The 114490-nt window shown below is 60.8% G+C and carries 97 protein-coding genes and 1 pseudogene; 61 read left to right on the top strand and 37 right to left on the bottom strand.

Annotation, left to right across the window (positions count from 1 at the left end; genetic code table 11):
* From JKL48_RS11885 to JKL48_RS11845, 9 genes and pseudogenes are all read left to right on the top strand, one after another.
* On the top strand, positions 1-447 hold a 447-nt coding region (locus tag JKL48_RS11885), incomplete at its 5' end, for a response regulator transcription factor (protein ID WP_201982640.1).
* Positions 444-1706: a sensor histidine kinase gene (locus JKL48_RS11880; protein WP_201982638.1), complete on the top strand. Its 1263-nt coding sequence runs from the start codon at positions 444-446 to the stop codon at positions 1704-1706. The genes JKL48_RS11885 and JKL48_RS11880, both read left to right, overlap by 4 nt.
* A 141-nt stretch (positions 1707-1847) precedes the next feature.
* Entirely contained in the window at positions 1848-6293 is a 4446-nt protein-coding gene (locus JKL48_RS11875) for a CusA/CzcA family heavy metal efflux RND transporter (protein ID WP_201982636.1), read from the top strand.
* Between the two features lie 29 nt (positions 6294-6322).
* The gene (locus JKL48_RS11870; RefSeq protein ID WP_201982633.1) at positions 6323-7558 is read left to right on the top strand and encodes an efflux RND transporter periplasmic adaptor subunit; all 1236 of its coding nucleotides are present in this window, start codon (positions 6323-6325) and stop codon (positions 7556-7558) included.
* A gap of 89 nt (positions 7559-7647) precedes the next feature.
* Positions 7648-8235, top strand: a complete 588-nt coding sequence (locus tag JKL48_RS11865) for a cation transporter (RefSeq protein ID WP_201982631.1) — start codon at positions 7648-7650, stop codon at positions 8233-8235.
* A gap of 67 nt (positions 8236-8302) precedes the next feature.
* Positions 8303-9580 carry a sodium/calcium exchanger protein gene (locus JKL48_RS11860; protein WP_201982629.1) on the top strand — a complete coding sequence of 426 codons (1278 nt, stop codon included), beginning with the start codon at positions 8303-8305 and terminating at the stop codon, positions 9578-9580.
* A gap of 167 nt (positions 9581-9747) precedes the next feature.
* Positions 9748-9972, top strand: a pseudogene (locus JKL48_RS11855) (DUF4158 domain-containing protein); the annotation flags it as partial.
* A gap of 286 nt (positions 9973-10258) precedes the next feature.
* Positions 10259-10831, top strand: coding sequence for a hypothetical protein (locus tag JKL48_RS11850; RefSeq protein ID WP_201982625.1), 573 nt, complete (start codon positions 10259-10261; stop codon positions 10829-10831).
* A gap of 342 nt (positions 10832-11173) precedes the next feature.
* Entirely contained in the window at positions 11174-11383 is a 210-nt protein-coding gene (locus tag JKL48_RS11845; RefSeq protein ID WP_201982623.1) for a response regulator, read from the top strand.
* Here JKL48_RS11845 and JKL48_RS11840 read toward each other — a convergent pair.
* The 7 genes from JKL48_RS11840 to JKL48_RS11810 form a co-directional block, all read right to left on the bottom strand.
* Complete coding sequence (locus JKL48_RS11840) at positions 11380-12243, bottom strand: sigma-70 family RNA polymerase sigma factor (RefSeq protein WP_201982621.1); 864 nt, start codon at positions 12241-12243, stop codon at positions 11380-11382. The genes JKL48_RS11845 and JKL48_RS11840 overlap by 4 nt on opposite strands.
* A gap of 109 nt (positions 12244-12352) precedes the next feature.
* Complete coding sequence (locus JKL48_RS11835) at positions 12353-12526, bottom strand: hypothetical protein (protein ID WP_201982618.1); 174 nt, start codon at positions 12524-12526, stop codon at positions 12353-12355.
* Positions 12527-12772: 246 nt separating this feature from the next.
* Complete coding sequence (locus tag JKL48_RS11830) at positions 12773-13477, bottom strand: hypothetical protein (RefSeq protein ID WP_201982616.1); 705 nt, start codon at positions 13475-13477, stop codon at positions 12773-12775.
* 77 nt (positions 13478-13554) lie between these two features.
* The gene (locus JKL48_RS11825; RefSeq protein ID WP_201982614.1) at positions 13555-14784 is read right to left on the bottom strand and encodes a hypothetical protein; all 1230 of its coding nucleotides are present in this window, start codon (positions 14782-14784) and stop codon (positions 13555-13557) included.
* Positions 14785-14824: 40 nt separating this feature from the next.
* A complete protein-coding gene (locus tag JKL48_RS11820) occupies positions 14825-15244 on the bottom strand; it encodes a hypothetical protein (RefSeq protein WP_044518276.1) in 420 nt (139 codons plus the stop codon).
* 36 nt (positions 15245-15280) lie between these two features.
* Positions 15281-15418, bottom strand: a complete 138-nt coding sequence (locus tag JKL48_RS11815; protein WP_156126578.1) for a hypothetical protein — start codon at positions 15416-15418, stop codon at positions 15281-15283.
* A gap of 248 nt (positions 15419-15666) precedes the next feature.
* Positions 15667-16578: an ArdC family protein gene (locus JKL48_RS11810; RefSeq protein WP_044518278.1), complete on the bottom strand. Its 912-nt coding sequence runs from the start codon at positions 16576-16578 to the stop codon at positions 15667-15669.
* Positions 16579-17003: 425 nt separating this feature from the next.
* Here JKL48_RS11810 and JKL48_RS11805 point away from each other — a divergent pair, with 425 nt between their 5' ends.
* The 11 genes from JKL48_RS11805 to JKL48_RS11755 all read left to right on the top strand — a co-directional run bounded on the left by JKL48_RS11805 (position 17004) and on the right by JKL48_RS11755 (position 29446).
* Positions 17004-17306: a hypothetical protein gene (locus tag JKL48_RS11805; RefSeq protein ID WP_044518280.1), complete on the top strand. Its 303-nt coding sequence runs from the start codon at positions 17004-17006 to the stop codon at positions 17304-17306.
* Entirely contained in the window at positions 17303-18082 is a 780-nt protein-coding gene (locus tag JKL48_RS11800; RefSeq protein WP_201982612.1) for a Fic family protein, read from the top strand. The genes JKL48_RS11805 and JKL48_RS11800 overlap by 4 nt, the downstream gene beginning before the upstream one ends.
* A gap of 90 nt (positions 18083-18172) precedes the next feature.
* Entirely contained in the window at positions 18173-18499 is a 327-nt protein-coding gene (locus JKL48_RS11795; protein WP_044518284.1) for a DUF6660 family protein, read from the top strand.
* Positions 18500-18674: 175 nt separating this feature from the next.
* Positions 18675-23135, top strand: a complete 4461-nt coding sequence (locus JKL48_RS11790) for a CusA/CzcA family heavy metal efflux RND transporter (RefSeq protein WP_201982610.1) — start codon at positions 18675-18677, stop codon at positions 23133-23135.
* Positions 23136-23183: 48 nt separating this feature from the next.
* Positions 23184-24362 (top strand): efflux RND transporter periplasmic adaptor subunit, encoded by a 1179-nt coding sequence (locus JKL48_RS11785; RefSeq protein ID WP_201982609.1) that lies wholly within the window; start codon positions 23184-23186, stop codon positions 24360-24362.
* 21 nt (positions 24363-24383) lie between these two features.
* Complete coding sequence (locus JKL48_RS11780) at positions 24384-24716, top strand: YnfA family protein (protein WP_201982608.1); 333 nt, start codon at positions 24384-24386, stop codon at positions 24714-24716.
* Between the two features lie 37 nt (positions 24717-24753).
* The gene (locus tag JKL48_RS11775) at positions 24754-26871 is read left to right on the top strand and encodes a heavy metal translocating P-type ATPase (RefSeq protein WP_201982607.1); all 2118 of its coding nucleotides are present in this window, start codon (positions 24754-24756) and stop codon (positions 26869-26871) included.
* A gap of 29 nt (positions 26872-26900) precedes the next feature.
* The gene (locus JKL48_RS11770) at positions 26901-27584 is read left to right on the top strand and encodes a DUF305 domain-containing protein (protein ID WP_201982605.1); all 684 of its coding nucleotides are present in this window, start codon (positions 26901-26903) and stop codon (positions 27582-27584) included.
* A gap of 20 nt (positions 27585-27604) precedes the next feature.
* Positions 27605-28408, top strand: coding sequence for a ZIP family metal transporter (locus JKL48_RS11765; protein WP_233454870.1), 804 nt, complete (start codon positions 27605-27607; stop codon positions 28406-28408).
* Between the two features lie 25 nt (positions 28409-28433).
* Positions 28434-28700: a hypothetical protein gene (locus JKL48_RS11760; RefSeq protein WP_044518293.1), complete on the top strand. Its 267-nt coding sequence runs from the start codon at positions 28434-28436 to the stop codon at positions 28698-28700.
* A 164-nt stretch (positions 28701-28864) separates the two neighbouring features.
* On the top strand, positions 28865-29446 hold the full coding sequence (locus tag JKL48_RS11755; protein WP_201982604.1) for a DUF305 domain-containing protein: 582 nt from the start codon (positions 28865-28867) through the stop codon (positions 29444-29446).
* Positions 29447-29507: 61 nt separating this feature from the next.
* Here the strand turns inward: JKL48_RS11755 and JKL48_RS11750 are convergent, their stop codons facing one another.
* Entirely contained in the window at positions 29508-29678 is a 171-nt protein-coding gene (locus JKL48_RS11750; RefSeq protein WP_198070568.1) for a hypothetical protein, read from the bottom strand.
* Between the two features lie 640 nt (positions 29679-30318).
* Here JKL48_RS11750 and JKL48_RS11745 point away from each other — a divergent pair.
* The 8 genes from JKL48_RS11745 (at position 30319) to JKL48_RS11710 (ending at position 38851) form a co-directional block, all read left to right on the top strand.
* On the top strand, positions 30319-30714 hold the full coding sequence (locus JKL48_RS11745; protein WP_201982602.1) for an HYC_CC_PP family protein: 396 nt from the start codon (positions 30319-30321) through the stop codon (positions 30712-30714).
* 157 nt (positions 30715-30871) lie between these two features.
* Positions 30872-32224 carry an efflux RND transporter permease subunit gene (locus JKL48_RS11740; protein WP_201982600.1) on the top strand — a complete coding sequence of 451 codons (1353 nt, stop codon included), beginning with the start codon at positions 30872-30874 and terminating at the stop codon, positions 32222-32224.
* Positions 32217-34109 (top strand): efflux RND transporter permease subunit, encoded by a 1893-nt coding sequence (locus JKL48_RS11735; protein WP_201982599.1) that lies wholly within the window; start codon positions 32217-32219, stop codon positions 34107-34109. The genes JKL48_RS11740 and JKL48_RS11735 overlap by 8 nt, the downstream gene beginning before the upstream one ends.
* A gap of 12 nt (positions 34110-34121) precedes the next feature.
* Positions 34122-35378 (top strand): TolC family protein, encoded by a 1257-nt coding sequence (locus JKL48_RS11730; protein ID WP_201982597.1) that lies wholly within the window; start codon positions 34122-34124, stop codon positions 35376-35378.
* A complete protein-coding gene (locus JKL48_RS11725; RefSeq protein WP_201982595.1) occupies positions 35356-36759 on the top strand; it encodes an efflux RND transporter periplasmic adaptor subunit in 1404 nt (467 codons plus the stop codon). Before JKL48_RS11730 ends, JKL48_RS11725 begins: the two co-directional genes overlap by 23 nt.
* Complete coding sequence (locus tag JKL48_RS11720; RefSeq protein ID WP_201982593.1) at positions 36752-38140, top strand: efflux RND transporter periplasmic adaptor subunit; 1389 nt, start codon at positions 36752-36754, stop codon at positions 38138-38140. The genes JKL48_RS11725 and JKL48_RS11720 overlap by 8 nt, the downstream gene beginning before the upstream one ends.
* 73 nt (positions 38141-38213) lie before the next feature.
* Positions 38214-38468, top strand: coding sequence for a heavy metal-binding domain-containing protein (locus JKL48_RS11715; protein WP_198070561.1), 255 nt, complete (start codon positions 38214-38216; stop codon positions 38466-38468).
* A 56-nt stretch (positions 38469-38524) separates the two neighbouring features.
* Positions 38525-38851, top strand: coding sequence for a four-helix bundle copper-binding protein (locus JKL48_RS11710; protein WP_201982591.1), 327 nt, complete (start codon positions 38525-38527; stop codon positions 38849-38851).
* Between the two features lie 298 nt (positions 38852-39149).
* Here the strand turns inward: JKL48_RS11710 and JKL48_RS11705 are convergent, their stop codons facing one another.
* The 5 genes from JKL48_RS11705 to JKL48_RS11685 all read right to left on the bottom strand — a co-directional run bounded on the left by JKL48_RS11705 (position 39150) and on the right by JKL48_RS11685 (position 47099).
* Positions 39150-41225 carry a toprim domain-containing protein gene (locus tag JKL48_RS11705; RefSeq protein WP_201982590.1) on the bottom strand — a complete coding sequence of 692 codons (2076 nt, stop codon included), beginning with the start codon at positions 41223-41225 and terminating at the stop codon, positions 39150-39152.
* A gap of 103 nt (positions 41226-41328) precedes the next feature.
* Positions 41329-43539: a DUF3945 domain-containing protein gene (locus tag JKL48_RS11700; protein ID WP_201982589.1), complete on the bottom strand. Its 2211-nt coding sequence runs from the start codon at positions 43537-43539 to the stop codon at positions 41329-41331.
* Between the two features lie 222 nt (positions 43540-43761).
* Positions 43762-45771 (bottom strand): conjugal transfer protein MobC, encoded by a 2010-nt coding sequence (gene mobC / locus JKL48_RS11695; RefSeq protein WP_201982588.1) that lies wholly within the window; start codon positions 45769-45771, stop codon positions 43762-43764.
* A gap of 135 nt (positions 45772-45906) precedes the next feature.
* Positions 45907-46671: a relaxase/mobilization nuclease domain-containing protein gene (locus JKL48_RS11690; RefSeq protein ID WP_201982586.1), complete on the bottom strand. Its 765-nt coding sequence runs from the start codon at positions 46669-46671 to the stop codon at positions 45907-45909.
* A gap of 104 nt (positions 46672-46775) precedes the next feature.
* The gene (locus JKL48_RS11685) at positions 46776-47099 is read right to left on the bottom strand and encodes a plasmid mobilization protein (protein WP_201982584.1); all 324 of its coding nucleotides are present in this window, start codon (positions 47097-47099) and stop codon (positions 46776-46778) included.
* Between the two features lie 690 nt (positions 47100-47789).
* Here JKL48_RS11685 and JKL48_RS11680 point away from each other — a divergent pair.
* From JKL48_RS11680 to JKL48_RS11660, 5 genes are all read left to right on the top strand, one after another.
* A complete protein-coding gene (locus JKL48_RS11680; protein WP_201982582.1) occupies positions 47790-48575 on the top strand; it encodes a ParA family protein in 786 nt (261 codons plus the stop codon).
* A 61-nt stretch (positions 48576-48636) separates the two neighbouring features.
* Complete coding sequence (locus tag JKL48_RS11675) at positions 48637-49338, top strand: hypothetical protein (protein ID WP_201982581.1); 702 nt, start codon at positions 48637-48639, stop codon at positions 49336-49338.
* Positions 49339-49512: 174 nt separating this feature from the next.
* Complete coding sequence (locus JKL48_RS23560; protein ID WP_201982580.1) at positions 49513-51381, top strand: sensor histidine kinase; 1869 nt, start codon at positions 49513-49515, stop codon at positions 51379-51381.
* Between the two features lie 32 nt (positions 51382-51413).
* Entirely contained in the window at positions 51414-52178 is a 765-nt protein-coding gene (locus JKL48_RS11665) for a LytTR family transcriptional regulator DNA-binding domain-containing protein (RefSeq protein ID WP_198070549.1), read from the top strand.
* A gap of 288 nt (positions 52179-52466) precedes the next feature.
* Positions 52467-53399 carry an alpha/beta fold hydrolase gene (locus JKL48_RS11660; RefSeq protein WP_201982579.1) on the top strand — a complete coding sequence of 311 codons (933 nt, stop codon included), beginning with the start codon at positions 52467-52469 and terminating at the stop codon, positions 53397-53399.
* 231 nt (positions 53400-53630) lie between these two features.
* On the opposite strand, the gene JKL48_RS11655 is transcribed toward JKL48_RS11660, so the two are convergent.
* The 4 genes from JKL48_RS11655 to JKL48_RS11640 all read right to left on the bottom strand — a co-directional run bounded on the left by JKL48_RS11655 (position 53631) and on the right by JKL48_RS11640 (position 57868).
* A complete protein-coding gene (locus JKL48_RS11655) occupies positions 53631-55232 on the bottom strand; it encodes a c-type cytochrome (protein ID WP_236668746.1) in 1602 nt (533 codons plus the stop codon).
* A gap of 76 nt (positions 55233-55308) precedes the next feature.
* Positions 55309-55851 (bottom strand): RNA polymerase sigma factor, encoded by a 543-nt coding sequence (locus tag JKL48_RS11650; protein WP_317191927.1) that lies wholly within the window; start codon positions 55849-55851, stop codon positions 55309-55311.
* Positions 55852-56038: 187 nt separating this feature from the next.
* Positions 56039-56806, bottom strand: coding sequence for a LytR/AlgR family response regulator transcription factor (locus JKL48_RS11645; protein WP_201982576.1), 768 nt, complete (start codon positions 56804-56806; stop codon positions 56039-56041).
* A 9-nt stretch (positions 56807-56815) separates the two neighbouring features.
* Positions 56816-57868 carry a sensor histidine kinase gene (locus JKL48_RS11640; RefSeq protein WP_201982574.1) on the bottom strand — a complete coding sequence of 351 codons (1053 nt, stop codon included), beginning with the start codon at positions 57866-57868 and terminating at the stop codon, positions 56816-56818.
* 508 nt (positions 57869-58376) lie between these two features.
* On the opposite strand from JKL48_RS11640, the gene JKL48_RS11635 reads away from it, so the two are divergent.
* From JKL48_RS11635 to JKL48_RS11580, 12 genes are all read left to right on the top strand, one after another.
* Complete coding sequence (locus JKL48_RS11635; protein ID WP_201982573.1) at positions 58377-59156, top strand: hypothetical protein; 780 nt, start codon at positions 58377-58379, stop codon at positions 59154-59156.
* A 51-nt stretch (positions 59157-59207) separates the two neighbouring features.
* Positions 59208-59525, top strand: a complete 318-nt coding sequence (locus tag JKL48_RS11630) for a DUF4134 domain-containing protein (RefSeq protein WP_201982572.1) — start codon at positions 59208-59210, stop codon at positions 59523-59525.
* A gap of 10 nt (positions 59526-59535) precedes the next feature.
* Positions 59536-59868, top strand: coding sequence for a DUF4133 domain-containing protein (locus JKL48_RS11625; protein ID WP_201982571.1), 333 nt, complete (start codon positions 59536-59538; stop codon positions 59866-59868).
* 28 nt (positions 59869-59896) lie between these two features.
* The gene (locus JKL48_RS11620) at positions 59897-62383 is read left to right on the top strand and encodes a TraG family conjugative transposon ATPase (RefSeq protein WP_201982570.1); all 2487 of its coding nucleotides are present in this window, start codon (positions 59897-59899) and stop codon (positions 62381-62383) included.
* A 30-nt stretch (positions 62384-62413) separates the two neighbouring features.
* Complete coding sequence (locus tag JKL48_RS11615; protein WP_201982569.1) at positions 62414-62977, top strand: hypothetical protein; 564 nt, start codon at positions 62414-62416, stop codon at positions 62975-62977.
* Between the two features lie 30 nt (positions 62978-63007).
* Positions 63008-63655, top strand: coding sequence for a hypothetical protein (locus JKL48_RS11610; RefSeq protein WP_198070539.1), 648 nt, complete (start codon positions 63008-63010; stop codon positions 63653-63655).
* Between the two features lie 14 nt (positions 63656-63669).
* Entirely contained in the window at positions 63670-64320 is a 651-nt protein-coding gene (locus JKL48_RS11605) for a hypothetical protein (RefSeq protein WP_201982567.1), read from the top strand.
* Between the two features lie 45 nt (positions 64321-64365).
* Positions 64366-65502: a hypothetical protein gene (locus tag JKL48_RS11600; protein WP_201982565.1), complete on the top strand. Its 1137-nt coding sequence runs from the start codon at positions 64366-64368 to the stop codon at positions 65500-65502.
* 39 nt (positions 65503-65541) lie between these two features.
* Positions 65542-66156, top strand: coding sequence for a conjugative transposon protein TraK (gene traK, locus JKL48_RS11595; protein WP_198070536.1), 615 nt, complete (start codon positions 65542-65544; stop codon positions 66154-66156).
* Between the two features lie 12 nt (positions 66157-66168).
* A complete protein-coding gene (traM, locus tag JKL48_RS11590; RefSeq protein WP_201982564.1) occupies positions 66169-67377 on the top strand; it encodes a conjugative transposon protein TraM in 1209 nt (402 codons plus the stop codon).
* Positions 67378-67389: 12 nt separating this feature from the next.
* Positions 67390-68253, top strand: coding sequence for a conjugative transposon protein TraN (traN, locus tag JKL48_RS11585; RefSeq protein WP_201982562.1), 864 nt, complete (start codon positions 67390-67392; stop codon positions 68251-68253).
* A 93-nt stretch (positions 68254-68346) separates the two neighbouring features.
* Complete coding sequence (locus JKL48_RS11580) at positions 68347-68538, top strand: hypothetical protein (protein WP_198076838.1); 192 nt, start codon at positions 68347-68349, stop codon at positions 68536-68538.
* Between the two features lie 14 nt (positions 68539-68552).
* Here JKL48_RS11580 and JKL48_RS11575 read toward each other — a convergent pair whose 3' ends face one another.
* From JKL48_RS11575 to JKL48_RS11535, 9 genes are all read right to left on the bottom strand, one after another.
* Complete coding sequence (locus tag JKL48_RS11575; RefSeq protein WP_201982560.1) at positions 68553-69281, bottom strand: nucleotidyl transferase AbiEii/AbiGii toxin family protein; 729 nt, start codon at positions 69279-69281, stop codon at positions 68553-68555.
* A gap of 8 nt (positions 69282-69289) precedes the next feature.
* Positions 69290-69640 carry a DUF6922 domain-containing protein gene (locus tag JKL48_RS11570; RefSeq protein ID WP_201982559.1) on the bottom strand — a complete coding sequence of 117 codons (351 nt, stop codon included), beginning with the start codon at positions 69638-69640 and terminating at the stop codon, positions 69290-69292.
* 168 nt (positions 69641-69808) lie between these two features.
* A complete protein-coding gene (locus JKL48_RS11565; RefSeq protein ID WP_201982558.1) occupies positions 69809-70129 on the bottom strand; it encodes an antitoxin VbhA family protein in 321 nt (106 codons plus the stop codon).
* Between the two features lie 68 nt (positions 70130-70197).
* Positions 70198-71289 (bottom strand): Fic/DOC family protein, encoded by a 1092-nt coding sequence (locus JKL48_RS11560; protein ID WP_201982556.1) that lies wholly within the window; start codon positions 71287-71289, stop codon positions 70198-70200.
* Positions 71290-71376: 87 nt separating this feature from the next.
* A complete protein-coding gene (locus JKL48_RS11555; RefSeq protein ID WP_201982554.1) occupies positions 71377-71676 on the bottom strand; it encodes an antitoxin VbhA family protein in 300 nt (99 codons plus the stop codon).
* A 63-nt stretch (positions 71677-71739) separates the two neighbouring features.
* Positions 71740-72018, bottom strand: coding sequence for a hypothetical protein (locus JKL48_RS11550; protein WP_201982553.1), 279 nt, complete (start codon positions 72016-72018; stop codon positions 71740-71742).
* Between the two features lie 106 nt (positions 72019-72124).
* Positions 72125-73759: a class I SAM-dependent methyltransferase gene (locus JKL48_RS11545; RefSeq protein ID WP_201982552.1), complete on the bottom strand. Its 1635-nt coding sequence runs from the start codon at positions 73757-73759 to the stop codon at positions 72125-72127.
* Positions 73760-74226: 467 nt separating this feature from the next.
* Positions 74227-78168: an ATP-dependent helicase gene (locus tag JKL48_RS11540; protein WP_201982550.1), complete on the bottom strand. Its 3942-nt coding sequence runs from the start codon at positions 78166-78168 to the stop codon at positions 74227-74229.
* Complete coding sequence (locus JKL48_RS11535) at positions 78152-82744, bottom strand: DEAD/DEAH box helicase (protein ID WP_201982548.1); 4593 nt, start codon at positions 82742-82744, stop codon at positions 78152-78154. The genes JKL48_RS11540 and JKL48_RS11535 overlap by 17 nt, the downstream gene beginning before the upstream one ends.
* Before the next feature lie 327 nt (positions 82745-83071).
* Between JKL48_RS11535 and JKL48_RS11530 the strand changes: the two genes are divergently transcribed.
* Genes JKL48_RS11530 through JKL48_RS11520 form a run of 3 tightly spaced genes read left to right on the top strand, consistent with a single transcriptional unit; the run spans position 83072 to position 85078 of the window.
* Complete coding sequence (locus JKL48_RS11530) at positions 83072-83638, top strand: GNAT family N-acetyltransferase (protein ID WP_201982546.1); 567 nt, start codon at positions 83072-83074, stop codon at positions 83636-83638.
* A complete protein-coding gene (locus tag JKL48_RS11525) occupies positions 83635-84657 on the top strand; it encodes a site-specific integrase (protein WP_236668745.1) in 1023 nt (340 codons plus the stop codon). The genes JKL48_RS11530 and JKL48_RS11525 overlap by 4 nt, the downstream gene beginning before the upstream one ends.
* Positions 84658-84712: 55 nt before the next feature.
* Entirely contained in the window at positions 84713-85078 is a 366-nt protein-coding gene (locus JKL48_RS11520; RefSeq protein WP_201982543.1) for a hypothetical protein, read from the top strand.
* A 7-nt stretch (positions 85079-85085) separates the two neighbouring features.
* Here the strand turns inward: JKL48_RS11520 and JKL48_RS11515 are convergent, their stop codons facing one another.
* Together JKL48_RS11515 and JKL48_RS11510 are read right to left on the bottom strand one after the other, a co-directional pair.
* The gene (locus JKL48_RS11515; RefSeq protein WP_201982541.1) at positions 85086-86663 is read right to left on the bottom strand and encodes an argonaute/piwi family protein; all 1578 of its coding nucleotides are present in this window, start codon (positions 86661-86663) and stop codon (positions 85086-85088) included.
* A 2-nt stretch (positions 86664-86665) separates the two neighbouring features.
* Positions 86666-88003 (bottom strand): DUF4365 domain-containing protein, encoded by a 1338-nt coding sequence (locus JKL48_RS11510; RefSeq protein WP_201982540.1) that lies wholly within the window; start codon positions 88001-88003, stop codon positions 86666-86668.
* Between the two features lie 255 nt (positions 88004-88258).
* Here JKL48_RS11510 and JKL48_RS11505 point away from each other — a divergent pair, with 255 nt between their 5' ends.
* The 9 genes from JKL48_RS11505 to JKL48_RS11465 all read left to right on the top strand — a co-directional run bounded on the left by JKL48_RS11505 (position 88259) and on the right by JKL48_RS11465 (position 103548).
* Positions 88259-88681, top strand: a complete 423-nt coding sequence (locus JKL48_RS11505) for a hypothetical protein (RefSeq protein WP_201982539.1) — start codon at positions 88259-88261, stop codon at positions 88679-88681.
* A gap of 174 nt (positions 88682-88855) precedes the next feature.
* A complete protein-coding gene (locus tag JKL48_RS11500; protein WP_201982538.1) occupies positions 88856-89611 on the top strand; it encodes a hypothetical protein in 756 nt (251 codons plus the stop codon).
* Positions 89595-90140: a BREX protein BrxB domain-containing protein gene (locus JKL48_RS11495; RefSeq protein ID WP_201982537.1), complete on the top strand. Its 546-nt coding sequence runs from the start codon at positions 89595-89597 to the stop codon at positions 90138-90140. The genes JKL48_RS11500 and JKL48_RS11495 overlap by 17 nt, the downstream gene beginning before the upstream one ends.
* Positions 90141-90161: 21 nt before the next feature.
* Positions 90162-93593, top strand: a complete 3432-nt coding sequence (gene brxC / locus JKL48_RS11490) for a BREX system P-loop protein BrxC (RefSeq protein ID WP_201982535.1) — start codon at positions 90162-90164, stop codon at positions 93591-93593.
* Positions 93594-93729: 136 nt separating this feature from the next.
* On the top strand, positions 93730-96996 hold the full coding sequence (locus JKL48_RS11485) for an Eco57I restriction-modification methylase domain-containing protein (RefSeq protein WP_201982534.1): 3267 nt from the start codon (positions 93730-93732) through the stop codon (positions 96994-96996).
* A 44-nt stretch (positions 96997-97040) separates the two neighbouring features.
* Positions 97041-99371, top strand: a complete 2331-nt coding sequence (gene pglZ / locus JKL48_RS11480; RefSeq protein ID WP_201982533.1) for a BREX-1 system phosphatase PglZ type B — start codon at positions 97041-97043, stop codon at positions 99369-99371.
* A 13-nt stretch (positions 99372-99384) separates the two neighbouring features.
* On the top strand, positions 99385-101430 hold the full coding sequence (gene brxL / locus JKL48_RS11475) for a protease Lon-related BREX system protein BrxL (RefSeq protein WP_201982531.1): 2046 nt from the start codon (positions 99385-99387) through the stop codon (positions 101428-101430).
* A gap of 39 nt (positions 101431-101469) precedes the next feature.
* Entirely contained in the window at positions 101470-103305 is a 1836-nt protein-coding gene (locus JKL48_RS11470; RefSeq protein WP_201982529.1) for an ATP-dependent nuclease, read from the top strand.
* A 99-nt stretch (positions 103306-103404) separates the two neighbouring features.
* The gene (locus JKL48_RS11465) at positions 103405-103548 is read left to right on the top strand and encodes a hypothetical protein (RefSeq protein WP_201982527.1); all 144 of its coding nucleotides are present in this window, start codon (positions 103405-103407) and stop codon (positions 103546-103548) included.
* Here the strand turns inward: JKL48_RS11465 and JKL48_RS11460 are convergent.
* From JKL48_RS11460 to JKL48_RS11425, 8 genes are all read right to left on the bottom strand, one after another.
* The gene (locus JKL48_RS11460) at positions 103537-103899 is read right to left on the bottom strand and encodes a hypothetical protein (RefSeq protein ID WP_201982525.1); all 363 of its coding nucleotides are present in this window, start codon (positions 103897-103899) and stop codon (positions 103537-103539) included. The two genes, JKL48_RS11465 and JKL48_RS11460, sit on opposite strands and share 12 nt — an antisense overlap.
* On the bottom strand, positions 103869-106193 hold the full coding sequence (gene topA / locus JKL48_RS11455) for a type I DNA topoisomerase (RefSeq protein ID WP_201982523.1): 2325 nt from the start codon (positions 106191-106193) through the stop codon (positions 103869-103871). Before topA ends, JKL48_RS11460 begins: the two co-directional genes overlap by 31 nt.
* Positions 106194-106344: 151 nt before the next feature.
* Complete coding sequence (locus tag JKL48_RS11450; protein WP_201982521.1) at positions 106345-106659, bottom strand: hypothetical protein; 315 nt, start codon at positions 106657-106659, stop codon at positions 106345-106347.
* 56 nt (positions 106660-106715) lie between these two features.
* Positions 106716-107210: a protein-tyrosine phosphatase family protein gene (locus JKL48_RS11445; RefSeq protein ID WP_201982518.1), complete on the bottom strand. Its 495-nt coding sequence runs from the start codon at positions 107208-107210 to the stop codon at positions 106716-106718.
* Positions 107211-107283: 73 nt separating this feature from the next.
* A complete protein-coding gene (locus tag JKL48_RS11440) occupies positions 107284-107619 on the bottom strand; it encodes a hypothetical protein (protein WP_201982516.1) in 336 nt (111 codons plus the stop codon).
* Positions 107620-107647: 28 nt separating this feature from the next.
* On the bottom strand, positions 107648-107983 hold the full coding sequence (locus JKL48_RS11435) for a hypothetical protein (protein WP_201982514.1): 336 nt from the start codon (positions 107981-107983) through the stop codon (positions 107648-107650).
* 10 nt (positions 107984-107993) lie between these two features.
* Complete coding sequence (locus JKL48_RS11430) at positions 107994-108284, bottom strand: hypothetical protein (protein WP_201982513.1); 291 nt, start codon at positions 108282-108284, stop codon at positions 107994-107996.
* 10 nt (positions 108285-108294) lie between these two features.
* Positions 108295-108639, bottom strand: coding sequence for a hypothetical protein (locus tag JKL48_RS11425; protein WP_201982512.1), 345 nt, complete (start codon positions 108637-108639; stop codon positions 108295-108297).
* A 1161-nt stretch (positions 108640-109800) separates the two neighbouring features.
* Here JKL48_RS11425 and JKL48_RS11420 point away from each other — a divergent pair.
* Both JKL48_RS11420 and JKL48_RS11415 read left to right on the top strand, forming a co-directional pair.
* Complete coding sequence (locus JKL48_RS11420) at positions 109801-110775, top strand: replication initiation protein (RefSeq protein ID WP_201982511.1); 975 nt, start codon at positions 109801-109803, stop codon at positions 110773-110775.
* A gap of 290 nt (positions 110776-111065) precedes the next feature.
* Positions 111066-112610, top strand: a complete 1545-nt coding sequence (locus JKL48_RS11415; protein ID WP_201982510.1) for a PAS domain-containing protein — start codon at positions 111066-111068, stop codon at positions 112608-112610.
* A gap of 154 nt (positions 112611-112764) precedes the next feature.
* Here the strand turns inward: JKL48_RS11415 and JKL48_RS11410 are convergent, their stop codons facing one another.
* Positions 112765-112944, bottom strand: a complete 180-nt coding sequence (locus JKL48_RS11410) for a hypothetical protein (RefSeq protein WP_201982508.1) — start codon at positions 112942-112944, stop codon at positions 112765-112767.
* A 544-nt stretch (positions 112945-113488) separates the two neighbouring features.
* Between JKL48_RS11410 and JKL48_RS11405 the strand changes: the two genes are divergently transcribed.
* Together JKL48_RS11405 and JKL48_RS11400 are read left to right on the top strand one after the other, a co-directional pair.
* Positions 113489-114292: a phosphatase PAP2 family protein gene (locus JKL48_RS11405; protein ID WP_201982507.1), complete on the top strand. Its 804-nt coding sequence runs from the start codon at positions 113489-113491 to the stop codon at positions 114290-114292.
* A gap of 31 nt (positions 114293-114323) precedes the next feature.
* Positions 114324-114490, top strand: a 167-nt coding sequence (locus JKL48_RS11400) for a response regulator transcription factor (RefSeq protein ID WP_201982505.1), incomplete at its 3' end; no start/stop codon positions are given.

Here is a 114490-nt window from a genome sequence, read left to right as displayed (position 1 = left end):
GTCTCGGCCCGCGGGGCCCTCGACGACAAAGTCACCGGCCTGGCGCTCGGCGCCGACGACTACCTGACCAAGCCCTTCCACCTGGCCGAGCTCACGGCCCGCATCCAGGCCATTCTGCGCCGCCGCCAGTTTCAGGGCCAGAACGAGCTGCGCTTCCGGGCCCTGACCGTGCGGCCCGACCGGGCCCAGGTGCTGGTCGGCGACGAGCCCGTGCCCCTCACCCGCAAGGAGTACGAGCTGCTGCTCTACTTCCTGGCCAACCCTAACCGCCTGCTCACCAAGGAAAGCATCGCCGAGCACCTCTGGGGCGACGCGGCCGACACCGCCGACTCGTTCGACTTCATCTACAACCACCTCAAGAACCTGCGCCGCAAGCTGCAGGAGAAGGGTGCCCCCGACTACATCCGCACGGTGTACGGCCTGGGCTACGAGCTGAGCAGCGAATGAAGCTGCTGGCCACCACCACCCGCTACTACCTGCTGCTGGCGGCCCTGCTCTTTGCCACTGGCACGGCCGCGCTCTACGCGGGGCTGGTGTGGGCGCTGCGCTCCGAGATGGAAGAAAAGCTCGTCACGGAGCAGGGCTACCTCACGCCCATCCTGCAGCGCACCGGTCGGCTGCCGCTGCCCTTGGGCGACCAGCGCGAACTGAGCCGCCGCCCGCGGCTGGCAGGCTTCAGCGACACGCTCGAATACGACCCGGTGAGCCGGCGCACGGTGCCCTTCCGGCAACTGCATTTCCCGGTGCAGGTCAAGGGCGTGACCTACTGGGTAACGCTGCGCAAGTCCCTGCTCGAAAACGACAGCCCCCTGGGCGTGGTACTCTCCGTGATGGCCGCCGTGCTCGTCGGCCTGCTGCTGAGTCTGGCCGCGCTGAACCGCTGGCTGTCGGGCCGGCTCTGGCAGCCGTTCCACCAAACCCTGGCCGCCCTGCGCGGCTACGAGCTGCAGCGCCAGCCCGCCACCCTGGTGCTGCCGCCCACGGCCATCGACGAGTTCACCGAGCTCAACCAGGCCCTTACCCAGATGAGTGAGCGGCTGGCCGCCGAGTACCGGTCCCTCAAGGAGTTCACCGAAAACGCCGCCCACGAAACCCAGACGCCCCTGGCCATCCTGCAAGCCAAGCTGGAACGGCTGCTGCAGCTCGGCGCCCGCGACGCGGAAATGGCCCCGCTACTGCGCGACGCCTACGGGGCCACGCTGCGCCTCTCGCGCCTGCACCAGGGCCTGACGCTGCTCAGCAAGATTGAAAACGGCCAGTTTCCTGACGCTATGCCGCTCAACTTGGCGGACATCGTCACCGAAAAGCTCGCCCTGCTGGAAGAGCTGGTCAGCGGCAAAGAGCTAACCCTGACCTGCGAAGCTTCCGACCTGCTGCCGGTGCGCATGCACCCGGCCCTGGCCGATTCGCTGGTCGTGAACCTGCTGCAAAACGCCCTCAAGCACAACCACGTGGGCGGCACGCTGTCGGTGTACCTACGGGATGGTACCCTCGAAATCCGCAACTCCGGCCCGGCGCCCACCGGCGACCCCGCCCGCTACTTCGAGCGGTTCCAGAAGCAGCAGCCCGGCTCGGCCTCGCCCGGCCTCGGCCTGTCCATCGTGCAGCAGGTGTGCCGCCACTACGGCTTCGGGCTGCGCTACACCTACGAGGCCGCCACGGGGCAACACGTGCTGCACGTCAGCACCCGCCCGGCCGCGGCATAGGCTCCGCATAGAATTGGCCCGTAGCCTTGCACCGGCAACGCCGGGGCGGGGCAGGAACACGCCGATGTAGCGGCCATCCCGCCAACCCTTCACGGCCTTTTTTCAGCGGGTACGGCCCCGCTTCCACGAGTCAATGCGCGCATGTTTGACAAGATAATCCACTTCTCCATCCACAACAAGCTGATTATTAGCTTTCTGGTGCTGCTGCTCGTGGTGTGGGGCGGCTACTCGGTCACCCAGCTGCCCATCGACGCGCTGCCCGACATCACCAACAACCAGGTCCAGGTCAACACCATCTCGCCCGCGCTGGCCACCCAGGAAATCGAGCAGACCGTCACCGCCCCCATAGAGCTGGCCCTGGCCAACGTGCCGGGCGTCCTGGAGGTGCGCTCCATCTCCCGCTTCGGCCTCTCCAACGTCACCATCGTCTTCCGCGAGGACATGGACCCCTACCGGGCCCGGCAACTCGTGAGCGAGAAGCTGCTCGACGCCATCCAGCAGATTCCGCCCGGCTCCGGCACCCCCGAGCTGGCCCCCATCAGCACCGGCCTCGGCGAAATCTACCAGTACGTCCTGCGTCCCGCCAAGGGCTACGAGCGGCAGTTCAGCGCCATGGACCTGCGCACGCTGCAGGACTGGACCGTGCGCCGGCAGCTGGCCGGCATCGCCGGGGTGGCCGAAATCAACGGCTTCGGCGGCTACCGCAAGCAGTACGAAGTGGCCGTCAATCCCCAGCGCCTGCGCCAGGTGGGGGTCACCATGAATGAGCTGTTCACCGCTCTGGAAGGCAACAACCGCAACACCGGCGGTGCCTACATCGAGAAGGGCCCCCGGGCCTACTTCATCCGCGGCCTCGGCCTCGTGAAAAGCCTCGACGACGTGGGCCGCACCGTCGTGGCCGTGCGCGGCCGCACCCCCGTGCTGGTGCGCGACGTGGCCAAAGTGCGCTTCGGGGCGGCCGTGCGCTACGGCGCCATGACCCGTAATACCGAGGGCGAAGTCGTGGGCGGCGTCATCCTCATGCTCAAGGGCGAAAACTCCAACCAGGTGGTCGGCCGCGTCAAAGAGCGCATGGCCCAGGTGCAGAAGTCGCTGCCCAAAGGCGTCATCATCGAGCCCTTCCTCGACCGCTCCGACCTCATCAGCCGCGCCATTCACACCGTCACCCGCAACCTGGAAGAAGGCGCGCTGATTGTGATTTTCGTGCTCATTCTGTTCCTCGGCAACTGGCGCGCCGGCCTCGTCGTGGCCTCGGTCATTCCGCTGGCCATGCTGTTTGCCATCATCATGATGAACCTGTTCGGGGTGTCGGGCAACCTGCTCTCGCTCGGGGCCATCGACTTCGGCCTGATTGTCGACGGGGCCGTCATCATTGTCGAAGCCATCGTCTCGCGGGTGGCCCACGGCCGTCCCGCCGGCTCGCCCGAGCTAACGCCCGGCGAGATGAACACGGCCGTGTACGAGTCGGCCAGCCGCATCCGGCAGTCGGCCTCGTTTGGCGAAATCATCATCCTGATGGTCTACCTGCCCATCCTGGCGCTGGCCGGCATCGAGGGCAAGATGTTCCGGCCCATGGCCGAAACCGTGGCCTTCGCCATCATTGGCGCCCTGATTCTCTCGCTCACCTACGTGCCCATGATGGCCGCCCTGGCGCTTAGTCGTAAAGCGGATACGAAGGAGACGTTTTCCGACAAGCTCATGGCCCGGGTGCAGCGCGGCTACGCGCCGCTGCTGGCCCTCTCGCTGCGCCACCGCACCGTGGTGCTCGGCTTGTCGGTGGCCCTGCTGGCGGGCGCTTATTTGCTGTTTCGCACACTCGGCGGCGAGTTCATCCCCACCCTCGACGAGGGCGACATGGCCATTGAGATGCGCATGCCCACCGGCACGGCCCTCGGCCAGACGGTGGCCACCACCGGCCAGGTCGGGGCCATTCTGCGGCAGCAGTTCCCCGAAGTCCTCGGCGTGGTGAGCCGCATCGGCGTAGCCGACATCCCCACCGACCCCGACCCCATCGAAGTGGCCATGGTCACCATCCTGCTCAAGCCCCGCGCCGAGTGGACTTCCGCCGACACCCGCGAGGCCCTGGCCGAGCGGATGAAAAAGGCCCTGGAAGTGCTGCCCGGCGTGAGCTACGAGTTTTCGCAGCCCATCCAGCTGCGCTTCAACGAGCTGATTTCCGGGGCCCGCCAGGACGTGGCCGTCAAGATTTACGGCGAGGACCTGGCCCGGCTGGCCACGCTCGGCGCCCAGGCCGCCGCGCTCATCGCCCCCATTAACGGGGCGCAGGACGTGGCCGCCGAGCGCACCGCCGGCCTGCCCCAAATCACGGTGGCCTTCAACCGCGACCGGCTGGCCCAGTACGGGCTGACCGTGGGCGACGCCTCCACGGTGCTGGCCACGGGCTTTTCCGGGGCCACCGCCGGCACGGTCTACGAAGGAGCCAAGCGCTTCGACCTGGTGCTGCGCCTCGACTCGGCCCACCGCACCGGCATCGACGACGTGCGCGCCCTGCCCATCGCCCTGGCCGACAGCAACCAGGTGCCGCTCGGCGAAGTAGCGCAAATTGAGCTCAAGGACGGCCCGGCCCAGATTTCCCACGAGGACGGCAAGCGCCGCATCACCGTGGGCCTGAACGTGCGCGGCCGCGACGTGCAAAGCTTGGTGCAGGACATCCAGGGCGTGCTGGCCCAAAAGCTGCCGCTGCCCCCCGGCTATTACATCAGCTACGGCGGCCAGTTCCAGAACCTGGTCGAAGCCCAGCAGCGCCTGAGCATCGCCGTGCCCGTGGCGCTGACCCTGATTTTCATCCTGCTGTTTTTCACCTTTGGTTCGCTGAAGGAGTCGCTGCTGATTTTCACGGCCATTCCGCTTTCGGCCATCGGCGGGGTGGTGGCGCTGTGGGCGCGGGGCCTGCCGTTCAGCGTGTCGGCCGGCGTGGGCTTCATTGCCCTGTTCGGCGTGGCCGTGCTCAACGGCATCGTGCTCATCGGCGAGTTCAACCGCCTTGAAGCCGACGGCATACACGATGTGCTGGAGCGGGTGCGGCTTGGCACCGCCGCCCGCCTGCGGCCGGTGGTGATGACGGCCGCCGTGGCCTCGCTCGGCTTCCTGCCCATGGCCCTGTCCGACACAGCGGGCGCCGAAGTGCAGCGCCCTTTGGCCACGGTGGTCATCGGCGGCCTGGTCACAGCTACGCTGCTCACGCTCGTGGTGCTCCCCATTCTCTACAGCCTCTTTCTTAAAGGCGGGCGCGGCACCGATGCAACCAAGCCAGCCGATGCCGAGCCGGGAGCTACTGAGGCCGCCGCAGTACCCACCGCACCCGCGGGCAGCCACCCGGTTTCGGCCGTCCTCGTCCTGCTTTTCGCGCTGGTAGGCCTGCTCGCTCCGGCCCGGAGCTACGGCCAGGCGCGGCCCGGTGCCCCGGTGTCCAGCGTACCGCTCACCCTCGACGCGGCCCTGAACCAGGCCCTGAAAAGCAACCCCGGCGTTCAGAGCGCCAATCTATCGGTGCAGCAGCAGCAGGCGCTGCTCGGCACGGCCACCGAGCCCGGCCGCACGGGCTTCAGCTACGGCTACGAGGACAACGCCGCCCTGCCCGGCAACAAGACCTACGGCGTGGCCCAGAGCTTCGAACTGCCCACCGTCTACACCCGCCAGGCCCGGGCCCTGCGCCAGCAGGTGACCCTGAGCGAGCGCACCCGCGCCGTGACCCAGGCCGGGCTGCGCCGCGACGTGCAGGCCGCCTACTTCCAGCTCGCCTACGGCCAGGCCCGCCTGCGCCTGCTCACCAACCAGGACAGCCTCTACCAGGACTTCGCCCGCGCCGCCGCCGTGCGGTATAAGTTGGGCGAAGCCGCCTACCTGGAGCAGGTATCCGCCGCCGCCCGCGCCCGCGAAGTGGAGGTGGCCCACCGCCAGGCCGAGGCCGACCGCCGCATCTTCGACCGCGAGCTGCAGCGCGTGCTTGGCGCCCCCCAGGCCGTCGAGCTGCCGGCGGGCGCGCTGGTGCGCCTGCCGCTGCCCCCGGCCCTGACCGATACCACCCTGGCCCGCGACAACCCCACCCTGGCCCTGTTTCAGCAACAGGTGGTGGTGGCCCGGGCCCAGCAGCAGGTGCTCAAGGCCCGCAACCTGCCCGACTTTTCGGCCTACTACAACCGGCAGACCCAGGCCGGCGAAACCGGGGGCGGGAAGAGTGGATTCTACGGCTACGGCGTGGGGGTGAACGTGCCCATTTTTTTTCGGGCCCAGCGCAGCCGCGCCCAGGCCGGCCAGCTCGCTATTCAGGTGGCCGAAGCCGACCTGGCCAACACCCGCAACAACGTGCAAACGGCGTTCCTCCAGCAGCTGCAGGAAGTCAGCAAGGCCGACGAGGCCCTGCGCTACTACGAAAGCGCCGGCCTGCAGCAGGCCAAGGAAATCGTGCGGGTGGCCGAAAAGAGCTATCGCGCCGGCGAAATCGGCTACATCGAGTACGTGGCCGCCCTCACGCAGGCGTATGGCATTCGGGGCCAGTACCTCGACGCGCTGAACCTCTACAACCAAAGCATCATCACCCTGACCTACCTGCTCGGCCGCAACTAGCGCCGGCCGTTCCAGTAGCTTTCCTCGCCATGACGTTTCTTAATTCCACTCGTTGCCGACTGCTCATTTTCGCCCTGCTGCTAGCCAGCTGCGGTAAAAAAGGCGCTGCCGACGACAGCGGCGACAAAGCCCCCGCGGCCGCCAAAGCCGCCGACCCGCCGCTGGACTCCAACCAGGTGCAGCTGTCCGAAAACCAGGTGAAGGCCATCAACCTCCAGCTCGGCCGCTTCACCACCCAGGACGTGAGCAACGTGGTCAAGGCCACCGGTACCCTCAGCCTGCCGCCCCAGCGCCGGGCCAGCGTGAGCGCCTACCAGGGCGGCATCATCCGCACGCTGCCCGTCACTGAGGGCCAGCCCGTGCGCCAGGGCCAGGTGCTGGCCGAGCTCGAAAACCCGGACTTTGTGCAGCTCCAGCAGGACTACCTCACCCAGCGCGACCAGTTCGTGTTCCTCGAAACCGACTACAAGCGCCAGAAAGCCCTGCTGGCCGAGCAGGTGGGCGTGGCCAAAAACGTGCAGCAAACCGCCGCTAACTACAACGCCGCCCGCGCCACGCTCCGCAGCCTGGAAAGCCGGCTCACCACCCTCGGCATTGCCCTGGGGCCGCTGCGCGCCGGCCGCATTGTGAGCCGTATCCCCGTTAAGTCGCCGCTGGCCGGGCGGCTGCGCTACCAGCCGGGGCTGGCCCTCGGGGCCTCCGTCACCCCGTCCGGCCCGCTGTTCGAGGTGCTGGACACCCGCCGGCTGTTCGTCGAGTTGCAGGTGTTCGAGCAGGACTTCGGCAAGGTGCGCGTGGGCCAGGCCGTGCACGTCACCTTCCCCAGCCTGCCGGGCCTGCCCGCCACCGAGGCCACCGTGTCCTACATCGACCCCGCCTTCAACCCCACCACCAAAACCGTAAAGGTGCGCGCCGTTATCGACGACAACCGCAACGAGCAGCTGCTGCCCGGCCTGTTCGTCAACGCCGTCATCGACGTGGACCCGGCCGCCGCGCCCGCCGCCGTGGCCACCGTGCCCGACGCGGCCATCGTGCCCGAAGGCGAGGCCTCGTACATCTACACCCTCGTGAAAACCCGCCGCGAGGACACCGGCACCGAGTACATCTACGAAAAGCACGAGGTGCGCACCGGCGCCGCCGCCAAGGGCTTCACCGCCGTCACCCCCGTCGACAAGCTGCCGGCCAACGCCCAAGTGGTGGTCAGCGGCGCCTACTACCTGCAGGCCCAGCAAGGCAAGGGCAGTGGGGAGCAAAGCGACGATTAGCACGCCTCACTGGCCTTCCTTCACGGGTGGGCCGCTATTCCCGGCTGGCGCCCTTACCAACGGGTTCTATCCTGACTGTTCTGTTTGCTATGAATGAATCTACGCTGCTGCAACGTGGCATTGCCCTCGAATATGCTACGCTGGGCTGGAACGTACTAGGGGTGGCCGTGCTCGCCTGGGCTGCCCCGGCGGCCCACTCCGTGGCTCTGGTGGGCTTCGGCTTCGACACGCTGCTGGAAATCGGGGCCTCCACCGTGGTGCTTTGGGAGCTGCGCGGCACGGGTGGGGCCCGGCAGGCGCGGGGCCTGCGCCTGCTGAGCGGAGCCTTCCTGGTGCTGGGCCTGTACCTGCTGGGGCAAAGCGGTTGGAGCCTGGCCCATGCCGTGCAGCCGCAGCCATCGGCCCTGGGCCTGGGCTGGCTGGCGCTGACGTGCGCCGTCATGCTGGCCCTGGCCTGGGGCAAGCGCCGCGTGGGCCAGCAGCTGGGCAACCCGGTGCTGCTGACCGAAGGGCGCGTGACGCTAGTGGACGCGGCTTTGGCCGGGGCGGTGCTGCTGGGCCTGGGCCTGAACGCCTGGCGGGGCTGGTGGTGGGCCGACGGGGCCGTGGGCCTGCTGCTGACCGGCTACTGCTTCTGGGAAGCCCGCCACGCCTGGCACGAAGCCCGCACTCTTTGAAAGTACTGATTTCTTCCCCCGGTGCCTGGGCTAGGCATTCCGCTTCACCCCTTACCCATCAATCAGCATGAGAAAATTCTTCCTCTATGTGGCCTTGGCCGTGGCCGCGACGCTGCCCGGCTTTTACCTGCGCCTGACGGGCATCCACGTAGCCCCGGTGCTGGAAGCGGCCATTTTCTTCGTGGCCATCCTCGGCGCGGGGTTCCTGCTGTCGTGGGGCGCTGAAGCGGCCGAAGAGCATGTGTCGCAGGGTCTGGTCATTGGGGTGCTGGCGCTGGTCACGGTGCTGCCCGAGTACGCCGTCGACCTCTACTACACCTACCAGGCCGGCCTGCACCCCGGCTCGGCCTACGCCGGCTTTGCCGCCGCCAACATGACCGGGGCCAACCGCCTGCTCATCGGTGCGGGCTGGCCCCTGATTGTGTTTCTCTACTGGTGGCACAGTGGCAAGCGAGCCGTGGCCCTGAGCTGGGACAACGCCGCCGAAATTGCCTATTTGGCCCTGGCCAGCCTGTATTCCTTCGTCATCGTCTGGAAAGGCAGCATCGGCGTCATCGACTTCGTGGTCTTGGTCGGCATCTTTGCCGCCTACCTCTGGCGCCTGAGCAAGCTGCCCAAAGCCGACCACGACGAGGCCGAAGAAGCCGAGGATGACGACGACGAAGTTGGCCCCGCCGCGGTGCTGGCCACCCTGCCCGTGCGCCAGCAGTGGCTCATCATGGGCGTGCTGACCGTGGTGGCCGTGGCCGTCATCGTCATGGCCGCCGAGCCCTTTGCCGAATCGTTGCTGGCCGCCGGCCGCGAGTTGGGCGTCAACCAATTTCTGCTGGTGCAGTGGGTGGCCCCCTTCGCCAGCGAGGTGCCCGAAGTGGTGCTCGTGGTGCTCTTCGTGCTCAACAACCGCCCCACGGCCGCCCTCGGGGCCCTGGTCAGCGACAAAATCAACCAGTGGACCCTGCTCGTGGGCATGATTCCCATGGTCTACGCCCTCGGCGCCGGCCACCTGACCGGCTTCCCGCTCGATGCCCGCCAGCACGAGGAGTTTTTCCTCACCGCCGCCCAGTCTCTATTCGCTGTGGCCCTGCTACTGCGTCTGCGCCTGAGTTTGGGCAGCGCCGCCATCCTGTTGGGGATGTTCGGCGTGCAGTTTGCCCTGGCGTGGGTATTCGAGCACGACGAGGCCGGCAGCGTGCGGCTGCTCACCGACATGGCGTGGGGCTACATCGTGCTGGCCCTCGGCCTGTTCTGGTGGAACCGCGCCGGCCTGGTGCAGTACGTGCGCGTGGGCCTGCTGGCCCGCGACGCACGGCAACCACTTCCTCGAACCGACCCCGCGAAGCACTAGTGGCGGCCCAAATGTGCCGCCTGGTTGCTTGTAGAATGACCTCTGTGGCCGGGCGTGGGCGTGCTTTGCGTTGTTTGCCATGCCCGTAGAATTCCTCAGCGACGAACAGGTCGCCCGCTGGGGCCGCTACCGCACCGGCCCCAGCCCCGAGTAGCTCGCGCTTCTTTTACCTGAATCCCCTGGATGCCGCGTTTTTGGCTACCTATCGCCTGCCGCATACCCGGCTCGGCGGCGCCGTGCAGCTCTGCGCACCGCGGTTTTTGGGCACCTTTCTGCCCACGCAAGTGCCGGCCGTGGCGGTGCGCACCCTGCCCGAACGCGTGGCGCCCGGTGAGCTACAACCGCTCCGCGACCTGACCAACTGGCAGCACCAGTTGGTCGAATTCCCCTAACGTTGTTTTCCGTTCCCACTCTTATGCCCCCCCGTGGACGGGGCTGGCTGCGCAGCCGCGCCTGCTGCGCGGCCAGCTTCGTCGCACCGCAAACCTTAACATGGGAAATAGGACTATCCGCGTAGTGATTCCGTAATATTGCGCCATCGCCTCGGACCTGCCGCGAAGACTCGTCTTGTTTTCAAGCGCTTTGTACCCGCTCCGGCCGGGCTTATGCCGCCCACGGCTGCCGGGCTGCTATTGCTAACCGAGTCCGCTTAACGCCGGGCCTTTTCCCATTTACCTTATGAGTTCCCACCAAAAAGACTTAGCTGGCCAACTGGCCGCCGCCGTTGCGCCCCACCTCGGCCACAACGCAAGTGCCGACCGCCAGCCGCCCAAAGCCGTCGCCAAAACTCTGCGGCAACTGGCCAAACAGCTCACCAAGCAACAGAGCAAACAGGCCAAAGCCGTGGCCAATCCCACGCCGCTGACCGCTAAGCGGGCCCGCAAGGCCCTGGCCGGCGAGTTGGCCACCGTGCTGCAACCCTACCTGGGTGGCACGAAGGGCGACGATGCCAAAACGTCCAAAAAAGTGGTCAAAGCTGTAAAACGGCTGGCCGCGCAGGTGGTCAAGCAGCGCCGGAAGGACGCCAAGCAAAGCGCCAAGCAGGCCAAACAGGCGGCCAAGCAGCCGGGCCGCGCCGCCGCAGACGAACAGGTTACGGGAACCAGCGCAACCGCCCCGGCGGCCAAAGCCCCCCGGTCGTCGGTGGCCCGGGCCGCCGCGCCCACGGCCCGGCGCACGGGAACCCCGACGAAACGGCAAGGGCCGAAAGCGGTTCCGGCCACTCCGCCTCCGGTGGAAGCCGCCGAATAGCCGCCGAATAGCCCCGCCCGTGCTGCGGCCCGTTTTAGGCCAATAAAAGAGCCCCAACTTGCAGATTGGGGCTCTTTTTATAATAATACGACACGCTAATCACCCAATAACGCCGGGAGTAGTGCCCGCGTGACCCACCCGGACCACGCGGGACTTATTCCCTCTCTTCTTGCGCAAAGGTATCGGCAATCATTCCTCTTTCGCTAGGGTTTCTCCAAGCGTAACCAAAGCATCACGCGACCATAATGAGTCGACAAAAGCGTGCCGTTCGCCGATTCCCGGAGCGGGGATTGACCGGTAAGATGCTGTGCGTTGGGAGGATAAGCCGCGCTTAGACCATCCTTGTCCCCGGCCGGCCGGGGCAAGGATGGTCCGGCCATGGAGGTATTTCTGGTTGAAGTCGAACAGGCCCTGGCCCGGCTCATCCGCAAAGGCTTTCGGCCCGAAGGCTACGACCTGAGCCTGGCCTACGACGGGTTGATGGGGCAGTCCATGCCGCGCCAGTACCGCCACGCCCTCGTGATGCTGGCCGTGATGGACCGCCGCTGCTAGCCCAGGTACGGCTTCAATGCCCGCGAGCGCGTGGTGTGTTTGAGCCGGCGGATGGCCTTCTCCTTTATCTGCCGTACCCGTTCGCGGGTCAGGCCGAACTTTTCACCAACCTCTTCCAACGTCAGCGCGGCGTGACCATTGAGCCCGAAGTGAAGCGTCACGACGTCCGCTTCGCGCAGGGTCAGGGTCGAGAGCGCCCGCTGCACCTCCTTGCGCAAGGAATCGTGCAGCAAGCCGGCATCCGGCGTTTCGCCCCCTTCATCTTGCATCACGTCGAGCAGGCGGTTTTCCTCGCCCTGCACGAAGGGGGCATCCATCGAGACGTGGCGGCCCGCGATTTTGAGCGTGTCCACCACTTCGGAGGCGCTCAGCTCCAGCAGCTCGGCAATTTCGTCGGGCGAAGGCTCGCGTTCAAACTTTTGCTCCAGCTCGGAGAACGAGCGGCTGATTTTATTGAGCGAGCCCACCCGGTTCAGGGGCAGGCGCACGATGCGGCTCTGCTCGGCCAGGGCCTGCAGGATGCTCTGGCGAATCCACCACACGGCGTAGGAAATGAACTTGAACCCCTTGGTTTCATCGAAGCGCTTGGCCGCTTTAATCAACCCCAGGTTGCCCTCGTTGATGAGGTCGCCCAGCGTCAGGCCCTGGTTCTGGTACTGCTTGGACACCGAGACGACGAAGCGCAGGTTGGCTTTGGTCAGCTTTTCGAGGGCCATCTGGTCGCCCTCGCGAATGCGCTGGGCCAACGTCACTTCCTCGTCTATCGACACCAGGCTCACTTTGCCTATCTCCTGGAGGTACTTGTCCAGCGACTGGCTTTCGCGGTTGGTAATCTGTTTGCTGATTTTGAGCTGTCTCATTCGGGAACGATACTATTGTTCGGTTTTATGAGGAGGATAAGACCAATTCACCCCTCTTTGCTATTCGGTCGGGTCCAAGGATTATCAAGACGCGGCTCCGCAGAAAGGTTCACGGCGCGGGCAAAGTCGTGGCCCCGGCCGGCAGTTGCCAGTGCCGGTAGGCCACGGAATCGGCGGGGGCGTCCTGGGGTGGATATTCCGGTATCCAGTCATCCGCCAGGTTAAGGCCAGGGTCGTTGCCATTGGCTTCCTCGGCCTGCTCCAGCCCGTCCAGGGTTTGCAATAGCTGTGCGGTTCCCCGTAGTTGGCGGGCTTCCTAGGTGCGTTTGATGGCTCGCTCTACGGCGTGCCCAGCTTCGTGCTATTTTGTCCGGTAGTATCGCTGGTACTCTTCCTCCGGCTGAGTCGGCGGTTTTCTATTGATTTAACAATACACTATTTTTAAATCAAGCGCTCGGTTCAGTACATTAACAGGCTATATTTTCCGCTTCCTGAGGGACCCCTACGTTTCTGTGGGCGACCACCAGGTCTACTGGGGAACTAGCTGTTGGGGGTATGCGGCAACCAGCGCAGGTAAAGCATGGGCCTCGCTCATGGGGTGGTGGGTGCCCTGAGCTCCATCGTAGAAGTAGTGCCATAGCGTCTGGCCGAAGTTCAGGCGGTCCTTGTACAAAGCCAGCCCGCTAATCATGTAGGTCATGTGGGGGCTGTAGAAATGCACCTGGTGGCCCACCAGAAACTTGGGCTCCGGGTGCTGCTTGCCGGTGCCGGTACTGACATAAGCGAGTTGGCCAACGATGCTGCCCACGGCCTGCCCGCGCCACCGCAGCTCGTCCAGCGGGCCGGCCGCGGCCCGCTGCTTCAGATACTCGACTTCCTGCGCCTGGTCGCGCAGGCCGATGGTAGCCGCCAACAAAGCAATAGCCTGCTCGGCGGTGTTGGCAAAATATATCCGGTCGCCCTCCCCCGGCAGCAGGACCTCGAACTGGCCGCTTAGTACCTGCTGGGTATGCGGATTGACGTAATTAAAGCCTTGGTGCGTGTTTTCAGAAAGTAGCTCGTACTGACCCGCGTCGTCGCTATGGCGGTCGTTTACCTGAATGGCGTAGTGGTAACCGTTCCAGTAAATGGCAGTCACGAGGCCCCGCACGTCGCGGTAACGAGTGCTGCGGACGGTGGCCCCAATAACGATGCGGCCGGCGTGGGTTTCGATGGCGGGGAGGTTCGGTAGCATAAGATTTTGCAATTGTAAAAAGTGGGGATTAGGCTGCTGGCGCGGTGGACGTGGACACTGAAAACCGGGAGCATTAGCTAATCATGCTGCTCGTCACTGGGGTATTCCGGGTACTCGGTGCTGTCTTGGTTGTCGGCCAGCTCGTCGCCCTCCTGGGGCGGGTACTCGGGAATCCAGTCGCCGGGCTCGGCCGGCGCGGGCTCTTGGCCGTTGGGGGTGAAGTCGAAGGCATACCGCGCCTGCACCTGGGCCAGCGTTAGCGGGGTCAGGGTGGGGTAATTCGGGCCGTAGTGAAAGCGGGGTTCGGTTTCCACATAATACTGCCCGCTGGGCTGCTGCCAAAGCGTAACGCGCCCGTTGCCCTCCCCTTCTTCGGCCGTGGCCCGCCGGCCCGAAATGTAAGCGTAGCTGTCCAGCGGCAGCGGGCCCAAATCAAGCTCTACCCGCTCCCACGGGCATTCCCCGCTGCCCCCCATTTCTTCCTCAAACGCTACCCACGTCCGCCACTCGTTTTTCTCCACGATGCGGCCCCGGTACTGCTGGCCCTGCTCCTTCATGGCCTGGGCCAGGGCGCTCAGCGTGTCGTACTGGTCGAAGGTGTAGGGCACGGGGGCGGGGATGCGGAACGGGCCGGAGAACTGCTCGGTCAGGTAGTCCACCTGGTCCGCCGTGCCGGCGCGAAGGGCAAAAAGCTGTGGCCCCTTGCGCTCGTGGCTGGCCTCGTGCACTTCCAGATAATGGTGCTCGGGAATCTCCTGCCAGTTGACCGGGGTGGCAAGCTGGGCCTCGTCCTGGCGGTCCGTGCCGACGAAGTGTTCCACGTCATAAAAGCCGTAGTAGTCAGCCAGCCCGCCGTACACCACCGTAATGCGGCCGGTGTGCAGGTTGCGGTAATAAAGCGGGGCCGGAATAACCCGGTACTCCTGCGAGCTGATTTCTACCACTTCGGGCACCTGGACTGGCGCGGCGGGGCCGGGCGTGTAGGGTTCCAACTCCCGGCCGAAAAAATGGCCTAGCGTCACGCCGTGCTTCGCTAGATGCTCGGGCATCTTGTCTGGCTGGCAAAGCACCCCTACATAGCCCTCTGCGTGAAAGTACGCTCTCACCTCGGCCGGGCCGATGCTGTTCATGTAGATGTGAACGCGGGAACCAATGGCGGGCACCTCACCGCTGCCCGACCATTGGAGGCCGGCCGGTAAGCCGGCGCGGGTGCAAAATCCTACCCATTGCGGACACTGCTGCGGGTCGCCGGCCCAATCGAGGGGGCTGATTTGGGGCTGCTTGGGGGCGGGGACAGGGGTTATCATATCGAAGGAAAAAGGAAATAGTGAGAAAATGAGCCGGGGGCTAGGCCGCAAGGGCCAGCTGGCTGCCGAATACCACGCCGGCCCGGGGGCTGATGCGCTTGCGACGGCTGGCGGTCTTGGCGTGGTGGGTGGTTTCGGTCACCAGTCCCAAAAAGCCGGCGGCGTGGGTGTAGCCCTTCACCTCGGCCCGCTCCTGTTGGCCGTCGCGGTTCACCGTTACCGTGGTCCCTACCGCTGGCACGGGCTGCTGAGCCGACCAATGCAGCCCACCGGGAAGCATCGTTAAGCGGGGCGCGGCCGCGAACTCGGGCACCGGATTGGTCAGCTGCTCAGCGGCATCTTGGTTGGCTTGCCAGGCATCCTCGCGGGCCTGACGCTGGGCGGCATTGGCAGCGCGGAGCCGGGCTAAGCGAGCGGCAGGAATGCGACGGGCGGGGCGAGTGGTGGGGATGGTTTTCATACTGCGACAAGTGGAATGAATTGAGAAATGAATCAGCTAAAACCAGGGGGCGGCTTCCCAAGCGGCCAGCTCGGCGGCGGACACTGCCGGCAGGGTGGCAAGCGCTTCGTCGGCGGGGTCAAACCGGTCGGCCCACACCTCGCCGGGCGCTAAATCAAAAGCTTCGTCAACCATGAATAAAGGGTTGTTTTATCGTTCGTTGCTTATACTTATTAAACGCCAAAACAAGTATTAATGTTTCAATTTTGTTTAAATTAAAGTTGTAATTATTGACTATTTAAGCAGCCGCTAAGGGTATTGCCACGGACGGATTTTTCCCTTTTGTACAACTTTAGCAGCTGTCTTTTTGCAATTGCAATTTCCTTTTGTGGCCCGCCCCGGTGGCCGTCCGACGGAATGGCTCCATCGGGCGGCCGCTGACCTTACTGCGGAGTGGCTTCGGTGCCGGGGACTTCCTCCGCTTCGTAGCTAGGTACGATGCCCAGAATGTGGTTGGCGGCTTTCTGGCCTTGGCTGGCGGCGGAAATTATCAGCTGTTTGTCGTTGCGCAGGGCTTGCAGCCAGTTGGCGATATAGCTGGCACTGCTGGGCTCGGTGCGGGTCAGGTCCAGCCCGGCCGCGTGGCTCAGGAACGAGGCCCCCAACTCGGCCACCAGCTCCTCCTTGGCGTAGGTTTCACTGCCAAAGGCGGCTAATTCGGTGAGCGTGGCCCGGTCCAGCCGCTTGGCGTGGCCGGTGGAGTGGGTCAGCTCGTGAAACAGGGTGTGGTAATAGTCTTCGGCCGTGTGGAAGTTGCTGGCCTCGGGCATGGTCACCGTGTCGACGCTGGTGCGGTACATGGCTTCGCTGCCCTTGTGCAGCACCCGGGGGCCACCCGCGTAGCCGGCCAGCACCTGCTCGGCGGCCTGCTCGGGCGTGTGCTCGCGGCTGGGCAGTTCGGGGAACGTCCACGCCACGCCGTCAATCTGGGCCACGTTGAACACCGTGGAGTATTTCAAAAACGCCTTTTTCTTCTCTTCGCCCTTGCCGTCGTCCTTCTTGGTCACGGTGAAGAACACCACCGGCATGCCCTTCTCGCCCCGGCGCACCTGCCCGCCCAGCTCCTTGGCTTGGTTGTAGGTCAGGAAATACGGGTGCTCATACTCCAGCATCCCCAGCAGCAGGGCATTCACGCCCTGATACACGTGCTTGCTGCGGTAGTTGCGGGGCGCGCCGTGGGCGGCATTCCACGGCTGCTTCCACGGGGTCACGCCGTTCTCCAACGCCAGAATAATGCGGTTGGTGATGATTTCGTACACGTCAGGACGGGGAGCGAAAGGAGCGGGCTTTTTCATGACTTAACAGGTTGGTTTTATGCTTGCTGCTTATACTATTTAAACGTAAAAACCCGTAATAATATTTCAATAATATTTAAATTAAAGCGTCAATTATTGCGCATTACATCGCCGTATTTGGCACGGATTCTGATTTTTCCCTTTTGTACTTTATTCGCCCCGCTCAGGTATTATCCGCCCGATGCCCACTGAGTTCGCCATGAATTGGCCTCCCGGCTTTTTCCTGTGGTTCGCGAAAGGGATGGGAGGGGTTTAGTCCGCAGGACCGCAGGCAACGCCGGAGCCCCGCACAGCCCGGCCCGGAGGGGTTCGCCCCCGTGTCCTCCTCCGCCCTAGCGGCGACCGCATCGCCCGGCATAGGCATTAGCCGTGGATTTGCTACTTTTGGTAACGCTTTAAGCCGTGTGCTCATTTTCCTTCAATCCATGACTTCTGCCAGCCAAGCTGCTTATCAGGCCCTGCGGGACTACCTGAACTCGCTGCTCAGCCCCACCCACCCCGACCAGGCGCTGGTGGAGGTGCCGGCGGCGCTACGGCCGAGCCTGGAAGCCTTCATGCGCGGCAAAACCGAGTACCAGGACGAGGCCGGGCGGCGCATGATTTACGCCCACGACCTGGCGGCCTGGGCCGGCGATTTAATTCACGGCGCGGGCCTGGCCACGCCCCTGCCCCTGGCCACGGTGGACGTCGCGGCGCTGCGGGCGGCCACCCTGCGCCAGGCCGCATGACCTGGACCGAGATTGAGCGCCTGACCGAGCTGGTGCAGGAGTTGCCTCCGGTGCGCCAGCAATCCAGCCAGCAGCTCAGCCAGGTAATGGTTTCGGCCCACTCCACCATGATTGAGGGCTCCCGCGTGACGGTGCTCGAAGCCATGGATTTTCTGCTAGGTGAAGCACCCATACTGGGACCGGGCAAGCCGCTGGAGGGTTACGACATGCTGGGCGACCACGCCCGCGCCCTCGACCTGGCCCTGGAGCGAGCCGACGCGCGGCAGCTGCCCGGCCCGGCCTTCCTGCGGGAGTTGGCGGCGGCTGTCATGCGCAGCACCGGCCGGCTCACTAACACGGCCCTGGGCACCGTGGACCCCACGCAGGGCGACCTGCGCCGCAACAACGTGTTCATCGTCGGGGCCAGCTCGTTTCCCAACGCGCAAAAGGTGCCGGCCCTGGTCGCGGCCCTGGTCGGAGAGTTGCGCGAGCGGATGCCCGCGGCGGCCACCCTGCGCGAGCAGCTGGAGCTGGCCTTTGAAGCCCACCAGCGGCTGGTGAGCATTCACCCCTTCAACGACGGCAACGGGCGCACCTCCCGGCTGCTCATGAACTACGTGCAGCGCTACTACGGCCAGCCGCTGACTATCGTGTTCCGCGAGGACCGCCAGGCGTATTTCGAGGCCTTGGAGCAGAGCCGGGTGGCGGAGGACCTGGCGGTGTTTATGGACTTCATGCGGGGTCAGCACGGAAAATCTCTGACGTATCAGCTGTCCGCATCGGTTCCCCGTATCTAGCGGTGAGCCCCCCTTTGGAGACGTTGCGCGGTAAGTGAGCGGCCCAAAAATTCCGGCTCGTTTACCCGGATTCGCTACCTTTGCCAGCACATGCGCCTGCTAGCCCTGTTTTTTGCTTTCTACTTTGCCTGCCTCTCGTGCCTTTCCTGCACGGACGAGGCGACCGTGTGCAAAGACCAGCAGCAGACAACCGTGGCCGCTTCGCACTCCGATTGCGGGGCCGGCGCGCTGGGCGACTGGTGCTCGCCGCTGTGCCAGTGCCACTGCTGCGGCGGGGCCGTAATGCCCCTGCCCCTGGCAAACCAGGTGGCGTATTCGCCGCCCACTGAGTGGGCTACCAGCCCCCGGCACGGCCGGCTGGTCGTGGCCGCCCCGACGCGGGCGCTCGGGTCCGTGTGGCAGCCGCCCCAGGCCTAACCCTTCCCCCTTTTTTCCTGCTGACCACCCCCTCCGGGTGGCCCGTCGCGGTGCGTGACGGGCGATTTGGCGCTTGGCGCTGAATCGGTTATGCCCCTTGCGCTCCCGCCACCCGTGCCGGAGCCAACGGGCCGCAGGGTTTCACGGAAGCGTTAGACCTAACCCCAACCAGCGGATGTTCGACCGGCTGATTCATTTTTCCATTCACAACAAGCTCATCATCGGGCTGCTGACCCTGGCCCTGGTGGCCTGGGGCGGCTACTCGCTCAGTCGGCTGCCGATTGACGCGCTGCCCGATATTACCAGCAACCAGGTCGTGGTCTACACGGTGGCCCCCTCCCTGGCCGCCCAGGAGATTGAGCGGCTGGTGTCCTTTCCGGTGGAGCAGGCGATGGCCACCATTCCCGGGCAGGTCGAGGTACGTTCCTTCTCGCGGTTTGGCCTTTCGGTGGTCACCGTCGTGTTCGAGGACCAGACCGACATTTACTGGGCCCGCACGCAAGTCTCGCAGCGGCTGCAGGAGGCCGAAAGCCAGATTCCAGCCGGCACGGGCCGCCCCGAGCTGGCCCCGCTCAGCACCGGCCTGGGCGAGGTGTACCAGTATCTGGTGCGCGCCAAGCCGGGCTACGAAAAGAAGTACAACGCCACCGAGCTGCGCACCATTCAGGACTGGATAGTGCGTCGGCAGCTGCTGGGTACGCCCGGTGTGGCCGACGTGAGCAGCTTCGGCGGGCTGCTCAAGCAGTACGAAGTGGCTCTGGACCCCGAGCGGCTGCGCTCGCTGGGTGTGACCGTCAACGAGGTGTACCAGGCCGTAGCCAGTAACAACCAGAACGCCGGCGGAGCCTACCTCGACCAGAACCCCACGGCCGCCTTTATCCGCACCGAGGGCCTGGCCACCTCGCCGGCCGACATCGGCAACATCGTCATCCGCAGCACGAGCACCGGCCTGCCCGTGCTGGTGCGCGACGTGGCCGAGGTGCGCTACGGCGCGGCCGTGCGCTACGGGGCCATGACCCTCAACGACCAGGGCGAAGTGACCGGCGGGCTCGTACTCATGCTCAAAGGGGCCAACGCGGCCGAAGTCATTCAGGACGTGCAGAAGCGGATGGCCACCATCCGCAAAACCCTGCCCGAAGGCGTCACCGTCGAGCCTTTTCTCGACCGCTCCAACCTGGTGGACCGCGCCATCCACACCGTAAGCAAGAACCTGCTGGAAGGGGCCCTGATTGTGGTGTTCGTGCTGGTGCTGTTTCTGGGCAACTGGCGCGCCGGGCTGGTCGTGGCCTCGGTTATTCCGCTGGCCATGCTCTTTGCCGTAAGCATGATGCGCCTGTTCGGCGTGTCGGGCAATCTGATGAGCCTCGGGGCCATCGACTTCGGGCTGATTGTGGACGGGGCCGTCATCATCGTCGAGGCCATCATTCACCGCCTGCACGGCGGGCAGCTGCAGGTGCCGGGCAACCGCCTCAGCACCGAGCAGATGAACAAGGAAACCTACCACGCGGCCAGCAAAATCCGCTCCTCGGCCGCCTTCGGAGAAATCATCATTCTCATCGTGTACCTGCCGCTGCTGGCGCTGGCCGGCATCGAGGGCAAGATGTTCCGGCCCATGGCCGAAACCGTGGCCTTCGCCATTCTCGGGGCTTTTATCCTCTCTCTGACTTACGTGCCGATGATGTCGGCGCTGGCTCTGAGCCGGTCCACTACAACCAAAAAGACCATTTCCGACCGGATGATGGCCTTCTACACCCGCCTCTACCACCCGCTGCTCAAAGGGGCGCTGCGCCACCAGGCCGCGGTGCTGCTCACGGCGGCGGGCCTGCTGGTGGGGGGCTTTTTCCTGTTTCGCACCCTGGGGGGCGAGTTCATCCCGACCCTGACCGAAGGGGACTTTGCGGTGGAGATGCGAGTGCTGACCGGTTCCTCGCTGAGCTACACCATCGAGCAGGCCCAAAAGGCCGGTGGTATTCTCAAAAAGCAGTTTCCCGAGGTCAAGGAAGTAGTTGCCAAAATCGGGGCCGGCGAGATTCCCACCGACCCCATGCCGGTGGAAGCGGCCGATGTGATGGTCATTCTCAAGGACCAGAAGGAATGGACCTCCGCCCCGAACCGCGAGGAGCTGGCCGATAAGATGGCGAAGGCGTTGAGCGTGATGCCGGGCGTCACGTTCGGCTTCCAGCAGCCCATCCAGATGCGCTTTAACGAGTTGATTTCGGGGGCCAAGCAGGACGTGGTGCTCAAGATTTATGGCGAGGACCTCCAGCAGCTGGCCGACTACGCCCAGCAGGCCGGGCGGCTCGTGCACCAGGTGCCGGGGGCCGAAGACGTGTACGTGGAGCAGGTAACGGGCCTGCCCCAGATTGTGGTGGCGCTCGACCGCAACCGCCTCGCCCAGTTCGGGCTGAACGTCTCGGACGTGAACCGCACGGTGCAAACGGCCTTCGCCGGCGAAACCGCCGGCCAGGTCTTCGAGCAGGAGCGCCGCTTCGATTTGGTCTTGCGCCTGCGCCAGGATTTGCGCAAGGACATCAACAGCGTGCGCCGCCTGTTCATCGCCGCCCCCAACGGCCGGCAGGTGCCCCTGGAGCAGGTGGCCACTGTCGAGCTGCGCGAAGGACCCAACCAGATTCAGCGCGACGACGCCAAGCGGCGAATCAGCGTGGCCTTCAACGTGCGGGGCCGCGACGTGGAAACCGTGGTCGAGGAGCTGCAGGGAAAAATTGACCGCCAGCTCAAGTTCGCCCCGGGCTACTATACCACTTACGGCGGCCAGTTCGAGAACCTGCGCCAGGCCACTGACCGCCTGAGCGTGGCCGTGCCGGTGGCGCTGGTGCTCATCTTCGTGCTGCTGTTTTTCACCTTCCGCTCCTTCAAGCAGTCGGTGATGATTTTTACGGCCATTCCGCTCTCGGCCATCGGGGGCATCGCGGCCCTGTGGCTGCGCGGGATGCCGTTCAGCATCTCGGCCGGGGTAGGCTTCATTGCCCTGTTCGGGGTGGCCGTGCTCAACGGTATCGTGCTCATCGGCTACTTCAACCAGCTCAAGGCCGAAGGCGTGACCGACCTAATGGAGCGCATTCTGCTCGGCACCGAAGTGCGCCTGCGCCCGGTGCTGATGACCGCCACCGTGGCCTCGCTCGGCTTCCTGCCCATGGCCCTCGCCACCTCGGCCGGAGCCGAAGTGCAGCGCCCGCTGGCCACCGTGGTTATTGGCGGGCTGGTATCAGCCACGCTGCTCACGCTGCTGGTGCTGCCGGTGCTCTACGCCCTGTCCGAGCGCGTGAAAACCGGCGCCCCCCCTGAGGAGTCGCAGCCCGCCCCCACCCCGGCGGCCCCCGCGCAAAGTTTGCCCGTGACCCCGGTGCTGCTCTTGCTGCTGCTCGGCTTGCCCCAGTTGAGCCGGGCGCAGGGTCCGCTCACCGCCACGCAGGCCGTGAGCCAGGCCCTGCAAACCAACGGCACCGTACTGGCCGGCACGCGCGCCCTCGAAGCCCAGCAGGCCATTCGCCGCACGGCCTACGACTTCGGCCGCACCACGCTCACGGGTAGCTACGGGCAGTACAACTCCCTGAACCGCGACAACCAGTTCACCCTCACCCAGTCGCTGGCCCTGCCCGGCGTGTACCGCAGTGCCGCCGGGCTGGCCGATGCCCGCATGGCCGGTCAGCAGGCGCAATTGGCGCAGGTGCAGGCCGAGCTGCGCCGGCAGGTGCGCCTGAGCTACGAGCAGGCCGTGCACGCCCGCCACCGCCTGCGGGTGCTGCGCGGCCAGGACAGCCTCTACTCGGAATTTCTGCGCTCGGCCAACCTGCGCTTCAAGACCGGCGAGGCGGCGCGGCTCGAACCCGCCACGGCCCTGGTGCAGCAGGGCGAAGTCCGCACCCAGCTGCGGGCCGCCCGCACCGACTTCCGGGTGGCCCAGCGCCAGCTGCAGGCGCTGCTGCAGGCGCTGCTGCAAGTGCCGGCCGCCGTGGCCCTGGCCGACAGCGTGCTCCGGCCGCTCGCGCTGCTGGGGGCCGCCCAGCTGGCCGACACCATGGCTTCGGCCCGGGCCGATACGCTGCTGAAGCGCACCAACCCGCAGGCGCGGGTGCTGGCCCAGCAGGTAGCCGAGCGCCGCGCCGAAACCCGGGTAGCGCAGGCGGCCGGGCTGCCCGAGTTCACTGTGGGCTACTTCAACCAGAGCATCATCGGCTACCAGCGCCTCGACGCGGCCGGCACCGAACGCTACTTTGGCGGCGGCGCTCGCTTTCAGGGCGTGCAGGCCGGGGTGGCCGTGCCGCTGTGGCGGCGGCCCCAGAAAGCGCGGGTGCAGGCCGCCCGCCTGCAGGAGCAGGTGGCCCAGGCCGGCTACGAGCGCTACCGGGCTGAGCTGGCCGGCCAGCTCGATGAGCTGCTGCTGCGGCGTAGCGAGCAGCAGCAGCGCCTGGACTACTTCGAAAGCACCGCTCTGCCGCAGGCCACGGTTATCACCCGCCTTTCCACCATCGCCTACAAGGCCGGCGAAACCGGCTATTCCGAATACCTGCTCAACCTGGAGCGCGCCCGCCGCCTGCGCCTCGACTACCTCGACGCGCTGCTGCAACACAACCAGACCGTTATCGAGCTGGAATACCTGCTGGGCAGCCAGTAGCCCGGCCCACGCCGCGTGCCGCCTTTTCCCTTCAACTTCAGAATCATCATGCGCTATATCCCCCTCTCCCTGGTGCTGCTCAGCCTGCTAAGCGGCTGCGGCTCCCAGGAAGCCCCCACGGACAAAGAAGAAACGGCCGCCGCCCCCGGCGGGGAAGCAGCCGAAAAAGGCCTCGCCGACCGCGTCACGCTCACCGCTGCCGAGCAGCAGGTGGGCGGCGTGCGCCTGGGCTCGCTCACCCAGCGCCCCATGAGCGGGGGCCTGAAAGTGAACGGCGTGCTCGACGTGCCGCCCGAAAACCTGGTATCGGTCAGCGCCCCGCTCGGTGGCTTCGTGGACCGGACCGACCTGCTGCAGGGCTCGCGGGTGCGCGCCGGCCAGGTGCTGGCCGTCATCCGCAACCCCGATTTCGTACAGCTCCAGCAGGACTACCTCGAAACCCGCAGCCAGCTCAAGCTGGCCCGCGCCGAGTACGAGCGGCAGGGCGAGCTGTACCGGCAGGAGGTCGCGCCCCAGAAGAACTTCCAGCGCGCCCAGGCCGAATACGAAGCCCTGCAAGTGAAAACCAACGCCCAGGCCGCCCGCCTGCGCCTGGCCGGCCTGCCCATCGGCGGGGCCATCGTGAGCACGACCACGCTGCGCGCGCCCAAGGGCGGCTTCGTGAAGGCCGTGAATGTGAGCATCGGCCAGAGCGTGACCCCTACCGACGTGCTGTTTGAAATTGTTAACCCCGAGCACCTGCACGTCGAGCTGACTGTGTTTGAAAAGGACATTCCGCAGGTGAAGGAGAACCAGCTGGTGCGCTTTTCGCTCGGCAACGACTCGCTGAGCCGGGAGCGCACGGCCCACGTGTACCTCATCAGCAAAACCATCAGCGACGAGCGCACCGTGCGGGTGCACGCCCACCTAGACCGCGAGGATGAGCAGCTGCTGCCCGGCACCTTCGTGCGGGCCGTCATCGAAACCAACCGCGTAACCGTGCCGACCCTGCCGGAAAAAGCGGTGGTGCAGTACGGGGCCCAGTCCTACGTGTTCGTGGCCGCCGATTCGGCCGCCGCGGCCGGCCGGGCCACCTACCGCCTCGTGCCCGTGACGCGGGGCGTGAGCGAAGACGGCTACACCGAATTCCACCTGCCGGCGGCCGAACAGGGTAAACCGCTGCGCTTTGTCGTAGAGGGAGCTTACGCCCTGCTGGGCAAGCTTAAAAACGCCGAGGAGGAAGAATAAGCTGCTTTTGTTCAAACGCCCATGCTCCACCTGCTCAAACTGCTGCTGATTTTCTTCCTGGCCGGCCTCTGCGAAATCGGGGGCGGCTACCTCATGTGGCAGTGGTTGAAGGCCGACCGCCCCGGCTGGATGGGGGTCGTGGGGGCGGTATTGCTCATGCTCTACGGTTGGATAGCGACCTGGCAGCCCACCTCGTTTGGCAAAACCTACGCCGTGTACGGCGGCATTTTCATTGTCATGTCCATCGCGTGGGCTTGGTACTTCGACGGTTTCCGGCCCGACCGATTCGATGTCATCGGCGGGGTTGTCTGCTTCGTGGGCATTGGCATCATCCTGTTCTGGCCCCGTGCCTGAACCGGTAGTTTTCTTATTAACATTCTGACTGACTTTCATGCTTGAACCATCATCCGACCAACTCAGCGAGGAGCTGAACACCGCCAAGCAGGTGCAGCCCGAAAACGTGGGCGCACTCAGCCGCGACCAGCTCACGCCCGAAGCCGCCGCCGCTCCCCAGGGCCACGACGTGCCGGGCCACGACCACGCCGACAACGAGGACCACGCCGGCCATGACCACGACCCCGGTGAGCTGGACCTCGACGACGACGAGCACGACCACGGCCCGGCGGAACCAAACCCCTACCTGGTGCCGGGCATCAGCTTCGCGCTTCTCTTGGCCGGCATCGCGCTGGACTACTATAAAGTCGGCTTTTTCAGCGGCTACGTGCGCCTGGCCTGGTACGGGCTAGCCTTCGTGCTGGTGGGCTGGAAGGTCGTCAAAGCCGCCGTGCTCAGCATTCCCAGCGGCAACATCTTCAACGAGTTTCTGCTGATGAGCATCGCCACCATCGGGGCCTTTGCCATTGGTGAGTACCCGGAGGGCGTGGCCGTGATGCTGTTTTACACCGTGGGCGAACTGTTTCAGGACGCGGCCGTGAACCGCGCCAAGCGCAGCATCAAGGCCCTGCTCGAAATTCAGGCCACCGAAGTGATGGTGGTGCGCAACGGGCAAAGTATGGTGCTCGACCCCAAAGCGGTGCAGGTGGGCGACGTAATGGAAGTAAAGCCCGGTGAGAAAGTAGCCCTCGACGGCACGCTGAACGCGACGGCGGCCAACTTCAACACGGCCGCGCTCACCGGGGAGTCGGCCCCGCAAACCAAGCAGTCGGGCGAGGCCGTGCTGGCCGGCATGATTAACCTGGAGTCCCTGATTCAGGTGACCGTGACGGCGGCTTTCAAGGACACCAAGCTCTCGAAAATCCTGGCCATGGTGCAGGACGCCGTGGGCCGCAAGGCCAAGACCCAGCAGTTCATCACCAAGTTTGCCAAAATCTACACCCCCATCGTGGTGGGGCTGGCCGTGCTGCTCATCGTGGTGCCCTACTTCGTGGTGAGCGACTACGTGTTCCGCGACTGGCTGTACCGGGCGCTGGTGTTTCTGGTCATTTCCTGCCCCTGCGCGTTGGTCATCAGCATTCCGCTGGGCTACTTCGGCGGCATCGGCGCAGCCTCGAAAGCGGGCATCCTGTTCAAGGGCTCCAACTTCCTGGACGTGCTGCGCGAAATTGACACCGTGGTGATGGACAAAACCGGCACGCTCACCCAGGGCGTGTTTGCCGTGCAGCAGGTGCAGCCGGCGGCCGGCACCACCCCCGAGCAGCTGCTGCGCCTGGTGGGGGCGCTGGAAACCAAATCGACGCACCCCATCGCCAAGGCGGTGGTGGCCCACGTCGGGGCAGCTGCGGCGGGCGTTTCCGTCGATAACGTGGAAGAAATCGCCGGCCACGGCCTGCGCGGCAAGGTGGACGGCCGCGACGTGCTGGCGGGCAACACCAAGCTGCTGGCCAAGTTCAGCGTGGCCTACCCTCCGGAAGTCGACCAGGTGGTGGACAGCATCGTGGTGGCGGCCGTGGACGGTAAATACGCCGGCTACCTCACCGTGGCCGACGCTCCGAAAGAGGACGCGGCCCGCGCCGTGCAGGAGCTGAAAGCCGACGGCATCAGCAAGGTGGTTATGCTCTCCGGCGACAAGGACAGCATCGTGCAGCGCGTAGCCAAAGAGCTGGGCATCACCGAAGCCCACGGCGGGTTGCTGCCCGAAGACAAAGCCAGGTACGTGCAGCAGTACCTCACCGAGGGCCGTAAGCTGGCCTTCGTGGGTGACGGGGTGAACGATGCCCCGGTGGTAGCCCTGGCCGACGTGGGCATTGCCATGGGTGGGCTGGGCTCGGATGCCACCATTGAAACCGCCGACGTGGTCATTCAGACCGACCACCCCAGCAAGATTGCCACCGCCCGGCGCATTGCCCGCGCCACCCACAACGTGGTGTGGCAGAACATCTGGCTCGCCTTTATCGTGAAGGGCATTGTGCTGGCGCTGGGGGCCGGCGGCGTGGCCACCATGTGGGAAGCCGTTTTTGCCGATGTGGGGGTAGCCCTGCTGGCCATCCTCAACGCCGTGCGCATTCAGCGCATGGACTTCACCAGCAAAGCAGCAAGCGCTAAAACATAGACTGTCAGGCACTAATTGAAGCACGAAACATGACGTTCCCACCCTTTTTTCTGGTCCTGCTGCTGCTAGCGGGCAGCGGGGCCATCAGCAGCTGCAGCTCCCGGCATGACACCGATGAGCACGAGCAGGAAGTGCACGCTGGCGCGAAGTCCAAACCCGCTCCTGTGGCCGCGCCCCCGGCCCTGGGCGACACCTTGCGGCTACTCGCGCAGCAGCTCGATACGGTGCGCCGCCTTGGGTGCTGGGACGAGGACTTTGCCCGCTTGATGAGCGTGCACCACGGCGGGGCCCAGCGACTGGCGGCCGTGGAAGTGGCCCAAGGCCAGGACTCTACCCTGCGCGCTTTGGCTCAGCACGTGCTCAAGGGGCATGAGCGCGACAACCATGTGCTGACGCTGGCCCTCACCCGGCAGCCGCCGGCCGGCCAGGAGTACCGGCCGGGCAACGACAGGGACCCGTTTGTGCGCCGCATCACGGCCGCGCTGGCTCCCCTCCGCCAGCCGCCGCCCCTGCCCGGTACCCTTGATGCCGATTTTGCCACGCTCATGCAGGTGCACCACCAAACTGGGGTGGCCCTGGCTCAAACGGAGCTGGCCTTTGGCAAAGACGCGGAAGTAAGAAACGCCGCCCGCCAGATTGTGCGCGACGAGCAGGCAGAAATCAAGCAGTACCAGCGCTGGCTCAAGACCCACGCGGCAACCCCTATCCATTAACACTTTTACCTGCTGATTCTATGCTGCTTACTATTCCCACCGCCGTCACGCCGCCCTGGTCCACCATGCTGGGCTTCTCGCTGCTGCCGGCCGTGGTCATGATTGCCGGCGCGGCCCTGGCCGTGTGGCGAGCCCCTGGCCCGAAGCTGCGCAGCGCCATTCTGCATTTCGCGGCGGGTGTCATCTTCTCGGTCGTGGCCGTCGAGCTGCTGCCCGACATTGTGCAGCACCATGCGCCCTACGAAGTGGCCCTGGGCTTCGGGCTGGGCGTGGCTACCATGCTGGGCTTGCGCTACTTCACCCAGCGCCTCGAAAAGAAAGAGGAGCTTGGAGATGCCGGCAATGAGCCAGCGGCTGGCACTCGTGCTACGGCGCTACCCGGCGCGGCCTCCCTACCCTGGGGCCTGCTGGTGGCCATCGGCATTGATATCCTCATCGACGGGCTGCTGCTGGGCATTGGCTTTGCGGCGGGCGCGAAGGAAGGCACCCTGCTGGCCATTGCCCTCACCATCGAGCTGCTGTCGCTGGGCCTGGCCACGGCCATTGAGTTGCGGCAGGACGGCCACGGCAAGGGCCGGGCCGTCGCTATTGTGGCCGGCACTTCGCTCATGTTGCTGGTCGGGGCGGGCATCGGCACCACGGTGCTGCGCGGGGCCACCGGCAATATGCTGGAAATCGTGCTTTCCTTTGGCTTGGCCGCGCTGCTGTTTCTGGTCACCGAGGAACTCCTGACCGAAGCGCACGAGGAAACCGAAACGCCGCTGCTTACGCTGGCCTTTTTCGTGGGCTTTCTCCTGTTTCTGATTCTGGGCATGGTCGCCTAACCCACCCTTTTCGAATACGCTACGCATGCACACCGCCAAAATTGACCTGACCCTGGAGCCTACCGGCCGCCACCTGGCTTTCTCGAAGGAGCTCCTGGAAGTCGCCCACGTCTTTCGCCGCGTCGGGGGCGAGGCCTCCACCTGGCAGCGGGTGGCCGTCAACGCCCGCTCGCCCTTCCTTGACACCGACACCTTTGCGCCTGGCACCTTGCTGGAGTACTATGTGCAGCACGAAACCCAGCAGGGCGAGCCCGAGGCCCGTAGTCACATCGTCAGCACGACTGCGGTATGAGCGGTCCATCCATGGGCCACCGGTTATCCCTGCCAGTCCGCGCATTCGCGCGCGCGCTACCGGCCCTTGCCCTGCTGACAAGCAGTTGCCACGGGTCGGCTGACGAAACCAACGGGACCGGAATAAGTGAGCTGCCGCCGACCATGATGGCTGCCCTGCATACCATGGCGCAACGCTCCCGGGCCTTGCCGCTGACCGACAACCTCGACCTGTACTTTGCCTTGCTGCTGCGGGAAAACCACCGGGCCGCGGTAGCCATGTCGGCCCTGGAGCTGAACAAAGGGCAGGACCCGGCCTTGCGTGCTGAGGCAGAGAACCTCAACCACGACCACCAGCAACTTATCCTCCGCTTAGACTCAGCCATCATGAGCCTGCGGGCGCTGCCGCCCTCTTTTCCGGAGCATACCATGCAAAGCGAACGGTTTAGCCGCTTGCTGGACGCAGCCACGAGCGGCTTGCACCCCGCCGCCCACCGCAACATGGCCCGACTGAAGTCCGGCGCAGACTCCCTCCACGCGCGTAGCAGCCCAAAGCAGGAAGATGCCGGCACGGGCAGCGTTGACCGCGACTTTGCCGCGCTGCTTATTACGCATCACCAAAACTCTATTACACTAGCCCGTGCTGAACTGGAGTTGGGCCGGGATGAGCACCTCCAGCAAATAGCCCACCTCGTACTGCAGGACCAGCAGCGGGAAATCGACCAGGTTCAGGCCTGGCTGAATCAGCACCCCGAAAAAGTTAAATAAACTCGCCTTAACGCGTGGCTCTCGGGTCCTCGTAGGCACCTAGCTACCAAGCCCGCAGCATTCAGGGCTTCTTGCTCGCCCACAACGAGCTCAACTGCTGCTCGGCCTTCTCGTACTGCCGTTGCAGCAGCTTGTGCTTGCGCTGCAGGGCCAGGTAGCGCCGTTGAGCCGCAAGGGCCAGAGCGCACGCCGCCAGCAACAAGACGCTGAGAAGTTCTTCAATCGCGGTCATGGCAATTAACTGAATGGCAGTGCCCCAAAATAGACGAAGGAGAACCGTCCGAGTGGCCGGTTCTCCTTCTACTGCACCCGGTAGGTATCCCACCGCTTAACAGGTAAACAAAGGTAGCGGGAATGCCCGGAAACACAACCCGCCCCGGCTTACCGGGAGGAAGCTGAACGGGTGGCAACTTTTTCTGTAGCAGCGGGGTACACGGCTCATCTGCTCCGGGTGAGCACTCTCTGCGGCCGTATTCATGAGTTTGTGCGTCTTATTCGGGTTGCTGTTCTGCTGTCTAGCCTGCTTTCGGGAAGGCGTCTGGAAAAAGTATACGCCGCAGGATGTTGCCCGCTGGCAGGCGGAAACGCCTGCTCATCCCCCTGTGCTGCCGGCCATCACCCTGCCCGCCAGCACTACGCGTGAAACGGGCATGGCCCCGGTCCGGCGGGTGAGCCAATCTAACGCCCCGGAATTGGCTTACGCTGAATCCGAAGTTGCCGCGTGAACCACCAACGATAACTTGCCGGCACCATTGGGCACTAGCCGAGGTGTCGCGAATGTTATACCTTTTGGCGCGAATGGTGTAAAACCTTCCGGTTAGCCACTGCCGTACTTTGCAAATCCCTTTGGCCCGTCTGGGCCCGTTCTCCACGTGAAGCGTTTCGTCAGCCTGTTTCTGCTCTTTAGCTACTTGCTGTCCAGCCCTGGGCTGGTCTACAGCATGCACTTCTGCGGGCAGGAGCTGACGGCGGTTTCAGTGGCCCAGGGCAGCGACACGCACTGCTGCTGCCAGGATACGGGCAAGCCGGCTTCGGGCTGCTGCCACGACCAGAAGGTGAGCAGCGCGCTCAAGGATGTCAAACTCTCTGCCGCCCACTTCCAGCTGCAGGCTCCTGACGCGGTGCCGGCCCCGGCCGTGCTGCGGCTGGTGTGGCAGCTCGCGCAAGTAGCTTACCCCGCCGATGAGCCGGCCGCTGACTTGCTGGCCCACGCGGCCCCGCCACCCGAATGCCCGGCCTACGTGCGCGGACATGCCTTTTTAGTCTAGCCTTTCGGGTTGATTGGTTCCCCACGCCGGTTGGCGCTGGGGCTTTGGTGCGTCCAGCCCCCTGTGACCGGCCGCCCCCGCGTTCGTGCCCTTGGGTCCATTGGTACCTGCCGGGGTTTTCGGCCTGCCGACGCTTCTCCTTTAGTGCTGTTTCTTGATGATAGAGCAACTCATTTCCTTTTCCCTGCGGAATCGGGTGCTGGTGCTGCTGGTCGCCGCCGGGCTCCTCGTGTGGGGCGCGTTTTCGGTGCGGGCCAGCAAGATTGACGCCATCCCCGACCTGTCCGAAAACCAGGTCATCGTCTTCACCGAGTGGATGGGCCGCAGCCCGCAGATTATCGAAGACCAGGTGACTTACCCGCTGGTGACCAACCTGCAGGGGCTGGCCCAGGTGAAGGCCGTGCGCGCCGCCTCCATGTTCGGCATGAGCTTCGTGTACGTTATCTTCACCGACGACACCGACATCTACTGGGCCCGCGAACGGGTACTGGAGCGGCTTAACTACGCGCAACGCCTGCTGCCGGCCGGCATCACGCCCACCCTCGGGCCCGACGGCACCGGCGTGGGCCACGTGCTCTGGTACACGCTCAACGCCCCCAAGCTCGACCTGGGCGAGCAGCGCGCTCTGCAGGACTGGTACGTGAAGTTCGGCCTGCAAACCGTGCCGGGCGTGAGCGAAGTGGCCAGCTTCGGCGGCTTCCAGCCCGAGTACCAGGTGACAGTGGACCCCACCAGACTCACTTACTATAGCGTGACGCTGCCGCAGGTGCTCGCCGCCGTGCGCAGCAACAACAACGAGGCCGGCGGGCGCAAGTTCGAGCAGGCCGGCATCGGCTACATCATCAAAACCAGCGGCTACATCCAGGACGTGGCCACGCTGGAAAACGTACCGGTGCTCACCCGCCCCGGTGGGGTGCCGCTGCGCCTCAAGGACCTGGGCACGGTGCAGATGACCGGCGAAAGTCGCCTGGGCATCTTCGACCACAACGGCGAGGGCGAGGCGGTAGGCGGAATCGTGGTGATGCGCTACGGCGAGAACGCCGACGACGTGATAACCCGCGTGAAGGCCAAGATGACCGAAGTGGCCAAGGGACTGCCGGCGGGCGTGTCGTTCAACATCGTCTACGACCGCAGCGGGCTGATTGAGGAGTCGGTGGCCAACATTAAGCACACGCTGCTGGAGGAAATGGCCGTGGTGTCACTGGTGGTGCTGGTGTTCCTGTTTCACTGGCGCAGCGCCCTGAGCATCTTGCTGCAAATCCCGATTACCATCGCTGCGAGCTTCATTCTGCTCAACGCCTTCGGTATTTCCTCCAATATCATGTCCCTCACCGGCATTGCCCTGGCCATCGGCGTCATCGTCGACAACGGCATTGTGATGGCGGAGAATGCCTACCGCAACCTGGCCCTGCACCAGGCGGCGGAAGAAGCGGCAGCTGGTGGGCTACCCGGTGCGCCATCCGTGCCTGCCCCTTCCCTTTCCACTCCTAAACCCGTCCGCCATGACTAACGACGAGCGCCTCGCCATCATCGAGAAGTCCAGCCAGCAGGTTTCGCGTGGCATCTTTTTCTCCACCATCATCATCGTGGCCTCCTTCCTGCCGGTGTTCCTGCTCACCGGGCAGGAGGGTAAGCTGTTCCACCCGCTGGCCTACACGAAGACCTTTATCCTGCTCATCGACGCCGTGCTGGCCGTGACGCTGGCCCCGGTGCTGCTATCCTTCTTTATGAAGGGCAAATTCAAGACCGAGGACCAAAACCCCATCAACCGGGGCCTGGAGCGGGTATACGCCCCGCTCATCAACTGGTGCCTGACCTGGCGCAAAACCACTATCGCCATCAACCTGGCGCTCCTGGCCATCAGCATCCCGCTGCTGCTGAGCCTGGGCACCGAGTTCATGCCCCCGCTCGACGAGGGCTCGATTCTGTTCATGCCCATCACGCAGCCCGACGTGTCCAACACGGAGGTCAAGCGCATCCTGCAGGTGCAGGACAAGATTATCAAGCAGGTGCCCGAAGTGGCCGGGGTGCTCGGCAAGGCCGGCCGGGCCAGCACGGCCACCGACAATGCCCCGCTGAGCATGATAGAAACCATCATCCAGCTCAAGCCCCGCAGCGAGTGGCGGCCCGGCATGACCAAGGCTAAACTCATTGCCGAGCTGAATGAAAAGCTGCAGATTCCCGGCGTGGTGAACGGCTGGACCCAGCCCATCATCAACCGCATTAACATGCTGAGCACCGGGGTGCGCACCGATGTGGGCGTAAAAGTCTACGGGCAGCAGCTCGATACCATTGAACAGGTGTCGCAACGAGTAAGAGCCGCGCTCACCGGCGTACCCGGCGTGCAGGACCTCTACGTGGACCCCATTACCGGCGGCAAGTACCTGCAGATTGATGTGGACCGCCCGCAGCTGGCCCGCTACGGGCTGAGCGTGGACCAAGTCAACGAGGTGGTGGAAACGGCCATCGGCGGCGCGCCCGTGGCCACCACCGTGGAAGGGCGCCGGCGCTTCAGCATCAGCGTGCGCCTAGCCGAGGACTTCCGCAACAGCGTGGCCGCCCTGGGCCGCATCCCGATTCAAACCACGGCCTACGGGCCGGTACCGCTCTCCGCGGTGGCGCGGCTGCGCTTTGTCAACGGCCCGCCCATGATTAACTCCGAGAACGCGCAGCTGCGCGGGGCAGTGCTCTTCAACGTGCGCGACCGGGACCTGGGCGGCACCTTGAAAGAGGCCATGCAGCGGGTGCAGAGCCTGCAGGGCAAGCTGCCGGCTGGCTACTACCTAGAGTGGAGCGGGCAGTACGAAAACCTGATTAGCTCGCAACGCACGCTGCTCTTTATCCTACCCATCGTGCTTTTGGTAATATTCGGCTGCCTGTACTTCGCCTTTCACTCGGTACGGGAGGCGCTGCTGAGTCTGGTCACCATTCCCTTCGCCCTGATTGGCGGGGCCTACATGGTGTATTTCTACGGCGTACACCTCTCGGTGGCCGTGGCTGTGGGCTTCATCGCCCTGTTCGGGCTGGCCGTGGAAACGGGCGTCATCATGGTCATCTACCTCAACGACGCCATGCAGCAGCTGGTGGCCGCCAAGGGCAATTCCAGCGAGACGATTACCAAGCAGGACCTGCGGGATGCCGTGTTTCACGGGGCGGCCAAACGGCTGCGGCCCAAGCTGATGACCGTCTCGGTGGCCCTGTTCGGACTGGTGCCGGTGCTGTGGGCCACGGGCACGGGCTCGGATGTGATGCTGCCCATTGTGCTGCCCATGATTGGCGGGGTGTTCACTTCCTCAACCCACATTCTGCTGGTCACGCCCCTGATTTTTCTGATGACCAAGGAGTACGAGCTGCGCAAGTTCGGCAAGCTGGACGTGCTGGACGTGAAGCATTAAGCCATGAGAATCATGAAGAAAGCATTCAACCTATTCTGGTTCCTCGCCCTGCTCACGTTGGCTACACGGCCCATTCAAGCGCAGCAGGTGCTGCCGCTGGACTCGGTGCTGCGGGCCGTGGAGGGCCGCAATCCGGCGTTGCGCCAGTACGGCTACCGCGCCCAGGCCAAGCAGGCCGCCGTGGCGGGGGCCCGCAGCTGGGAAGCGCCCAAGGTGAGCGCCGGCTACTGGATGACGCCCTACAATCAGCGGCCCATCAAGGAGATGAACAACGGCCAGGGCGAGGGCATGCAAATGGTGTCCGTGGAGCAGATGCTGCCCAACCCCGCCAAGCAGCGCGCCAAGCGCGAGTACCTGGCCGGCCAGGCCGCCGTGGACCAGGCCGACCAGACGGCCATGTTCAACCAGCTACGGGCCCAGGCCCGCAGCCTCTACTACGGCCGCGTCCTGCTGGAAAAGAAGCTCGGCGTCCTCGACCAAAGCATCGGCCTGCTGGAGTTCCTGCTCAAAATTGCGCAAGCCCGCTACCCCTACAACCAGAGCACGCTCGCCAGCATCTACCAGGCCCAGGCGCGGGTGGCCATGCACGGCAACGACCACCAGCAGCTCTACGGGCAGCTGCGCCAGAGCACCATTGCCCTCAACACCCTGATGGCCCGCGACCCGGAGGGCGAGTTTGCCGTGGACACCCTACTGCCCACCGCGTTTGCCGGACCCTACCCGGACACGGCCGCGCTGGCCCGCCGGCGCAGCGACGTGCGCAGCCTCGACCGCTCGCTGGCCGTGCTTCGGCTCAACCAGAACGTGGAAGCCAACCGCCGCCGGCCCGACTTTGGGGTGCGCTACGACCACATGAACGGCCTCGGCGTCACGCCCAACCAGTTCACCGTAATGGGCATGGTGTCCATCCCCATTGCCCCGTGGGCGTCCCGCGAGTACAAGGCCAACACCGCCGCTCTGGGCTACGAGGCGCAGGCCGTGCAGCAGCAGCGGGCCAGCCTGCTCACCGAAGCCGCCGGCCGCATCACCACCCTGCAATCGGACTTGCGCACCAAGCGCCAACAGGTCGAAAACTTTGAGAAGGGCATCCTGCCCGCCCTGCGCAAGAACTACCAGGTCACGCTGCTGGCCTACCAGCAGAATATGGCCCAGCTGCCGGCCGTGGTCGAAGCCCTCGAAACCTGGCTGCAGGCCCGCCTGCAGTACCTCGATACCCAAACCGAACTCCTAAACTTACACGTGCGCTATGACCAGGAACTGGAGCAATAAGCTGCGCTACGCGACGTGGTGCGTGCTGCTGCTCTCGCTGCTGGCCGGCTGCAAGGGCAAGTCCCATGGCCCGGCCGCGCAGGCCCCCGCGCAACCCGTGTCCACGGCTGCCGCTCAACTGTACACCTGCCCGATGCATCCGCAAATCGTGCGCGACGCCCCTGGCCAATGTCCTATCTGCGGCATGGACCTGGTGCCCAAGGCCAGCGGGGATAACCAGGTCGCCGCCGATACGGCCGGCGCGGGTTTAACCCATTTGGTTACCTCGCCCAACGGGTCCGTGGTGTCGGGTGTTGCTACGGTGCGACCTACCTCCGGGGCTGCAGCCGACACCCTCACCCTGCCCGGCGTGGTTGACTACGACCCGCGCCGGAGCCGGGCGGTGGCCGCCCGCGTGAGTGGCCGCATCGAGCGGCTGCGGGTCCGCTTCAACTATCAGCCCGTGCGCCGCGGCCAGACCCTGCTGGAGCTCTACAGCCCCGAGCTGGTGACGGCCGAGCAGGAGTACATCTTCCTGCTCGGTAATGACGCCGACAACCCGGTTTTGGTCAACGGTGCCCGGCAAAAGCTGCGGCTGCTGGGCCTGAGCGAAAGTCAATTGCGCGCCCTGGCCCGCACCCGCCGCCCCGACTACCGGGTAGCCGTGTTCAGCCCTTACGACGGGTACGTAGTGGAAAACACGGTGGCGGCATCATTCGCAACGCCGTCCTCATCCGGCATGGCCGAAGCCAGTGCCTCAGCGGACGGTGGTGACATGAGCAGCGCATCAGTGATGGGTTCAGGAGCCGAATCAGCAACTGCAACTGCTCCAACTGCTGCCCCCACCACCGGGCTAAAGCTACAGGAAGGCGGCTACGTGAGCACCGGGCAAACCCTGTTTCAGGTGATGAACACCGCACAGGTATGGGGCCTGTTTCAGCCCGGCCCCGGCGAAGTCGCGCAGCTGCGCCCCGGCCAGATGGTGCGGGTGCTTGTGGATGGCGACCCAACTCATCCCCTCACCGCCCGCGTGGAACTCGTCGAGCCCACCTACCGGGCCGGAGCCAGCACGCCGGCCGTACGCGTGTCCCTGCCCAATGCTCAGGGACTGCTGCGGCGCGGCACCCGACTCACGGCCCACGTAATCAGCTCGACGGATGACGGCTGGTGGCTGCCCAGCGCGGCCGTCGTGGACCTGGGCACCCGGCAGGTAGCCTTTGTGCGGCGCGGCCGAAACTTCGTGCCCATCACGGTGCAGGTGGGCCAGCGCACGGCCGCGCAAGTACTGGTACGGCAGGGCCTGACCGGCACGGAAGATGTGGCTGCCAATGGCCAATACTTGGTCGACAGCGAAAGCTTCCTGCAAACCTCGTCCACCACAAATTCCACTCTCCATGACTAGGCCACACCCATTTGCGCGTTGGGCCGGCCGCTGGCTGCTGGTGCTATTGGTGGCAATGAGCAGCGCGGCTTGCCAGAAAACCAAGCCCGCCAGCCCGGGGGCAGTGGGTGAGAAAGTATATTACACCTGCTCCATGCACCCACAAGTCCACGCGGAAGCCCCCGGCCCGTGTCCTATCTGCGGCATGGCCCTGATTGCAATAAAGTCGGCCCCGGCAGCCAGAAAGCCCGCCGCCAGCGCCGCCGTGTACACCTGCCCGATGCACCCGCAGGTACACCAAGCCAAACCCGGCCTCTGTCCCATCTGCGGCATGGACCTGGTGAAGCAGGCCGCTCAACTGCCCCCCGCGGGCAGCGCGTCGGCCAGCAGCGCGGACCTGACGCTAACCGCGCAACAGGTCTTATTGGGCAACATCCACGCGCAGGTCATCGGCACCCACCCTGCGGAAAGCCCCGCACCCACCGTGCTAACCGGCACCATCACCGCCGATGCTTTGCAAACTGAGAGCGTGAGCAGCCGGGTGACCGGGCGCATTGAACACTTGTACGTGCGCCAGACCGGACAGCTGTTGCATCGGGGCGCGCCCCTGTTTTCCGTATACAGCGAACAGCTGCAGGCCCTGCAGCAGGAGTACCTGCTGGCCCGGGCCCAAAGCCGCGAGCAGGGCGGGGCTTATCATCAATTTGCCGAGGCCGCGGGCCAGAAGCTACGGCTGCTAGGTATGACAACTGGCCAACTGCAGCAACTGGCCGCCCAGGGCCGGCCCAACCCGGTAGTCACGTATTTCAGCCCGACCACCGGCACCGTGCAAACCCTCGACGTGGTGCAGGGCCAGTACGTAACCGAGGGCAGCCCGCTGGTCACGCTCACCAACCTGTCCACCGTGTGGGTCGAAGCACAGCTCTATCCACGGGACGTGGCCCGGCTGCCGTTGGGCAAGGCCGTCAGGGTGCAGGTGGCCGGGGAGTCCGGCTCGTTTCGGGGCAACGTCGTCTTTCTCAGCCCCGAGCTCAACGGTGGCAGCCAGGTTACGCTCGCCCGCATTCAGCTGGCCAACCCCAACGGCCGCCTGCTGCCGGGGGCGCAGGCCAACGTGCTGCTCGATGCCCCAACGACGGCATCCACCGCCCAAACCATGCTGCGCGTGCCCGTGGAAGCCCTGATTCGGGATGGGCAGGCCAGCTACCTCTGGACGCAGACCGGCGAGCGGCAGTACCGCCGCGTGCGGGTGAGCACGGGCGAGGGCTCGGCCAGCAGTGTACCCATCACAACGGGTCTGCGGGCTGGAGAAAAGGTGGTGGTGTCCGGGGCCTACCTGCTGCAAAGCGAGTACTCCCTGCGCCAGGGCGCCACCGACAGCATGAATGGCATGAGCATGTAGGCTTCCAATCCAAACCGTAATCCGTTGGGGGCCGCGGTCCGGCACCTGTTTTCAATCACCCCATTTTTATCCCATGAAAAAGCTTCTGTTTTTAGGCCTTGTGCTCACCAGCTTCGCCGCCACCACGGCCTGCTCCGATAATAAGGGCAGCGCCGAAACCACCACATCGGCCACTTCCACCGCCGCCTCGGATAGCACGGCCAAACCGGCTGGCAACCCCGGGCCGGGCGTGGCCGCCGAAACCTATACCTGCACCATGCACCCGGAGGTCATCGCCAACGAGCCCGGCAAGTGCCCCAAGTGCGGCATGGACCTGGTGAAAAAATAAAGACCTGGTCCACGCACTTTTTCATTTCATTTTTTACGCTCTTATTCTCCCAACCCATGAACAATCAACATCAGAATCTGCTCGACGCCCTCACTGCCTGCGTGGCCGCCTGCGAGTGGTGTGCCACCGCCTGCTTGCAGGAGCCCGACGTAAAAATGATGGTGCCCTGCATCAGCCTCGACCGCGACTGCGCCGACATCTGCGCCCTCACTGCCCGCTTGGTTGCCCGCGGCTCCGTTCACGGCCAGCACCTGCTGCGCGAATGCGCCGAAATCTGCAAGGCCTGCGGCGATGAGTGCGCCAAGCATTCGCACATGCAGCACTGCCAGGAATGCGCCGCCGCCTGCCGTCGTTGCGAGGAGGCTTGCCGCGCCGCTTTGTAATAAGCAGCCCTTACCTAACAGTGAAAAGGAGTGCCCGAACAAGTCTTGGGCACTCCTTTTTTTCTGCTGCCCAGTTGCTCCGTCGTGGCGGGTTATTGCCCCCAACCTTTCCCACAGCTACTTGCAGCGTCGTTGCGGGCGGTGGGGTAATTCAGGTAGTGTCAGCGGCACCACCCTTAGCTACTGGCCCTACTTCTACCACCGGTCACGTAGAGGACTATCTTGCCGGGTATAAAAAAGACGCCCCGTTATGGAGCGGCTAACTACGGGAAAGCCCGCATTGCCAGCGTTACCGGGCTTACAAGCGGGGACCAGGTCGGGGCTTTTGCAGCATTTGCTGCGTCTGGGCAGGCTGCTCCAATTGCTGCACGGCCTGGCGCAGCTGCTGCACGGCAGGATTATCTTTCAACCTGTCAAGCTTATCGACCACGGCCAGCACCTTCTCCACGTTTTCCCGGTTCAGGCCTTCCAGCGCCGGCTTGGTCAGAAGCTGCCGGCTGACCTCCTGCAAACGGGCCGCGTTCAGTGTGGCAGCGCTCTCACGCAGCTCCCGGGCCACCAGGCCCGCCGCTTCGATAAACGATTGCCGGGCCTGGTCGTGGGCGGGCGAGTCACTGGGCACCAGCTTGGGCCCGGCCTGCCGCAGCTGCTCCTGCGCGGCGGCAAGCTGCCGGCGCTCCATTGCATCCGGCACCGGCTCAATCACAGTGGCCCTGGGATTTAGCCGCAATGCATCCAGCGCGTCGCTGATGGCCGGCAGCTGCGGCGAATCCAGCCGGTAGCGCAGGGTAAGCTCCGTGGCAATTTCCCGGGGCGCATTGGTTTCCAGCTTAACGGCGTGGTCAATGGTGAGCCCGACCCTTTCGAGGTTCTCCCGCAGGGCGGGCAGCAGCGCGATGGCATCGCGGCTTTCCCGAAACTCGACTACAAGCAGCCGCTCACCCTGGTTGCGGGCTAGGACTTGGGCCTCGTGCAGCTGCGCAATTTTGCCCTGGCCTTCGATGGGTGGGTTGTCCCAGTGCTGCTGGCCAAAGCCGTACTGGTCCTCGTCGATGCCGCCCAGCTCGCGCTGCACCACCCGCTGCAGCTGGTCTTGCTTAAGGTCCTGATTCCAGTCCTTGCCCTGGCTTTTCACAATCTCCACGCGGTGGTCAAAGCACAACGTCTGGCTGGCTGCCTCATTAAAAGCCCCCAGCGCCTCCCGGCTCATCGGCACGTGAAACTGGTAGGTGTGGGCCCCCAGCTTGTTGGAGTGAATCAGTTCGTCGCGCAGGGTCTGGCTGCTGGCCGGATTGCCCGGCTCCCCGTTTTCCTGGGCGTACTGCCGGGTAGCCTGGTCATTGTAGCTTTTGAGGTGCTGGCTGAGCGCCTGCACGCCGGCCGGGTGGACGGCGGTGATTTCGACGGTCAGCAGGTGCTTGTGCTCCCGGACTACTTTCATTGGGTTTTGCTCGCTGGCCAGACCGGCCAGCAGCCGGGTATCGAAGTGGTGGCCCTGCGTATCGTTGTCAAAAGCGGCTCGGATGACCGGAATGCCTTCCTCGCTGAGCAGCCGCTTCAGCTCGAAAATCTTGTTCTGGGTGAGTGTGCCGGCCGTCGAGGCATATAGGGCGCTTTCACCGGGATGCAGCTGCGCGTAGGAAAGCGTATCGAGGGCCGATTCGCTTACGACCAGCACCGCCGCCGGCCGGCCCTCGGGCAGCTTGCTCAGCCACAGCGAGCGGGTGAACTGGCTTTCGGGAGCCTGACCTTTGAAGCCCTCCCCTTTCAGCTCCAGTCCCACTACGCGCCCCTCGTGGTAGGCCGGGAAAGCCGTATTGACGTAGGTCTTGGCCGGCAGGCCCTCTTTCTGCATCGTGTGAAACTGGTTGAGGATGCGGCCGGCGAACTGCGGGTTGGCAATCGTGCTTTTGGTAATACCGCGCCCTTCCAGATAGGCCGTGTTTTCGAGCGGCCGGCAGTGCTGGGTGTAGATGCTGTGGAATTTCTCCCCCGGCGCGGTTTCCACGATGGGTGGCAGGTCGAGCCGGGGGCGCTGCTCCTCGGGCAGGTTGAGGTAGGCGCGGAAGTGGTCGTTGACCGATTGCCAGAGGTTGCGGCCCGGCAGCGGGCCAAGGCCGGCGATGCGGTCGGAGCTGACCCGGTTTTTCATCCAGTCGATGACGCTGCCCTTGTCGCGGTCGTCCTGGGCGTTGAAATACATCCAGTCGCCGCCCCGGCCCTTGAAGACCACCAGCGTATCATCGCCCTCGAAAACGTGCCATTTGCCTTTGCCCAAATGCTCGCCTTTTTTGAGGTTGTAGCCGAAGTGGCTTAGCAGCTCGGGCAGCTCAACCTGCTCCTTAATCTTCTGGAAGGTGAGTTCATGTTCCATGGTAATGCGGATTAATTCGAAGGATGGAAGGCAGAAAAAAGAAGCCCGGAAGCGAGCTTCCGGGCTTTTGGAGTGAGGAAAAGTGGGTTTGGACCGGGCCGACCTAGTGGCGGGGGCCCCGGGTTTTCACCTGGGGCGCTTCGGTTTTGACCGGGGCCGGAGCCACGGTCTGGGTGGTGGCCTTCACCGTCTGCTCGGCTTTCGGCGCTTGGCGCTGGGCCAGCTCGTGGGCGGCGGGTATTACCTCGATGCAGGCCTTGGCGGCATTCACCTGCACGGTGCCGTCGAACTTTTGCCCGCCGCTGCCGCTGGCCATGTTGGCCAGCGCCACCACCTTGCCTTCGCGCAGGTCGTGGCTTTGTTCAGGGGTGAGCTTGACCCCGGCCACGGTGTCGTGCAGGGTCACCTTGCTTTCGGGCAGCACCACGACCTTGTTCATGGCCTTATCCACGGCCACGTAACCATTGAACTCGCGGCCCTGCTCGTCCTTGAGGCCCCGAATCAAGCCAGCGTTGCCTTCGGTTTCGAGGCGCTGGCGCTGCTCGGGCGTGAACGGCTGGCCGCCAATCTCGTTGGGAATAACCAGCTTTTCCTTGGGCAATTCCATTTTGAGCGTAGCCGTGCCGTCAGCCTCACGGTGGAGCACCATCTTACCCTCGAACTTCACGGGCTCCTGGCCTTCCTTGCCCTCTACCTGCATGGGCAAAAGGTCCGTTTTCTCGCCATTAAGCAACTTTTGCAGTTGCCCGCTGTCGGCTAACTCCGCCGTATTCAGGCCGAGGGAAGCCAGCACCTTTTGCGGCACTTCATCGGCTTTGAATAACGCAGGCTCCGACGACTGCGCGACGGTCTGACGGGTGGCATTGCCAATGACGGGTTCCGCCGCCACGCTGAGCGGCTTTTCATTCTGCGCTGGCGGGCCGGGCGAAAGCTCCGGCTGGGCCGCCCCGGCGTGCCGGGTCAGGCGCGCCTGCAAATCCTGGCGGGTTTTCTCGTAGTCGACTTCCAGATTCTGCCGGGTCTTCGGGCCGCCGTTCAGGTGGGCATAGAAGTTTTTCAGAAACGCCGATGCGGGGTTGCCACTCGTGTCGATGTCAAAGATGCTCTTGCCGTCACGGATGACCTGCTCAGTGGTTTTGCCCTGCTGCTGGGCCAGTAGCTGCACCCGCTGTTCGGCCGCCGCCTGCTGCACCTGCTCCGGGGTGGTGAGGGCGTGCTTGGGCACGGCCGAGAGCTGGGCGCTGAGCGCATCCCACTGCTTCACGCCGAAGGCTTCACGCACCTGCTTGCTGCGCTGCGGCTCGTAGTCATCATCGTAGCCCGCTTCCTGCCGCCGGGCCGTCGCCTGCTCGGGCTTCTCCACTACGGCCACGCCATTCCCAACTTGCCGAAACCCCTGCAGGGCCGCTTCGAGCTGGCCCAGCTTGTGCGACTCGGGGTCGTAGCTAACTGCGAAGCCGCCGCTGAGCTTGCCCGCCGGGTCGCGCTCCAGCTGCAAAGCGCCCACCGCCACGCCGGCTTCCTTTAGCTGGTCGAGGTAGGCGCGCATTTCCAGCAGCGGGGCCACCTCTTCGCCTTTCTGCTGCCAGGTAATGCGCAGCTCTCCGACCGGCTCCGCAGTGGCCGCAGCATCCGGGACGGGTGTAGAAACCAGGGGCGGCTGCTCGCTGCCTGGCCCCTCCCCTACCTGTTGTTGCCGCTCCGGTGCAGCGACACCTTCTGCTACTTCTGCCCGGGCCTCGTCTCGTAACGCATCCGCGTAGGTGGCCCGGCTTTCGTCCGGTCCTTGCTGCGCGCGGTTGGCCACCCCTTCCAGTTCCGCTTCTGCCTCGGCACGAACTGCCCCCCTAGTGGTGACCACCTCGCCAGCCAGTTCCTCGGCCCGCGTCGTCAATTCAGCTTGCTGGGCTGATTGTGGGGTTGCCTGGCCAAATACCAGCAACCGCTGCTCGGGTTCGGTTGCGCTGTAGCCCACGCGGCCCTGCTCGGTGATTTTCCAGTTATCGCCTACCTTTTCCAGCAGCGTGGGCTTTTCCATCACGAGAAACTTATCCTCCCGGCCGGGGAGGCGGTTGGTGGTAAAGGCCCGCATTAGGGCGTGGTCGAAGGCATTCAGCAGTCGGCCATCCGCGCCGGGGGCCGGCAGCAGCGCCGCCTGGTTGGGGTTGGCGGGATTAATCTGAATCTCATAGAGGGAGTGCCCGGCGGGCTGCCGCTGCAGGCTCTGCCCGCTGAGGTTGCCGTTGGAAGTCGGCACCGCACTCAGGTACCAGCGCTCCGGCGTGGGGGTATTCACTTCATCTTGCTCAGCCATAGGAGAAATGGGTAGGTGAATAAAAGCTGTCCTTCCGGCCGGCGCAGGCGCGACCGGCCCGGAATTCGACCCTGCAAACCTACCGGCCCCCACCAGGCCCTGGGAAGAAAGTTGACGAGTGGCCGGAATTGGGCCGTGAGGTGCCACCCGGACACACGAACGGCGCGCAGCCAGGGCGCAAACCCTGACTCCGCGCCGTCCAGTATTCCACCTGTCCAGGCCTTACTTTTCTGCTTTCTCCTTGATAAGGTGCCGCAGCGTGGGGTCTTGCCCGATGCGCAGCAGCTCCCGTGCGCACAGCTCCTTCACTTCAGTTTTCACGCGGTTAAAATTGGCCTTAATCATCTCTTCGGCCTCGTCCTTGCCCGTCGCCGGGTTTATAAAGCTGGTGATGTCGGGGATGGGTTGGTAGTTCTTGGCCTCGGCGGTCACCGCCTTCACGTCCACCTGAATCCGGGCGTGAAATACCTTCTGGTCGATTTCCTCGCCGAAGTTGTCGGCCACCGCGCCCACGAAGTTGCCCTGCGTGAGGTTGGCAATGGTGCTGGCCGGAATCATGCTATCCATCTGAGTCGAAAGGCTGGTGCTGGTTTCGCGCATATTAATGCTCAGACTCTGGCGCTGCTGCAGAATTTTGCCGAACCGTTCGCTCAGCCACTTGCCGCTGTTGCCCGACACCTGCCCGCTGAACACGTTGCCCACCGTGTTTTTGATGACTTCGGCCTCCTTCTGGCCGTAGTCGCGCTCCAGTTGCGAGAAGTCCTGAAAGCCCAGGCAGGTGCTCACTTTGTTACTGCGGGCCGTGGCAATGAGGTTGTCCAGCCCCTTAAAGTAGATGGTGGGCAACTCGTCGATGATGATGGACGATTTACGCTTACCCTTCTGGTTCACCAGCTTCACCAGCCGGGCGTTGTAGAGGCCCAGTGCCGCCCCGTAGATGGCTTGGCGCTCGGGATTGTTGCCCACGCACAAGACCTTGGGCTCCTCGTTGCTATTGATGTCGAGCGTAAAATCGTTGCCCGACATTACCCAGTAGAGCTGTGGCGAGGCCAGCCGGCCCAGCGGAATCCGCGCCGAAGCAATCTGGCCTTCCAGCTGCTCAATGGCATCCTTCTGAAACGCCGACACGAACGGCTTCACCAGATTCTCAATCTCGGGGTACGAAGCCAGCACCGGGAAAATCTCCTCGTAGTCGCGGCTCAGAAACTCGATGACATGGGGAAAGGTGCAGTATTTGCCTTTCTCAAACAGCTTCAAAAACCAAATAATGGCCGCTACAAAGTTGATGGGCGACTCCACGAAAAAGTCGCCCTGCTTCTGAATCCAGCTCTTGTTGAGGTTGAGCATGATGGTCGAGGCGCTTTCGTAGGCGTCCACGATGTCGGTCATCAGTTCGGGCAGCAGCGGGTTGCAGCGGTGACTCTTGCGAGGATTGTCGAAGTTGATGACGTAGAAGCCCACCGGCTTGTCAAACTTGTCCTGGTGGCGCAGCAGCGTGTTGTAGCAGATGCGGCTCAAATCGTCAAACTTGTAGTCGTAGATGTACATGCAGAAGCCCTTGGCCAAGTGCTGCCGGATGAACTCGTTGATAATGGCGAACGACTTGCCCGAGCCTGGCGTGCCCAGCACCATGGTAGCCCGAAACGGATTCACCACGTTCAGCCAGCCGTGGTGCTGCTTGCCGCGCAGCTGGTATTCGGTGCGCAGGTTCACCGAGTACTCGTTTTCCATCAGCCGCTCTTCCTGCGGGAAGCTTTCGTTGGCCTTGTTAAAGATGTCCTTCATCAGGTCGTTGTTAAACAACCTACTCAGCCAGGCCCCGGCGCTCAGCAGCAGCAGAAAGCCCGCCGACAGCAGCCCGGTATATAGCGCCGTTGTTAGCCCGGCCCCCAGCGCGAAGCTGCGCACGATATCCGACCCGAAAATCAGCGCCAACCCGATGACCGCGTAGCCCGCCACGGAAGCCCCTTTGAGCTTTTCATTGGCCCGCCCCCGCGTGCCGAGGCAGCTCAGCAGCAGGAACACCACGGATAGCGTCTTACTCACCCAACTGGCCTTAAACAGGAAGGTATTTTTGGTAAAGCTCTCCAGAATATGCTCGACCACGGCCGGTGTCCAGCCCATACTTTTGAAGTAGCCGAAGCAGTAATAGTAGATGTTAATGCCCATCAGCACAATGGCAAACAGGCGCATAAACTCCATGATTTTCCGCAGTCCTTTCTCGTCTTCCATTGATTGAAACGCTTGGTGAATCAAGCAACTTACCCCCGCCGGCAGCGCCCGGCGCGGATTATTTGACGAGCGGTCCAAAGTCAGCGGTGAGGTGCACGCCGGGCACACGAATGAACCGCCCTACCCGTCCGGCCGCTACCGGGCGGGCCCCTTCCGGCGGGGGCGCTTCGTCGGCTCGGGCCGACTGGGCTTCGGCAGTACGGCTGGCGTGTCCGTGGCGGGAGCACGCGCAACTTCCGGCCCTAGCGCCGCCTGCAACCCGGGCGCGGCCAATGCCTCGCGTAGCTGCGCTCCTTTATAGCCTACCTCCTGCCCCCGGACCGCCACGCCATTCAGTTCAAAACTCACACCCCGAAGTATGCCCCCCTTGTCGTGGGTATAGCGAACTCCAATCAGCTCTTTTTGCAATTGCAAAGCCAGCCATTCCTCCCCTCCCCTATCAGCCTGCGCGAGTAAGTGCTGCAACGCCCGGCTGACCTGCTCCCGCGCGGCCTCTTTCGTGGGGTCCAGCGCCCGCAGGCTGCGCCGCCGCTCGGGGATAGGGTCCATACCCAGCTCCTGGCTTATCTGCCGCGTAATGGCCGGCTGCCGGTAGAAGTTATTATCCGTCCGCAACGCCGGTCCTCCATCAATCGGCACCCTGTTCAGGTAGATGTGAACGTGCGCGTGCTTCTTATCCCGGTGCTCATAAACCACCACCTGATGCCGGTCAATGGGCGCACCAATCAGCTCACAATACCGCTGGGCGGCGGCCACTTTCTGCGCCTGGCTCACCACCTCCCCCGCCTTCCACGAGAGCACGGTGTGCCATACCGGCTTCTGAATCTTTTTGCTCTGCGCTGCCACCGCCCGCATATCCTGGGCCATCTCCCTGGGAGTACCCGGAATCAGATTAGCCACGACCAAAAGCGGGGCCTCCCCCGGCTCCTTGCCACGGCCCTGGCGCTGCCCCGCACCATAGGTTAGTGCCCCCTCGAAGTCATTGCCGGTGGTGGTCTTTGCAATCATACGAGGTACCCCCTAATAATAGCAAGTGCTTGTACTAACTGGGCCTCGTGAGAGCTAAATGACTTGCCAGCTTGCGCCAGTCGAGCTATCTGATTCAGGTTAGTACCGATACCTACTAGTTGCCGTCGCAGCTCCGGTGGGATATTTTCTTTGACCTCAACTCCCCGGCCCACGTCGCGCAGATAAGTCGACACTTTTTTGTAGCCGGCGAACTTTGCCTTTTCCTGCAAGTCCTTTTTCTCATCCGGGCTCACCCGCACATCGATACGCAAAGTACGGGCTGCGTCAATGGTATTCTCAGCTTGCTTCTCTGGTTCCATAATGATTCTGGGGACATTAGCTTTACCCAGGTTTGCTAAATCTACTTTAGAACTGCGAAACTCTAAATACTATACGCTAAACTAGCAAGCCAAGCCATGTGAGCCTGCGAACTTGGCGGTGTCATTGAATCGGGCAAACGAAGTTTGTCCGGACAATGACATGGCTTGCTGGACGATGAACGAGCTATTGGGACGGGGGCGTTGCACGGTGCTAGGACTAGGGCTAGGCTTAGTGAGTTATGCCACAATGCAACTTTAAACCTTTGCAACTTTACACCCAATTACCTCAACAATTTTGCCTTTATCACATAGCATCATCTCCTGATTAATTCTGCCACATTATCCCATTGCACCTTTGCAACTATACAACTTGAGACAGGACAGAATGTACTGCGCCCGAACATTTGATTGATTGCACCAATACACCAAAACAACTTTGCAACTTTACCACATAATTTGTTCACAAATTTTTGCCATAAAGTTGCTTTGCAACAATACAACCAATTACCTTCGCCACATTACAACTAAACAACATTGTCACATCCAAACTTTGTTGATTTGCAACTAAGCAACTTTTACTTTTTGCAACAAAGCAACTTTATTGCGTTGCACCATTGCACCTAAGGGGCTATGCCACAACGCCACTTTGCAACTAATAATCCAGCATTTCTAAACCTTCTGGCCCTTCGCATGAATCAACCCCACGTACTCGCATTTGCCACCCAGAAGGGGGGCGCTGGTAAATCGACCATCGGCACGCACATGGCCTCTGCGCTGTGCTACTACTATGGCTACAAGGTGGCCATGGTGGACTGCGACTACCCGCAGAACTCCCTGCACGCCTACCGCCTTGAAGAGCAGAACCGGCTGCAGTCGGAAGCGCCGTTTCAGGCCCGCCTGCTGAAGCAGGGCATCCCGCCGTATCCGGTTATCATTTCCAGCGTGGAAAAAGCCGTGAGTTCCATCGAGGGATTGTTTGAGCAGGACTATGATTTCATCCTGGTGGATACGCCCGGCACGGTGAACGTGGTGGGGCTCCCCGAACTGCTACGGCTGGTGGATTACATCTTTCTGCCGATTGAGCCGGACAAGGGCTCAATTGCCTCCACCATGTCCTACATGGGCATTCTGGGTCAGTTCGTGCAGGCCCGCGATGAAGACTCCAACCTACTGGGTTTCTACGCCTTCTGGAACAAGTTCGTGAAGTCCGAGAAAAAGGGGATTTATGACAAGACGGAGGAGCTGTTTCAGGAGAAAGGGCTGCCCTTGCTCAAAAGCCGGGTGGAGCTACTGATGACTTATAAGGAAAACCGCTCCACGATGTTTCCGCTACCGGAGCGCGACCTCAGCCGGCTCGGTTTGGGCCAGCTCATTCTGGAAATCCTGGCCCTCGTGGTAGGGGAGGGGGCCGTTACGCCCTCGGGTAAAACCATTGCGTTTACGGCCCCGGCTGTCGAGTCAGCCCCCGGCGCGTAGCCTCACGGCCCATCCGCCGCTGCTTTTCCTTTAAAATTTTAAGCCTGCATCCTCCTTCATCATGGCCAAAGCCTCCACCAAGAAACCTAAACCCACCCCGGAAGAACAAATGGCTGAGCTGGCCCGCCTGACGGGCTCCGTCGCGGCCATCAGCCACATGGGGACCAGTCAGCCCTTCGTACTGCCCACCCCGGCCCCGGAGGCTACGCCCACCCCGGCGGCTACGGCCCCGGAGGCGGCAGCAGTGCCCGTCGAAGCCGCGTCCCCGGTCCCAGCAGCAAAACCGGAACCGTCGGTGCCGGTCGCACTCGTTGCCGCCACGGAGCCCGCACCTCAATTTGCTGCGGCTCCCGAGCCAGCCGCCAGTGCAGTACCAGTAGAACCAAAGGGAGAAAAACAATCGCCCGTGGTAGCACCGGCACCATCGGCCGCTCCATCTGCCGAATTACCCGTTGCAGATGCGGAGGAAGAAGAGGCGGTGGAAGTGGAAGCTGCGCCGATGCCAGCTGCCACGGGGGACGGCAAGGATAAGCTGGACCTGACTTCCCTCTTTGCGGATTCGGCGGAGAAGAAGACCTTTCAGATTCGCATCACGGCCAGCCACCAGCAGTTTTTCCAGCAGATGGGCCTGCTGCTGGGTGGGGGAGCCTCCTCGACTGATGTTATTCACAACATCCTCGCCCAGTTCAAGGCGGCGAACGAGGCCCAGATTCAGAAAGCGTTTCAGCGGCAGCTGCGCCAGATGATGTCGCCCAAAAAGTAAGCGTATCCGTTAGGGACTATTCCGCCGGCCCGGCCCGATTGGGGGGCCGTCGGTTCTTCCTTCCCTATTTCAAACTATGCCCTCCGCTGCCGGCCTACCTGGGCAGGGTAGGGGAGGGGCCCTATACTCTACCAGCAATGCGTACCAGCAGTACTTTCATTTTCAGCCCCCAAAGTGTGTCGAAGCGACGTGGCGGGCGGTAAGCGTTTGACCGTGCTGGCCCTGCTGCTGGTCAGTACGGTAGCCGGTGGCGCCGGTTTGCCGGCCGAAAACAGCTTGGCCTCGCCCGGGGACAGCGCCACCGTTGACTCGCTGCGCGAAGTGGCCCGGCGGCGGCAACTGCCGGACTCGGTCCGGTTTCAGACGCTGCGCGCTTTAAGTGATGCGCTATTTGCGCAGGATGAGCCGGAGGCCCGCCGGGTAGGGGAGCAGGCCGTGCAGCTGGCCCGCCACCGGCGGGACTGGCCGCGCGTGGCCGATGGCTTGTACCAGTTGGTGGTGAACTGTGAGCGGGCGGCCGACTACGTGGCCGCCATGCAGTACAGCCAAGAAGGCGCCGGCGTGGCCAGGGTGCACCAGCTACCTGACGAGTGGCGCTTCACGCAGTGCATGGGCCTGGTATCAGTGGATACCAAAGACGTGACCGGGGGCCTGAAGTACATGCGGCAGGCCTACCAGCAGCAAGGAGCTGTAGGCAATGTTCCACCCCGCGAGCGGGGCGGGCTGCTGCTCAACCTGGCCAACACCTTTCTGGTGATGCAGCGCTACGACTCGGTGCTGCACTATGCGACTCGGGCGTTGCCCTATATGCAGCGGGCGAAGGATGCCCGGGGCCTGGGCTACGTGTACCAGTTCCGGGGCGAGGTGTACGCCATGATTAAGCCCCAGACCACGGCCACGCTGGATTCGGCGGCCACGAACATGAATCGGGCGCTACGCGTCATGCAGCGCCACGGGTTTCGGCCCCAGACGGCCAGCTCGGCCTTGGCGCTGGCCCGCGTGTACCGGCTGCAAGAACAGCCGGCAATATCGCAGCGGATGGCGGAATTGGCCCTCACCCTGGCCCGCGAGCTGAAGATGCCCGATTACGAGGCCGACGCGTTGGCCAACCTGGCCTGGGCGCATGCCGACCAGGGTCACATGCGCCGCTCCTTCGACCTTGACAACCGGGCCCAGAACCTGCGTGACTCCCTCTTCAACGGCGACAAGGCGCAGGCCCTGGCCCAGCTGCAGGTGCGTTACGACGTGAAGCTGCTCACTGAGCAGAAGCGGGCCGCCGAGTTCGAGCAGCGCAGCCAGCGGGCCCAGCTGCATTCGCTCTGGCTGCTGCTGGGCGGGCTGACGACGACTATCGGGGTAGGAGCGTGGCTGTACTGGCGGCTGCGGCGGCAAAAAGCCCTGCTGGCCGTGGCCAATCAGGCTAACTGCCGGTCCGTAGCCGAAAAGGAGGTGCTGCTGCAGGAAATTCACCACCGGGTGAAAAACAACCTGCAACTGGTGAGCGGCCTGCTTGGCTGGCAGGCCGCCACCCTGCCCGAACCCGCGTTGGTGGCCGCGCTGGATGCCAGCCGGGTAAGAATTCAGAGCATGGCTTTGGTGCATGAATTCTTGTATCAAGCCGATAATCTGGCCGAAGTACGCATGGACCAGTATCTGCGCGAACTGCTTGATTCTCTGAAAACGGCGCTTACTACGCCCGAGCAAACCATCCAGCTGAGTTCGGACTTGGCTCCGGTAATCATGAGCCCCAAAGAGGCCAGCACGCTGGGCTTGGTGGTGAACGAATTGGTGACCAATGCGTACAAGCACGCTTTTCGGGGCCTTCCCGAGGGCCACCTGCACGTTTCCTTCGCCAGCCGCCCCACCGGCTTTCAGCTCGTTATCGTCGATGACGGGGCCGGAATGCCGGCCGAGGACGCGCCGGCGAAGGCCCATTCCCTGGGCATGCAGCTGGTCCGCACGCTCACCAAACAGCTGAAAGCGAAGCTGTCGGTGACCCGTTCCTTTCCCACGGGCACACGCATGGAGGTTACTCGTGAATGACGAGCCTTGCGTCGTGTCCTTTATCCCACCCTATGTCTACCATTCTCATAGTTGAAGATGAATTGCTTATTGCCGCCGAGATAGAACGCACGCTGGTTCGGCTGGGGCACACCCCACTCGAACCCGTCGACAACAGCGATGAGGCCCTGCGCGTGCTGGCCACGCAGCCCGTGGAGCTGGTGCTGATGGATATCAACATTGCCGGCGACTGCGACGGCATCGCGGCCGCCCTGCTCATTCGCCGGCAGTTTGCTGTACCAGTGGTGTTCCTTACGGCACGCTCCGACGCCGACACCTTGAACCGCGCCAAGCTGGCCCAGCCCTACGGCTACTTGGTCAAGCCCTTCACCGATGATTCGCTGCGGGTGCAGGTCGAGCTGGCCCTTTACAATGCCTATCAGGCCGGCCCCACCGGCCCCGTCCTAGACAACGCCAATGCCGCCGACACGGAGGTATTGGGAGCGGCCGAGCGCTGTCCCAAGTTCAAGGACTACCTGTTTGTGCGCAAGGGCTCCGGCCACGTTAAGGTGCTGCTCGCCGATATTCTCTATTTCGAAGCCCTGCAGAATTTCGTGCGGATGCACACGGTGCGGGAAAAGTTCGTGTTCGATTCCACGATGAAAGAGCTGGAGCAGAAGCTGCCTGACCAATTCTTTAAAACCCACCGCTCCTATATCGTGAATCTGGACCGTGTACAGGCTTATGAGGAGAGTAGCGTTTTGCTCGGCGAGGACTACGTGCCCGTCAGCCGTTCATCCAAGGACGAATTGAAAAACCGCATTCATCTGGTGGGGTAGCCTAATGCCCGCTATCAATGATTAGCATTCAGGCCACAAAATCCACCCTACAAAATCCACTGTGGCGGTTGCAGAACCCGCAGCCAAGTCTCTCGAATCGGTTGTTTGTACTCCCAACCGTCCGGAAAGGCTAGGCTGACGGGCCATTGAAAGGCCAGAGCGTCAACCTGCAGCTTGCGGGCCTTAGGGGCAGTATTTCGTTTTTGGGCCTGCTTCGTTCAGCCGTTTCGGGAGGTCGGCTGTTACAGGGCTGTACGTTCTTTTTCACCCGTTTTCATTCTTCCGTTTATGGATTTGCATTTTGTCCGCCGCGGCACCGGCCGCCCCCTGTTACTAGTCCATGGCATCGGCGGCAGTTGGCGGTCCTGGAATACCATCATCGACGCGCTGGCCGCCGAGCGTGACGTCATCGCCGTGGACTTGCCCGGCCACGGCGAAACGCCCAAGATGACCGGCGAAAACTCCATCGCCACCTTGGCCGACGCGGTGACGTCCTTTCTCACTCAACATGACCTGCTCGGGATTGATGCCGTGGGCAGTTCGATGGGCGCGCGGCTGGTGCTGGAGCTGGCCCGGCGCGGCGGTGTACTCGGTGCCGTGGTTTCGCTGGACCCGGGCGGATTTTGGCAGGGCTGGCAGATTCCTTTTTTCTACCACTCTGTGGACCTGTCGGTAAAGCTGGTGAAGGCCCTGCAGCCGGTGATGCCCGCCCTGGCCGGCTCGGCGGTGGGCCGCACGGTGTTGCTCCCGCAGTTTTCGGCCCGCCCCTGGGCCGTAGATTCGCAGCAGGCCATCGACGAGATGTACACCTTCGCCCACTCGCCCGCCTTTGACGAATTGCTCGACCAGCTGGCGCACGGCGAGGTGCAGCAGCCCGCGCCCAAGGGCAGCATCCCCGGGCCGCTGGTCATTGGCTGGGGCCGGCAGGACCGGGTGTGCCTTCCGAGCCAGTCGACGCTGGCGCTGGCGAAGTTCCCGGATGCGCGCCTGTACTGGTTTGAGCACTGTGGCCACTTCCCGCAGTGGGACCAGCCCGCCGAAGCCACGCGCCTGATTCTGGCCGCCACCAGCCGCCAGCCCTTCACCGATGAATCCATTGCTTTGTCAAAATCAGAAGCGGCGGCACCGACTTTGCCGAAAGCGGCCGTCGTGGCCGCCGCACTGGCGCTGCTAGCCGGTGGCCTTTGGCTGCTCTCGTCGCGGGGAAAGCGGGGGCGTTAGCCCGGCGAGAATCCCGACGTAAGCACGATGGCTGCCCGGGTTCCCAGGCACAATAAAGCCCCGGCCCTTTATCGGGGCCGGGGCTTTCGTTTTCAATTACGCACTCGCTTAGCTATTCTGGGCACAGCGTACTTCTCTGTTAGTGACAAAGACAATCAGGTCGCGGCTAAGCTTGTCCTGCCCGGTGATAAAAAGGCCGTGCGGGACGCCGCAGCTAATGCAAGGAGCTTATTACTTGCTGTCGGTGTCCAGGCTATTCAAGTAGGCCACTAGCGCGGTACGCTCGGCCGGGGTTACGGCGTAGAACGGGTGCGGCGCGGTTTTGCCCCGCTTGGGATTTAGCAGCTCGTCGAGGCTGTGCACGGAATCGTCGTGCAGAAACACGGGCTTGCGGGCTAGGTCCAGCAGCAGGGGCAGCGCGTTGCCGCGCATGCCGCCGCCGGGGCTGGCATCCACTACCACCATTTTGTCATCAAATGTGCCGGGGGCATTCTGAATGGGGGTGAGCGGGGCCTGCCGCTGGGCCAGCACCTTGGGCGCGTAGCCAGGCCAGATGACCTTCATCGGCACCAGCTTGGCCTGGACAGCCACGCCCTGGTTGGTGTTGTGGCAGGCCGTACAGTTTTGCGCAATGAACAGCGCCCGGCCGCTGGCCACCTGCGCGGCATTGCGCACCACGCCCTTGGGCGCTTGCAGGCTCGACACGTAGGCGTTCAGGTCGCGCAGCTTCTGCTCGTCCACGCGCTTGCCGGTGGGCGTGGGCGGGTCGCCGGCCTTGCCCTGCAGGTGGGCCGTGACGAAGGGATAGCCGGTGACGCCCGTAGCGGCCAGCACCTTCGCGTAGCCGGCCACGATGGAGTCACCGCCCGCCGCGCCGAGGGCGTGCATGAACTGCCGCCCGCCGGGCGAGAGCAGGTTGCTCTGGTCGAACAGGGCCGTGTAGACCGTGTTGTTGAAGTCATCCAGCTGGTCGTTCTGGCCCGACGAGCCGTAGGGCGCGGCCAAATCCTGCCGGAAGAAGGGCGTGATGTGCACGGAATTGCCGTTACCGTCGGGCGAGTCGTCGAAGGTGCCCACGGGGTAGAACTTCGGGTTACTTAAGTAGGCATCCACCTCGGCTTCGGTCGATTTGGCCGTCAGGCCCTTCGGGGCGCGGCCGATGGTGCTGCCGTCGGGCTGCTGCAGCTGCAAGGTGGGAAACAGGGCGCGGGAGTTGGCGGCCGTGGCCAGCAGCTTGCCCACGTTCAGGCCGTGCGGCGTGGGGCCGTCGATGCGCTTGCCAATCGTGCCTTTGCCCGTCAGCTCGTACATCGACTTATCGGTGATGGCGTGGCACAGGGCGCAGGTCACGCCCACTTTGCCGCCCTTGGGCACCATTCCGATGACGGCGTTGGCCTTTACCAGCGCATCCAGCGTGGCGGGGTCGTTGAGCTTGGGCGCTTTGGCGGGCGAATGGTCGGTTTTCAGTTCGCTGGCGAAGGCCGCTTTCAGGTCGGCCGGCATCGCGTCCACGTCAAAGCTCACCCCGGCTTTCAACGCATCGAGCACCGTGAGCTTGGCAGCTTTCATGCCCTGGGGCATACGCACGGCATCGGTCCAGAAGCCTTCGTCGCCGAAAGTTTCGTTGCGGTACACGTCGCGGCCGGCTTCAGCGTTGCCGGTGCGCAGTGCGACCGGCGTGGCGCCGGTACCGGCGGAATCCATCGCCGCTTGGGTGGTGGAAGTTTCAGTACTTGTCTTCGTGTCGGAACCACCTTGGCAGGCGGCGGCCGCCACCACGGCAAGGCCCGAAACAAGAAGGGCGGGCACTCGGAAGTGGTGCAGGTTGGCCATCAGTTCAGGAGGTAAAGTAAAAAATGAGAGATGAAACAGGTTAATTGAGAAGATGCTGCTTAGGTAGGCGCTGCCACTAGCGGGCCATGCGGGAGAGCACGACCAAAGCGGCGCGCGCCCGGGTTTTCACGGTGGCCAGCGGAATGGCTAGCTGCTCGGCCGTCTCGGCCTGGGTGCAGCCGCCGAAATAGAGCAGGTCCATGACTTCCCGCTGCCGGGGCTTTAGTTGCACGATGAGCTCGCGCACGCCAATATGCTCGGGATAAAAGGCCGTGGGAGCCGGGCTATAGTGTGCTCCAGCAGCCTCCAGCGACGGATTGCGGCGGTGAAAGCGTTGGCGCGGACTGCGCAGGGCATCAATGGCCTGGTTGCAGCACACGCGCACCATCCAGGTAAACAGGCGGCCCCGCGTGGCCTCGTAGCTGCCAATGCTGAGCCAGACCTTGAGCAAGCCTTCCTGCAGCACGTCCTGGGCCATCGCCTCGTCCTGCACCACCCGCAGAATAACGGTGAACAGATTCCGGGCGTACTGCTCGTACAACTGCCCCAGAGCGCGCTCGTCCCGGGCCAGCAGGCGCTGCACCAGCTCTTGCTCGGCCGGGGCCGGGAGTAAAGCCACAGGGCTAGGTAGCGTAGTAGTAGTTTGGGGCATATAAGCTGGCAAAACATGGCTGCGCCACGAATGCGGCCCGACACCCGCTCATACGGCCGATAAGTAAGCAGTGTTTATCCACCGTGACGAAGTGGCCTTTTAGCGGGACGAGTGGCAATATTCCTTAAGCAGTTGACCCAGCCAATAGCTGTACTTAAGAGACAAATTGCCGCAGAAACTGCTGAATGCCCTCGTTGCAGCTGCGCGAAGAGGTCAGGTGCGTGCCATCGTGCAGCGTGAGCAAGTACTCGCCGTGCGTCCAGGGCCGCAGCTCTTTGATGTGGGTGGTGTGCACAATCAGCGAGCGGTGGATGCGCAGGAAGCGGGCCGGGTCGAGCTGGCTGGCCAGCTGGGTGAGCGTGGCGCGCACCAGGTGGGTTTCACCGGACGCGTGCACCGTGACGTAGTTGCCGGTGGCTTCGAGGTACAGCACCTGCTCGACGGGCACGAAGTAGAAACGTCCGGGTTGTTTCACCAGCAGCTGCGACGCATACGGCACCGGCGGGGCGGGCAGCGCCTGCACCACCGCCTCCCAGCCCGGCGCGGCCACCTGCCCGACCCGCTGCTGCACGTAGAGCAGGCAGCGCGCGAAACGGTCAGGGTCCAGGGGCTTGAGCAGGTAATCCACGGCGTGGGCCTCAAAGGCTTGCAAGGTATACCGGTCGTAGGCTGTCACGAACACCACCAACGGCCGCGGCCGGGCCGGTAGTTGCTGCAACACCTGCAGGCCGTTGCAATCGGGCATCTGCACGTCCAGAAATACCAAATCCACGGCCGGTCCGTGCGAGAGCGCGGCCACCGCCTCGGCCCCGGTGCCGCACTCGCCCGCGATGACAAAGCCCGGCTGGCTGGCCAGCAGCTGGGCAATGCGCCGGCGGGCCAGCGGCTCATCGTCCACAATCAGGGTTTGAATGGGGGCCATTGCCACAAATTAGTGGTGAAAGGGTAGTTCGATGCGCACCACGGTGCCCTGCCCGGCCGCGGGCAGCAGGCGCAGCGCGTACTGGTCGTCGTAGAGGGCGCGCAGGCGCTGCTCGGTATTTTCGAGGCCCACGCCCCGGGGGCCGGCCTGCTCAGGGCCGGGGCCGGAGTCGCGCACCTGCACCACCAGCTGCTGGCCCTGCCGCTCGGCGGCAATATGCAGGCGGCCGGTGCCCCCCGCGCTCAGGCCGTGGCGCACGGCATTTTCCACCAGGGGCTGCAGCAGCAGGTGCGGAATCAGAGCTGGGAGCGCGGCCGGGTCCACCTCGTAGGTCACGGCCAGCCGGTCGGAAAACCGCACCTGCTCCATGTCCAGGTACAGCTCCACGAAGTGCAGCTCCTGCGCCAGCGGCACCTGCTGGGCATCGGAGTGGTCGAGCACCAGGCGCAGAAACTCGCCGAGCTTGGCCATCATGCGCTGGGCGGCGGCGGGCTCGTCGCCGATGAGGGTGGCAATGGCATTGAGGGTGTTGAAGAGAAAGTGCGGGTTGAGCTGCTGCTTAAGGGCGTGCAGCTGGGCCTGCACCAGTTGCATTTCCAGGCGCACCGCGTCGAGGTTGCGGCGCTGCCACTTGTCGTGGTAGTCGAGGGCGTAGGCCACGAACAGCACCATCCAGTAGAGCGGAATCCAGAAATTAAATCCCGCCAGAATCGTGACCCATGAAACGGGCGCATTCGAGCCGCCTACCAGGTAGAGTGTGGCCATGAACAAGGCCCGGTAGGCCACCGTGAGGGCCACGCTGGCGGCCGCGTGCACCAGCAGGTAGGGCAGCCAGCGGGCGCGGCCGGCCGTGAGGTCGAAGCGCGCTGCCAGCACAAACACCACCGGTGTGAGCAGGGTCCCAATCAGCCCGTACAGCAGCGGCCCCAGCAGTACCGTGCGCCATTGCAACGGCCCGGTGCCCGTAATGGCCTGCCCGTACGCCACCAGCATCATAAAGAAGGCAAACGCCCCCCACGCGGCCGCCATGCGCAGCCAGGAGATGCGGAAAAGTAGGAGCATAGGGAAGGTCAACAGCCAATTCCGTTCAACGGGAAATACTCCCGCCGAGTTAAAAACGAATGGCGAGCGCAGCCGGGCAAGTCATCACTCTGCGCCCCGCTAATCAGTCGCTCGTGGCGGTTGCACAACTCGGTGTGGCATCTGGAAACAAGGGGTTGATAAGCCGAATCGAACTGGAAAGAATGGCAAATGGGCCATTTACGTGCTTTTGACAGCCCGCCTACCCGCTTAGTGCTCCGTCCAGCAAGTTCTGCAACAGCCAAGCTTCTTTTCTCTAGAATTCAGGCTTGAATGCGGTGCCGTTCGTGTGTCGGGGCTGCACCTCACCACCGAATTCCAACCATTCGTCAACTTTCTACCCAAGCGGTTTATAGCCCGGATAGGTTTGTAGCGTCAAATCACGGTTTGGCAAGTTTACGCCCGGGCCGGTCGGCCTGGGGTGCCACGCTATTTCCCCGCGATGCTCAGCGCCTATTCCTGGGGCCAGTTTGGCCTTTTCGTCCTGGTTGTGGTTCTTCTCTACTACCTGGTGGTGGGCCTGCTCTACTACCGGGTAGAGCTCACGGCCCTGCTGACGCCGGGCAAAAAGATGGCTGGTGCCCAGCTCGCCGGCGTGGGCGGCAGTACGGTAGCCCCCCCTTCGCTGGTGCGCCCCACCTCGGCCTTCGTGAAGGCTATGCCAGCGGCCACCGAAGCCCGCGAAGAAGCCGATGACGCGGAACGTCCCGAAGCCGGCGCGGACCAGAACCTGCCGGCCGCCGCCGAGCCGCTGGTCAGCGGAGCACTGCCCGATTCGACCGGCACCGCCACTGGCCACGACGAAAGCACCAGCGATACGGCCCCAATGGAAGCCACGGCCGCCGCGGGCGACGAGGCGCAGGCGCAGGATGAAAACCGCACTGAAGAGGCTGACCAGGCCGATGAGCACCTGGCTGCGCTGGTCCGGCGCGAGGCCCATAACCTGCCCCCGGAGTCTGTGGCGGCGGATACGACGGCTGGCGGGGTGCTGGAGCCCGAAACTGTGCAGTTGCCCCTGGTAGCGGATGGCTACGAGCCGCTGGCCACGTTCGAAGAGCCGGTGGCCTCGCGGCTGGACATAGCCCCCGTGGACCCGCCCCGGCTGGTGGCCGCCGCTTCGGTTGCCGAATACCTGACCCTGCTGCAAGCCGGCCAGCAGCCCGCGCCGCCGGTCGAGCTGGCCGGCACCACCCTAGCCGAGCAAATGGCCCAGCAGATGGCCATTAACAACGCCGAGCTGGATGACCTCTTCGGCCCCGACGATGAGTAGCCCGGTCTTCTTTCTTCCTAATCATTGATTCCCGCCTCCTTTTCCCTTGCCATGACTAAGAAACCTTTAGTTACCTCGCTGGCCCTCGTGGTCCTGCTATTCAGCTCGCAATTGCTTTACGCCCAGACCGGGGGCGGCAACGGCACGGCCGGCATTCAGGACGCCACCACCCAGGTTACCAGCTACTTCGACCCGCTGACCAAGCTCATGTACGCCATTGGCGCGGTGCTGGGCCTGGTGGGGGCCATCAAGGTGTATGGCAAGTGGAACGCCGGCGACCAGGACACCCAGAAAACGGCCGTCTCGTGGTTCGGCTCGATGATTTTCCTGGTCATCGTGGCCACGGTGGTGCGCTCGTTCTTCCTCTAAGCCGTCGCCCATGCCCATCTACGACCTCAATCGCGGCATCAACAAGCCCGTCGAATTCAAGGGGCTGGTGGGCAGCAACATCTACTTTCTGGCCGCCGGTATCGGGCTGGTGTTTGCCCTGTTCGTGACCTGCTACCTGCTGGGCCTGCCGCTGGTGTTCACCGTGCTGGTCACCTTCTTGGCCGGGGGCGGTATGTGGGCCGGCGTCTTCGCACTGAACCGCCGCTTTGGCGAGCACGGGCTGATGAAGGCCGCCGCCCGCCGCTCGTCGCCCAAATACATCACCAACCGGCACAGCCGCTTATTCCAACGCCTCAACGAGGACCCGACCGGCCGCGCCTAGCGGCTGGTTTGGGTGCATTCTTCAGCTTATGAGCAATAAGGTTCTGCCCTCCGTATCCCTCGAATCCAAGCAGCCCATCTACAAGGTGGAGAAGGATTGCCTCATCTCGAAGAATGCGGACGTAACGGTGGCGTTTCGGCTGGATTTGCCCGAAATCTTCACCCTCTCGCGGGAAGACTACGCCCAGCTGCAGGCCGCCTTCGTGAAGGCCGTGCGCCTGCTGCCCGACCACTGCGTGGTGCACAAGCAGGACTGGTACGTGGAGGATAAGTACGCACCCGGCTTCGAGGCCGAGCGCACGCTGCTCTCCTCGGCCTACGAGCGCCACTTCAACGAGCGGCCCTTCCTAAACCACTTCTGCTACCTCTATATCACCAAAACCTCGTCGGAGCGACCCAACTGGGGCAGCACCTCGGGGCTGCTGGCCCGGCGCAACATCGTGCCCAAGGACATGCTCGACACCAAGGTATTGGAGAGCTTTTTCGACAACGTGGGCCAGTTCGTGCGGACCCTGGAAGGGGTGGGGCCGACCAACGCGCCCTACATCCGCTCGCACCGGCTTACCTCGGATGAGCTAGCCGGCACGGCCGAAAAGGCCGGGCTGCTGGAAAAATACCTGGCGCTGGACCTGTCGGACCAGGCCCTGCAGGTCGACCTTGACCTGACCGATGGGTTGAAAGTGGGGGCGGAGTTCTGCCAGATGTTCTCGGTGGCCAACCTCGATGACTTACCCACCTCGGTGGAAACCGACATTCGCTACGAGCAATACAGCACCGAGTACTCGGACTTCCCCATTTCGTTTGCCGCGCCACTGGGGCTGCTGCTGGGCGCGAATCACATCCTGAACCAGTACGTGTTTCTGGATAACACTACCAAAACGGTGAAAACCTTTGAGCAGAAGAAGGACCGGCTCAACTCGCTCTCGCTCTACTCGCGGCAGAACGCCATCAACTTCGAGTACTACAATGCCTTTCTGAATGAGTTGATTGCCCATAAGCGCCGGCCGGTGCGGGTGCACTGCAACGTGCTCACCTGGGGCCGCCACGAGGAAGAGCTGACCGAAGTGCGCAAGCTGGTCAACGCCGCCTTCAACGCCATGAACTGCAAGCCGCGGCAGAATACGGTGGACATTGCTGCGCTCTACTGGGGCGGCATTCCGGGCAACGCCGGTGACTTTCCCAGCGAGGAAACCTTCTACACCTTCATCGAGCAGGCCGTCTGCTTCTGGGCCTCGGAAACCAACTACCGCAGCACCGGGGCCACCAAGGGCATCAAGCTCTCCGACCGCCTCACGGGCAAGCCCGTGCTGGTCGACATTTCGGATGAGCCGATGAAGAAGCAAATCATCTTCAACCGCAACAAGTTCGTGCTGGGGCCCTCGGGCTCGGGCAAGTCGTTTTTCACCAACCATATGGTGCGCCAGTACTACGAGCAGGGCGCCCACGTGCTACTGGTCGATACCGGCAACTCCTACAAGGGCCTGTGTGAGCTGGTGGGCGGGGTGTACTTCACCTACGAGGAAGACGACCCGATTGCCTTCAACCCCTTCCTGATTTCGGGCAAGCTGGACGTAGAGAAGAAGGAATCCATCAAAACGCTGCTGCAGGCACTCTGGAAAAAGGATGACGAAAGCGTAAGCCAGTCCGAGTACGTGTCGCTCTCCACGGCCGTGAGCCTGTATTACGTGATGCTGGAAGCAAATGAGCTTATCAAGCCAAGCTTCAACACGTTCTACGAGTTTGTTAAAGGACCTTATCGCAAGATTCTGGAGGAGGAAAAGGTCCGGGAGAAGGATTTCGACATCGACAATTTCATCTACGTGCTCAAGCCCTACTACCGGGGCGGCGAGTACGACTACCTGCTGAACTCGGAAAAGGAGCTGGACCTGGTGCAGGCCCCCTTCATCGTGTTCGAGCTGGATAACATCAAGGACCATCCTATTCTGTTTCCGGTGGTCACGCTCATCATCATGGAAACCTTCATCTCCAAGATGCGCAAGCTCAAGGGTGTACGAAAGATGATTCTGATTGAGGAGGCCTGGAAGGCGCTGACCACGCCCGGCATGGCCGCCTACATCAAGTATCTCTTTAAGACGGTGCGCAAATTCTTCGGCGAGGCCATCGTGGTGACGCAAGAAATCGATGACATCATCGGCAACGAGATTGTCAAGGACGCCATCATCAACAACTCGGACTGCAAGATTCTGCTGGACCAGCGCAAGTTCATCAACCGCTTCGATGAGATTCAGGCGCTGCTCTCGCTCACGCCTAAGGAAAAGGACCTGGTGCTGAGCATCAACCGCGACAACAGGGCCACGCGGGGCCGCTACACGGAGGTATTCATCAGCCTGGGCGGGGTCGTGTCCAAAGTGTACGCCATCGAGGTATCGAAGGAAGAATACGTGACCTACACCACCGAGGAAACCGAGAAAGTGCGGCTGTTTGAAAAGTTCAAGCAGACCGGCGATATGCCCACGGCTATTAAGCTTTTCGCCAACGAGCTGCGCGAAGGGTAGGGCGGCTGATTTCAACCAAAGGGAAAAATCATGAAAACGAAAATCACGCTTCCAATACTAGGCTTGGCCACTTTGCTAATTGGCTGCGGCTCCGACAAGGCTACGACGGCGATGGACAATAGAGCCGTCGAAACAGCTCCTCTAACCGTTTCCACCTCCCCCGTGGCCGTGGCCGCCGTGGCGTTTGCCGATAGCCTAGCGTCGGCTCCCAAAGCCGAAAAAGCTGACATCACCGCCGCCCGGGCTTTCGCGCAGGCCGTGAATACCTGGGAGGCCAGCGACCTGAACGGTGCGGTGAAGGAGCACCCCGTGGTGGCCAACATCTGGAAGCGCTACCGCTACGTGCTGCGCACAGTAGTCCGCTCGCGGGGCATGAAGCGCGTGAAGCCCGAAGATGTGGCCACTTGGAACGGCTTTACGCCGCAGTGCGAAGAAGCCATGAAAATGCTGCTGCCGCTCATCCAGGAGCCCAACGTGACGGCCACCCAGGCCCTGCCGACGCTGCAGAGCGTGGATTCTAGCATCGGTCGGGTGCGCTTCGCGGCCGAACGGCACATGATGTATTTGGAACACCCCTACACGCGGACATTGTAGCGTCACCTCCTTCAACCACTTGCCTTCCCTATGAAAACGAAGATTGGCATCCTCAGCCTGGCGCTGCTGGGCTTCAGCGCCTCGAAAGCGTCAGCCCAGCTGGTAGTAACGGCCCCGGTGCTGGAAGTGCAAAGCGGCGTACAAACCGGCCTGCAGAACACCATGAAGGGGCTGGAAGCGGCGGCCAACAAGCTGGTAGCCCTGGGCGTGAAAGAGCAGGAGTTAACCAAGACCTATTCGCTCAAGAACATGGAGCAGCACAAGGCCTGGTACGACGGGCTGCTGAAAGTGAGCAGCGCAGTGCGCGACTACCGCCGGGTGCGGGCCATTTACGCCAAGCAAACCCAGATTATCTCGACCTACTCCTCGGCCATCAATGTGTTGCGCACCTCGCGCTATATCACGCCGGCCCAGTTGACGGAGATGGTATCCATCTACACGAAGATGCTGGCCGAAGGAGCCAACACGGTGTCCGACCTAGCCACCATTACCAGCCCGTCCATGCTCAAGATGACCGACGCGGAACGAATGGAATTCATCGACACGCTGGACGCCAAAATCACTGACCAGCTGGGCCTAGTCAACTACTTCACCCGGCGCAACATGATGGTACTCAAGACCGCCCAGCAGGTCGAACAGGACCACCAGGCGCTGCTCAGCCTCATGGGCGCGCACTAACCCTTCCTCTCCCGATGAAAGCATTCACCACCATGTTGCTGCTTGGCCTGGGGCTGAGCGCACAGCAGGGCTTTGCCCAAGCTCCGGCCGTTATTTCCGCTCCCATCGCTGAATCCAGCTCGCGCAAGCAGATTGTGCACCAGGGCGTATCGACCACGCTGCTGGGCCGGGGCAAGGCCCTGGCCGGCGATATGCAGGTGGTAAGCGGCAAGATTAAGGGCATCGTGGACCAGACGCAGGCCCTGCACGCGCAGTGGTACAGCAGTTTGCTACAGATAAGCGCGGGGGTGCGCAACTACCGCCGGGTGCGGGAAATCTACGCCGCGCAGGCCTCGATGATTTCGCAGTTCGGCTCGGGCGTGGCCGACCTGCGCGGGCGCGGCCTCTCCCCAAATCAGGTAACCGAAGCGGCACAGGTGTACCAGGTGCTGCTGCAGGAAAACGTGGCCCTGATTGGCGAGCTGGCCACCATTATGACTACGAACCGGGCGGAAATGACGGACCCGCAACGCATCAAGTTCATCAACAAGATTGGCGATAAGATGCAGCAACAGCAATTCTTGATGACCTACTACACCAATAAATGCCGAGCCGTGGCCCTCTCCCAGCAACAGGCCATTCAGGACCGGGCGTCCGTGCTCACCCTCGTGGGCGCCAAGCAGTAGCCCTTTCGCATTCATCCACTAGCCCCAACCTACCTGACTATGGAAATGAATTCCATCACCGCGCAAATGCTCCAAATGGAGCAGATGCTTAGCCGGCTTTATGATTCCATGCTGCCCTTGGTGGCGCAATTCGTTACCCTAGGCCGGGCCGTGGGCGGGGTAGGAGCCCTCATTTTCATCAGCTCCCGGGTGTGGGGCCACATTGCCCGCGCCGAGCCTATCGACCTGTATCCGTTGCTGCGCCCATTTCTAATTGGGCTGGCCATCCTGCTGTTTCCGCAGCTGCTCGGCGGCCTGCGCGGCATCACCGGCGCGCTGGCATCGAGCACGGACTCGGTCCGGGTGGACCAGACCACCCAGATTACGGCCTTGCAGGACCAGAAAAAGGCGTTGTTGGCCGCCCGGCCCGAAAACAAGTACTTCGCCACGGACGAGGCCTACGAGAAGCGGCTCGACGAGCTGGGCATGATGAACATGGGCCAGCAGCTGTCGCTCTCGTTTGATAAGCTCAAGTACGATGTGAACCAGAACTTCCGGGAGTGGATGAAGAACACGCTTGAACTCTTCCACGTCGCGGCCCGGTTGCTCATCAATGTCCTAGCCACCTTCCTGCTCATCGTGCTGTCGGTGCTGGGGCCGCTCACCTTCGGGCTTGCCATTTTCCCGGGCTTCGGAAATTCCATTCCCAAATGGCTGGGGCAATTCATTACGATTAGTTTATGGGTACCCGTGGCCAATATTTTCGGGGCCATCATGGGTCAGTTTCAGATAATGATGCTACAGGGCGACATCACCCGCCTCACCTCTAATCAGGGCGTGGACTCGGCCGACTTCGGCTACCTCGTCTTCCTGTGCATTGCCATCACGGGCTACCTGATTATTCCCTTCATCACCGACATGATGATTGCCGCCTCCGGGGCTGCGATGGCTGCTCGGGCCATGCAGTCAGCTATGAGTGGCGGCGCAGCCATGGCCGGCGCGGCGGCCGGGTCGGCGGGCCGGGCGGGCGCGGCTGGCGTATCCGGGGCCGCTTCGGGCCTGGGAGCAGCAGTTGGGGCCGGCCAGGCCTTGACCGGCAGTGGTGCTTCGGGCAACATGACGCGGAGCGAGGCCGCTGGCCACCGGGCGGGCACAGCGGTGCGCGAGCGGGCGGCCAGCTTCGTCAACCGCCTGCGGGGCTAACCCCAGCTGCGCGGTCTTTTCCCACCATTTTCTTTTGCCATGTTCGCTTCCCTCAAAACCATTGATTCGGCTTTTCAGCAGGTAAAAACCCTGGCGCTTATTTTCATTGTGGCCGTGCTGGTGCTGGCCGGCACCATCGCCTACTTCGCCTTCCAAACCACCAACGCCGCGGCCAATCGCATCTATGTGCTGGAAGGTGGGCAGCTGCTCACAGCTGGGGCGCGGGATGCGCGGGCTAACCGGCCGGTGGAGGCACGCAGCCACGTCACGCGCTTCCACGAGTTGTTTTTCACGCTCGACCCTGACCAGAAAGCCATCGACAGCAACGTCAATAAGGCCCTATACCTGGCTGATAACTCGGCCAAACGGCAGTACGAGAACTTCAAGGAGAAGGGCTTCTATAACGACCTGATTGCCGCCAACATCAGCCTGGAAATGACGGTGGATAGCGTGGTAGTGACCAATTCGCGCCCGATGGTGGCGCGGTGCTACGGGCACCAGCGCGTCATTCGGGCCACCTCGGTTACCACCCGCAATTTCCTTTCCGAGTGCTCCCTGCGCGACGTGACCCGCTCGGAAAATAATCCCCACGGCTTTCTGATGGAAAACTGGCGGGTGCTCAAGAATGAAGACCTGAATACGCTTCCTCGCTAATCCTCCCCTGTTATGGCAACTGCAACCAACGCGCCGCACGACGCGCAATTTCTTCGCACCCGCAAGATGGCCACCTTTCTGCCGGTGGTAGGCGTGCCCTTTCTGGCCGTGATGTTCTACCTGGGCGGGGGCGGCCAGGGCACGCCGGCGGCAGCGCAGAACACCGAAACCGGCTTCAACACCAACTTACCCAAAGCCGAGAAGGGCACTATTACTAGCAGCAAGCTCGAAGCCTACGCCAGCCCGGTTGATACCCTGCGCAACCGGGGCCTGGTCGATGCCCGCCTTGATACGACTTCGGGCGCGGGCCTTTCCTACGCGGTGGGGGCCGATGGCAAGGCGGGACCTAACGGCTCCGTCGATAAGTCGGTGGTTGAGGCCCAGCAGCAGCTCATTGCCGCACAGCAGGCCCAGATGAACGGCGGAGTTGCGCCCGGCACCGTAGTCCCTGCCACAACAGCCCCAGAGGCCCTCACCCCGCAGGAGCAAATGGAGTTGATGCGCAGCCAGCACGAACGCGACCTGGCCGAGCAGAAAGCCCAGTTGCAAATGGCGGCACTGCTAGCCCAATCCAACAGCGCCAGTGGGGGAGCAGCAGCCCCGCGCACGGTTGCGGCCCTACCAAAAAAGAAGAAGCCCACCACCCGCCTGCGCGCCATTGATGATGACGCTGTAGTGTCACGCCTGGGCTCCAATGGGCCGGGGCGCAAGCGCACTGCCTCTTTTCAGGGCTTTGATGCTGAAACCGGCAAGGGTGGCGACGGCAACACCCTACCGGCCGTCATCCACGAATCGCAGGAAGTGGTAAGTGGCTCGCTGGTGAAGATGCGTCTTACCGAATCAGCCGTCATCAATGGCCACTCCTTACCGGCTAATACCTTCATTTACGGCAAGTGCAGCCTGGCCGGCGAGCGGCTCAGCATTGCCATAGAAACGCTCAAATCGGGCAACAGCGTGTTTCCGGCGGCGCTAGAAGTGTACGACGTGGACGGGCTGGAAGGCCTGCACATTCCCGGCGCCATTACCCGCGATGCCGCAAAACAGGCTGGTGCCGAAGGACTCGGTGCGGCCGACATGATGACGATGAGCGCCGACCCAGCCATGGCCGCGGCAGGCGTGGCGGTTAGCGCCGTGAAAGGCATTGGCCAGAAGAAAATCCGCTTGGTCAAAGTCCGCCTGAAGGCCGGCTACAACGTGATGCTCAAAGTAGATAAAGACTAACGACTCCTTCCCATGAAAACCACCCTATTTGCTACCAGCGCCCTTTTACTCGGCCTAGCGGCTGTTCCGGTGCAGGCCCAGACCTCGGCCGCCCGGATGCTGCAATATTCGGAAGCCAATAAGCTGCCGACCTATCCGCTCTATATCAGCGACCAGAAAACGACTCATCTAGTGTTCCCTTTTCCTGTCACTTACGTCGACCTGGGCAGCTCGGGCCTGATTGCGGCCAAGGCCACCGGCGCGGAAAATATCGTGCGGGTGAAAGCCGCTTCGGCCGGCTTTCCGGAATCGAATATGACGGTGCTCACCTCGGATGGAAAGCTGTACTCCTTCGTGGTGAACTACCAGCACGACCCTAAGGTGCTCAGCCTCGACCTGGGCGCGGCCGGCTCGGCTTCGTCGGCGCAAGGGGAAGCCATTTTATCGAACTCGCCCATCCCGCAGGGCAATCTGGATGCCTACTCCCGACAAGCGCTGGCGGCGGGCGGTACCTCGGCCAGCGAGAGTGCCAACCAACTCAGCGTGCGCGCCGGCAACGTGGGCTACAAGCAGGAAACCCTGTTTTTTCCGCTGCACGTTGCCAACAAATCGAACGTGACTTACGACGTGGACTTCGTCAAATTCTACATTCAGGATAAGCAGGTGGCCAAGCGCACGGCCGAGCAGGCCTTAGAAATCACGCCCATTTACGTCTTCAATGGGGGCCTGAAAAAGATTGACGCCAAAGGCCAGCTCGAACAGGTCTACATCTTCAAGAAATTCACCATCCCCGAGCAAAAGCAGCTCATCATCGAGGTGTACGAAAAGGGCGGCGGGCGCAACGTCAAGCTTAAGCTTACCAACGCCGACCTGCTCAAAGCCCGGACTTTCAAATAGGCATTGTCAAGCTCAGCAGCTGGGCAGAAGCAACGAAAAGTGCCCGCACTGCGTTCCCTGCCTAGTTAGCGTGAAGATTTAACCCGTGTTGGTATGCGTAGCTTCCTGATTTTCGCGGCGATTATCGCCTTTCTGTATTCGTCTTGGGCTCCCAGTTGGGGCAGCACTGCCGCCACCTGGGGGCTGGTGCTCTTTGGCCTAAGCAAGTTCTGGGGACTTTCCAGTAAGGTCACGCCGCCCAACCGCAATCCGTACAATCCCTACGAGCGGTACAAGCCTTTCTAGGCTATTTCTGCTGCTTATAACTTAAGCCCCCGGCGCTTCGGCTCGGGGGCTTTTTGTTGGTCTGGCAGTAAGGCTTTGGCATTTTCCTCTGCCATTGGCCCCAGCACCGGCATCACTAGCCGCTGCTCCACGATGGGTGGAAACAGGCGGTCGGGGCTGCGCTGCATCTGCTCCAGACGCGCGGCAATGGCCGGCCAGCGGTAACCCTGCATTTCGGGCTTCATGTTAAAGTCGATGTCGCCGTGGAAGGCCAGGGCGCGGGGCACTTCGGATGATGATGTATTAAAGCGGCCTTCATAGGCTTGGCGCATCTGGTTCAGAGTGAGCTTTTCGCTCAGCGCGGCCACGTCCACGAAGTCGCGGAGCCTTTCGCCGCTCATCACCACACCGGCCAGCTTCATAGCGCCCAGGTCTTCGAGCGAAGCCATGCGAATGTTGGAGCCGGGATAGAGCACGGCCGGTCGTATTAGCGGGAAGCCGTAGTTCACCACATCGGTTTTGACCTGGCCGATGACGCCCTGGATGGCGACCTTGTCCCAGTCTGGCTCCTGGGCCCGCATTCGCTGGAGCGCGCCGTCGGCCCGCATCTCATATCTGCTTATCAGCAGGTCCTTGATTTCGCCGTCAATCGGCGTCGGGCCGTCCGAAAAAAGGTCGAGGTCGCGGCTGCGGCGGTGCCCCAGATGTAACGCCAAAGCCGTTCCCCCTACCAGGACGAACGGCTTCAGCAAGGGCTCCTGCATGAGCTGCGCTAGGAGTTGAAGGTTTGCGGTATCGACTGCTTGCGCTGGTAGCATCTAAGCGTTTCCTTTTCAATGTGGAAGAACTGGCACACGGCCGCAATGGCGGCGTCCGACATATAGGGCACCGTTTCAACGACTTCCTGCACGCGGGGCCTGCCGTAGTATTCCAGCATGGCAGCCCAGTCTTCTTTGCTCCCGCGCTGAATGACGCGCTGCACGATGGTACGCGCCATGGCCTGCGGGTCGATGGTGTCGGGGTCTACGTCCCAGAGGAGCGTTGGCAGGTGCTCGGCCAGGGGGGCTGGTACGACCTGCGGCTCGGGCGTTGCAACCGTAGCAGAAGGGGTGAGCTTTTCCATGAGTACAGGATGTGTGAGCCGGGGCTATTCGCCTTTCGTATGACTGGAAAGCATAATCCCCAAACTTGGGTTGGGAACCAGAGGGAGAAAGCCAATACCAGTCCCTAGTCTATATTAAACACCTTTTCAGGGCCTATAGTTGCGCTAAATCAGCCGGATTCAGTAAAGCTACGACAGGCGAGGTCCTACGCTCGATTCATCAAAGTGCAGGTATGGTTCGTAATGATGGGCCGGTTCCCCTTGCGGGCCTGCTCCCGGCGCATACAAGGCGAAGGGGTCAGCGCCAGGGGCCGGCTGGTACTCGGCATCAAGCGCTGCCGATAATTGCTCCAAGTCAATCTGCCCGGCAATGTATTGGTTTTGCAGCTCTACCAAAAGCGCCGAGGGCGGTCGATTTTGGCTCATTGATACGCCAACCGCAAACTTCACTACCTCGCGACGCTGCTGCTTGGTTTGCTCGTTTTTGGAGAAATAGAGTGCTTTTTCCACCAATACAAGATACGAATAAAAGCTCGCACCGGCGTCCTGGGAGGCAACAAATCAGCTCTATTTCGAACTTACAACTTTGGGCCTCGACGCTTTAACTCCGGTGCTTTTTGCAGCGGCTCGTCTTTACTGGCTACGGGTATTTTCGGTGGTTCCGGGCCGGCGGATGGCGCGGCCTGCAGCGGAGGCCCGACTACCAGCAGCACCACCGTAACCAGGGGCAATGCCTTTAGCAGGCGCGCCACGCGCTGGCGCAGCCGGGCATCTTCCATCTTGGCGGGCATTTGCTCCAGTAGCTCGGCGCCGGTTTTCAGGATGGTCAGCCGCGCCGGCTGCTGCGCGTCGGGGTGCACCACGCCGCGTGTGCCCTGCATAATCTGCCGGGCTACTGCGGTGTGACGGCCCCCAAGCAGCGCCCGCCAAACGGGTTCTTGGCTTTGCTGTACCTCACGCATGGCTTCAACACGCTGCAGAAAATCAGACACTGGCACGGGCGCAGCAGGGGCTAACACCAGCTCTGGGAGGGGCGTGGTAATCTGGCCAAAGAAGGCGCGTAACGGCTGCAAATCGGCTGCCGGGTTCCCGGTGGGCCGTAGAATGGCATAGTCCCGGGCCTGGTTGTATTGCTTGGGGTGCGACTGTGCCACGAGGTTAACGTCGTAGCCGGCGTTCTCCGCCAGCACTTGAAAAGCCGCGCCCAAGGTCCGGCCATTGCCCTCCCGGAAGGCGTGGGCGTAGTTGTACTGGTCGAAGTAGTAGGCGGCCCGCGCCACGAACTGGTCCTTATCCAGCCCTTTCAAAAAACGCTCAGCGGCCAGTTGCTGCCCGATGGCATCCAGGTGCGCGGGCAATTGCTGGTAGCTGCCAAAGTACATGGTGTACAGGCCGGGCCCATCCTTATCGGCCGAAGTTGACTTGGTTGCTTGGAACTCGCCCCAAGCACGCGTTTCGCCCGCCCACGGGTACACATCCTGAAAAAGGTGGCGGTGCAATGCCTGCAGGCCCTGGGCATTGTGAGGCGCGACTTCCACATGGCCGGCCAGCACCTCCAGCAGGCGGAAGTGGAAGCGGTTGCCTTCGACCTCGGCCAGCTTGTCCTCATCGGTGATGTTGAGCTTGTTAATCAGGACATCGGTGTGGGGGTCGGTAAAGCCGTCAGTCATAGGGATAAGCCGCGCGGGAACTGGGTAAGCAAGCAAAACGCCCCACCAACTGGCAGGGCGTTAGCAAATAGATTAAGAAGCGAAGGGCTAGTGCGATAAGGAGCGGGCCTTGGCCACGGCGGGAGCCGGCCGGGGCGCCACCGCCAGGATGCCATCGGCTCCCCGCGTGGGTACCGGCATCTGGGCCTGGGCTTGGTAATGGGCATCAAGCTGCGCGTTCACCTCAGCCAGGCTCAGCTCGCCGTTGATGTAGCGCTGGCTCAGCTGCTCGGCAAAGGAGCTCAGCTTGCGGTCTTGGGTCGCGTTCAGCGCGGCCGCCCGGTCCGACAGCGCTTGGCGCTGCTCGCGGGTTGCTTCCTTGGGGCCGAATTTTACGAGGGTATCCATGCTGTTTTGCCTGAGTGGTCTACTACGGCAAACGAAAGTTAGGCAAAAATGTGCCAAACCGGGCTACTGCTTCGCCCCGGCAGCCTGTACATCGGCCAGGGCCGCGTCCAGCACCGTCTGTACGGGCACGGCCAGCAACTCGGCCACCCGGAGCGCCTCGGCCACGGTCAGGCTGGATGGGTCCGCTTCGCGCTGCTTAATGGTGCGATAGGTCATTTGCAGGTGTTCCTGTAACTCGCGCTCGGTGAAGGAGAAGCGGCCGTGGCGCAGCAGGTGGCTGAACTGCTGGCCCACCGGCGAGGCAGCACCGGGCGGAGCCGAGGGAGGGGATGGGGTTTTCATGCAAGCAGTATAACGCTTCCCGGCATTACGGGAGAAGGAGCAGAGCGATACTCCACTGCCCCGGTCACGTGCCAGCGGACGGTAGCCCGCCCGCTGGCATCGGTGCTCAGGCCGCAAGCTGCAGCTGCATTTGGGTACCGGGCGCGGCTAGCGGCTCAGCCTCGGGCACCAGGGGGTGGGTCTTCGCGGTGGCGGCTTTGGCCTGGCGGGCGCGGTAGGCGGCCATTTCGGGGCCGGGCAGCCACTGCTTGCCGGCGCAGGCCCGAAGGTTGAACTCCTGCCAGAGAAATTCCTCGCGGAAAATCAGGTGCACGGTGCCTTTCTTGAAAGCCCGGATTTCAAAGAACCGGCTGTAGACCGTATGTACGCCGTTCGGGTTGGGGTTCTGGTTGCCGTAGCGGTCAAGGGCGGTATCGATGCCCACGCAGGTATCGTAATTCTCGCCCGTCAGGTAGCACATCACCCGGTCGATGTCGGCGTAGTCGTCACGGCGGCTCCAGTTCACGCGGAAGCCCTTTCCTGAATAGCTTTCCTCCACTGCGTAGGGCAAAATCACCTTCCGGTTTACCTTCCACTGCGAGTTGGTTACCCAGCCCTCCACGTGCAGGCGGTTTTCCTTGTGGTACTTGGTGAAGGTATCGAACACCGACTCCACGGCCTGCTCCATGATGGTTTCGCGGTTGTCGAGCACCAGCGCCACCAGCTCGGCCACGGCCTCGTGGGTGAACTCCTGGTAGCCCTGGGCCTTGCTGAAGGCCGCGAAGTTGCGGCGCACGTCGGCCCTCATCAGCTTCTGAATGTTCACCTTATCGAGCACCAGCCCCCAGATTTGCTGGTTCATCTCGTCGGCGAAATTGTTGTAGCTCGTGCGCAGGCTGCCGCGTTCCAGGCTGGCCTCGGCTAGCTTTAGCACGTCCTGGTACTCACTGCGCAGTAGGCTTTTGGCGTAGAACTTCATGCCCTCGCGGGCCTGCAGGTAGGCGGCGTACTGCGCTTTCAGGCCCTCGTATTCGGCGGCCATGTTGCCGATAACGTCGCGGGTGGCCACGGCATTGGCAAACAGATTTTCATCCAGCTCCGGCCCCCGGCGGCCCCGGCTGCTAAACTCGAACGTGAGGCGGTCGGCCTTGGCGGGCTTGTGCAGCCGGACCAGGCTAACCCCTACGTTGGTGGGGCGCTCGGCCTCGGCAAATACGGCCCCCAGTGCCTCGCTCGTGCCATGGTCCTCGATGAGGCGGGCCAGCAGCTGCCGGGTTTCGGTGTAGGGGTTGGCCAGCGTTTCGGTATTAAGCAAACACACCACGTCGCCGCCGGCAGCTACCACGTCCCAGGCTTTGAGCAAATGCCGGTCGCCGTTGGAAAAGGGCGGATTCATGATAATGAGGTCGAAAAAATGGTCGCCCCGGTAGTTCAGAAAGTCGTTGGCAATGACTTTATAGCCCTTGTCGTGCAGCACGGCGCGCAGCTCGGGGTCGGCCTCGCAGCAGTACACGTTTTGCTTGCCGCTGCGGCTGTGGTAGTGCTCCCGGTCGAGCCAAGCCGTCAGCTCATCCACAATGGCTCCGCTGCCGGCGCTGGGCTCCAGAATGGTCAGCTTGCGCAGGGCCACCGCGGCCGGGTTGTAGCGACGGTACCGGTCGCCGCCCTGGTCTTCGTCACCGGTGGGCGCGTGGTTGAAAAATGGGTCGAGCATACGCTGAATAACGGCGGCCGGGGTAGGGAAGAATTCAGGATTGAGCATGGCGTTTAAAAGGGCTAAGATGATAGTGTACAACCACTTGCTTATCCCATTAAACGCAATTTCAGACATTTTTGTTGCTAAAAAGACAACAATATTTAGCTAAAATCGACTTGCCGTTTTGACTGCGCCAACTCCTTCTTCCCCCTTGTTCCTCATAAAAACTGCCGGCGGTACGCCGGCTCAAACACTCCGCTGGCGGTACCGGCCCTTGCCGGTTCGGCCAGCAGCCAATGAAAGGGGAGAGGCCCGGACGGGGCTACAAAGCGCACCGGGGGCGGGGCCGGCATTCCGGCGCGACCAGCGGGAGCAGAGGAGAGCCGGTCCCGCTCCCGAGTAAGCGCCGCTGCCTGGGCCGGGCTTATGTGTTGTTGCTTCGCTAGAAAGGACCGAACCAACTGCAGCTCTCTGAAGCCTAAAAGCATCAGGTGGTCACACCAGGGGTGTGTCCTTATTAGCAACAGTTGACACTATTTCATTTGGCAGTAGCCAGCAAAATCAACTACGTAAATATATCCTCGTTTCTTAGCATCTGCTCCCCATTTTTCGGTGTACGACTTATTGTGTTTAGCATCATAGGCTAAAGACTCGGCGAGTGTATAACGCTTGATATTGGATACCAATAACCCTTCTAAACGAGTACGGTCGGGCAGTTTTGTAGCGGCGTCGAAACCCAGTTTGCCCACCTTACGATTCTTCCAAGTAAGTACCCAGCTGTCCCACTTATCGTTAACGAGTACGATTGGGTCGCCTACTTTTATCTCAGTAAAAATCCGCGTGTGTAGTTCAGCGAAGAACGGTTTATCCTGCGCTCCCCAGTAGAGTTGCACCTTACCAGAGCCTTCTTTTACAGCGTATCCTCGCCCTTGGTCAACTTCCTCTGGCTGGAACACCTGCCCCGCCGCCACGGCTGCCTCACGTTCGTGTCGCAACACTACCAGCCGGTACCGCGCCCGTGTGTATGCCACGTAAAATAGGCGGCGTTCTTCCTGTACCAAGTCCGCCAGGTTGTCGGCTGGTTCACTTGTAGACTTGTCAATACCAAAATCAGCTAGGGAAGGTGGTATTACTACTGCGTCAAATTCCAGACCTTTTACCTTGTGCATCGTTGTCAGCACTACTTCGCGCCGCCGCTTACCAGCTCCCGTCTTAGCTAGGTGCCTGTCGTATTGTTTCTCATAAAGTTTTGCAAAGTGTCCATCGTCTTTGCGGGCCAACTCCTGAATAAATTCCTGCAAGTCTTGATAAGTGGCTTCCCCCTCGTGTATCTCCTGAAATTCCGCTGCCAAGCAAACCGCTAGCTCCAGTGAATAAGCGTCCCACACGTGGCCATAATCGGCTAGGGCCCGGTCTTTACGCTTCGCTATTCGTTCCACAAAATCGGACCGCAACACGGCCGTAGGGGTGGCTTGCAACGCTTCAAACATATGATGAAACTCCCGTGAGGCCAGCGGCGACGTACTGTTGCCCTGAATACGTAACTCCACATCAGCCGGCAAACTCGTCTGGCGTAGCTCATTAAATGCCCGAAATACCTCGTCGTTCGAGCGCAGCATCACTGCTACCTGCTGGTAAGATTTTCCCGGTTCGTATTCTTCCGCCAGCACCTCCCACACTTTCGTCTTCCAGTCGGTTGGGTCGGTCTGGCAATCCAGCACCTCACAATACGCCCGTGAGTGCGCAGGCTGCCGTAGCGCCTCCAACTGCGGCATTTCTGCAAACAGGACTTCATTAGCTACCAGCATCCCGGCGGCTTCGGTCAATATAGCAGGGTACGAGCGATAGTTGTTGCTCAAGTACCGTGTAGCTGGTGCGTAGCTAGTCTCAAAAGCCCGGTAGTAGGGCACTGGACTCATTTTTCCTCCCTCTTTCACCCGCTCGTAGCCGTAAATGCTTTGGTTGGGGTCACCGATTACGCAAATCCGCACGGCGGCTTCATCACCTTTGGGTAGCATAGCCAGGGCGGGCGGGGCAAGGCGTTCCAGTAGGTTCAGCCGCAGCTGCGTGATGTCTTGAAACTCATCCACGAATACGTAACGGATAGAGCCAATCTTGCGCTCTAGCAGGCCGGGATTCTGATTCAGAGCCCGCACAAATAGCTTTCCCCAATCATCAAAATCCTGGCCGTCCAGTTCGGCCCCCAGGCAGCGCCGGCAGATACTGTGGAACGTGTGGACGTGCAGCCGCTGAATCAGGCGGCCGTAGCCCAGCGCCCGAAACAGCTTGCCCAGCCGTTCCTTCAGCTCTACCACTACGGCCCGATTATAAGCCAGCACCAGTATTTGCTCGGGCGGCACCTTCTCTTTTTGCACCAGCCGCGCCACACGTAGCGTCAGGGTGTGAGTTTTACCACTGCCTGGCCCGGCCAGCACCTGCATATTATCCTCCAGCGGGGCCTCGTACACGGCCCGCTGCTGTTCACTTAGGTTGTTCTCGGCTTTTAGCAGCGCTTCCTTTTGGAAGGCTGCTAGGCTTGGGTGGTTTTCGGGTAAGTATTCTTCCAGCAGCTTCAGCAGTGCCTCACTGCTATCACACTGAAAATAACGTTTGATAAATGAGTCCTGCTTGGTGGGAGTTTTCAGGTTGGCTAAGCATTGTAATGCTATCAGGCGCAGCTCTTTCAGCCGCAAGCCTTCTTCAAATGCAACTGATACTTTATAATCTTCCGAGGCTTGGTCTCGGCGGTCGGGCGTGGCCAAGTCATCCAAAAACAGTTCAATACCCATCGGCACCAGCGTCCCACTACCCCGCAGGTAGCCTAACGCCCGCGCCAGAAACAGTATATTATTGAGATAGTCAGGGGCTGCATCTTCCAGCCCCAATTCCAGCACCAAATCGGCGTAATTAAACTTGTCTTTTCCTGCCTGCACTACGTAGGCCAGCAGCTTGGTCAGGCTGGTCTGAAGTTCCCGTAGCGGTTGCTGCCACGCCTTGTCCTGTTGCGCTCCATTGTATATAAGCTGCATTACCTGCGGCTTATGGCGGTTGCGATAGGTTAGCTCCGACTGCACGCGGGTGTGGGGAAGCATACGCACGAGCTTCAGGGCAAATTTTGCCCGCTTCTTTTGCCAGTCAGTTACCAGCTTTTCGCGACCCACTTCAGGCGGCAGCTTGCGATTATTTTTATCTACTTCCTCCCAATACAGTCGCCAGGAGCGGAACTGCTCATCACTAATTGCCCACACCAGCCGGTCCCACTGGTTACCGTCCAGGCTGCGCTGCTTGCTAACGCCCACACCATCCAAGAGCTTGTGAGCCAAGGCAAACACGGCTTCTATCAGTGGCAATTTGCCTGCCTCGCAGTCTTTCTGCTTTTTCCAGGCAGCCAGTTCTGCTTGGCGCAGGTCGGTAATCGTCAAGGTAAGGTACCGCTCAATGCATAGTGCCTTCGCCCGTTGCGCCTGGTAGAGTAGCCGCGTCAGCTCCGACCAGCGGCGCTTGTCAGCCAGCCGCAACAATTCGGCTACTGGCAGCAGCAGTTCGTTTCCCTCGCGCAGGGGCGAGCTGCGTAACCGAGCCACAAACTGCTCTACTTCCTGCCGTTCGGCCGGGTTAGTCAGGTGCCGGTAGGTAGGCAGTTCGAGCAGCCGCAACGGCAAGCTTGCCGGGGTGTACATCCCCAACCGAATGCGTTTCAGTTCTTCCAGCCAATGTAGAGCCAACCGGAATTTGGTGCTGGCCTCGTCGCCGCCATCCGGCCCCGCATTTTCGGCCCCCAAATCCAGTGGCAGTGAAAAGGCCGTACCACCAGTCGCCAGCGGCCGAAACCGCTTTACGTAGGTATGTACCTGCTCTTGCACCCGTGCCAGATAGTCCCAACTCAGGTCTGAACGGTGTTGCAAGTCTCGAAGCTTACCAAAATCCTCGTTGGTAATCACGCACATCGCCCGAATAGGACGGCCCGTTACAAATCCTGCATGCTGGCGTAGGGTTTCATCGCGCCCGGCCCGCCCCACCTCCTGCAAAAAGTCTTCAAATGTCGAGGACGGCCCTAGGTGGTAGAGGTAATGAATGTTGCCAATATCCATGCCCATACCAAATGCCTTGGTCGCTACCAGCACTACTATCTGGTCAGCAACCCGCTCCGTTGGTTTGCCAGAGCGCGAGGGCTTGTAGGCGTCATATTTGTCAGCCCGGTCATGTCCGTCGAGGCCCGCATGAAAAAAATCTACCTGTTCGGCCCAGGTCAGGCTGCGCTCCTGTGCCAGCGCCTTCAATGCTAACGTGGTCTCCTCTGCCTGCCGTCGGGTGCGCACAAACACTAACACCCGACTGCGGGCCGGGTCAAACGCTTGCGCCTCTAAGTCGTCCAGCACCGTTTCCAGTTGCTGTGACGCATTAGCTACCCGCTGAAAGCGCATTTCAATATGTGCCTGCACGGGGTTGGAGCCCAAATCACCGAGGAGCTTCATCGTCAGGAAATAATGCGTGAAAGTTGGCTAAAATCTTTTCTGTTACCGTAGCCGAAAACAGGAGTATCGGGAACCGTCGCTTATAGGTCGTTATTGCTTCTGCCCGCAGTCGATTCACCTGCCGGGCTGCATGAACGTAGTCGGGCCGAAACTCGTGACCCCATTGTGAAATACAGTGCGCTTCGTCAAATACAGCATATTCCAGCCCTCCATCCAATGCAAACCGCTGCTCAAAAGCTTTACTGAACCCATTGCTGCGAAACCTCTCGGGCGTGATAAAAAGCAATTGGATTTCGCCCCCTGCCACGCGCCGGTAAATCTGTGCCAGTTCGTCTTGCTTGTCAGAGTTAATGTATTCGACGCTGCTGTAAAAACCCAATTCCCAGAGCTTACTTACTTGGTCTTCCATCAGCGCCCGCAACGGCGTTACCACTACGCTCAGCCGGTTGGTGTAACTGCTTCGGTATAGCGCCGGGGCCTGAAATAGCACCGATTTGCCGCCGCCCGTAGCAAGCGTCACTACCAGGTCGGTTTGGGCAGGCAATATCGCAGCGAGGCAGGGCCGTTGGTTGGGCCGCCACTCGTGTGCTCGCGTCGAGTCGGTAGCGTCCCGCAAAAACACCTGCCGTAGCAGTTCCTGCGCCGCCTCCGGGTCCAGTGGAGAATCCGTATCGGGCCGTATGCCGCCCAGGTGTTGGTCAGCCAGCGCAGCCGCCGCTTCGTAAGATTCCCGATTTTGCCACGACACGCCCACGGTTTCCCGGCTAAACAGCCACGCTTGGGACAGGCTGCTAAAGTCGGGCAGGCGTGGGTCGAGAAACCACAACTGGTTCTGGTCATTGTTGTCGGCTACCAACGCCCGCAGGCGCTGGACCAACGGCCTCTGCAATTCCAGCAAAAATAGCTGGTTACGGACTAAGAAATCCAAGTTCTTATTCTCCGACTCGTCATTGGAGTTAGCGGTTGCCTCATCAGTGGCGGGCACCTCCTTACCCTGCTCTTCTTGCTCCCGTTTCGTTTGTTCAGCTACTGAGTGGTGGGCGGCGGCAAACAAAGCTGAGCCCTGAGCCAGGTAGAAGTTCTCCGACAAGTTGAAGCTGTCCAGCACTACTCGCAAAGGCCCCAGGTAGTTGGCTTCCAGAATATCTGCTGCTTCACTTACCGGAGCTATCAGTAACGCATGGCCATCGCCGCGTTGGTGCAGCAGTTCCAGCCGCCGCCCCATTTGCGCCTCACCGCTCGGGATGTAAAAGCCACGCCCTGCTCTCCCAAAATAGTTTTCCAGTTTCTTTACCTCTTCGAGCCGCTGTACCAACAGCACCAGCGGCAGCGCTTGGGTTCCTCGCTCCGCCAGCCCTGCCGTCAACTCTGCTTGCAGCAGCCAGTAGCGCGAACGATAAATAGTTTCCGGGTTAAGTGGCACCACGCCCAAATGCTGTTGCAGCCATTGTGTAGGCGGCGTAGCACTCCGCAACTGCCCGGTAGGGTAAGTGCGGCCTTCACCGCTCAAATACTTTATGGCCTGCTCCGGCCCGGCTAACTCTTGCACTAGGTGTTCCCATCCAAAGCTAGCCCACAACCAATACTGCCCATATTGGTGCTTTTCCAGCCAGAAATTATCGTAGCCGGTGGGCACTTCAGCCCCTAACTGTTGGACTTGCTCTCGCGTCAGCCCAATGAAGCTTTGCCCACCCGAAAACTTCAGCCACTCGGTAGCAGTCGCCTGGTTGCGGCGCACTTCGTCAGCCGCTAGTTGTAATAATTTTCGCTTGTTATCCAGCGTAAGCAAGTCCGGCTCCACTACAGCGATTACCAAGCTAGGCTGTGCTCGCAACGCTACTTGCTCGTGGCGTAGCTGCTCCACACTCATAGCCCATACGCCAGCTGCTCTTACGCTACCGCCCGCCGGTAAGGCAGCCAAGCACCGACCCAGGTCAACTTCCAATTCCCGCAGTCGCGCCCGCAACGCCGGAGCCATATTGGCCGTCAGCACAGGCCAGTTGTGCCGCTGGCAATGCGCCAGAAAGCGCTGAAATAGCACGCATTCCGTTGGGTGCGCGGTTATTTGTAACGTCACTGCGTCAGGTCGTAATTCCCGATACTCCAGTGCCGTTTGCTCATCGACCCAGAATCGCACCGGGCTGTGCAATAGTGCTTCAGCCCACACCTCGCGGGGTGCCACAAGCACCGCCCCCGGTGAAGCCTCCGTTACCCAATCCTGCACCTGTTGCCGAAGCCCCGACTTAGCTGGCTGCGGCTGTAGCCAGAGAGGTTGCGGGCGCATCAGCTGCGCCGCATCATGCCAAAGCTGTTCTTCGGTGTGCCGCAACCACGACAATGTGGCCAGTTCTCCACGCAAGTCAGTCAGTCTATCCCGTACCTGCGCCGCCACTACCTGGCTCAACAGCTCCCAATCGGTTGGCGCTGCCAGCACTAGCCGCAATACTTGATTCACGAAGAGGCGTAAGGTTAGCTCGGCATCAGCCGCTGCCGTGTGCATAGTGCGCAGAGCATAGGTGTGCAGCTGCGGGCTAAGTGCCATTTCCATTAATAAGGTATCCCAAATGCTCCCGGCCGTCAGTTCCACACCGTGGGCTGCCAGCACCGGTGCGTCGAAGTCGCGCACATTATGCCCTACCACCAAGCCAGGATTAGCTGCGACCCATTCCCGTAGCTCCTGTACCGTGACTGCTATTTGGGCCTCCTCCTGCCCAATGTGCCAAGCCGCTGGAGTGCCCCAGGCTATTTCATGAATAGTTTCCCGGTCAGTTTCCAAGTCCATCCCCACCGCCAAAAACGTGGTCAGAATAAGGTTGCTCAGTAGACCTATCGCCCGCAGCCGGGTAGTAGTAGCATGATTTTCCGTAATAAAGTGCGCCACCTCGTCCAACTCCACATCCGTAAGTTGTGCCACCACCAAGTCGCCCGCGCTAGCCGATAGCTCCCCAAACCGTGCTGATGCTTCCGCTTTTGGAAAGGGTAGCTTTTCGCCCGCCAACCACAAATCAAGAGCAATACCTGGCTGTAACTGCGCTACCAGCAGTCCTTCCAGCGCTTGCTTATCGCCCGTCATGGTACGCAGGGCCTGCTGGTAACGGAAGTAGACTGCCGTGCTGCTTACCTCTGTAACGTGCTTGAGTGTTCGCTGCCAGGCTACATCGCTATGGTTTTCCGTAATCAGGTGCGCCACTTCGCCCACACCTTCATCTGTCAGCTGCGTCACCACTAGGTCGCCTTCGCTAACTGATAGCTTGCTGAACTGCGCTACTGCCTCTTCCTGCGGAAAAGGCAGCTTTTCACCTGTCAGCCATAAGCTCAGAGCAATGCTTGGTTGCAGACGTGCTAGCAGCAACTCCGCAAAGGCTTGTTTATCGCCTGGCATGGTGGCCAGAACCTGTCGGTAGTTGAGATAAGCTGCCGCGCTGCTTATCTCCGGCACCTGCTCTAGCCAGATTTCTAGTGCCTCTTGGTACTGGGCTACTTGCTCGTGGCCTAATGCCTGTTTTAGCCGCAGCCATACGCTGCCTAACTCGTCATCTTTTCCGGTTTGGTCTATATAAGTTAAGTACAGCCCCAAGGTGCCTGTCTGCTCGGCGGTTGGCCACCAGTTGGCCACTACGTCTGGTGCATCGGCAAGTAACGCCAACAACCGCTTCACTACAACCGGCCATTCAGCAAGTGGTGAGCAATAAAGCAGCCATAAATGCCATTGGTGTTCTGGAGCAGCCCGCAGCACTAGCTGTTTCACGGCTTCAGTGGTAATTGTAGGGCCCTTGTCCCTAACTAGATTCACCGTACGCACCGTCAAGGCTAGCATATCAGCATCTATTACTGGGGCTAACTGCTTTAGAAGTTCGTCAGCTATAATCTCCCGAATATCATCTGCCAGCCGGCTGCCTAACAGTCGCTCTGTCGCTCGCCATTCCAACTTAGGTACTAACCTGCGTAGTAGCGCGTGGTCAGTTCCAATCGGCCGCGCCCAGGTGACTTCTGTTTTGCCGGTGTGCCCCGGTCTTGGACTTGGCCGCTCGGCAAATAATAGCCAATCGTTCGCTTGCGGCAGCACGCCACCTAACTGTTTGACATTCCAAAAAATCTCCGCTGGCTCCGCACCTTTATTTAAAAACCCAAAACCCCGTTCGGCAATTACACTAACTACCCGACCGAAATGTAGCTTGTCGTCTTCTGGAGGCCGAGGCGCGTTAGTATTCTGTCGTTGTGCTGATGATTTAGGCCCTTCGCTTTGCGACACCTGCAAGCCTTTATCAGTCAGCTGCTTTACGACTGACAAAGGTGCTAACGTGGGCGTGGGTTCAGTTTCAGTAACCTCCACGTAGGCTGTGGATTGAACAGTAGTTAGCTCTAATGCTGGCTTCTCAATTTGAAGTAGATGTGCCGGGCTGCCAGATTCCCTTATATCAACTGGTAATCCCAATTCCTGCCTGACAAGCTTCTCCCATTCTGTCGGTACTTCTCGTACCAGCCGCAGATTCGGAACATCCGAATTTTTATTTAGAATGGTGTGCAGCTGCTGTACCGTAAGGTTGTATTTCTTCAGTAGCTGCGCCAGTTGCATAAGCCGTGAACTTGGGATGGTCTAACAATAGCGGATATGGAGCTAAGGTAAGTGTTTTAACAAGTCGACTACCCATGCAAGATGTGAAAGCACTCGTTGTAGCAGACATTCGATATATACCATGAATTGCCTTACTCCAGACACATCCTTGTTAGAAACTACAAGCTGACCGCTATAGATGAGCTGAATTCAAAAATACTAGTTTAGGAACCATAATACTTACTTATCGGCCCTAAACTCTCCTTATCTTTACAGCGCTGTGAAACGGTCGTTTTGCAATTGCAAAATCAATAGAGCCCGTTGATTCTCCAGTTTTGACAACCTGCTATGATGCACGTTTCCCTTGACCAAATTCCGGAGCAACTCTCCAAGCTAGTGGCTTGGCAACGATTGTCGCCTAGGCGACAGGCGGAGACTGACAAGCATTTAAACGAATTGCTGAACCGTCACGCCTGGGGAGAGCTACCTCACGCTGGCATTCTACAGACATTGCCCGACGATGCGCCGGGGCTACTACTTATCTACTACCATCCCGCAGGTATCAAATGGAGTCTGGAGCTATTCAATCTACTGTATAGCAGAGACCGCAGAGGACATTTATTTCTGGATGGTGAGCAGCACTTTGCTGAGCCACCTAATCCGGAAAGAAAAATGAAAATAGTGGACTTCTCAATAAGCGAAGACTATCGGGGTCAGGGTACTGGAAGTCGGATGCTGCAAACCAGCCTACTGCTCGGTCAGCAGGCAGATATCCGAGTCATTGGGGGAGAAATTGTAGCAACTGACAAGGTAGAGCGGCTGATACCATATTATATAAGAAATGGCTTTACGGTGCAGCGGGCAACCAATCCTACTGCCCACATCAGGGCCACCATTAGCCTGCAAATAGGATGAAGTCACTCACCCAGACAACAATGCTGCCCGCAGTAGCTGCCGACCGGCCGACGCTGGCGCTGGCCGCCGACCTGGCCAGCCGCGTGGCTCCCAATGTCGAGCGATATTTACTCCGCGGCCTTGAAGGCTCCGATAATACGCGCCTGGCCTACTCGGGGGACTTACGCTCCTACGAGGCCTATTGTGAACTGCACCTGCTCGCGCCCTGGCCTGCCGCCCTAGAAACGCTGGCCAGCTACGTAGCACACCTGGCCGACGCAGGCCGCAAGCTGGCCACCATCAACCGGCACCTGGCCGCTATCGAGAAGAACCACCAGCTGCTCGGGCTACCCTCAGCTATCAACGCCCCGGCGCTGGACGTGCTGCGCAAGGGCGTGGCGCGGGAAATCGGCAAAAAGCAGAAACAGGCCCCGGCCTTTTCCGTGCCCCACCTCAAGCGCACCATCGACCGGCTGGACCTCTCACGACCGGACGGGCTGCGGGCGCGGGCGCTGCTGCTGCTCGGGTTCGCGGGCGCATTCCGGCGCTCGGAGCTGGTCGATATTAATCTGGAGCACCTGGAAATGGTGCATGACGCGACCGATGAGGTGTTGGTCATCACCCTACCCAAAAGCAAAGCCAACCAAGCGGGAGACGTCGAGCAGAAAATCATCTTCTATGGCGAGAATCCGGCGTATTGCCCGATTGGGGCTTACAATGCCTGGATTGCGCAACTCGGGGGCCGCACGGAGGGCCCGCTGTTTGTGTCACTCAAACGAAGCCGGCCGGGCGAGCCGGGAAAGCCCACGGACAAGCGCCTGGCCGACCGGCGCGTCAACCTATTGGTGAAAGAGCACTTGGGCGCGAAGTACTCCGCTCACTCCCTGCGGGTATCGTTTATCACCACTTCCAAGCTGGCGGGCCAGAGCAACGACTTTATTAAGAACCAGACCAAGCAGAAAACGGACGCCATGATTAGCCGCTACACCCGGCTCGACGACATTATTAAGTATAATGCGGGCCGCTCCCTGGGACTATAGCTATGCCCTGAACTGTTGCCCCAGGTCAATCGCGGTTGTTTCGCACTTTTAAAGAATGGAACACCTGCTCCAGCCCCGACACCCACTCGATAAGTACCACCAGTCGCAGCTGGAATTTCTAGCCGCGCTCCCCGAAGAGCAGCGAGTTGAACACGCCCGCCTGTTCCGGTTGGGCAATGCCAGCTACCGCTACCAGCAGCAAGCAGTTGGCGAAATCACTGAGGCTGACTACTTGGATTGGCTTGAAGGCTTGCCCGCTAACATGCGCCGCGTGGTCAAGCAGGAAGGCTTCGAGCAAAGCAAAAGCAGCCTGGCGCTACGCCGGCACGCCCTGGAACGGCGCGACCAAGGCTATTCCGCCTTCATGCAGGCCATTCTGTCGCCCGAAGACTGGGCCTATCAACAGACTGTTGCGCTCTAATCGTGAATTACATGTAATACAAGTAACGTGTAGGAGGAGTACTTCCCTCGTCCATGTACTGAATAATCTCACCAACCTTTTGTGCAAACCGAATAGTAATCGGCATACTATCGTAATAATTGCAGTTGTTGAAATTCATTTTGGTGAGCGCCATGATTTCCTCACACACCTTTTTGAGGGTAGATTCCCCTTCATAGATGCTAATTTCTAAAGGGTGTGGTATGTGAACGCTTGGAAATGTTTCATAGTAAGGAATGTAGCCTGTAGTATACAGAATGCCGTGTACCTCACTAATTTGCATTAGCGTACCTCGTATCACTGGGTAACGCCCATGCTCTCGTAGCAGCTTGATTTTAGCCGATTTGATGGTAACTAAATCGACTTCTACATCTTCTCCTAACGCTTCCAGAATACCATACTTGAAGCCTTCTGCCTCGGCATAGTCCTGGTGAATCGAGGCATCCCAAAAATCAGTGGTTTTGTGAATAACAACCCGGTCGGGACTACGCCCTTTATTGAATTTCCGATACTCTTTCAGCACGGCAATGATTAAGTCATGCGCGTACTGGTACGTTAAATGAGGGGCTCCTGTGTGTTCGACTTTTGAATTCCACTCGAATTTGCTTCCGACAAATATTATCCCCTTTCCTTCGTGATTGAAAGCCTGGGCCACACTGGCCTGCACTAGGTTAGCATCTTCGTCTAGTACCTTATGAAAGCTCACTCCAATGTGACAAGTATCACGGTCTTTCAGCCTGATTGACCACGGAATGCTATCGTTTTTGTAGTAGTTGGCAACAGAGAAATTCCAGGCCTGCATCGATAAATCCTGCATACCCTTCTTCTTGCCAATTACCGTATCCTCCAGAATGATTTGCACTGGGATAGCCCCTGGCACTGTAATAAGCTGAGCTTTCAGGTAGCGTTTAAAGTTAAAGAATCGATTCTGGCCGTAGCGTACCGATGCTAGCTTAGTGAAGACGTTGGTTGGTATAACGAGTATGCAGATATTAGGCTTGGGCATACTTGTCTCTAGCATGTCTTTGTAAGCATCAATGTAGAGATGTGCTGTTTGCACCACCATTTCCAGCGGGGGCAATTCTTCGTTTAGCTTCTTCTCAATCTTGGCTTGCAGAATCGTCTTGTTATTATCTGAATCATTGACGAATGTGCATTTGAACGCGGAGTCTTTATTGAAACCCGGAAAGTCAGGATTCATGCGCTTCGTTTGAGTCGAAGTCGTTTGTGCGTCCTCATCCGTTTTGTCAAACAGTTGAAGAATCGCCATTTCCTCGTCTTCTGCTTCCGATGGTATCTCCCGTACCTCGCCATCTTCAATCAGCACATTTGCATTTGGACCGAGTTCCTTTTTGGATGCCTCAATAGGGAATTCTAGATTTTCCAGCCACCGCAACGTGTGGTCAACCCCAATTTTGGTTCCGATAACTGCGTAGTGGATTTCGGAACGGTGAGAACCATCGGCGACGGAAAAAAAACCACCTGCCATAATGCCAAGCTTAGGGTCGTCACACAGGAAATCATTGTCGAACTGCAAAAGCGGTTCGGATAGAATATGTACTTCCATGCTTACAGGAGCTTGAGTTGTTCGGGTATTGGAGCGAGTACTGTAGCGGCTTTAGCTACCGCTTTACTGTCCTCAGGGATGCTAAAGCCAGCCTTGAATCGAGAATAGGGCCAGAATACAATTTCCGGGTCTGGTTTTCTGGAAACCGTTAACGAGTTATGGTTTTTGAAGAGGTAGCTTTGAATGAAGTGGATATGATTAAGGAATGTTGAATTGAATTCTCTAGCAGTGAGGTAGTTGGTCAGCTTAGTAATACGGTCTGGGGGCAAGGTTTTGGTGCCATCAGACGTGAACAGGTATTTAGGTTGTAGCACGAGGTAAATTTCCTGTTCATCGAATAGCCAGTCGTATTCGAACGCGAAGTGCCGATAGAAGGAATACTTACCATAGGTATAATTTGCTACTACCGTACGGGTTTCTGGCTGGCCGTTGCGGGTAGTGTATTGTACTACCAGCTTATCGCCCTCCCGAGGCTTGGGAAAGTAAAACCGCTTGTAGTCCTTATTATAGCGCAGCTTATTGTCCCACATAAAGTCTTTTATGTGCACATTCAAAAGCTGAACAGCAATCTTGCGGAGCAGTGGCCCCCTCATGTATTGGTGGCGATTATAGGTCGTCAAAGCTTCTTCTACGACCTTCTCTTTAAAGAGGCTCCATGCCGGCAAGTCAATATCTTGAAACGTGTAAACGATGCCGTTCTCGACGTGGAAAGGTGGCACCTCATCTTGCTTCAACAAGTCGTAAACCTCTTTCTTGCTGGTGTAGTTGGCTCGATGTGAGTACAAAGATTTAGGTGCGGGCTGCAGCTTGAACAGATTACTGGTCAGCATCTCGCTGGCATCAAAGTTTACGCGCGTGCGCACACTTGCTGAGAAGCGAGTAAGAAAATCATTCTGGTCTATCTCCAAGCGGTTGGCCACCTTGTCGAAAAGAATCGGATATTTTTTCCTGGCTGTACCAGCGTCTATACTTGTTATCTGCTTGCAGTAGAGCACATCGGTACGGGCATCATACACCACTAGGAGCACCTTATTCTCGTGGGCCAGCCAATATTCCATGTCGTCCTGGCGAGCATGAAATTCAAAGCTGTCGTCTGTTTCCCGGCCCATGTAGCTGTGAGCGCTGTTGGTTGACTTTAGCTGGACCTTTATTAATTCCCCGGTAGGCTGGAGCTGGCCCTCCGCGTTTTTCACAACCAGTTCTACTTCGCCATCAATGCCAAAGTCGCTCTTTGTTGTTTCTCGGAATATTATGTAAGGTATATGCCGATTGCAATAACGGGCAAACTCAACGACGCCTCGCTCACCAATAATGTGCTGAGGCATTAGGGCTTTACTCATGGAAACGCAGTAGGCTAATGAAGTAAATTTGAATTGCTTGCCAATCTCAGCTCTACTATGGCTGCTAACAAGGGTAGCAAAGCGTAGGCACTTTTGGTTCACCTTTACTAAGGTACAGAAGTCTACCATAACCCTGCACTGTCGTCCTGCAAGGGTCATCCCGTCTTGCCTGCTAGTTTTACGCTAACTATTTAGCAGCTACTTAACAAGGTGTGATTCTACTAAACTAGTAATTGTGCCACTCAGCAATCTCAAGTGAATACTGGACTTAGCTCTGCCACCAATCAAACCCTTGTCTCCTTGGGCAGTGCTTTCGACTGGCATGCCTACACTCAAAAAGTATGGCCTGAGGCTGATACCGTGACCCTCCACGCTAAGATGGGCGAAGAGATAAAGGACCTGCAAACCTCGTCGAAGCTTCGCGTAGTGGTCGAACGCAACTTTGCCCTCAATAGCTACCTGCATCGCAACTTTCATCATTGGGGGTATCTGCCAGCAGCTTATACTGAGTGGTGGTACGATATGCTTTTTCTATACCTGCACCTCTACCGGTTGCCGGTGCCAGTTACCTACAGGCACGCGCTCTATACCAGTTGGGTCGGTCGGCCTAAAGGCGCAGCGGAAGTTGCTGCAGCGGAGATTCGGCAAGCGCTTAAGCGCAAGCAGCTGGTAAACTGAGTGCGGAGGAGGTATCCCTAGTAACGAGCTTAGGATTGGCCCGAACAGCCTTAACTGAGGTGAGTGGCTTTCAAGTCAGCTTAGCTGATTCGTTAAAACTGTCCGTGACGCTGCTTCTGCTAATGCATTTGAGTAGCTTTACGCTAAAAACCCTTGCCCTTACTTCACCACTCGTTGGCTTTTGTTCCGAAGGAATTGATTACCACTACCTCTATCCACACGAGCCGCACCATCATGTTCGCGGAGCTGGCTCGGGTAATGAACTATGCTACCGCTAGTGGCAATTTTCACGATTCGCTGGGCGAAAACGTGGTAGGGAAGCGTACGAAGTCCAATTTGGACAAAACCAACATACTACTTCAGAAGCTCTATACCTTCAACCCGCAGTACGCTCCTTTTCGAGCATTTGCCTATTTCTGGCCGATGGCTGGTGAAACAGACCAGCGAATAATGGCCATGTTGCTGGCGTTGGGCCGAGAGCCGCTGCTGGCAGAAAGCGTGGAGTTGGTGCTACAAACCCGCCTAGGTGACCCTGTTACCGTGGAGCAGTTGCTAGCAGGGTTAGAGCATCGACACCCAGGCCGTTATAGCACAAGCAGTGCTCACGCAATTGCGCAGCGCTTGGCCAGTTCCTGGAAGCAGGCCGGCTACTTGGAGGGAAAGGTAAAAACTCGCCGGGTACAGCCGCAGCCACAGCGATACGCGGTGACTTTCGCCTTACTACTGGCCTTTCTGCACGGCGAACGAGGCGAATTCATCCTACGCAGTAAGTGGGTGCAGGCTTTGGGGCTGCCCGAAGCAGAGGTGCGCAAGCTAGCAGCGGATGCCGCTCTGCATAACCTGCTGCAGTATCAGGCAGCGGCGGCCGTCACGGTATTTGCCTTCCCTCAACTCTTCAACACGTTAGGACTGCATGGCCTCCAAAGTTGAATCATTGCTCTTGGCCTTTCAATCGGTGCTACGTGAGCCCTGGGCTAATACCTTGTCGGGCCATGAGCGCGTGTGGTTTCTGGTTTACGACCCGGCAGAGCAGCGCAAGATAGACTTGCATTTTGGTGATTTTGAAGTGTCGGCGAAGCAAGCAGGGAAGCGCTGGCTGGTCGTATCGCTCAAGCCTTGCTTTCCGCAGTGGATGGCTGCGCACAAGTACCGGGAAAGCTATTTTGCTAAGCCCAATGCCCTCATGACCCAGTTGGAAGTAGGGTTTCGGCAGTATGCTATTGACTACCTGCGCGACGCCGTCGAGGCCGGCCAGCCGGATGAGCAGACCTTGGTGGTGGTGCGCGACACCAGTGCGTTGTTCAGCTTTGTGCGCCTAGCCGACGTGCTTGAAGCAGTGGCCAGTACCTGCAAAGGCCGCCTGCTTGTGTTTTTTCCTGGAGAATACACCCAAAATCAATACCGTCTGCTGGATGCCCGCGACGGATGGAACTACCTTGCCCGCCCCATTCTCGGCTAATTCAGCCCCTATCTTTTTCTCATGCTAAACCGCGACTTATTTACGCTCACGCCTCAATCCAGCAATCTGCTTAATGACGGGGTTGTAAATATCAATGCCCACGAGCTGAAGATTATCCGTTACGAGCTGGAAACCTTCGTGTGTGAAGGTGAATACGAGCGAGGGCTTCAGCGTATTCTGGACACCTACCTTAAGCATCTGGATAAGCCGCAGCAGCCCGCCGTATGGGTGAGCGGTTTCTTCGGCAGCGGCAAGTCGCACCTGGTAAAAATGTTGGGCTATCTGTGGGAGGACTTCAACTTTCCCAACGGCGTAACCGCTCGCACCATCAAGCCATTACCTGCGCCCGTCAACGACCTGTTTGTCGAGCTGGGCCGCCGGCAGAAAGTACAGGGACAGTTAGCCGTAATTGGTACGCTGAAAGACTTTCCTTCGCCAGACATTAGGTACTCCTTCCTGAGCTTGCTGCTGAAAAAATTGGGTTTGCCGGCTCAGCTGCACTTGTTCAAATTCGTCCATTGGTGCATCAAGCAAGGGATTCATGATGAGCTGGTAGCGAAGCTGGTAGCCGAGGGAACTACGCTGGAAGAAGAAGCACAAAACCTGTCCGTTTCGCCTATCCTGGCCCGCGCAGTGCTAGAGTTGCTGCCCAGCTTTGCCGACTCGGAAGCCCAGGTATTGGACCGGTTTGAAACCAACTTTCGGCCTCAGAACCCGAATGAGACGCTGAGCCGGGAGCAGCTGATTAACACCATTAAGAAGGAAATTCTGCCGCTCAGGTTCGGTGATAAGATTCCCTGCACCATCATTGTGCTCGATGAGGTGCAGCAGTTCATCGGACAGGATAGCAGCCGTACGATTGACATTCAGAACCTGGCGCAGGACTTGTGCGCCGAGTTTGAAGGCAAATTCCTGCTGGTGGCCACGGGCCAGAATGCGCTGACGGATACGCCCCAACTCCTGCCCCTTACGCACCGCTTCTCGGTGAGCGTGCTGCTCTCCGATACCGATGTGGAAACGGTGACGCGCAAAACCGTGCTGGCCAAGAAGCCTTCGGCGGTAGTCCCGCTGGGCAAGCTGATGGAAGACCGGCTCGGGGAGATTTCGCGCAACCTGAGCGGCTCCGATTTCAGCTATAGTACGGCCGAGCGCGACTTGCTCAGTGCTGATTATCCCATGCTGCCCTCGACGCGCAAATTTTGGAAGCGCATCCTGCAAATCATTGACACGGCCGGCATGGACGGGCAGCTGCGCAGCCAACTGCGTATCGTGAACGAAGGCGTAAACCTGGTAGCGGAGAAGGAATTGGGCAGCATTGTGCCCGCTGACTTCGTGTTTTGGCAGAAGCAGGGCCAGATGTCGCAGAGCCCAGTGCTGCTGAATGAAACGAACAACCTAATTGAGCTGCAAAAAACCAAAGGGCCGCACGGCCTGCTGGAAAGTCGGATTCTGGCCGTGGTATTCCTGCTGGATTTGCTACCCGACAACGTGCCGGGCAATAAAATCAAGGCGGATGATAACACCATTGCGGACCTGCTGCTGGAAAACCTGAACCAGGGCTCCGATAACTTTCGCGAAGAAGTAAAAGCCGCTATTCAGCGGCTGGTGACGCAGCAGCACCTGATGCCCATTGAGCAGGAGTATCGCCTGCAAACCAAGGTAGGGGGCGAATGGCAGCAGGAATTCAAGAAGCACGAAGCCAAACTGACGAACTCCGGCGGCGACCAGATTCAGCGGGAGCTGCGGGAGCGGATAATGGCTTTCTTCAAGGAGCGCACCAAGGCCATCAACATTCTGCACGGCACCTCTAAGCTGCGGCGCGACTTTGAAGTATGGGACCAGCTAACGACGCGGCCCAATACGGAAAGCCGCCTGCACGTATGGGTGCGGGAAGGCTGGAGCGACGGAGAAGCCTTGCTGCTGAACGAGATACGCAGCGAAGGCGCCGCCGTGCCTTTGGCCTACGTGTACGTGGCCAAGCAGCGTGACCCGGACATTCGCCGCGAAATTGTGCGGTATCTGGCGGCTGACCTGACGCTGAAGAGCAAAGCGCACAACCTCTCCCCCGAATCGGAGCAGGCGCGGCGGAGCATGGAAACCCAGCGGGGCCTCGCCCAGCGGGCCTTACAGGAGCTGATTGAAACGGCCTGCAAAGAGGCTGCCGTGTACCTGGCCGGGGGCAAAAAAATAGATAGCGGCGACGTGCTGCCCGATATCCGCGAGGCGTTGGGTAGTTTGGCTGACCGCCAATTCCCGGAGTTCAAGGCCAAGGGTGACTACGTGGGCTGGGGCACGGCCCTGACCAAAGCCATTGGCAATGCGCCCGAAGCGCTGGAAAAAGTGGGCTGGAAAGGCGAGGTGAAAGACCACCCCGTGGCGGTAGAAATTCTGCGCTTCATGGGCAATGGCACCCACACGGGCAAAGCCATCCGGCAGTACTTCATGAAAAGCCCCTTCGGTTTTGACCAGGATGCTGTAGATGCGGTATTGCTGCTGCTGCGCCTGACCGACCAGATATCCACGCCGGAAACGACCCTTAACCAGAGCAAGATAAGCGCGGCCGAATTCCGCAAGGAAGTACACTCCGTGGAGGCCAAGGACCGGATAAAGCTGCGCCAGCTTTATCAGTCGGCTGGCCTAAGCTGCCAGTCGGGGCAGGAGCTGGCCATTTCCGGCGACTACCTGCGCACCTTGCAGGAGCTGGCAGGCCGCGCGGGAGCCGAGCCGCCCATGCCTACCCCAGTCAATGTGCAGCATCTGCACGACCTGAAAGGCCGGGAAGGCAATGAGCGGCTACTGGGTATTCTGGAGCAGCAAGCTACCCTGCGCACCAACTTTACGGAGTGGACGCAACAGGCGGCCACGGCGAAACTGCGCCTGCCGCAATGGACGCTGCTAATGGACCTGCTGCGCCTGGCCCCCGCCTCGGCTGTTATCGAGCCCATTCGTCAGGAAGCCGACGCCCTGCGCGATGACCGCCTGCTGCTGCACGAGCCCGACCTGGTGGCCCCGCTGTTGGCGCGCCTGGCCGATGAGCTGAAAACCCTGCTGACCGACCGCAAGCAGCGCTACATCACCGACTATGATAGTCGAATGACTGCATTGCAGGACGATGCCTATTTTGCCAAGCTGGCCCAGCCGCAAAAGCACGACCTGCTCGGCCAAAACCAGCTGCTTGCCAAGCCTGCCCTCGCGCCGCTGGATGCCGCCGGCCTGCTCAGCAACCTGCAAAAAGTGTCGTTGGAAGGCTGGGATACCAAGCTGGCGGCCTTGCCAGGGCAGTTTCAGGCAGTGCACGAGGCGGCGGTGAAACTGGCAAAGCCCGAGGTTAAAACCTTCAAGCTGCCGCGCACCACCATTACCTCGCGCCCCGAGCTGGATGATTACCTTGATGGCCTACGCGCTGAGCTGGAAGAAATGTTGGATAGCGGCGAGTCAGTGATTCTGAATTAGCGCAGCCGTTAATCCAGCGTCCCTAGCTCCTTACCCGTCCTGCTGAGCTTGTCGAAGCGGTTGAGCTGCTTCGGCAAGCTCAGCAGGACGTTCTTTTATCCTCTCAAAAAAACAGACTACCCCTTTCCCACCACCCATGTCAGTTCTCACCGCTCCGCAACGGGGCACGCTCGAAACCACGGTTATCAAAGCCCGCAAAGTGGCTGAAACGGGCGCCCGCAATGCGTTGGCGGCCCTGGCCGTAGACCAGGCCGAGCCCTTTGGGCACCTCGACCCAGCGGGGCGCGAGCTGCGGGTGCGGCTGCGGGCCAAGGGGCGGCTGCTGGGCGATGTGCGGGCGGCCGACGGCCGGCAGCCGCTCGACCACCTGAGCACGGAACTGGCCTATGAATACTGGCACCGGATGCTGTTTGCCCGCTTTCTGGAAGCTAACCACCTGCTGATGTACGACGGGGTGAGCGTGACGCTGGAAGACGTGGCCGAGATAGGCCCCGACGATGGCTACGCCGACAAGTGGACGGCTGCGGGGGCCTACGCCTCGCGGATGCTTCCGGCCATCTTCCGGCCCGAAGACCCGCTGCTGCAAGTAGCTTTCGCGCCCGACGACCGCATTGCCTTGGAAAGCCTGCTGGAAAAGCTGGAAGAAGCCACCTTCACCGCCGACGATGCCCTGGGCTGGGTGTACCAGTTCTGGCAGAGTGAGCGCAAAGCCGCCATCAACGCGAGCGGCGACAAGATTGACGGGGCCCGGCTGCCGGCCGTGACGCAGCTCTTCACCGAACCGTACATGGTGCATTTCCTGCTCGACAACACGCTGGGTGCGTGGTGGGTGGCGCGCCACCCCGGCGAGCAGCCGCCCGTGCGCCTCGACTACCTACGCCGCCTGCCCGATGGCCAGCCGGCCGCCGGCACCTTCGCGGGCTGGCCCGCCACCACGGCCGCGCTCACGGTGCTCGACCCCTGCATGGGCTCGGGCCATTTTGTGGCGGCGGCCTTCCCCATGCTGGCGCGGCTGCGGATGCACGAGGAGCACCTCACTGCCGAGGAGGCCACCGACCGGGTGCTGACCGACAACCTACACGGCCTGGAGCTGGATGCCCGCTGCACCCAGATTGCCGCCTTCAACCTGGCCCTTACGGCCTGGAAGTTCTGCGGGGGCTACCGGCCGCTGCCGGTGTTGAACCTAGCGTGCAGCGGCCTGGCCCCCACGGGCAAAGTGGAGGAGTGGCAACGCCTGGCGGGCACCGATACCCGTTTGCGTAACGGCATGAAGCGCCTCTATGAGCTATTTCAGCAAGCGCCTGAACTGGGTAGTCTCATCGACCCTACCGCAGTAGAAACAGACATATACATAGCGGGCTTTGATGAATTAAGACCAATGCTAGAAAATGCTGTTGCACAAGAACAAGCGAAACACGACGATGAGCAGGCCGAACGCGGGGTAGTAGCGCAGGGTATAGTCCTCGCCGGCAAGTTGTTGGCACAGAAATATACTTTGCTGATTACCAATGTGCCTTACTTAAAACGAGGCAAGCAAGACCGTATACTTTATGACTATTGCAGCAAATATTATCCTGATTCAAAAGATGAATTAGCAACCGTCTTCCTAGAAAGGATGATGCGTTTAACTAAACCAGATGGCTTATCCTGTTCTGTAACACCACAAAACTGGCTCTCGCTAACTAGCTATAAAAAAATTCGCGAAAAGCTTTTACGAGTAACTAGCTGGCAATTTATTGCTCGTTTGGGACCAGGTGCGTTTCGCGAAATAACTGGGGAAGTAGTAAAGGCAATTTTAGTAGGATTCACACAAGCTAAACCAGCTAAATCACATACCTTCTTTGGTTTAGACACTTCCGAACTAAAAACGCCAGAAGAGAAAAGCGACAGCTTATCCAAAGGAGACTTAAATATTATTGACCAAGCTAAGCAGATTAAAAATCCAGATGCACGAATAGTATTCAATAATCAAGATGAATCTGAATTATTGAATAAATATTCTAAATCAACTAAGGGAATATCTACTGGCGACGACCCAATTTTTACTAGAAGCTTCTGGGAATTGACTTCGCTCAATTCTATCTGGGAGCCGTATCAAACGACTTCTAACGGAGCTAACGAATGGAATGGCTTTAGCTTAGCTATACGCTTTGAAGAGGGAAAAGGGAAATTGCGTGCTTTTGCAAAGGCTCAAAAACCCGATAGGCATATGGACCTGCGCGGCCAGCATATTTGGAACAAGAAGGGAGTAGCCATAAGTGCTATGAGTGGCCTGTCTTGCTCATTCTACTTGGGCAACAAATTTGACTCAAACGTTAGTATGATAGTCCCTACTAGCAAGGCATATCTGCCTGCTATTTGGTGCTTTTGCTCTTCAGACTTATTCTACAAAAGTGTTCGTGTCATAGACCAATCACTGAAAGTCACAAACTCCACTTTAGCCAAAGTCCCCTTTGACCTAGCCTACTGGCAAAAAGTAGCCGCCGAGCAATATCCCAACGGCTTACCCCTGCCCTACAGCGACGACCCTACGCAGTGGCTGTTTCACGGGCACCCCGAGCCCAGCACCGCCCCGCTCCAGGTGGCGCTTGCGCGGCTGCTCGGCTACCGCTGGCCCGCCGAAACGGATGCCGACATGGAGCTAGCCCCCGAGGCCCGCGCCCACTTGGCCGCCATCCAGGCCCACGACCACCTCACCGATGGCGACGGCATTGTGTGCCTACCCGCCGTGAATGGCGAGCCGGCCGCTGCCGAGGCCCTGCGCACCTACCTACAAGCCGTGTACGGCGACGCCTATACCACCACTACGCTCGAAACGCTGCTAGCCCGCGAGGGAGCCAAGGGCAACCTGGACAAGTGGTTGCGCGAGGAGTTCTTCGCCCAGCATTGCAAGCTGTTTCAGCAGCGCCCCTTCCTGTGGCACATCTGGGACGGCCGCGCCGATGGGTTCAGCGCCATTGTCAACTACCACCAGCTCACCCGCGAAAACCTGCAAAAGCTCATTTACACCTACCTCGGCGACTGGCTGCGGCAGTGCGAGCAGCAAGTGAAGCGCAATGAAAGCGGGGCCGACGGCCGCCTGCTGGCCGCCCAGGCCCTCGACCGCCAGCTCAAAGCCATTCAGGCCGGTGAAAGCCCCTACGACATCTTCGTGCGCTGGAAGCCGCTGGCCCAGCAGCCCCTGGGATGGGACCCCGACCTCAACGACGGCGTGCGCCTCAACATCCGCCCCTTTATGGAAGCCGAGGTACTGCGCCGGCGGCCCGGCATCAAGTGGGGCATCGACCGGGGCAAGAACCCCGCTAGCGCCTCCTGGGGCGAGCTGCGCGACAACGACCAGCATTTCACCCTCGCTGAAAAGCGCGCCGCCCGCGAAGCCACCGAAGCCAAACAGCCCGCCTAATCCCCCTAATTTCCAGCCCCCACCCGATAGCCCCGGCGGATGCCATGCCCAAGCTCACCCTGAAAGATAAAGTCCTGGCCAGCCTGCGCGAAGCCACCCAGCACAACGGCAGCAGCATGGTGCCGCCCGAGGTGATACTGTGGCTCGACCCCGAGCGGCAATGGGAAGCCGTGCTACCGCTATTGCGCTCCGCCCTGCCCGAGCTGCTGGTACTGGGCGACTACAACCCGGCCCTGCGCCAGGGGCCGGCCGTCTGGCTCAAGTGCATGGTGGCGCGGGCGCTGCCCACGGCCGACTGGGGGCCGGAGGTTATCCCGGTGCTGTACCTGCCGGGGGTTTCGAAACGAGACTTGCGCTCGCCCGAGCCGCAAGGCCTACAGCTGGCCCCGCTGCGCGAGTATCAGTATACGGGCGTGGTCTGGCTCCAGGAGAATGGCAAGGAGTGGACCATCAGCGCCTTCATTCAAAACCCCGGCAGCGGCTTGGGCCGGCGCACGGCCACCGACACCGCTACCAAGGATACCTTGCTGCTGGCGCTGCCCACGCTGTTTGAAGATGGCGAAACCCTCTATGGCGCGGGCACCCTGGATGCGACCCAGGTGCTAACCGCTCTCTTCCCCGACGAGGCCTCCTGCGTGCTGCGGTGGCTGGAAGAGGGCGACGCCTTCCTGGCCAGCCTGGAACCCGGTCGGCAAGCCTTATTCCGCACGCTGTGCGAAACGCGCTTCGACTTCACTCCCGACCCCAATCAACGCCTGGCCGTGGCCGAAAAGCTGGGGGTGCGCCGGCAAGCCGTGTGGCAGCCCGTGTGGCAGCACTACACGCACGCCCCGAAGAAATATCAGGGGCTGCCCGCCCTGCTTCGCCAGGCCCAGCCCGCCGGCTTGGGCGGCATGTTTGCCCCCAATCCCGAAAGCTGGCCGCAAGTAAACGAGGAGCAGGAAACGGCCCTGCGGCAAGGGCTGCTGAAGGCGGCCGCGCAATTGCCCCCGGCCGCCGCTACCCAGCTCACCGCGCTGGAAGCCGCCCACGGCATGCGCCGCGCATGGGTGTGGGCCGACTTACAGCAGTCGCCCCTGGCGCAGGCCCTCCCCCGCCTGCTGCAGCTGGTAAAAACCACCACGGCTACCGTCCCCAATAGTGACCTGGCCACGCTGCGGCACTACTACGAAACGCAGGGCTACCAAGCTGACCAAGCCATGCGTAATGCCCTGGCCGCCGTCACCTCCGGCCCCGACCAAGCGGCTATTCGCGCCCTCACCACCCTGTTTTACAAGCCGTGGCTGGAATTAGTCACCGACCGGTTTCAGCAATTGTTACGGGCCGATGCCAGCGCACTACTGCCCGGCAGCGTGCCAACCCCGCCGGAAGAAGGCTTTGTGCTGTTCGTCGATGCGTTCCGGCTGGAAGTAGCCCAGGAATTTGCGGCGCAGCTGCGTAAAGATGGCTACGACGTAACGCTTACCACGGCGTGGTCGGCCCTGCCCAGCGTTACTCCCACGGCCAAGGCCTGGTCGTCGCCCCTGGCAGGCATCGTATCGCGCCAAAGCAACGTGGCTGATTTTGTACCCCAGCTAGCTGCTTCCGGCAAGGTGTTGAATGCCGTTAACTTTCGGGGAGCACTCCCTGAGGTTGGGTATACGTTTTTACCCCTGGGTAACGCTCTCAAAAGCGGGCAGCGGTACTGGCAGGAAATAGGTGACGTGGATACCAAAGGCCACGAAGAACAAGCCGGCATCGTGCACCGCATCCCGGAGCTACTGCGCCGTGTGCGCGAAGCAGTTGACCGGGCTTTGGAAGGCGGAGCCGCTCGCATTCGCCTGGTAACCGACCACGGCTGGCTACTCCTGCCCGATGGGCTGCCCAAAGAGCAGCTATCGAAGGACTTGGTTGATACCCGCTGGGGCCGCTGCGCGCTGCTAAAAGCGGGGGCCACCTCCTCGCTACTGCAATTGCCCTGGAGCTGGAATCAACAGCAATTCATCACCTACGCGCCCGGCATTTCCTTCTTCAAAGCCAACGTCGAGTTTGCCCACGGCGGGCTTTCCCTGCACGAATGCCTGGTGCCCGTGCTGACCATCAGCAAGGTTGGAGCTGCAACCGCGGCCATGGCTGGCAAAATAGCGCAGCAGAAGTGGACTAACCTGCGCTGTAATGTAGTGGTGGATGATGCGCCCGAAGGAGCCACCGTGGACCTGCGCACGAACCTGACGGATGCTAACTCCACGCTGCTTGTTCATGCTCCAAAAGCAGTTGGCGGGGGCAAGGCATCGCTTTATGTCGACGATGACGCTATAGGCCAACCAGCTATCATTGTACTGCTTGGCCCCGACAACACTATTCTGGATAAACAGTCCACGCTGGTGGGCGGGTGATTTTGCGCACGTTATGGAATTAGACAACCTCGACCACATTGCCGCTCGCGCTTTTGAGGGCTTCATCGTGCGCAAAGACTTGCTGGAGCAGTTCCGCAAAACGTATCCAGTTCCGACCTACGTCATTGAATTTCTCCTCGGCCGCTACTGCGCCACCACCGATGAGGAAGAAATTCAGGAGGGCCTGGAAATAGTAAAGCGGCAGCTGGCCGACCGCACCGTGCGGCCCGGCGAGGAAGAGTACTTCAAATCCAAAGCCCGCGAAAAAGGCTCCATTAAGCTGATTGACATCATCACCGCGAAGCTGGATGCCCGCACCGATAGCTACGTGGCCACCCTGCCCAGCCTGCGCCTGAACAACGTGCGGATTGCGCCGGAAATGGTGAATGAAAACGACCGGATGCTGACCGGCGGCTTCTACGCCGAAGTAGAGCTGGACTACGACCCCACCATTGCGCAGGAAAACAGCGGCCGGCCGTTCGGCATTGCCAGCCTGCGCCCCATTCAGCTTTCGCAGCGCAACGTTCTCAATGAGCTGTACCGAGGCCGGGAGCAGTTCACGCTAACCGAATGGCAAGACTTCTTAGTACGTAGTGTAGGCATGGAGCCCGGCGGCATGAGTGAGCGCGCCAAAAACGTCCTGTTCGTGCGGATGCTGCCGTTTGTGGAGCGCAATTACAACTTGGTGGAGCTGGGGCCGCGCGGCACCGGCAAATCGCATCTCTACCAGCAGATTTCTCCCTACTCGCACCTCGTTTCGGGCGGCAAAACGACGGTCACCAAAATGTTCGTTAACCTGAGCAGCGGCGAGCGGGGCCTCGTGTGCAAGTACGACGTGGTGTGCTTCGATGAAGTCTCGGGGGTGAGCTTCGACCAGAAGGACGGGGTCAACATCATGAAGGGCTACATGGAAAGCGGCGAGTTCAGCCGCGGCAAGGAGCCCATTCGCGCCGATGGCGGGGTGGTACTGGTGGGCAACTTCGACGTAGACGTGGAGCACCAGCAACGTGTCGGGCACCTGTTTGGTCCGCTACCCAAGGAGATGCGGGACGATACGGCCTTCATGGACCGCATCCATGCCTTCGTGCCCGGCTGGGACTTCCCCAAGCTGCACAAGGCCTACTTCACTACGCACTTCGGATTGGTCAGTGACTTCCTGGCCGAGTGCTGGACGCGCCTGCGCGACACCAGCCGGATTTCGGCCGTGCTGCCCCGGGTAGATTTCGGCGGGGCCCTGAGCGGCCGCGACACCACCGCCGTGCATAAAACCATCAACGGCCTGCTGAAGCTGATGCAGCCCGACCCAGCGGCCCCCATCTCGGATGAGCTGCTGGAATGGGCCGTGAAGCTGGCCCTGGAATACCGCCGGCGGGTGAAAGAGCAGCAGAAGCGCATTGGCTCAGCCGAGTTTCGCAACACCCATTTCAGCTACCGCCTGGGCGCGGACGGCATCGAAACCTTCGTCACCACCCCCGAGCTGCACAGCGAGAACACCATTGGCGAAGACCCCCAACCCCCCGGGCAGGTGTGGACGCTGAACACCGGTGGCACCGATGAGCCGGCCGGCCTCTACAAGATTGAAGTCAATGTAGGGCCGGGCAGCGGCGTGAAAGTGCTCAACCGGCCGGCCCCGCCCGCCTTCCAGGAGAGCGTGCGTTTTGCCGAGCAAAACCTCTACAGCAAAGCCAAAGAGCTGCTGGGCGACCGGGAGCCCCGCGCCCACGAATTCTCGGTGCAGCTGCGCTCTTTCGATGCCTCCAAAAACGGCAGCGGCCTGGGCATGGGCGTGCTGATTGCGCTCTGCAGCTCGCTGCTGGAAAAGAGCACCAAAGGCGGCCTCGCCCTGGTAGGCCAGCTGAACCTGGGCGGCTCGATAGACCTGGTCTACAACGCCGTGAACCTGGCCGAGCTGGCAGTGGAAAAGGGGGCCTCCACCCTACTCATTCCGCTCAACGCCCGCAAGCAGCTCAACGACCTATCGGATGAGATGATTACCAAAATCAACATCCAGTACTACACCGATTTGCGCGACTGTTTGCTGAAAGCACTACAAGACTAACCGCCGCCAGTTTCATTCACGCTCTGCTTTGTTCACCTCATGATTATCAGCCACATAAGCATCCGCAATTTTCGTTCTTTGGATGATTGTCTACTAGAGCCAAAGGACTTGACCCTGCTGGTTGGGCGTAACGACGCGGGAAAGTCTAACTTGCTGCGAGCGCTAAATTTGTTTTTCAACAATGAAACTGAGCCAGGCAAAGCTTTCCTCTTCACCCGGGACTACTGCGCTTTCGCCCCGGAACGAGTCAATAAAGCGAAGGAAATAGTTGTTAAACTGACATTTACCCCACCTAACCATTATAAGGATGCCAAACCTATCAGTTGGCGGAAGGTCTGGCGCATCGGGGGGCTGCATTCCAGCGAGGTTGCTTTTGCCGAAGGCGGTAGCCTTCCTAGTAGGGGAAAGCTAGCTACTTGGTTGAACAGCTTAATATTTAAGTACGTGCCCGCCGTCAAAAGTCAAGCGTACTTTCAGCAACTGTTAGGTGATTTACACGATACACTTACGGCTACCATCGAGAAAGAAATCAAAGATGCTGGTACGCAGTTCATCGATAAAATACGAGATAATACGGCTCAAATAACGGCGGCTACTGTACAGCGCTTGGGCATACAAAGCATTATCGGATTACCAAGTGACTTGAAGGGGTTGTTCACTACCCTTGATTTTCAAACAGGTACTTCAGAAGCTGCCTTCTCGTTAGATGCGCGGGGCGACGGTATTAAATCCCGGCACATTCCTATCATTTTGAATTTCCTAGCGGAACAGGCTAATAAAAACAAGTCAAAGGGTGCCGTTAAAGTCAGCACTATTTGGGGCTATGAAGAGCCGGAAAATAACTTGGAACTAATGGCTGCATTCGCATTGGCCGAGGAGTTTTTAGAGTACGCTCAAACCATTCAATTGTTGGCTACTACTCACTCGCCTGCCTTCTACGCCCTAGCTGGTCGCGAAAACGCCCGCGGATACTTGGTAAAAACTGCCGATAATAATTGCAGCCAGATAGTGCCCCTGGACAACACTAGAGAAGTCGACCAGCACATGGGTATGCTACCTCTAATTACCCCTTATATTCAAGAACACGTTGAGAGGGCCACCGCAGCAGCTGCGAGCCTAATCCAAGCGCAGGAGCGCATTGAACATTTGGAGCGGCCTGATAAGCCTACATTATTCTTGGAGGGTGTGACAGACCAGACCGTGCTTAATCACTATTTGCCTTTAGTGCCGGATGGTATTCCTGATATTGAGCTGCGTACAGAGCGTAGCGGTGGTTACAACTGGGTAGCCGATATGTTGCTGGCCTGGGCTTATTCGCGCAAGCCCCAGCAGGCAGGTGGACTCCTGGATGCTGACCGCGACGCTGTTACCTGTAAGGAGAGGGTTCGCAAAGACTCTAAATTTGATACTCAACAGCAAAATCGAAGAGTCAAGTTATTTGACTATACGAAGCCACCACATATTCTATCAATCTATCAGGCAGGCTTTAAACTTCCATATGCCTTGGAGGAATTGTTCCCACCTGCTATATGGGATTATGCTGAACAGCAGGATTGGCTACAGGAACGGCCGAATTGGCGAGATATAGTGCCAGCAACGAATGCCTTCGACAAATCCCCACTCGACCAATGCCTGGAGCGAGGATTGTCAGAAAACCAAGTTCGCTACATTCGCTGCTGCGTGAAGCTGGAAGACAAAGCAAAGTTTGCTCGCTATGTTACCAACTTGCCAGCTACTGATGCGGACCATCTGTACTTCTTGCAACATACCGCTACACCGCTGGCCAGGGCTCTGAATGCTTTTTTCGTTCCGCCAGTAGTTGACCAGCCACCTATGCCAGAGGCAGATGCATTACCTGCGGATATCAATAACTAATCGTTTGTAACCAGCTCTTACAAGCTTGTCGTCGGTGAGAGCAACGGGGCTTTTTTTGATAAAGCACTGTGTATGTGCTTTCCGTATAAATCCGGCTATTTGCTAGAAGACCTTATGAAAGCCAAGCAGGCCAACCTCCTCAAGTTTCTGCAAACGTCGAAACAGTTCATCATTCCGATTTATCAGCGCACCTACAGCTGGCAGGAAAGCCAGTGCGTCAACAACTGCATTTTATTCAGATGAAGTGAGGCAAGCCATCTGCATTTGAAAAGTAGCCAGCGCCGCCCCATCCGGCAGCAAAAATCTTTGGCTGGGACTATTCGGCGGGAACTGGAGCAGCTCGTTCGGCACGTCGAGGCTGCGCAACAGCCGGTGCAGCAACCGGGGCTCCTCCTTCTTTAAATTGCCGTTTTTGAGGTTGATGATGGTGGTGTAGGGAAACTTGTGGGCCTCGCAAAACGGCAGTAGCCCGCCCCGCGCAATCATCTTCAACCGATTCTGGGCGTAGAGCAGCGCTTCCTGATAGGGCAAGGCCAGGCTCAGGTCGGGAAAGCTTAGGGGCACTACTTCCGGCCCGCGTTTTTCTTCTTCCATGCTTTGTAGCTTTTAATCATTTCGGCGGCCTGCTCGGCCGTCGTGGCCCGGGCCTGCTCCTCCGTACAGTCGGGCTTAAACTTAGCTTTTACCTCCCCATCGGTGACATAAAGGCCCCACTCGTTGCGGCCGATGGTATACTTGCCCACGGTGGCCAGCACGTTTTTGGCAGCCTCCGCCTGGGCTTTGATGAGGTAATTGACGGCCAGCGCCGGGGTAACGGCCGCGGCCGATATGCCGGCCGGCACGTTGAAATACTGCTCGCGCCACTTCAGGTAAACGCCTTTCGGCCCCTGCCCTACCACCACCGGCTTGCCCTCATGCAGACCCACCTCGCGGGGGGCCGACGCCCGGCGCTGGGTGATGAGGTCCTGGGCCTGCGCTTCGCTCAACTGCGCGGGGCTGACGTCCTCGGGAAGATTATAGTATTTCTCGGCGTGCAGAATGTATGGGCCGTTTTTGCCGGTGCCCAGCAGCATTTCCGTGCCCTCGAAGTGGCCTATGAGGCGCTTCTGCAGCTCGGCCCGGTCCGGCGTGAGCTGGTCGGCGGCGGCCACCCAGCCCAGCAGGTTCTGGTCGAACATCGGCACGAACTGCTGGTAGGTCTGCTGACCCCGGGCAATCTTATCGAACACGGCCTCGCAGCCGGCGGTGAACTTGTAGTCCATTACCTTGGGGAAGTTGCGCTCCAGAAACTCCGTGACTTCGGTGCCGGTGGCCGTGGGCAGCAGCTTGTCCCTATCCGCGCCCAGCGTCTCGCTGCGCTGGCTGGTGGTCAGCTGCCCGCCCTGCCAGGTCAGGACCTGCGCGGTGAGTTTCTTGCCTGCCACGCTACCGGTGCCGATGTACTTGCGGGCGAAAATCGTGCGCAGGATGGACGCGTAGGTGCTCGGCCGGCCAATGCCCTGCTTTTCCAAATCCGCGACCAGGGTGGCCTCGTTGTAGCGCCTGGCGGGGCGGGCAAAGCTCTGCCGCGCCTCCAGCTTTACCAGCGTCAGGACCTCGCCTTCCTGCACCGAGTTTTTGAGGGTCGTTTCCGCCTCGTCATCGGACTCCTCCCCCTCCTCCTCAGCATCCTGGTACACGGTCAGGTAGCCGGGGCGGGTGAGTACGCGGGTGGAACTGGTGTAGGTGTCAGCGGCATCGGCCGCTGGCGCGAGGGTTATCGTGGTCTGGTCGTACTGGGCGGCTAGCATCTGCGAGGCCAGGGCGCGGGTATAAATCAGCCGGTAGAGCGCCTGCTCGTCGGGCGTGTCGCCGGCGTGGGCCTGCTCCCAGTGGGTGGGACGAATGGCCTCGTGGGCCTCCTGCGCGCCGTCCTTGTTTTTGGTCTGGCGGGCTTGGAACTGGTCAGCGCCGAACTGCGCGGTAATCTGCGCCCGGGCCTGCAGGGTGGCTTCCTCACCCAGATTCACACTGTCGGTGCGGATATAGGTGATGTGGCCGCCCTCGAACAGCTTCTGGGCCAGGTCCGACACCTTCTGCACGGTAAACCGGAGCTTTTTCACGCCTTCCTGCTGCAGCGTCGAGGTGGAGAATGCCGGCGCGGGCTGCCGTTCCACCTGCTTCTTCTCCACGCTCAGCACGCCAAAGCCCCCGCCGCGGCCGACCTGCAGCAAGTAGGCCTGCGCCTGGTCGAGCGCGGCGAAGGGCAGGGCCGTGCGCCGGGCCCGCAGCTGCTCGCCGTGGCCGGTCTGCAGAGTGGCCACCACCGGCACGGTAAGCGCGTCGGTGAACTGCTGAATCTGCCGCTCCCGCTCCACCACCAGGCGCACGGCCACCGACTGCACCCGGCCGGCCGAGAGGCCCGCCGCCAGCTTGCGGTTGAGCACCGGACTGATGGTAAAGCCCACCAGCCTATCCACGGCCCGGCGGCCCTCCTGGGCGTGCACTAGGTGCAGGTCCACCGTGGTGGGCGCAGCCAGCGCGGCCCTGATGGCTTTCTCGGTGATTTCCTGAAAGGCAATGCGCTTGGTCGTGCGCGGGTCAAGGCCCAGCACCTCGCAGAGGTGAAAGGCAATGGCCTCGCCTTCCCGGTCGGGGTCGGTAGCCAGGTACACGCCCTGGGGACCGGCGGCTTTGGCCAGGCGGCGTAGGTTGGCCACCACGGCTTTTTTATCGTCGCTGACGACGTATTTCAGGGCGTGGCCGTGCTCGCGGTCAATCCCAATGTCGCCCCCGCCCACGGGCAAATCCCGAATGTGGCCCACGGAGGCTGCCACTTCGTAATCGGAGCCCGCATAGCCCTTGATTTTCTTAATCTTGTTGGGGCTTTCGACGATAATAAGCTTCATGCTGGGTAGCTAGTACGCAGCGAAACTACCAAGTCCAATTAGCCCTCTGGAGAAAAAAGGATGAGTGGTAAAAAGTCGCGGGTGAAGTGCAGAAACTGGCTGCGAATGGTAGTACAGCTGCTGCCTGAGCTAGGCGTTTGCTGACTAAAAGCTAGCTGGCGTCTGGCTGGTTCTTCTTGAAGCGCGGGCGGCCCAGCGCCGGCGCGGGCGGCTCCACGGGGTTGTCCATCTGTTTCTGGGCCAGCCTGGTCATGGTGAGCAGGTCGGACTTGGCCAGCTCGGCTACTTTCACCAGCTCATCCAGCGTGAAGCTGCCGGGCTTGGCCATCCGCACATTCAGCGTGTTGTGCGAGATGCCGATGTGCCGGGCCGTGTCGCTGCGCATGCCCAGGGCGTGAATGAGTTCGGCCAGCGAATCATAGGAACTTGGTTTGAGCATAGCCGGGGCCGCAAAGAGGTCTAACACGAGCAAAGATTAGTCAATTTTTGCAACATTACGGCCCCCGCCGCCCCGTAGTTCGGCTATTCAAAAAAGCTGGGTGCCTGGTAGCGGACAATTTCCGCCCCGTCCGGCTCGGTGATGCGGTCGAGGTAGACCAGCACGTTGCCGTCGCGGGCCTGACGCTCGTCGGCCCGCTGCCAGACAGCGTACAGCTCGGCGTAGGGGAAAAAATTCATCTGGTCGAAGCCGCTGGCGAAGCCCTGCACCATTTCCGCTACCTGCTCGCGCTGCTCGTGGGACACCTCGTTGTAGACCCAGCGCAGAAACTCCGCCGTGTCGGCCGGCAGGTCGAAGTAGGCCACCGTCTGCGGCACGGTGTGGCTGCCCATGTAAAGCAGCAACTCCCAGAGCCGGTAGTGGCTTTTCTCCCGCTGCCAGTATTCCACGATGTCGCGGCGGCCGGCCCCCACGTTCTGCCCGGCGAACTTCATCGTGCCGGGGTCGGCTGCGAGGGCTTTGCGAAAGCCGTAGTCGGTGACCCAGTCCTTTTTCGTGAGGCTCGGAAAGTTGTACATGGGGGGGCGTAGTCAGGGTTGGAGAGGTAAGTTAAGGCAAAGCCGGAACTGAAAAACCACTTTTTATAAGTGGCTATTCCGGCCTCGGTGCCTGTTGCGGGCTGTTCCACTCGCGGTAGGCGGTGGTGTAGCGGTCGGCCACGATGGCCAGGCGCTCGGGCTGGTCGTCGCGCTTTATCCAGACGTGCGAGCTGCCGCAGTGCACCTGGTAGCCGGGGCCCAGTAGTTGGCGGGCAGCGTCGGCAAACCCGCACAGGTCGGTCGTATCCGGCGCGGCCTCGATAAGCTGCCGCAGCTGCTCGAGGCGCTGCGCTTCGGTGGAGTCGGCCGGTTGCTGCTCCACGGCCAGATAAGCCAGCTGCGGGGCGAAAACGGAAATATTCAGGGGGTGCTGAGTGGTCGGGGGCATGGCAAGAAGAACAAAAAGGAGAAAATGGCTACGCAATGGGCGGTCCGGGGCTGGCCAGCTCCCGCGCCAGCAACAGCACCCGGGCGTTGTGGAAGGCCTGGCCGAACACGCCGCGCTGGTAGTCGCGGGCCAGCTGGCCCACGTTGGCAAACTCGTAGCGCAGGCCCGTATCACCCAGCAGTTGTAGGAATTGCTCGGCTTCCTCGGAACTGAAGCCACTCAGGTCGCGGCCATCGCTGAGCAGTAGCTGCACGCCGGGGCGCTCGTGGCGGCCCCGCTCGTAGGTGGTGTAAATCAGGCCTACGGCCCGCTCCCGGGCGTAATACACGGCATCGCCAACAACTAAATCCAGGGGCTGGGGCATGGCATGGGGGTTAAATTAGTAGCAGAGAAAACTGGCCGCCCTGGTCTTCACGGGTGGCCCGCAGGGCCTCGCGGCCGATGGGGCGCACGGCCCGCACCAGAGCGCTGAGCACGTCGAAATCCGGCTGGGTATCGATGCGCAGCCCGAGCCGCTGGGCCACTTCGGCGGTCAGGCCGTCGGAGTCGAGGCCCTTGCCCAGCTGCTGCATCAGCATTTCCACGTCGGTAATGGCGGCGATAACCCGGCTGCGGTACTGGTTCCAGCCCGGGTTGATGATGGTGGGGGCCTCGCTGGCTCGCATCCGGCAGGGGCTAAAGGTGGGTGTCGTAGCCCGTGACCGAGGTGAAGAGGGCGGGCAAATCCTCCCCGTACACCATTTCAAACGTCTGCTGGTTGGTAATGACCGGCTCCCAGTCGACCAGCTTTTGGTGGTAGAATTCCACCTTGTAGGTGTCGGTGGGCATAAGGGTAATTTTCAGGCGGTTCACCCGGGCCTGATTGTGGCGCAAGTCCATCCGTAGCCAGGGATTGGGGTTGCTGGCCGTCCGTCCGGCGGCCATGAGCTTGTCGGCTCCGGTCATCATCAGGAAGCGGCGGCCTCCTAGCTGGGACAAGATGGTGTAAGCTTCTTCGACGACTTCCGGTTTGGCGCTCATAAAAGGGCATTTTACTGCGTTGCTGATACTTATTAAACGCGAAAAGCCTATTAATGTTTCAATTTTATTGAAATTAAAGTGTCAATAATTGATTGCATTAAGGGCTGGGTCAGCTACGCAATTCGCTTTTTCCCTCTTGTATTCTGCATTCTTTTTCCGCCGCTAGCTGCTGGGTAGTGTTGCCTGTTGGGGCATGTTCAATCAGGGCATTTCAGTTGCTTGGGAACCACTATTGGTCTGGCTTGGCACATTTGGAAACCAGTTCAGGCAGCTAATCGCCGGTTTCGGCTTCTTAATCGTGGTGTAGGTATTGCATGGCACGGGGGTGCTTTACCAAGGAAAGAGAGCAGCTGGATTTATGGCGAATTATGGGCGTTTCTGACGTTGAAAAGGCACATATGGCTTATGAAACCTTTCCTTTTGCTCCTTAAAAGCTGGCCAAAAAGCTGACTGGAAACCTATTGCTGACTTATAAAACCTTTCCTTTTAGTTAACTAAAAACTAGTGAGAAGCTAGTTTCTGGCTTATAAAACCTTTCCTTTCGGGTGTGAGTGGCGTTTACTTGCCCGATTGTCTGTGGATTTGCCAGAAGATGCCAGGGGGTGGCGCTGCTGGCTGCATGGCTTATAAAACCTTTCTTTTCGGTATTGACATCATCTCGTTGCTAGCTTGTTGGGCGGTATCCAACTCGAAACGAAATTGATAATTTAGGGCCATTAGCTGCGTACTAACCAGGTGTTATCGTGAATATAATATTAATTATTGTTAAAGTACAATCACTGTTTTTTAATCGTTGCCGGGTTGTTTCTGTTGTTTTCTTGTTTCGCCCTGTGTCGTCCGAGTGGTACCAGACTCCTTAAAAGCCTTTTTTTTCTCCGCATCACAAGCTTGTGAGATTTGTTAGTTATTTGTCTTATTTGTAGGGCTTGTAACGTGTTGATTAACAGTAAATAGGGAGGCCTTTGGGAAAGGTTTTATAAGTGAAAGGAAAGGTTTTATAAGTCTAAAGGGAAGGGATTATAAGCGAAAGGAAAGGTTTTATAAGTCCAGCGGAAAGGTTTTATAAGTGAAAAGAAAGTGTGAAAAGCTAAAACTTTCTTTTGGGCTTTCCTTTTGACTTCTCCTTGTTATCTTCGCATACCCTCCCACTCTCCCACCTCCATGCAAGTTCTTGATACTGCGGCTGCTATAGCCAATTCTACCGGGCTTGAGATTCGTCAGCACAACGCCATCACCACGGCGCGCTACGAGATGACCGCCTGCGAGATGGACATTGTGTTCTATCTCCTCTCGTTGCTGAAGAAGGAAGACCGCATCGGCACTTTCTACCGGGTGAAGGTGCTGGACCTTCAGCATCTTACCGGCCGGCAGTGGAACTACCAGCAATTTCTGGAAGCCACCTCGGCGCTGCGCAGCCGGGAGTACGTAATTGAAGACAACAAGCGTATCCTGCAGGTGGGTTTGCTGGCTTCGGCCGAATACATCAAGGGTGAGGGGGTTATCGAGTTGGAAATCTCGGAGAAGATTCGGCCGTATCTCATCGACTTAAAGCGCAACTTTACGTCCTTCCGCTTGCAAGCGGCTTTTAGCCTAAGCAGCAAGTACGCCAAGCGCATCTACCAGATTGCCTCGCAATGGAAGGACAAGTCTGAAACGCGCACCTTCACCCTGCACGACCTGAAAGTAATGCTGGCTTTGAAAGACCCGAAGGGCATTGAGGCGGAGCAGTATACCAAAGTGTCCATGTTTCAGAAGTATGTGCTTGACGTGGCTGTGACGCAAATCAACCAGAATACGGACCTGCACATTGGCTATGAGCTCATTAAGAAGGGCCGCTCTTTTGAGAGCATTCGCTTTCAAATCAAACAGCAGGAGCCCCAGCAGCTGCCACTTCCTTTTGAGCAGCCCCTGGACGATTCGCGGCTGCAGATGGCCCGCCAGCGGCTGGCGGAGCTCGATATTCGGGATACCCGGCTAATTGAGCAGATTCTGAGCGAAGCGCGGATGGTAGACGAGTTGTTCTCGTTCTGCTATAAGCTCAAAACTGGTAAAGTGAAGGCATCCACCAACCCCGGGGGCTTGTTTCTCACGGTGGTCGGGTTGCGTAAATCGCAGGCCGCGCCGGCTGGTAAATAGCGGCCGGAGTATAAAAAGTGCTATTGGGCAGGTGGCTCGTTATCAGGGATGGCCTGCCTACAAACAGAGTAAAAAAAGGCACAAATGCAATTGTGATTTGTACCTTTTTTTACTATAAATCAGGCGGTTAACGCCCCATCTATGGATGAGCTTGTTGATTGGGCTAGCGCAAGAACTCGTACCAGCGGGGAACAACTAGGGCTGATGGTATAACAACCACAAATGCCGCTCGCTTCGTAACCAGCAGCCTGTACCTTAGTAGATGTATTCCCACGCCACCAATGCCCGATATGCCTGCTTCGTCCCTCCCCTTCGACCTGGCGGGCTTCGACGATTTTTCCCTCGCGCTGCTGGAAGTGGCCTTGACCGGCTTCATCCTGTTCCGGCCCGTGTACGACGCAACCGGCGCGACCATCACCGACCTGGCTTATGAGTACCTCAACCCCGCTGCCCAACAGATGCTGCGGCTGCCCCAGCGCCCCGCCGAGTCGTTTCTGACGCTGTTTCCCACGGCCGCGCCGGCCGGCATCTTCGCGTTTTACCGCGACGCCTTTCTATCGGGCGAACCCAAACGCGAGTCCTTTAATTACCAGCACGACAGCCTCGACGGCTACTTCCACCTGGCGGCCCGGCGGCAGGGGGCGCGGCTGCTGGTGAGCTTCACCGACACCAACGACCAGCCCCGCTCGGCCGTGGAAGACGCCCTGCGCCAGAGCCAGGCGCGCGAGCTGGCGGCGCGGGCCGAGGCCGAGGCCGGCCGCCAACGCTTCTACGACGTGCTCATGCACCTGCCCGCGCTGGTGGCCGTGTACGAAGGGTCGGAGCTGGTCTACACCTTCACCAATGCAACGTATCAGCGGTACTTTCCGGCCCCGGCGCAGCTCTTTGGCCGCCCCCTGCGCGAGGTACTGCCCGAAGCCGAAGCGCAGGGCGTGGCCGCGCTACTGGAGCGCGTGTACCGCACCGGGGAGCCCTACTACGTGGAGGAGCTGGAAGTGTGGCTGGACTTCACCGGCGGTGGGCAGCGCAGCCAGCAGGTGTTTCTCAACCTGCTGCTGCACCCGTTGCGCGATGCGCAGGGCCGCGTAAATGGCGTGCTCGATTACAGCCACGACGTGAGCGAGCAGGTGCGCGCCCGCCAGCAGCTGAAGCAGCTCAACGACGAGCTGGAAATGCGCGTCACGGCCCGCTCGGCGGAAGCCCGGGCGGCCTTGCACGAAGCCGAGCACCAGCGCGAGCAGCTTCGGGTGCAGCAGGGCCTGCTGCGCCAGATTTTGGGCCAGGTGCCCGCCGCCATCGCCACGCTCAGCGGCCCCGAGCACCGGTACACCTTCTTCAACGACCAGTACCAGGCGCGCACGGGGGGGCGCACGGCCTTGGGCCGCACCGTGGCCCAGGCCGTGCCCGAGCTGAAGGAACAGGGCTTCATTGCCCTGCTCGACCAGGTATACGCCACCGGCCAGCCCTTCAGCGGCGCCGAAACGGCGCTCATGCTGCCCGACCCCGCCACCGGGCAGCCGGTGCAGCACTACGTGGACCTTATCTACCAGCCGCTGTTCAACGGGCAGCCGGAGCCCCAGGGCATTCTCGTGTTTATTCTGGACGTGACCGAGAAGGTGCGTGCCCGCAAGCAGGCCGACACGCTGCAAACCGCCATGCTGGCCGTGGTGCAGCGGCAGGCCCAGCAGCGGCAGGACCTGTACCAGATTTTCGAGCAGACGCCGGTGGCCATCGTGCTGCTGCGCGAGCCCGACCACCGCATCGACTACTTCAACCCGGCCTTCACCGAGCTGTTTCCGGGGTTCTCGTTGCAACGGGGCGGAAAATTACGCTAAGCCGCAACGTATTGTTTATCAATACACTTCGCTGGTGTCTCAATAAACGCTCGTTTTATGAGGCAAGCAGGAACGGGGTAGAAAGCGGCCCTAACTAATCAGCAATGTGCCTTTTATTGTCGTCTCACGAATCAATGATTTACTTCAGGCCGGCTTAGTGAGATGGCGAGACCCTTAACGCAATTTTTCGCCCCGTTGTAACGAGTACCCCTTCTACCCCATTCTCGGCAAAGAGCAGTTGCTGCGTTACCCCGAGCCGGGTGAGCAGCGTTTTGTTCAGGAAGTTGGTCGTCAGGTCGTCATCGACCAGCAGAATGCTGGAAAGCTGTGGCATAAACGGGGGTAGTCAGTGCTCCAACGAAGCCGGTAGAACTGTCAAGGGTACGGCGGGCGGACCTTCGTGTTGCCGCGCGGGGCTTTTTTCACGGTGTGAGAGGCAGCGGCCGGGTTCTGCCAGCCTGTCCATTCTCCCCAAGGCTCGGGCGGGGGCACGACGTTCATCGTGCGACGGCCCACTTAACACAGGCGCCGGGCGGCCCGGTGCCCGGTGCTACCGCGCTGCGGCTACGCCGCGAAGTGCTGCGCCAGAAAACGCGCTACCTGCCGCTGCGTCAGGGGGTTGTCAAGGTAGTCGGCAATGGGCAGTTCCTGGGCCATCTCCAAAGCCCAAGCTGCAAAAGCACTTGACCGCCAACAGGATATGATGGTAGCCGCGATTGACCAACTTCTCGGGTTCGGAAGGGCAACCAACTACCGATACCTTGCGCATCTGGGCGTTGCAACGGGGAAGTCAATTCAAAGGGACTCCGTAGCCCGCTTGCACGGCCTCGGCCGACAGGCTGCCAACGCACACAATAGTCGCCTCGTAAGCCCACGTGATGCCACTCCCTGCTGTATTAGCTTTTCTCGGCCACGTATTGCGCCGCCACCTGCGGCTCTTGCTGGGCTTGGTGTTCGGGTTCTTAGCTCCGTGGCTCTTATTCCTGGAAATTGCCGAAGAAATCTGGGAGGGCAACGGCTTCCCCGGCGACCAGTCCATTTTACAATTTCTGCACGCCCACGCTTCCCCCACAATGGACGCCGTAGCGCTCTGGTTTGCCCGCGCCGGGGGGCCTTGGGCCACGCTCGTGCTGGAAGGATTGATTATCCTGGGCCTGCTGCTGGTACGGCAGTACCGGGCGTTGGGCTTCTTCGCGCTGGCAGTGGGCGGGGCCGGCCTGCTCAACCTGTTTGCCAAATACATACTCAGCCGGGCCCGGCCGGCACTATGGGTGTCACTGTCCCCGGAAACTTCGTACAGCTTCCCGAGCGGGCATTCCATGGCGGCCGCGGCGCTGGCTGCTACCCTCGGCGTAATGCTCTGGCGCACCCGCTTTCGCCGGCCGGCCCTGGTGCTGGGGACTCTGTGGGCCCTGGGTATGGGCTGGTCGCGCGTATACCTGGGCGTCCATTTCCCCTCCGACGTGTTGGCCGGCTGGGTGGGTTCGCTGGGCTGGGTTGGCGGTCTGCATTTGCTGTTTGCCCGCTATTTTATGCAGCTGCGCCACGTCTGGGGCGAGGCCCGACTGTACTGGAACGGACGGGCCGCGGCCCGTCTGGCGCGGGAAGCCCCCCCGGCGGTGGCGAGCGGGCGGAAGTGCGGCCAGGAGCGGCTACCAATTCCCGTTAGATTTTGGGCTTAGCTTGGCCAGTAAGTAACCGGAAATAGTCATCGTGAAAATTCTAATCGTAGAAGACGAGCCCACCCTGCGCACCTCGCTGGTGGACCACCTGCAGCGCGACGGCTACCGCTGCGAGCAGGCGGCCACCTACGCCCAGGCCCACGAGAAAATCAAGCTCTACCGCTACGACTGCGTGCTCGTGGACCTGACCCTGCCCGG

Origin of the sequence: Hymenobacter rubidus (genome assembly GCF_016734815.1) — a bacterium.
GTDB classification, from domain to species: Bacteria; Bacteroidota; Bacteroidia; order Cytophagales; family Hymenobacteraceae; genus Hymenobacter; species Hymenobacter rubidus.
The sequence above is the reverse complement of the archived record's forward strand: the minus strand, read 5'-3'. Positions and strand labels throughout refer to the sequence as shown.

Coding starts and splice junctions, on each gene's coding strand:
- JKL48_RS11525 (WP_236668745.1), top strand. CDS start 83,635: ATGAAGTCACTCACCCAGACAACAATGCTGCCCGCAGTAGCTGCCGAC.
- mobC (WP_201982588.1), bottom strand. CDS start 45,771: ATGGAAGACGAGAAAGGACTGCGGAAAATCATGGAGTTTATGCGCCTG.
- JKL48_RS11800 (WP_201982612.1), top strand. CDS start 17,303: ATGACCTGGACCGAGATTGAGCGCCTGACCGAGCTGGTGCAGGAGTTG.
- JKL48_RS11605 (WP_201982567.1), top strand. CDS start 63,670: ATGAAAGCATTCACCACCATGTTGCTGCTTGGCCTGGGGCTGAGCGCA.
- brxL (WP_201982531.1), top strand. CDS start 99,385: ATGGAATTAGACAACCTCGACCACATTGCCGCTCGCGCTTTTGAGGGC.
- traK (WP_198070536.1), top strand. CDS start 65,542: ATGTTCGCTTCCCTCAAAACCATTGATTCGGCTTTTCAGCAGGTAAAA.
- JKL48_RS11430 (WP_201982513.1), bottom strand. CDS start 108,284: ATGCGAGCCAGCGAGGCCCCCACCATCATCAACCCGGGCTGGAACCAG.
- JKL48_RS11410 (WP_201982508.1), bottom strand. CDS start 112,944: ATGCCACAGCTTTCCAGCATTCTGCTGGTCGATGACGACCTGACGACC.
- JKL48_RS11515 (WP_201982541.1), bottom strand. CDS start 86,663: ATGGAAGTACATATTCTATCCGAACCGCTTTTGCAGTTCGACAATGAT.
- JKL48_RS11535 (WP_201982548.1), bottom strand. CDS start 82,744: ATGCAACTGGCGCAGCTACTGAAGAAATACAACCTTACGGTACAGCAG.
- JKL48_RS11680 (WP_201982582.1), top strand. CDS start 47,790: ATGAATCAACCCCACGTACTCGCATTTGCCACCCAGAAGGGGGGCGCT.
- JKL48_RS11520 (WP_201982543.1), top strand. CDS start 84,713: ATGGAACACCTGCTCCAGCCCCGACACCCACTCGATAAGTACCACCAG.
- JKL48_RS11470 (WP_201982529.1), top strand. CDS start 101,470: ATGATTATCAGCCACATAAGCATCCGCAATTTTCGTTCTTTGGATGAT.
- JKL48_RS11700 (WP_201982589.1), bottom strand. CDS start 43,539: ATGGCTGAGCAAGATGAAGTGAATACCCCCACGCCGGAGCGCTGGTAC.
- JKL48_RS11620 (WP_201982570.1), top strand. CDS start 59,897: ATGAGCAATAAGGTTCTGCCCTCCGTATCCCTCGAATCCAAGCAGCCC.
- JKL48_RS11875 (WP_201982636.1), top strand. CDS start 1,848: ATGTTTGACAAGATAATCCACTTCTCCATCCACAACAAGCTGATTATT.
- topA (WP_201982523.1), bottom strand. CDS start 106,193: ATGAAGCTTATTATCGTCGAAAGCCCCAACAAGATTAAGAAAATCAAG.
- JKL48_RS11485 (WP_201982534.1), top strand. CDS start 93,730: ATGTCAGTTCTCACCGCTCCGCAACGGGGCACGCTCGAAACCACGGTT.
- JKL48_RS11440 (WP_201982516.1), bottom strand. CDS start 107,619: ATGCCCCCGACCACTCAGCACCCCCTGAATATTTCCGTTTTCGCCCCG.
- JKL48_RS11720 (WP_201982593.1), top strand. CDS start 36,752: ATGACTAGGCCACACCCATTTGCGCGTTGGGCCGGCCGCTGGCTGCTG.
- brxC (WP_201982535.1), top strand. CDS start 90,162: ATGCTAAACCGCGACTTATTTACGCTCACGCCTCAATCCAGCAATCTG.
- JKL48_RS11615 (WP_201982569.1), top strand. CDS start 62,414: ATGAAAACGAAAATCACGCTTCCAATACTAGGCTTGGCCACTTTGCTA.
- JKL48_RS11730 (WP_201982597.1), top strand. CDS start 34,122: ATGAAGAAAGCATTCAACCTATTCTGGTTCCTCGCCCTGCTCACGTTG.
- JKL48_RS11840 (WP_201982621.1), bottom strand. CDS start 12,243: ATGAGACAGCTCAAAATCAGCAAACAGATTACCAACCGCGAAAGCCAG.
- JKL48_RS11710 (WP_201982591.1), top strand. CDS start 38,525: ATGAACAATCAACATCAGAATCTGCTCGACGCCCTCACTGCCTGCGTG.
- JKL48_RS11715 (WP_198070561.1), top strand. CDS start 38,214: ATGAAAAAGCTTCTGTTTTTAGGCCTTGTGCTCACCAGCTTCGCCGCC.
- JKL48_RS11545 (WP_201982552.1), bottom strand. CDS start 73,759: ATGCTCAATCCTGAATTCTTCCCTACCCCGGCCGCCGTTATTCAGCGT.
- JKL48_RS11495 (WP_201982537.1), top strand. CDS start 89,595: ATGGCCTCCAAAGTTGAATCATTGCTCTTGGCCTTTCAATCGGTGCTA.
- JKL48_RS11765 (WP_233454870.1), top strand. CDS start 27,605: ATGCTGCTTACTATTCCCACCGCCGTCACGCCGCCCTGGTCCACCATG.
- JKL48_RS11790 (WP_201982610.1), top strand. CDS start 18,675: ATGTTCGACCGGCTGATTCATTTTTCCATTCACAACAAGCTCATCATC.
- JKL48_RS11580 (WP_198076838.1), top strand. CDS start 68,347: ATGCGTAGCTTCCTGATTTTCGCGGCGATTATCGCCTTTCTGTATTCG.
- JKL48_RS11665 (WP_198070549.1), top strand. CDS start 51,414: ATGTCTACCATTCTCATAGTTGAAGATGAATTGCTTATTGCCGCCGAG.
- JKL48_RS11560 (WP_201982556.1), bottom strand. CDS start 71,289: ATGACTGACGGCTTTACCGACCCCCACACCGATGTCCTGATTAACAAG.
- JKL48_RS11420 (WP_201982511.1), top strand. CDS start 109,801: ATGCAAGTTCTTGATACTGCGGCTGCTATAGCCAATTCTACCGGGCTT.
- JKL48_RS11570 (WP_201982559.1), bottom strand. CDS start 69,640: ATGGAAAAGCTCACCCCTTCTGCTACGGTTGCAACGCCCGAGCCGCAG.
- JKL48_RS11810 (WP_044518278.1), bottom strand. CDS start 16,578: ATGAAAAAGCCCGCTCCTTTCGCTCCCCGTCCTGACGTGTACGAAATC.
- JKL48_RS11550 (WP_201982553.1), bottom strand. CDS start 72,018: ATGAAAACCCCATCCCCTCCCTCGGCTCCGCCCGGTGCTGCCTCGCCG.
- JKL48_RS11735 (WP_201982599.1), top strand. CDS start 32,217: ATGACTAACGACGAGCGCCTCGCCATCATCGAGAAGTCCAGCCAGCAG.
- JKL48_RS11830 (WP_201982616.1), bottom strand. CDS start 13,477: ATGCTACCGAACCTCCCCGCCATCGAAACCCACGCCGGCCGCATCGTT.
- JKL48_RS11555 (WP_201982554.1), bottom strand. CDS start 71,676: ATGGATACCCTCGTAAAATTCGGCCCCAAGGAAGCAACCCGCGAGCAG.
- JKL48_RS11850 (WP_201982625.1), top strand. CDS start 10,259: ATGAGTTCCCACCAAAAAGACTTAGCTGGCCAACTGGCCGCCGCCGTT.
- JKL48_RS11805 (WP_044518280.1), top strand. CDS start 17,004: ATGACTTCTGCCAGCCAAGCTGCTTATCAGGCCCTGCGGGACTACCTG.
- JKL48_RS11660 (WP_201982579.1), top strand. CDS start 52,467: ATGGATTTGCATTTTGTCCGCCGCGGCACCGGCCGCCCCCTGTTACTA.
- JKL48_RS11600 (WP_201982565.1), top strand. CDS start 64,366: ATGAATTCCATCACCGCGCAAATGCTCCAAATGGAGCAGATGCTTAGC.
- traM (WP_201982564.1), top strand. CDS start 66,169: ATGGCAACTGCAACCAACGCGCCGCACGACGCGCAATTTCTTCGCACC.
- JKL48_RS11860 (WP_201982629.1), top strand. CDS start 8,303: ATGAGAAAATTCTTCCTCTATGTGGCCTTGGCCGTGGCCGCGACGCTG.
- JKL48_RS11540 (WP_201982550.1), bottom strand. CDS start 78,168: ATGAAGCTCCTCGGTGATTTGGGCTCCAACCCCGTGCAGGCACATATT.
- JKL48_RS11870 (WP_201982633.1), top strand. CDS start 6,323: ATGACGTTTCTTAATTCCACTCGTTGCCGACTGCTCATTTTCGCCCTG.
- JKL48_RS11510 (WP_201982540.1), bottom strand. CDS start 88,003: ATGAGTAAAGCCCTAATGCCTCAGCACATTATTGGTGAGCGAGGCGTC.
- JKL48_RS11880 (WP_201982638.1), top strand. CDS start 444: ATGAAGCTGCTGGCCACCACCACCCGCTACTACCTGCTGCTGGCGGCC.
- JKL48_RS11815 (WP_156126578.1), bottom strand. CDS start 15,418: ATGGTTGACGAAGCTTTTGATTTAGCGCCCGGCGAGGTGTGGGCCGAC.
- JKL48_RS11575 (WP_201982560.1), bottom strand. CDS start 69,281: ATGCAGGAGCCCTTGCTGAAGCCGTTCGTCCTGGTAGGGGGAACGGCT.
- JKL48_RS11740 (WP_201982600.1), top strand. CDS start 30,872: ATGATAGAGCAACTCATTTCCTTTTCCCTGCGGAATCGGGTGCTGGTG.
- JKL48_RS11415 (WP_201982510.1), top strand. CDS start 111,066: ATGCCTGCTTCGTCCCTCCCCTTCGACCTGGCGGGCTTCGACGATTTT.
- JKL48_RS11530 (WP_201982546.1), top strand. CDS start 83,072: ATGATGCACGTTTCCCTTGACCAAATTCCGGAGCAACTCTCCAAGCTA.
- JKL48_RS11640 (WP_201982574.1), bottom strand. CDS start 57,868: ATGCTCCTACTTTTCCGCATCTCCTGGCTGCGCATGGCGGCCGCGTGG.
- JKL48_RS11705 (WP_201982590.1), bottom strand. CDS start 41,225: ATGGAACATGAACTCACCTTCCAGAAGATTAAGGAGCAGGTTGAGCTG.
- JKL48_RS11445 (WP_201982518.1), bottom strand. CDS start 107,210: ATGTACAACTTTCCGAGCCTCACGAAAAAGGACTGGGTCACCGACTAC.
- JKL48_RS11405 (WP_201982507.1), top strand. CDS start 113,489: ATGCCACTCCCTGCTGTATTAGCTTTTCTCGGCCACGTATTGCGCCGC.
- JKL48_RS11435 (WP_201982514.1), bottom strand. CDS start 107,983: ATGCCCCAGCCCCTGGATTTAGTTGTTGGCGATGCCGTGTATTACGCC.
- JKL48_RS11675 (WP_201982581.1), top strand. CDS start 48,637: ATGGCCAAAGCCTCCACCAAGAAACCTAAACCCACCCCGGAAGAACAA.
- JKL48_RS11865 (WP_201982631.1), top strand. CDS start 7,648: ATGAATGAATCTACGCTGCTGCAACGTGGCATTGCCCTCGAATATGCT.
- JKL48_RS11685 (WP_201982584.1), bottom strand. CDS start 47,099: ATGGAACCAGAGAAGCAAGCTGAGAATACCATTGACGCAGCCCGTACT.
- JKL48_RS11625 (WP_201982571.1), top strand. CDS start 59,536: ATGCCCATCTACGACCTCAATCGCGGCATCAACAAGCCCGTCGAATTC.
- JKL48_RS11425 (WP_201982512.1), bottom strand. CDS start 108,639: ATGAGCGCCAAACCGGAAGTCGTCGAAGAAGCTTACACCATCTTGTCC.
- JKL48_RS11775 (WP_201982607.1), top strand. CDS start 24,754: ATGCTTGAACCATCATCCGACCAACTCAGCGAGGAGCTGAACACCGCC.
- JKL48_RS11755 (WP_201982604.1), top strand. CDS start 28,865: ATGGCGCAACGCTCCCGGGCCTTGCCGCTGACCGACAACCTCGACCTG.
- traN (WP_201982562.1), top strand. CDS start 67,390: ATGAAAACCACCCTATTTGCTACCAGCGCCCTTTTACTCGGCCTAGCG.
- JKL48_RS11645 (WP_201982576.1), bottom strand. CDS start 56,806: ATGGCCCCCATTCAAACCCTGATTGTGGACGATGAGCCGCTGGCCCGC.
- JKL48_RS11820 (WP_044518276.1), bottom strand. CDS start 15,244: ATGAAAACCATCCCCACCACTCGCCCCGCCCGTCGCATTCCTGCCGCT.
- JKL48_RS11460 (WP_201982525.1), bottom strand. CDS start 103,899: ATGGAAGAAGAAAAACGCGGGCCGGAAGTAGTGCCCCTAAGCTTTCCC.
- JKL48_RS11795 (WP_044518284.1), top strand. CDS start 18,173: ATGCGCCTGCTAGCCCTGTTTTTTGCTTTCTACTTTGCCTGCCTCTCG.
- JKL48_RS11725 (WP_201982595.1), top strand. CDS start 35,356: ATGACCAGGAACTGGAGCAATAAGCTGCGCTACGCGACGTGGTGCGTG.
- JKL48_RS11780 (WP_201982608.1), top strand. CDS start 24,384: ATGCTCCACCTGCTCAAACTGCTGCTGATTTTCTTCCTGGCCGGCCTC.
- JKL48_RS11785 (WP_201982609.1), top strand. CDS start 23,184: ATGCGCTATATCCCCCTCTCCCTGGTGCTGCTCAGCCTGCTAAGCGGC.
- JKL48_RS11825 (WP_201982614.1), bottom strand. CDS start 14,784: ATGATAACCCCTGTCCCCGCCCCCAAGCAGCCCCAAATCAGCCCCCTC.
- pglZ (WP_201982533.1), top strand. CDS start 97,041: ATGCCCAAGCTCACCCTGAAAGATAAAGTCCTGGCCAGCCTGCGCGAA.
- JKL48_RS11610 (WP_198070539.1), top strand. CDS start 63,008: ATGAAAACGAAGATTGGCATCCTCAGCCTGGCGCTGCTGGGCTTCAGC.
- JKL48_RS11655 (WP_236668746.1), bottom strand. CDS start 55,232: ATGGCCAACCTGCACCACTTCCGAGTGCCCGCCCTTCTTGTTTCGGGC.
- JKL48_RS11630 (WP_201982572.1), top strand. CDS start 59,208: ATGACTAAGAAACCTTTAGTTACCTCGCTGGCCCTCGTGGTCCTGCTA.
- JKL48_RS11770 (WP_201982605.1), top strand. CDS start 26,901: ATGACGTTCCCACCCTTTTTTCTGGTCCTGCTGCTGCTAGCGGGCAGC.
- JKL48_RS11760 (WP_044518293.1), top strand. CDS start 28,434: ATGCACACCGCCAAAATTGACCTGACCCTGGAGCCTACCGGCCGCCAC.
- JKL48_RS11750 (WP_198070568.1), bottom strand. CDS start 29,678: ATGACCGCGATTGAAGAACTTCTCAGCGTCTTGTTGCTGGCGGCGTGC.